We start from the raw sequence: 112258 nt of genomic DNA on the forward strand, positions 1-112258 counted from the left end.
TCACCGTGGCGGTAACCCTGAGCTCCTGGCCCACGCTGGCGCTGTTGGCAGCCCCCGTGAAGACGAAGATGCCATCCGATGTGGCGTTGTCACCATCACCCAGGCGGTCCTGCATATAGAAGCCATTGGCCACCACATGGGTCACGATGCCGGTGGTCGTCACGGTCTTGCTTTTGTGCGGGCTTTGCTTGCCGCCACCCTGGATCTGGTAGATCGCCAAGGTCTCGCCAACCGGCGGCGGGTTGTCGCCACCGCCACCGCCATTGCCGCTGCAGGTGATGGCCGCCGTGACCGAGTTGCGCGGGGCCGGAGTCCCCACGCTGAAATCGCTCTTGTTGTCGTCCTTGTCGGTGCAGCCCTCGCCGGCGCGGATGGCAGCCGTGGTGGCGCTGAGCTTGCCGGCGGCACCCGAACCTTCGAAGGCGCCGGCCGAGCCGTAACCCACCAGGTCCACCAGGGTGGCTGCGCCCTTGGGGTCGACGCTGTTCAGCGCTGCGGTGCTGGACACCAGGGCGATCTTGCCGTCCGATGCACCCAGCGTGAGGGTGGTGATCACATCCGGCGTCGGCAGGCTCTGGCTGCCGGCGTTGCCATCCGCACCCTTGACCAGCAGATAGCGGCCGGGGGCCAGCAGCAGGTCAACATCGGAGATCCTGGCGATCTGGCTGGCCTGGCCACCGATCAGGCCGGTGGCCGAACCGTACTGCAGGGACCAGCCCTTCAGATTGACCGCCGTGCTGCCAGCATTGAACAACTCGATGAAATCGCTCTTCAAAACTGCGCCGGTATTACCGCCACCACCAAAAACCTGGCTGATGACAACACCGTTTGCCGAGGCCATGGCGCCCGGCGCAGCAAATGCCGCGGCAAGCAGGAATGCAAGGGGTTTGAGTTTCATGTGAGACGTTCTCAGAAGGGGGAATGCCGAACAGGCGCCAGACCGGTCAGTTCGCAAAATCTCAGATAAATCATGAGCTTGCATTGACTCTCAAGGCGACAACGGCGCGATGCTAGCGTTTGAATATGACTGTTTGTCACACCGCAAACACGGGGGTGGTGTCGGCCACTCAAACCCCGAGCACCCCGGTATTTCAGGGTCGCTCCCTAGCAAATGCCCGCAAACTTTGCGCAAATCAGCGACACCGTTTGCGCAAAGGCGCAAACGGTTGCACATACTCCGCTAAGTTATTGATTTGTCGCACTGCAGCATGGCGCTGCACGGATTGGCCGCTGGGCGCCACGCGCCCGATCGACCCGAAATGAAACGCCCTGGTACTTTCCCTGGTCAGCGTCGGAATCCGGCCACAAGAGGCCCGATGCCGCGAGCTCAGGCTTTGAGGCGTGCGATCAGCGATTCCAGCGCGAGCAGACAGCTGTCGGCATAGCTGCGGTCCGCGCCAGCCAGGGACAGCAGGCGCTCGGCCATGCGGGCATGCGCCTGGCGGGCCAGGGCCCCGTCGCCAGCCGCCACCGCGGCACGCCCCAGGGCCTCGTAGGCAAAGCAATGCTCGTAGTCATCGGCTTCGTTGGACAGGCAGGCGCTCACGCAGTCCTGCGCCGCCTGCAGGGCCAGCGCCCCTTGGCCGGCCGCGGCGGCGCACATGGCCAGCTGCCAATCGGCGCGCTCCGCCTCCAGCCAGCCGCCGGCCTGCTGCCAGGCGCTGCGGGCGCGCTGCGCGGCGTCCACCATGGCCGCGGCCGCCTCGGCATCGCCCTCGGCCAAGTAGAAGCGCAGGTCGGCAGCCACGTTATTGGCCATGGCCGCCCAGGCACGAGCGGCCTGCGCGTCAGCGCCCACCAGGGCCTGGGCCGCATCCATCAGCGCCCGCATGGCGTCGAAGTCACGACGACGGCTCAGCGCGAGCACGGCGTTGTAACTCGCGCGCACCCGCTCGGCCGGGGGCAGGTCTTGCCAGTCACGCTCGGCCCGGGGATGCGCGGCCAGGGCCAGGGCGGCATGAGCGCGTCGGGTCTGCTCGGCGGGCAGGGCCGCGATCAGGGCCGCCAGCGCGGCGCCATCGGCCAGATGCCCCAGCAGCACATGCTCGGCCGCGCGCAGCCAGGCCTGCTGCTGCTCGGCGCTCGCGCATGCCAGCTCGGCTGCAAGCGGACGCAAGAGCGCGGCCGCGGCCTCGGGTTGCTCGGCATGCAGGCTCCAGGCCTGCTCGATTTGCGTGTCCATCGGCTCATGCGCCATCGTGCTCCCCCATGGTCTGCTGCCAATACTGCGCACGGATCTTGGCACAATCAGCCCTCCCCGAGCCCGCCCGCCCCATGACCCTGACCCAGCTGATCGCCGGCTTTGTGCGCCGGCACTGGCCCGCCTATCTCGCCTCGGCCCTGATGCTGGCGGGCATCGCGGTGCTCACGGTCTGGATCCCGCGCCAGGTGGGCGCGGTCGTGGACGGCCTGGTGGCCGGGCGCCTGCAGGGTCAGGACTTGCTGGGCGAGCTGGGCCTGTTGGTGGGCGCGGGCGCCGCCATCTATCTGATGCGGGTGGGCTGGCGCATCGCCCTCTTCGGTGCGGCCTACAAGCTGGGGCGCCAGCTGCGCATCCAGCTCTACGAGCGCCTGAGCCTGCAGGGCCCGGGCTTCTTCCAGGCCAAGCGCACCGGCGATCTGATGGCCCTGGCCACCAATGATGTGGATGCCGTGGAACTGGCCGCGGGCGAGGCCCTGCTGGCCGCCTTCGACGGCAGCCTGACCCTGCTGCTGGTGCTCTCCATGATGACCCTCGGCGTGGACTGGCGCCTTGGCCTGGCCGCCCTGCTGCCCTTCCCCCTGATGGCCCTGGCTTTCTGGTTCATCTCGGAGCGTGTGCACCAGGCCTGGAAGAGCTCGCTGGATCGCTTCTCCCTGATGAACCAGCATGTGCAGGAGGGCCTGGCCGGCGTGCGCACCCTGCGCGCCCTGGGCCTGCTGCCGCGCAGCAGCGCGCAGCTCGCCCGCCTGGCCGACAGCGCGGGCGAGGCCAGCTACCAGGCCCAGCGCTGGGAGGCCGCCTACGAACCCGCCGTGGGCATGAGCCTGACCGCCGCCATGACCATTGCGCTCGGCCTGGGCGGCTGGCTGGTGGCCAGCGAGGAGCTGAGCATCGGCCAGCTGACCTCCTTCACCATGTATCTGGGCCAGCTGATCTGGCCCATGTTCGCCGCGGGCTGGGTGCTGTCCCTGCTGGAGCGCGGGCGCGCCGCCTGGGGCCGCCTGGGGCCGGTGCTGGCCGCGCCCCTGACCCTGGAGGACGCCGGCCGCGCCGAACTGCCCCAGCCCCCCGGCGCCCTGGTGCTGGACGAGGTGGGCTTCAGCTACCCGCCCACCGCGCCCGCCGAGGGCGAGGGTGAGAGCACGCCCGCCAAACCGGCCCGGGCCGCCCTGGCAGGCGTGAGCCTGAGCATGGCGCCGGGCCAGACCCTGGGCCTGGTGGGGCCCACGGGCGCGGGCAAGTCCAGCCTGCTGCGCCTGCTGCTGCGCCAGCACGAGCCCGATGCGGGCCGCATCAGTCTTGGGGGTCGGGTCTTGCCCGAGTACCGGCTGGGGGCCTTGCGCGCCGCCATCGCCTGGGTGCCGCAGGAACCCTTCCTGTTCTCGGCCTCGGTGGCCGAGAACATCGCCCTGGCCCGACCGGAGGCCACGCGCGAGCAGATCGAGCAGGCCGCCCGCCTGGCCGCAGTGCACGAGGACATCCTGCGCCTGCCCCAGGGCTATGAGACCGTGGTGGGCGAGCGCGGCGTGACGCTCTCGGGCGGCCAGCGCCAGCGCGTGGCCATTGCCCGCGCCCTGCTCAGCGAGGCGCCCATCTTGCTGCTAGACGATGCGCTCTCGGCCGTGGACACCGGCACCGAGACCCAGATCCTGGCGCATCTGCGTGCCCTGCGCCGCGAGCGGCCGGAGCGCTGCGTCATCATCGTCAGCCACCGGCTCTCGGCCGTGATGGAGGCCGACCAGATTCTGGTGCTGCGCCAGGGCCATGTGGCCGAGCGCGGCACGCACGAAAGCCTGCTGGCCGCCGCCGGCTGGTATGCCACGCAGTGGCGCTATCAACAACTGGAGGCCAGCCTTGACGCGGCCTGAGAACGAGAAGCAGGCCCAGGAGAAGCCCTGGCGCGCAGTGGGCCTGCTGCTGGAATCGGCCCGGGGCGAGCGGCCCCAGCTGCTGCGCGGCGTGCTCTGGCTGGTGCTGGCCGCGGGCCTGGAAGCCCTGGGCCCCATCATCGGCAAGTACTTCATCGATCACTATCTGCTGCCGCGCCAGCTGGACCTCGCGGCCATGGGCGGTCTGCTGCTGGCCCTGCTGCTCTCGGGCTGGGTGGCCAGCTGGATACGCTACGGCCAGCTCGCACGCATGGCGGGCATTGCACGGCGCTCGGTGCTGCGCCTGCGCGAGCGGGTCTATGCCCATGTGCTGAATCTGCCCATGGCCTTTTTTGATCAGGCCATCACCGGCCAGCTGGTCAGCCGCGTCACCAATGACACCGAGGCGGTGAACCAGCTCTACCGCCAGGTGCTCTATGTGATGCTGGATTCCAGCATCGTGGTGCTGGGCTCCATGATCGCCATGGCCTGGCTGGACTGGCGCCTGATGCTGATCGTGGCCACCCTGGTGCCGGCCATGCTGCTCATCATCTGGCTCTACCAGCGCTTCTCGGGCGCGGCCGTGGCGCGCTCGCGCCAGCTGCGCAGCGATATCAATGCGCAGATGGCCGAGAGCGTGGCCGGCATGGCCGTGCTGCAGGCGGCCGGCGCGGCCTCGCGCTTTGCGACGCGCTTTGCCCAGACCAACAACCGCCAGCTCAAGGCCCGCATGGACGAGCTGCGCGCCAATGCCTGGCTGCTGCGCCCGGCCCTGGACCTGCTCAACGTGCTGCTGGTGGTGGGCCTGGTCTGGGGCTTCGGCCAGCGCCAGGCGGGCGCGGGGGGTGTGGCATTGGCGGCCGTGGAGGTGGGCCTGCTCTACGCCTTCCTGGGCTATATCGCCCGCGTGGTGGAGCCGCTGATCCAGATCACCCTGCAGTTCGGCCAGCTGCAGCAGGCCATGGTGGCGGCGGCGCGGGTACGCAGCCTGCTGCAGGAGCATGAGAGCGTGCTGGAGTCCGACGCCCAGCGCCGCATCGAGCGCGGCCATATCCGCATCGCCTCGCTGAGCTTTGGCTACGACCCGGCCCGGCCGGTGCTGCACGAGCTCAATCTCGACTTCCCGGCCGGCAGCTTTGTGGGCATCGTGGGTCACACGGGCAGCGGCAAGTCCACCCTGCTGTCCCTGCTGCTGCGCTTTTATGCGGCGCAGCGCGGGAGCATCGAGATCGACGGTCATCCCCTGGCACGCATCCCGGACGCGAGCTTCCGCGAGCGCGTGGGCCTGGTGCCGCAAGAGCCCTATCTGCTGGCCGCCAGCGCGCGCGAGAACATCGCCATGGGCCGCCCCATTCCCGAGGACCAGCTGATCGCCGCGGCCCGCGCCGCGCGCGTGCACGACTTCATTGAGGCCCTGCCCCAGGGCTATGACACGCCCCTGGGCGAGGGCGGCGCGCGCGTGTCCACCGGCCAGAAACAGCTGATTGCCATGGCGCGCGCCCTGGCCGGCGCGCCCACCGTGCTCTTCCTGGACGAGGCCACCTCCAATATCGACAGCGCCACCGAGCGCGTGATCAGCGAGGCCCTGGAGGCCCTGCGCGGCCGGGTCACCGTGGTGGCCATCGCGCACCGGCTCTCCACCATCCGTGCGGCCGACCAGATCGTGGTGCTCAACCATGGCCACCTCGCCGAGCTGGGCACGCACGAGACCCTGATGGCCCACGAGGGCGGCATCTACCAGCGCCTGGTGCAGCTGCAGGCCCTGGACGTGGACCGTCAGGCCGAGGAGCCCTGATCCGGCACGCCGGCGCTCAAAGCATGAGCGCCAGCCGCTCCAGGATCAGCACGGCAAAAAAGCCCAGGCCCGCCAGCACCGTCCACTTGACGATCAGAATGCCGCGCCGCAACCACTGGGGCTGGCGTGTGGCGATATACATCGCAAAGCAGAGAATGCCTGCAAACAGCAGCAGGCCCACGACGAGACGGAAGATCAGCATGGCCTGCAGTATCGCCGCGCTTACCAGGCGGGTGCCAGCTCCGCAAAGCCGGCCGGGGCCTGTTTCTCGTCCTCGAAGCTGACGATCTCCCAGGCCTCGCTATCGGCCAGCAGGGCGCGCAGCAGCTTGTTGTTCAGGGCGTGACCGCCCTTGAAGGAGGTGTAGGCCGCCAGCAGGGGGTGGCCGGCCACATGCATATCGCCGATGGCGTCCAGGATCTTGTGCTTCACGAACTCGTCGTCATAGCGCAGACCGTCGGCGTTGAGCACGCGGTAGTCGTCCACCACGATGGCGTTGTCCATGGAGCCGCCCAGGGTCAGGCCGCGGCTGCGCATCAGCTCGATATCGCTGGTCATGCCGAAGGTGCGGGCACGGGCGATCTGCTTCTTGTACTGGCCGGAGCCCATGTCAAAGACAAAGTGCTGGCCGGTGGCCGCCACCGCGTGATTGTCGAACTCGATCTGGAAGCTCAGGGTGTAGCCGTGGTGGGGCTCCAGGCGGGCCCACATCAGGCGCTTGCCCTCGCCCTGGCGCACTTCCACCGTCTTCTTCACGCGCAGAAACTTCTTGGGCGCCTTCTGCAGCTCGATGCCGGCGCTTTGCAGCAGGTAGACGTAGCTGGCGGCCGAGCCGTCGAGGATGGGGACCTCGTCGGCGCTGATGTCCACATAGAGATTGTCAATGCCCAGGCCCGCGCAGGCCGAGAGCAGATGCTCGATGGTCTGCACCTTGGGCGCGCCGGGGTCGCCCCCGGGGCTGACCGTGGTGGCCATGCGGGTGTCGCAGACGGTGTCGGCGCGCACCGGGATGTCCACCGGCGTGTTGAGGTCCACGCGCCGGAAGACGATGCCGGTATCGGGTGCGGCCGGGCGCAGGGTCATCTCGACCTTCTGGCCGCTGTGTATGCCCACGCCGACGGCACGAGTCAGCGACTTGAGGGTTCTCTGTTGCAGCATGTGGCTATTGTCGGTGATTACCCTGAGACCTGCTGGCGCGGGGCTTCTGCGGGCGGGCGCCTTCGCACCGGCAGGCGCAGGCTCAGCTGGGTGCCGTGCCCGGGGCGGCTGTCCACATGCAGGCTGCCCCCCAGACGCTGGGCGCGCTTTTGCTGGCTGCGCAGGCCGCGGCCCTTCTGCACCGTCTCGAGATCAAAGCCCAGGCCGTCGTCCTCCACGCGGATCTCGACCTTGCTGCCCAGATCGCGGGTGACGATGCGCACCCGCGAGGCGCGTGCATGCTTGAGCGCATTGTTCAGCGCCTCCTGCAGCAGGCGCAGCACATGAAGGGCATCGGGCGGCTCCAGCCACTCCAGGGGCGGCAGGTCCTGCACATCCCACTCCAGCATCAGACCGCCGGCCTGCAGGCGCTTGCCCAGGCGGTAGCGCATGGTGGCCAGCAGGGACACCAGATCATGGCCCACGGGTTCCAGCGAGTCGATCACCAGGCGCAGATCATCCACGCACTCGCGCAGCACCTCCACCACCTGCTCCTGCTGCATGGAACCCTGCTCCACCGCCACCATGGCCGAGAGCAGGGAGCTGCCCAGGCCGTCGTGCATGTCCTGCATCAGCCGCTGACGCTCCAGCAGCAGGGCCTGCTGGCGCTCGGCCTCGGACAGGCGCTCATGCTGGGTCTGCAGCTGGGCCCCCTGCTCCGCCAGACGCTGGGCCAGCTGGTCATTGGCATGCTCGACCTGCCGCAGCGCCCCCAGGAAGCGCTGCTGCACCGCATAGAGAAAGCTGCCCACGATCACCAGGGTGGCAAAGGGCATCAGGTAGATGTGCTCGCTCCAGCCCCAGCCCGCCAGCAGGCCCAGGTCATGAATGCCCAGCAGCAGACCCACGGCCAGGGCCGCCGCGATCAGGCGCAGCTCGCGGCTGCCATCGCGCAGGGCCACCAGGGCCACGAAGGCCGTGCCCACGGTGCCCACCAGCGCATTCACCATATGCTGCAGCACCAGCGGGTCCAGAAAGTCCACGACCACCGGCATGGTCAGCGCGCTGCTGAGCAACACGAAGCCGGCCATCAGGCGCTCGAAGCGCGGCGCTCCTCGTCTGGCAAAGCGCAGGGCAAACACAAAGGTGAGCAGCATGACCCAGGACATGGAAGCATGGGTCAGCCACCAGAACCACTCCAGGCCCAGGCGGGTGCTGGGCAGGTCCACGTGGTAGTGCAGATTGCGCACCAGCCAGGCCACGGCCGCCAGCGCGAAGAGCAGGTAGGCGGGTTCCTCGCGCCGCTGCAGCCAGAGCGTGAAGGCAAACAGGCCCAGCACCACCAGCAGCATGCCCGTGGCCTGGGGCACACCGATCTGCAAGGCCCAGCGCGCATCGTGCAGCGGCTCCAGGTCCTCACGCGCTCCCAGCCAGGCCGTGGAAACGGAGAAGAAGCTGCCCTCCAGCACCGGCACCGCCACGATGACCTCGATGGCGCGCGCGCCCTGCTTCTCGGTAAAGGCGCCGGGAAACACGGCCCACAGCGGACGCACCCACTGCTCCCGGGCGCCGCTCTGGTTGTCAAAGACAGGGCGCCAGCCCTCCTCGGTGCGCACCAGCACCGCGGCGGCCATGCCCACCACCCGTGGCATGTAGAGCGCCACGCTGGTGGGCCAGCGTCCCTCGGGCGGCATATAGCTGAAGCGGTACCAGCGCATCTGGAACCGCGACTCGTCCGCCAGGCGACCACCGCTGGCGCTGCGCTGCCTGAAGTCGGGCAGCCTCACGGGCGACCAAGCCGCAGGCTCCACCGGCGGCTGCAGGGCCTGGGGCAAGGCGCCTTGACTGCCGTCCATGGCGCGCAGCTCCGCCCACAAGCGACGCAGATCGTCGCGACTCCAATCGGAGACCGCCAGCTGAGCGCTGGTGGCACGTTCGCCCGCATTGCGCGCCGTCTCCTCGGGCAATCCCAGCCGCTGCGCCTGGGCACCAGCCAGGAAGCTGAAAAGAACCAGAAGCAGGAGCAGACACAGACGCGGCAGTGACAGCAATTGCGGTTGCGGACCCATCCGAGCTCGACTGTTGTTATGGAGGCCCGACCCGCGCGGGGTCCGACGGTCGGAAGTCTGCCCGCGTCGGGGCGCCCTGGCTATCGTGCCGCGCCCCGAGCGGCGTGCAAATGCAACAAGCCCGTCCGGCAGCGAGAAGGAGGAATCGCTGCCCGACGGGCTTGACCGACCTGGGAACCCTCAGCGGCTGGCCGAGTCCCCGGGGCCTGTCGAAACGAGCGGCGCTTGAAGCGCCGGCTCGGTTCTCAGCTCGGTCCTCAGTCGGCCTGCTTGCGCAGGAAGGCCGGGATCTCGATCTCGTCCATGCCGTTGGAGGACAGGGCCTCCACCTTGGCCGCAGCGGTGCGGCCATGGCGCCAGACGCTGGGCACGCTCATGCCGCCAAAGTCGCTGCCACCGGCCGCGGCCACGCCGACGGTGGTCGCAGCGGCAGACATGGCCACAGCTTGGTTCAGCACCGGCAGATTGTCGGTACCGGTGCGCAGCTGGGCGGCCGGCTGCACCACCTGCAGCGGGGCCTGGGCACGGGCACGCTGGCTGGCCAGACCGGTGGCGATCACGGTGACGCGCAACTGGTCACCCAGGCTCTCGTCATAGGCCGTGCCGTAAATGATGTGGGCTTCTTCCGAGGCGTAACGCTTGATGGCATTCATCGCGTTGCGGCTCTCGGACAGCTTGAAGGTGTTGCGATTGGCCGCAATCAGCACCAGCACGCCACGCGCGCCCGACAGGTCGATGCCTTCCAGCAGCGGGCAGGCCACGGCCGCTTCCGCCGCCTTGGTGGCGCGATCCGGGCCACCGGCCACGGCCGTGCCCATCATGGCCTTGCCGGGTTCGCTCATCACGGTCTTGACGTCTTCAAAGTCGACGTTCACCAGGCCGGGCATGTGGATGATGTCGGAGATGCCACCCACGGCATTCCGCAGCACGTCGTTAGCATGCGCGAAAGCCTGATCCTGGGTGACATCGTCGCCCAGCACATCCAGCAGCTTGTCGTTCAGCACGACGATCAGGGAGTCGACATTGGCTTCCAGCTCGGCCAGACCGGCATCGGCGGCCTTGGAGCGGCGATTGCCCTCGAACTCGAAGGGCTTGGTCACCACGCCCACGGTCAGGATGCCCATCTCCTTGGCCACACGGGCGATCACGGGGGCGGCGCCGGTACCGGTGCCACCGCCCATGCCGGCGGTGATGAAGAGCATGTTGGCGCCCTGGATGGATTCGCGGATGCGGGCTTCGGCCTCCTCGGCCGCGGCTTTGCCCATCTCGGGCTTGGCACCAGCGCCCAGACCGGTGGTCCCCAACTGCAACAGCTGGTCGGCCTTGGAACGATTCAGAGCTTGGGCGTCGGTATTGGCGCAGATGAATTCAACGCCTTGCACCCCTTGGGCAATCATGTGGTCAACCGCGTTGCCGCCGCCACCACCAACCCCGATCACCTTGATCTGGGTGCCTTGATCAAACTCCTCGATCATCTCGATCGCCATAGCATACCTCCTTCAGCAATTGTGCAGTTGCCAGCCGTTAAAAACTACAGGGAAGACCCCTTTTTTTGCGTTACGTCCCGTATGTTTCGGGCTCAACGCCACAGTGCGCGCAAGGCGCCTCAGAAATTACCCAAAAACCAGTCCTTGGCACGGCCCAGAATGGTTTTCACCGAGCCTGCCTGTTGTGCCGCCTTCAAGCCCCGAGTGCGTGAGAGCCGGGCCTCTTCGAGCAGGCCCATGACGGTGGCCGAACGCGGGTTGGAAACCATGTCGAAGAGTGCGCCGCTATAGGTCGGGTTACCGCGGCGCACCGGTTTGAGGAATATGTCCTCGGCCAGTTCCACCATGCCCGGCATCACCGCCGAGCCACCGGTCAAAACAATTCCGGAAGACAGCAGTTCCTCATAGCCACTTTCCCGAATTACCTGATGAACCAGCGAGAAGATTTCCTCGACTCTGGGTTCAATAACTCCCGCAAGTGCTTGTTTTGAAAGCATGCGCGGCGCGCGGTCGCCCAAACCAGGCACCTCCACCTGATCTGCCGGGTCGGCCAACAGCTGCTTGGCCACCCCATGTTCGACCTTGATCTCCTCGGCATCCTTGGTCGGGGTGCGCAGCGCCATGGCGATATCGCTGGTGATGAGATCACCAGCGATGGGGATGACGGCGGTATGGCGGATGGAGCCGCCGGTGAAGATGGCCACATCGGTGGTGCCGGCGCCGATGTCGACCACGGCCACACCCAGGTCGCGCTCGTCGGCGGTGAGGGCGGCGGCGCTGGACGCGCTGGGGTTGAGCACCAGTTGATCCACTTCCAGGCCGCAGCGGCGCACGCATTTGACGATGTTTTCGGCCGCGCTCTGGGCGCCGGTCACGATATGGACCTTGACCTCCAGGCGCCCGCCGCTCATGCCGATGGGTTCCTTGACCTCATGGCCGTCGATCACGAATTCCTGCGGCTCGACCAAAAGCAGGCGCTGGTCGTTCGGGATATTGATGGCCTTGGCGGTTTCCACCACGCGCGCCACATCCACCGGCGTGACCTCCTTGTCGCGCACGATCACCATGCCGGTGGAGTTCTGGCCGCGGATATGGCTGCCGGTGATCCCGGTGAAAACCCGGGAAATCTTGCAGTCGGCCATCATTTCGGCCTCTTTGAGGGCCTGTTGGATGGACTGCACCGTGGCATCGATATTCACCACCACACCGCGCTTGAGCCCGTGCGAGGGCGCCACCCCCAGGCCGGCGATGCGCAATTCCCCGTTGCCCAGGACTTCGGCCACCACCGCCATGATCTTGGCGGTGCCGATATCCAGCCCAACGACCAAATCCTTGTATTCCTTGGCCATAAATCCCTCAGCGTTTTTTGACCGGCCCCTTGGTCGGGCTCGGTGTCGTCGTCGATATTCCGCGCAGGCGCACTGCATACCCCTCGGCATGGCGCAGGTCGGCCGCCAGCAGCGGGGTCTGGAATCGTGAGGTGAGCTGGCTCAGGGTGGCCACGAACTGCGCATAGCGCTGCACCACCACTGCCTCCTCGCCCCGACCCAGTTCAATCACCGCCCCCTGATCCAGACTGAGCCGCCAGGAGCCACGCCCGGACAGGTCGAGCCTTTGCACGCTCTGTCCCAGATGGGCGCTGCTCGCCTGGAGCTGGCGCCACATGGAGAGCATGCGCTCCGAGCTGCCGGCCGGGCCCGCCAGCACGGGCAGGTCCTCGTCTTCCACATCGCCCAGATTGGCCTCGAAGACCTCGCCAAAGCTGTTGACCAGGGCACGCCCGGCACTGGCCTCGCTGCCCGCATCGGCGCCATCGGCCTTCTCTTCCCAGTAGGCCGCCGGCTTGTGCTCCTCCAGGCGGACCCTGAGCCGGTTGGGCCAGACGCGCTGGACCTCGGCGCGCCGCACCCAGGGCACGTCCTCAAAGGCTTGCCGGGTCTGGCGCAGGCTCATGCTGAGGAAGGTGCCCGAGAGGTGGGACAGGGCATTGGCGCGCAGCGTGGCCACACTGTTGCGCGCCACCTCGCCCTCCACCTGGATGTGGCGGATATTGAAGGCCGGCAGGCGCATCAGCTTGTGCACGCCCAGACCCAGGGCCGCCAGCAGCAGCCCGGCCAGCAGCAGCGCCGTCACGCCATTCATCAGGCGGACGTCGGGCGGCAGCGGGGTGGCGGCGGCAGGCGTGTTCATGGTGGGGCGGCGAGCTGGGTCCTCAGACCGTCCGATCCAGGCGGGCCTGGGACAGCAGCCACAGGCAGAGCTTGGAGTAGGAGATTCCCGCCGCGGCGGCCGACATCGGCACCAGGGAGTGCGAGGTCATGCCCGGCGAGGTGTTCATCTCCAGCAGGAAGGGCTTGTTGTCATGCTTGCGCAGCATCAGGTCGGCCCGGCCCCAGCCGCGGCAGCCCAGCAGGCGGTAGGCGCGCAGCACCAGGGCCTGGATCTCCTGCTCCAGGGCCGGGTCCAGGCCGCTGGGGCAGTCGTACTTCACGACGTCGGTGAAGTACTTGTTCTGGTAGTCATAGTCACCCTCGGGCGCGCGGATGCGCACCACCGGCAGGGCAAAGGCGGCCTCGCCCTCGCCCAGCACCGGGCAGGTCAGCTCCTCGCCCTCGATGAATTCCTCGCACAGCACCTCGCGGTCGTGGCGCGCAGCCAGTTCCACGGCAGCCTGCATCTGCGAGTAGCCCGTCACCTTGCTGGCGCCGATGCTGGAGCCCTCGTGCGGCGGCTTGACGAAGACGGGCAGGCCCAGCTCGTCCGGCACCGTGATCACGCGCTCGCGCGTGAGCGCATCGCTGCGCAGGCTCACCCAGCGCGGCGTGGGCAGTTGATCGCTGAGCCAGACGCGCTTGGTGGTGATCTTGTCCATGGCAATCGCCGAGGCCATCACGCCCGAACCGGTGTAGGGAATGCCCAGGCATTCCAGCGCGCCCTGCACCGTGCCGTCCTCGCCACCGCGGCCATGCAGGGCGATGAAGCAGCGCGCAAAGCCCTCGGTCTTGAGCTCCTGCAGGCTGCGCTCGGCCGGGTCGAAGGCATGGGCGTCCACACCCTCCTCGCGCAGCGCGGCCAGCACGCCGGGGCCGGACATGGTGAGCGAGACCTCGCGTTCAGCGGAGCTGCCGCCCAGCAGCACGGCCACCTTGCCCAGGGCCAGGGGATCGATGTTCAGATCGAGCTTCATTTCAGCAACTCCACGGTGGCGGCCGGCACCGCGCCGATGGAGCCGGCACCCATCACGATCACCACATCGCCGTCGCGGGCCTGCTCGGCGATGGTGCGCGGCAGACTGGCCACGTCTTCCACAAAGAGCGGCTCCACCTTGCCCGCCACGCGCAGGGCCCGCGCCAGGGCGCGGCCGTCGGCCGCCACGATGGGGGCCTCGCCGGCGGCATAGACCTCGGTGAGCAGCACGGCGTCGGCCGTGGAGATCACCTTGACGAAGTCCTCGAAGCAGTCGCGGGTGCGGGTGTAGCGGTGCGGCTGGAAGGCCAGCACCAGGCGGCGGCCCGGGAAGGCGCCGCGCGCGGCCGAGAGCACCGCCGCCATTTCCACCGGGTGGTGGCCATAGTCGTCGACCAGGGTGAACTGGCCGCCCTGGGCCGCCGGCAGCTCGCCATAGCGCTGGAAGCGCCGGCCCACGCCGTCGAACTTGGCCAGGGCCGCCACGATGGGGGCGTCGGGAATTTCCAGCTCGGTCGCCACGGCAATCGCCGCCAGCGCGTTCAGCACATTGTGGACACCGGGCAGATTGAGTGTGATCTTGAGATCGGCCAGGCCGGGACGGCGGGTGGTGAAACGCATCTGGCCGCCGGCCAGGGCCTGCACATCCACGGCGCGCACCAGATTGTCCTCGGCGAAGCCATAGCTGATCACCGGGCGCGAGACCAGGGGCATGATCGAGTGCACGCCCGGATCGTCACCGCAGACCACGGCCGCGCCGTAGAAGGGCATGCGGTGCAGAAAGTCCACAAAGGCCTGCTTCAGGCGCGCGAAGTCATGACCATAGGTGTCCATATGGTCGGCGTCGATATTGGTGACGACGGCCATCATGGGCAGCAGATTCAAGAAGGAGGCATCGCTCTCATCGGCCTCTACCACGATGTGATCGCCCTGGCCCAGACGCGAATTGGCGCCCGCGCTATTGAGCTTGCCGCCGATCACGAAGGTGGGGTCCAGGCCCGCCTCGGCCAGCACCGAGGTCACCAGGGAGGTGGTGGTGGTCTTGCCATGCGTGCCGGCAATCGCGATGCCGTTCTTCAGGCGCATCAGCTCGGCCAGCATCACCGCGCGCGGCACAACGGGAATGCGCGCGGCACGCGCGGCGGTCACCTCGGGGTTGTCGGCCTTGACCGCGGTGGAGGTCACCACGGCCTGGGCGCCGGCAATGTGCTCGGCCGCATGGCCGATGAAGACCTTGAGGCCCAGCGAGGCCAGACGCTCCGTGGTGCTGCTCTCCCCCTGGTCCGAACCCGAGACGGTGTAGCCCAGGTTGTGCAGGATCTCGGCGATGCCGCTCATGCCGGCCCCGCCTATGCCCACGAAGTGGATGTGTTTGACGGCGTGTTTCATGTCTGCCCCTCGTCCGACGGGTACGTCGGCCTATCCCCCAAGGGGATGGCCACTTGCTTGGGGCGGCCCTGCGCTACGTGGCTCATTTCATCATTCCTTCGATTTCATCGGCCACGCGGGCCGCAGCGCGCGGCCGGGCCAGGGCCCTGGCCTTCTCGCCCATGGCCTGCAGCTGGCTCCGGTCCAGGCCCTGCAGCAGGGCCAGCAGACCTTCGGGGCTCAGCTCGGGCTGGGGCAGGTGCAGGGCCGCGCCATGCTGGGCCATGAAGCGGGCGTTGTCGCGCTGGTGGCTGGTGGTGCTCACCACCAGGGGCACCAGCACGCTTGGCAGGCCGGCGGCGCAGAGCTCGCTGACCGTCACCGCACCGGCGCGGCAGATGATCAGATCGGCCGCGGCCAGCTGGCCGGCCATGTCTTCGATGAAGGGCAGGATCTGGACCTCGTCCCCGGTCTTGATGCCGGCCGCCTGATAGGCCGCCTGCACCGCGCTCAGATTGGCCTGGCCGGCCTGGTGCACCACCTGGGGTCGGGTCGCCGCATCCGGCCACAGAGCCAGCATCTTGGGAATGACCTCGTTGATGGCCCGCGCGCCCAAGGAGCCACCCACCACCAGCAGGCGCAGCGGACCGCTGCGGCCGGCATAGCGCTCGGCCGGCAGGGGCAGGGCCTCGATCTCGGCGCGCACCGGATTGCCGGTCACCACGGCCTTGGGCGTGGAGGCCGCGGCCGAGCCGTCGAAGCCGAAGGCGATCTTGCGGGCCAGGCCCTTGAGCGCCTGGTTGGACATCAGCATGGCCGCGTCCGCATTTACCAACATCAGGGGGCGGCGCATCAGCCAGGCCATCAGGCCGCCGGGGAAGCAGACATAGCCGCCCATGCCCAGCACCGCATCGGCGCTGCGGGTCACAAAGACCTGGCGCGACTGGATGAAGGCGCGCACCAGCCCCAGCAGGCCGCGCAGCATGTGCACGGGCCCCTTGCCGCGCAGGCCGGCGAAGGCCAGGCGGTCCAGCGGGATACCGCTGGGCGGCACCAGCTTGTTCTCCATGCCCGACTCGGTGCCCACCCAGGACACGCTCCAGCCGCGGCGCTTCATTTCCTCCGCGACCGCCAGGCCGGGGATGATGTGGCCGCCGGTGCCGGCGGCCATGATGACCAGATGCTTGGTGCTCACGCGCGACCTCCCCGCATGAGCTGGCGGTTCTCGATATCAATGCGCAGGCAGATGGCCAGCGCGATGCAGTTCATCAGGATGGCCGAGCCGCCGAAGCTCATCAGCGGCAGGGTCAGGCCCTTGGTGGGCAGGGCCCCCAGGTTCACGCCCATATTGATGAAGGCCTGGCCGCCCACCCAGATGCCTATGCCCTGGGCATAGAGGCCGGCGAACACACGGTCCAGGGCCACGGCCTGGCGGCCGATGTGGAAGAGCCGGCGCGAAAGCCAGAAGAAGGCGCAGATGACGATGGCCACGCCCACCAGACCCAGCTCCTCGCCGATCACGGCCAGCAGGAAGTCGGTATGGGCCTCGGGCAGGTAGTGCAGCTTTTCCACGCTGCCACCCAGGCCCTGGCCGAAAAGCTCGCCGCGGCCAAAGGCGATCAGCGAGTGCGTGAGCTGGTAGGCCTTGCCCTGGGCGTATTTCTCGTCCCAGGGGTTGAGGTAGGCAAAGATGCGCTCGCGGCGGAACTCGCTGAAGGTGATCATCAGCACGAAGGCCCCCACCAGCACCGCCACGATCAGGAAGAACATGCGGCCGTTCACGCCGCCCAGGAAGAGGATGCCCATGGCGATGGCCGCGATCACCATGAAGGCGCCCATATCCGGCTCGGCCAGCAGCAGCACGCCCACCACGCCCAGCGCCACCACCATGGGCCAGACGGCGCGGAAGAAGTTCTCCTTCACGTCCATCTTGCGCACCATATAGCTGGCCGCATACATGGCAATGGCCAGCTTGGCCAGCTCCGAGGGCTGGAAGTTCATCACCCCCAGGGGCAGCCAGCGGCGCGCGCCGTTCACGCCCTTGCCCACGCCGGGAATCAGCACCACGATCAGCAGCACCAGGGCGAGCACAAAGAACCAGGGCGCCAGGCGCTCCCAGACCGCCACGGGCACCTGCACCACCACCAGGGCCGCCAGCAAGGCCAGGCTGATGGCGACCACATGGCGGATCAGAAAGTGCGTGGGCAGGTACTTGGCGAACTTGGGGTTGTCCGGCAGGGCGATGGAGGCCGAATAGACCATCAGCAGGCCCAGGGCCAGCAGGCACAGCACCACCCAGACCAGGGTCACGTCGAAATTGGACAGACGCGTGGGCTGGCCCGCGGACACGCTGACCCAGTCGCGCACCGGCACCTCGCCGCCGCCCTCGCCGCGCTGGAACAGGCCGGCCAGGCGGCCGCGCAGGGTCTGCAGCACCGCGTTCATCAGGCCAGTCCTCCCTCGTCCGCCAGCGCCTGGACCTCGGCCACGAAGACCTCGGCCCGGTGGGCGTAGTTGCGGAACATGTCCAGGCTGGCACAGGCCGGGCTCAGCAGCACGCTGTCGCCGCTGTGGGCCTGCGCCAGCGCCCAACGCGTGGCGGCCTGCAGCGTCTCATGCCTCAGGGCCGACAGGCCCTCGGGCAGCACGCTGGCGATGGCCGGCGCGTCGCGGCCGATCAGGGCCACGGCGCGGGCATGGCGCGCCAGGGGCTCGCGCAGGGGCGAGAAGTCCTGCCCCTTGCCGTCGCCGCCCAGGATCAGCACCAGCTTGGCGGGCGCGCGGTCCGCGCCCAGGCCGCCGATGGCGGCCACGGTGGCGCCCACATTGGTGCCCTTGGAGTCGTCGTAGAAATCCACGCCGCGCACCGTGGCCACATGCTCCACGCGGTGCGGCTCGCCGCGGTACTCGCGCAGGCCGTGCAGCATGGGGGCCAGCGGGCAGCCCGCGGCGCTGGCCAGGGCCAGGGCGGCCAGGGCATTGGCGGCGTTGTGGCGGCCACGCACGCGCAGGGCGTCGGCCGGCATCAGGCGCTGGATGGAGAGCTCCAGCTCCTCGGCATCGCCCCGGCGACGGCGCGGCAGCTGGGTCTCGTCGGCCTCGCGGGCACGCACCAGCCAGGCCATGCCGCCCTCTTCCACCAGGCCGTAGTCGCCCGGGCCGCGCGGCGCATCCAGGCCGAAGCGCAGGACCTGACGCGCCACCAGCTTGTGCGGCCGGCCGCGGCCCTGGGCCACCTTGATGGGCGCGGGCACCATGGCCTCGACCAGGGCATCGTCGCGGTTGATCACCATGACCGCCTGCTCACCAAAGATGCGGGCCTTGGCGCGGCCGTAGCCCGTCATATCGCCATGCCAGTCCAGATGGTCCTGGCTCAGGTTCAGCACCGCGGCGGCCGTGGGCTCAAAGCCGGTCACGCCCTCGAGCTGGAAGCTGGACAGCTCCAGCACCCAGACCTCGGGCAGATGCTCGAAGACCGGCGGCTTGGGCGGCGGCGGCTTGATGGGCAGGGGCTGCTCGTCCAGCAGGGCCGCCACCTCCTCCAGCGTGGTGCTGGGGGCGGCAGACTCGGCGGCGGACTCGGGCTCCGCATCAGGTTCAATGTCAGACAGCGGCTCGGCCGGCGCTTCGGTCTCGGCTTCGATCACCGGTTCGGCGCTCAGCACCGGCTCGGCTTCGGGCGCCAGCGGAGGCGCCGGCTCCAGATCCAGGGCCGCGGCCAGGGTGTCCAGCAGGGTCGGGCCGATATTGCCAGCCACGGCCACGCGCTTGCCGGCGCGCTCCACCAGCTGGGCCGTCATCGAGGTGGTGGTGGTCTTGCCATTGGTGCCGGTGATGGCCAGCACCGCGGGCGCGTAGCCGCGTTCGGCCTTCAGATCGGCCAGGGCGCGGGCGAAGAGGTCCAACTCGCCTTGCACCGGCACGCCGGTGTTGCGAGCCAGATTCAGCACAGGCTGCAGGCGCGCATCCAGGGGCGAGAGGCCCGGGCTCTTGAGCAGCAGCTGCACGCCAGAGAGAGCCGACTCCGGCAGGTCGCCATGCAGGAACTCGGCCTCGGGCAGGCGCTCACGCAGGGCTGCGCGCTGCGGCGGGTTCTCGCGAGAGTCCCAGACGCGCACGCGACCGCCGTGGCGCGCCACCCAGGCGGCCATGGCCAGGCCAGAGTCTCCCAGACCCAGGATCAGCGTTTGCAAGCCGGCCAAGTGCTTCATATCGGCAAGCTCAGCGCAGCTTGAGGCTGGCCAGACCAATCAGGCACAGCAGCATGGTGATGATCCAGAAGCGCACGACCACCTGGGTCTCCTTCCAGCCCGACTTCTCGAAGTGGTGGTGCAGGGGCGCCATCTTGAAGATGCGGCGGCCCTCGCCGTACTTCTTCTTGGTGTACTTGAACCAGCTCACCTGCAGCATCACCGAGAGCACCTCGGCCACGAAGACGCCGCCCATGATGCCCAGCACGATTTCCTGGCGCGTGATCACGGCCATGGTGCCCAGGGCGCCACCCAGGGCCAGGGCACCCACATCGCCCATGAAGACCTGGGCCGGATGGGTGTTGAACCACAAGAAGGCAAGGCCTGCCCCCGCGAGTGCCCCGCAGAAGATCAGCAGCTCGCCCGCGCCCGGGATATAGGGCAGCAGCAGGTACTTGGCGTAGACCGAGGAGCCTGTCAGATAGGCAAAGATGCCCAGGGCCGAGCCCACCAGCACCACGGGCATGATGGCCAGGCCGTCCAGACCGTCGGTGAAGTTCACCGCATTGCTGGTGCCCACGATCACGAAGTAGCTCAGGGCGATGAAGCCGAACACACCCAGCGGATAGCTCACCGTCTTGAAGAAGGGCACGATCAGGTCGGCCTTGGGCGGCAGCTCGGTGGAGAAGCCACTGCTCACCCAGCGGTAGAACAGCTCCACCACGCCCAGGAAGCTGGTCTCCGACACCGAGAAGGCCAGGTAGAGCGCGGCCACCAGACCGATCAGGGACTGCCAGAAGAACTTCTCGCGGCTCCTCATGCCCTCGGGGTCCTTGTTGACCACCTTGCGCCAGTCATCCACCCAGCCGATGGCGCCAAAGCCCATGGTCACCAGCATCACCACCCAGACGAAGCGGTTGGCCCAGTCAAACCACAGCAGGGTGGACACGCCGATGCCGATCAGGATCAGCACCCCGCCCATGGTGGGCGTGCCGCTCTTGGACAGGTGCTGCTGCACCCCGTACTCGCGGATGGGCTGGCCGATCTTCATCTCGGTCAGGCGGCGGATCACCCAGGGGCCGAAGGCCAGGCCGATCAGCAGGGCCGTCATGGCCGCCATGACGGCGCGGAAGGTGATGTAGTTGAAGATGCGCAGCCAGCCCAGGTCCGGGTACTGGGCCAGCAGCCACTGGGCCAGACTAAGCAGCATGCGAGCCTCCTTGCAGCGGGGCGTTCTTGTTCTCGTCGGTCTGCAGCAGGGCTGCGACCACCTTTTCCATCTGCATGAAGCGGGAACCTTTGACCAGGATGTTGCGGGCGCGTGGCGCCTGCGGATCGGACAGCGCGGCGATCAGGGCCGCGGCGTCCTCGAAATGGCGGGCGTTGCGGCCATAGGCTGCGGCGGCATCGCGGCAGGCCGTGCCGGCGGCCCAGAAGCTGCTGATGCCGCGCGAGGCGGCATAGGCGCCCACCTCGCGGTGGAAGGCGGGGCCCTGATCACCCACCTCGCCCATATCGCCCAGCATCAGCCAGGAGGCGCCCGGCAGCTCGGCCAGCACATCGATGGCGGCGCGCACGCTGTCGGGATTGGCGTTGTAGCTGTCGTCGATCAGGGTGACGCGCTGGCCCTCGCGCAGCAGGCTCTTGAGCTGGCTGCGGCCCTTGACGGGCTCGAAGGCCTCCAGGCCCTGACGGATGGCCGCCAGCGGCGCGCCGGCTGCCAGCGCGCAGGCGGCAGCGGCCAAGGCATTGCGAACATTGTGCAGACCGGCCACATGCAGGGCCACGGGCGCGCTGCCCGCGGGCGTTTGCAGCTCCAGGGCCCAATGGCCCGAGCCCTCGCCCTGCACCCACTGGGCATGGCCGGTGACATCGGCCTGGCCCTGCAGGGCAAAGCTCAGCACGGCGCGCTTGCCGGCCTGCCGCTGCCAGATCGGCGCGCAGGCATCATCGGCCGGGAAGACGGCAATGCCGGCCGGGCCCAGGGCCTCGAGCACCGTGCCGTTCTCGCGCGCCGCGGCTTCCACGGTCTGCAGAAACTCCTGGTGCTCGCGCTGCGCGTTGTTCACCAAGGCCACGGTGGGCTGGGCCATGGCGGCCAGGGGCGCGATCTCGCCGGGATGGTTCATGCCCAGCTCGACCACCGCAGCGCGGTGCCACAGCCCATCGTCCTGCCGCAGGCGCAGCAGGGTCAGGGGCACGCCGATCTCGTTGTTGTAATTGCCCTCGGTGGCCAGCGCACCCTGCCCCAGCCAGGCCCGCAGGATGCTGGCGATCATCTGGGTCACGGTGGTCTTGCCATTGCTGCCGGTCACCGCAATCAGGGGCAGATGGCAGTGAGCGCGCCAGGCCGCCGCCAGCAGGCCCAGGGCCTGCTTGGCATCCGGCACCTCGATGCCCGAGAGGCCGGCCGCCACGATGCCGCGCTCGGCGATCACGGCCACCGCCCCGGCCGCGCCGGCCTGGGGCAGGAAGTCGTGCGCATCGAAGCGCTCGCCACGCAGGGCCACGAAGAGGTCGCCCTGGCGCAGGCTGCGGGTGTCGCTGTGCACGCGCGCGATCTCCACCGCGCCATCACCCACCAGGCGCGCCTCGGGCAGGCGGGTCTGCAGCAGGTGCAGGGCCTGGGCCAGGGTCATCAGGGGCGCACTCATCTCAATCCTTCCTCAGGGCCAGGGCCGCCTGGGCCTGGTCCACGTCGGAGAAGGGGCGGCGCACGCCCGCGATCTCCTGATAGTCCTCATGGCCCTTGCCGGCGATCAGCAGCACATCGCCAGGCTCGGCCTGGGTAATGGCCTGGGCGATGGCGGCCTGGCGGTCATCGACCTGCTCGCAGGGCGCACCCACGCCGGCCGCGATCTGGGCCAGGATCTGCTGTGGCGCTTCGTGGCGGGGGTTGTCGCTGGTGAGGATCACGCGGTCGGCCAGACGGCCGGCGATGGCGCCCATCAGCGGACGCTTGCCGGGATCGCGGTTGCCGCCGCAGCCGAAGACGCAGACCAGGCGGCCGCCACGCGCCGCGGCCAGGGGACGCAGCGCGGCCAGGGCCTTCTCCAGCGCATCGGGCGTGTGGGCATAGTCCACCACGGCCTGGGGCTGATCCCGGCCCTCGCCCACGCGCTGCATGCGGCCCGGCACGGGCGTGATCTCTGGCACGGCGGCCACGATCTCATCCAGTGGCAGGCCCAGCGCGCGCAGGCCACCGATCACGGCCAACAGATTGGCCACGTTGTACTCGCCTATCAGGCCGGTGCGCACGGCTAGGGTCTGCTCGCCCTCGCGCAGCTCGAAGCACAGGCCGCCGGCCTGGTAGTGCAGGCCATGGGCCGAGAGCCGGGCCGCGCCTTCCACCGCATAGGTCCACACATCCAGGCGGCTGTGCAACTCGGCAGCCAGGGCCGCACCCTTGGGGTCGTCGAGGTTCAGCACCGCGGCCTGCAGGCCGGGCCAGTCGAACAGGCGCCGCTTGGCTTCCCAATAGGCGTCCATATCGCCGTGGTAGTCCAGATGGTCCTGCGTGAAATTGGTGAACAGGGCCACCTTGATCTCGGTGCCTGCCAGGCGCTGCTCGACGATGCCGATGGAGCTGGCCTCGATGGCACAGGCCGCGAAGCCCGCATCGGCCATGCGGCGGATACCCGCCTGGAGCTGCACGGGGTCAGGTGTTGTCAGCCCCGTGTACTCGATTTGCGCGGCCCGGTCGCGCAGCGGCGGCTCGCCGATGCCCAAGGTGCCCACCACGCCGCAGCGCCGCCCCAGCAGGCTCAGCAGCTGGGCCGTCCACCAGGCGGTGCTGGTCTTGCCATTGGTGCCGGTGGTGGCGATGACCTGCAGGCGTTCCCGCGTGGGGTGCTCGAAGTACTCGGCGGCAATGCGGCCGGTCACGGCCTTGAGCGCGGGCAGCGCGGCCACGCGGCCGTCATTGAAGCCATAGGCCTCCACGCCGTCGAGCTCCACCAGGCAGGTGGCGGCGCCAGCGTCCAGCGCGGCCTGCACATAGCGGCGACCGTCCTGGGCATGGCCGGGCCAGGCGATAAACGCATCACCGGGCGCCACCAGGCGGCTGTCGGTACGCAGGGTACCGGTGGTCCATTCGCGCAGCCAGCGGGCGGCGGCCTCGGGGGATTTCAGGCGCATGAGAGGCATCAGAAGCTCTCCTCCACGGCGGGAATGTTCTTGGCAATGATCTGGGTCTTCACATCCAGATCGGGAGGCACATTGAGCAGGCGCAGCGACTGGGCCACCACCTGGCTGAACACGGGACCGGCCACGGCGCCCCCGTAATACACACCGGTGCTGGGCTCGTCCACCATCACCGCGACCACGATGCGTGGCTTGCTGATGGGGGCCAGACCCACGAACCAGGAGCGGTACTTGTTGGTGTAGCCCTTGCCTTCCTGCTTGTGCGCGGTGCCGGACTTGCCGCCCACGCTGTAGCCGGCCACCATGGCCTGGGGCGCGGTGCCGCCGGGACCGGCCGCCATTTGCAGCATCTGGCGCACGTCCTGCGCCACATGGGGCGAGAAGACCTTGATGCCATGGGTGATCTGCCCTTCGGGCTGGCGCATCAGGGTGGCGGGAATCACCTCTCCGTCGCGTGCGAACACGGTATAGGCCCGGGCCAGCTGGAACAGCGAGGCCGACAGGCCGTAGCCATAGCTCATGGTGGCCTGCTCGATGGGCCGCCAGCTCTTGTAGGGACGCAGCTTGCCGGTCACCGCACCGGGGAAGTTCAGCAGCGGACGCTGACCCAGACCGATGGCGGTGAACATATCGTGCATCTCGCGCGGCTGCATCTGCATGGCCAGCTTGGTGGTGCCGATATTGCTGGACTTCTGGATGACCTGGGCCACGCTCAGATCGCCATAGGGATGCACATCGGTGGGTGACCAGCCGCTGATCTGGATGCTGCGCGGCGCCACATTGATGATGGTGTCGGGCTTGACGCGGCCGCTCTCCAGCGCCAGCGCGGCGATGAAGGGCTTCATGGTCGAGCCGGGCTCGAAGATATCGGTCAGGGCGCGGTTGCGCAGCTGGGCACCGCTGAGGTTCTGGCGGTCACCGGGGTTGTAGCTGGGGAAGTTGGCCAGGGCCAGCACCTCGCCGGTCAGCACATCCAGCACCACCACCGAGCCAGCCTTGGCGCGGTGCTCGGCCACCGCATCTCGGATGCGCTGGTAGGCAAAGAACTGCACCTTGGAGTCGACCGAGAGGCCAATATCGCGGCCGTTGACGGCCGGCACGCTGTCGCCCATGTCCTCGACCACCCGCCCCAGGCGGTCGCGCACCACCTGGCGCGAACCGTCGCGGCCCTGCAGCTCCTTCTGGAAGGCGAGCTCGATGCCCTCCTGGCCGCGCTCCTCGATGTTGGTGAAGCCCACCACATGGGCCGCGGCCTCGCCCTCGGGATACTTGCGCTTGTACTCGCGATCCTGGAACACGCCCTTGAGCTTGAGCGCCTTGATGCGGGCGGCGGTATCGTCATCCGCCTGGCGACGCAGCCAGACGAAGCGGGAGTTGGGGTCCAGCCGCTTGTCCAGTTCCTGACGGCTCAGGCCCAGGATCTTGGCCAGCTCGCGGCGCTGCTCGTCGCTGGCATCCATCTCCTTGGGAATGGCCCAGATCGAAGGCACGGCCACGCTGGCGGCCAGCACCTGGCCCTTGCGGTCCACGATGCGGCCGCGGCTGGCCGGCAGCTCCATGGTGTGGGCATAGCGGGCCTCACCCTGGCGCTGGAAGAAGTCATTGCCGATGACCTGTACATAGACCGCGCGGCCCAGCAGGCCCATGAAGCCCAGGCCGACGAGGGCCACCAGCAGGCGCGAACGCCAGGGGGGTGTCTTGGACGCCAGCAAAGGGCTGCTGGAGTAGCTCACACTGCGTGCACTGACGGAGCGATAGGCCGCCCCGCCCTGCTTGCCCCCCTTGGCGCCGAACCAGCTCACCGTGCCACTCCCGAGGCCGCCTGGGGGCGCACGAGGTCCACGCCCTGGGTCACGGCGGGATTGATCACGCGCATGTGCAGACGCTCACGCGCGACCTGCTCCACCCGCAGATTGGTGGCCTGGGCGTGGCGCTCGGCCAGCAGGCGCTGATGATCGGACTCCAGGCGCTGGGCCTCGGCGCGCGCGCGGTCCACTTCGGTGAACAGGCGCCGGGAGTCATAGGCGCTGCGGATCAGCACCATGCCGCTGACCAGCACGGCCACGAGCAGCAGCAGGTTGATGCGACTCATCGCGCCACTCCGTCCTGAGCCAGGGGCGCATCCGTGCGCTCAGCCACGCGCAGGATGGCGGAGCGCGAACGCGGATTGGCGCGCACCTCGGTCTCGCTGGGCTTGATGCGCGCCAGCGCCTTCAGCGCCAGCGGCTTGGGCGCGGCAAAAGGCGCACGACGGTCATAGACCTCCTTGCTGTGCGCGGTGATGAAGTTCTTGACGATGCGATCTTCCAGCGAGTGGAAGCTGATCACGGCCAGGCGCCCACCCGGCGCCAGCAAGGCCAGGGCCGACTTCAGCCCCTGCTCGAGCTCTTCAAGCTCGGCGTTGACGTGAATCCGAAGCGCTTGAAATGTGCGCGTTGCAGGGTCCTGGCCCGGTTCGCGGGTTTTGACCGCGCCAGCCACGACTTTGGAAAGCTCGTCGGTGCTTCGAACAGGACTCCCGCTCTCCCGGCGAGCAACAAGCGCCTTTGCAATCTGTGCAGCAAACCGTTCTTCCCCATAGTTGCGTATGACCTCCGCAATCTGGCGCTCATCGGCGCGGGCCAGGAAATCCGCAGCACTCTCGCCGCGCGTCGTGTCCATGCGCATGTCCAGCGGCCCGCTGAAGCGGAAGCTGAAACCACGCACCGGGTTGTCGATCTGGGGGCTGGACACACCCAGGTCCAGCATCACGCCATCCACCTGACTCACGCCCAGGCGCGCCAACTCCTCCTGCATAGAGGCAAAGGGCGCGTGGCAAATGGAAAAACGCGGGTCCGTGACCCGCGTCTCGCCCGTCGTGGCGGCCGCGATGGCCTCGGGATCGCGGTCGATGGCAATCAGCCGTCCACCGCGCCCGAGCTTTTGCAGCAGCAGGCGCGAATGGCCGCCGCGGCCGAAGGTGCCATCCACATAAAGGCCGTCGGGGCTCGCCAGCACGGCCTCCACGGTCTCGTGCAGCAGCACCGTGGTGTGGGTGAAGGAGGTGTTGTCTTGAGTGCTCATGCGCGTCAGAAGCTGAAGTCCTTGAGCGCATCGGGCAGCTCGGATTGCATCACCGCGGCTTCGTGCGCGGCGTAGCGGGCGGCGTCCCAGAGCTCGAAGTGGCTGCCCATGCCCAGCAGCATCACGTCTTTTTGCAGGCCGGCGGCCAGGCGCAGCTCGGGCGCCACCAGCACACGCGCGGCGCTGTCGATCTCCGCATCCTGCGCATTGCCCAGGAAGACACGCTTCCACCCCGCGGCCGACATGGGCAGGGCGGCAATCTTGTCGCGGAAGGATTCCCAGGCCGGACGGGGGAAGACCATCAGGCAGCCCTCGGGGTGCTTGGTCAGGGTCAGCTGGCCGCCGCAGAGCTCCTGCAAGGCCTCGCGATGTCGTGTCGGGACGGCCAACCGCCCCTTGGCATCCATTGCCAAGGCCGACGCCCCTTGAAACACGAAATTCGCCACAGCGACCCACTAAATTGCACTTTTCACCACTTTACTAATCACGCCACGGAAGGTCAAGGCAGAAATCAAAAAATTCCCAATGAAATCAAGCACTTAGAAAGCAATCTTGGAGCAGGGTCGCATCCAAAAATCGTTCTAAAAGAAGGACTTGCAGATAGCTCTGCAAGTGCTGGATGAACTTACCAGGGACAGGCCAGCGGCCGCGTCAGCACCATCCAGGCCGCCGAAGCGCCGCTCAGCCCTGTGCATTTGCACAGTCATTCACAGCAGCTGTGATGTCGGGCCAAGCCGAGCGGGCCATCGGTGGGCTGCGGTGCGCCCCAACACGGGCGCGCGTCCGTCTCAGACCTTGTAGGTGGACAGCAGGATGCTGGTCTCGGTATTGGCGATGCCCTCGATAAGGCGTACCGCGCTGAGCACGCGATCAAACTCCTCCAGGGTGTCGGCGCGCAGCTCGGCCACCAGGTCCCAGCGACCATTGGTGCTGTGAAGTGCGGCCACATTGGGGTGCCCGCGCAGCTCGCGCAACACCTCGTCGGTGCGATTGCCCTCCACCGCCACATTCATCAGGGCACGGATTCGCTGCGCCTCGGCCGCGGGCTTGAGGCGCACGCTGTAGCCCACGATCACCCCCTCGCGCTCCAGCCTTGCAATGCGGTTCTGCACGGTGGCCCGCGCCACCCTCAGCTGGCGCGCCAAGGCCACCACGGACAGGCGCGCGTTATCGCGCAGCAAAGCGATGAGCTCACGGTCGGTATCGTCGAGACTTGACATATTGATTTATTGTGCCAGTCACTTTGACAAGCACCCACAACAAATTGAGCGCTTTGTCAGCTTTTTATTAGCCATGCTCCCGACCAGAATTTGCGCAAAGGCTTTGGGCCCTGCCGCCTGAGCCGCCCATTGGAGACACTCATGACCCGCTTTATCGACGTACCCGCCCTGGCCGAACTGCTGCAGCGCAAAGGCGTGGCGCCCCTTATGGCCGACTTGGCCAACTGCCTGCGCGAAGACTTTCTGCGCTGGCAGGACTTCGACAAATGTGCCCGTGTGGCCAGCCATTCGCCCGTGGGCGTGATTGAGCTGATGCCCGTGGCCGACGATCAGCGCTACGCCTTCAAGTACGTCAACGGTCACCCCATCAACACCAGCCGCGGCCTCTACACCGTGATGGCTTTTGGCGTGCTGGCCGAGGTTTCCAGCGGCTATCCCCTGCTGCTCTCCGAACTCACCTTGAGCACCGCGCTGCGCACCGCGGCCACGTCGGCCATGGCGGCCAAGGCCCTGGCACGCCCGGACTCGCGCCGCATGGCCCTGATTGGCAACGGCGCCCAGAGCGAGTTCCAGGCCCTGGCCTTCCACAGCCAGCTGGGCATCCGTGAGATCGTGGCCTATGACATTGATCCCGCCGCCACCACCAAGCTGCAGCGCAATCTGGCCGGCTTTGCCGATCTCAAGATCCTGCGGGCCGACTCGATCGCCGAGGCCGTGCGCGGCGCCGACATCGTCACCACCGTCACCGCCGACAAGGCGCGCGCCACCATCCTGACGGCCGAGATGCTGGAGCCCGGCATGCATATCAATGCCGTGGGCGGCGACTGCCCGGGCAAGACCGAGCTGGCCGCCGAGCTGCTGCGCCAAGCCAGCATCTTCGTGGAGTACGAGCCCCAGACCCGCATCGAGGGCGATATCCAGCAGCTGCCCCCCGAGCACCCGGTGACCGAGCTCTGGCAGGTCCTCAGCGGCCGCGCCCCGGGTCGACGTTCCGCCACCGAGGTCACGGTCTTCGACTCCGTGGGCTTTGCGCTGGAGGACTACTCCACCCTGCGCCTGCTGGACAAGCTGGCACGCGAGCTGGGCGTGGGTCGCGAGGTGCAGCTGGTGCCGCCGGCCGACGACCCCAAGGATCTGTTCCGCCACACCCGCGGCGGTCGCGCCCAGCTGCGCCGCGCCGCCTGAGTGGGGGCCCCGATCTGCGGGGCCAAGCTGCGCGGGCAATAAGCGAGCCTTTGCCCATCCTGATTCGTCTTGCCGCTCAAGGGCCTGGGGGTACAGTCGAGGCGAGCGCGATTGCAGCGCCGCCGTCGAGGTCATATTGAGTCGCAAACCCTACAGCTCGCTGTTTGTCGTTCTGGCCACCGGTGCCAGCATCGGCCTGCTGCTGCCAGCCCTGATCATCGGAGGCTTCTGGATAGGCTGGCGTGAGCCGCAGAAGGCAGACCAGACACAGCAGGCCGAGCTGCAGGCCAAGCTGGATGTGCTGGCGTCCAGCCTGCCCGAGTTGCTGTGGAATCTGGACCATGTCGCCGCGCGTGAGGTGGTCGCGGCCATCATGAAATCGCCCGAGGTGGTGCGTGTAACGGTCAGCGACACCTCGCAAGGCGCGCCCTTCATCGAGATGGGTTACCCGGAGCGGCACAAGGGCCAGCTCATCGAGGGCGAGCGCGACATCCTGCGCGGCAGCAGCAAGATCGGTCATATCCAGATCGAGCTGGACGATCATCTGGCCCGCGCGGATCTGGGCCGCCAGCGCTGGCTCTACGGCCTGACCGTGGGCGGGCAGCTGCTGATCTCGCTGCTGCTGGTCCTGCTCCTGCTCAATTCACGGTTGCTGCGGCCGCTGCGAGAGCTCGGCAGCTTTGCCAACGATCTGGCCCAGGGCCGCTTCAACACCTCCCTGCGCCGTCAGCGCAATGATGAGATCGGTCGCTTGGGTGAGGACCTTGAACACATGCGCGACGAACTGCAGCAGCAGTTCGAGGCGCAGCGCGACCTGATCAACCGCCTGCGAGGCATGGCCGAAACCGTGCCGGGCGTCGTGTTCCAGCTGCGCCGCCATGCCCATGGCGGGTTCGCCTTTGTCTATGTCAGCGAAGCCGTGCGCGAGTATCTGCGCCTGAGCCCCAGCCAGCTGGCCGAGCAGGCCGACGCCTGGTTCGAGCGCCTGCACCCTCAGGACCGCGAGGCCGTACGCGACTCGCTGGTCAACTCCGCCCTGCAGCTCAGCCCCTGGCAACAGGAGTTCCGCACCAGCTATGCCGATGGCAGCGAGCGCTGGCTGTATGCGAATGCGATTGCCCAGGCCGAGGACGGGGGCGCGGTGCTGTGGCACGGCTTCCTGACGGATATCTCGAGCCAGCGCCGCGACGCCATGGAGCTCGAGCGCTATCGCCATCATCTGGAAGAGCTGGTCCAGGCCCGTACCGCCGAGCTGGCCGAGGCCAGCCAGGCCGCACAGGCCGCCAGCCTCGCCAAGAGTGCATTCCTGGCCAATATGAGCCACGAGATTCGCACGCCCATGAATGCCATCATCGGCCTGACCTATCTGGTGCGCCGCGACAGCCGGGAGCCCGAACAGCAGGAGCGGCTCAGGAAGGTGGCCGACGCGGCCGAGCATCTGCTCCTGGTGATCAACAATGTCCTGGACCTGTCCAAGATCGAAGCGGGCAAGCTGCAGCTGGAGCGGGCCGAGTTCAATGTCGGCCAGGTGCTGGATGGCATTCAGAGCATGCTGGCCCAGCGCGCTGCCGACAAGCAGCTGAGGCTGGAGGTCGACCTGGACCCCGAGCTGGCCAGCCGTCCCCTGATGGGTGATGCCCAGCGCATTACCGAGGTCCTGCTGAATTTCGCCGGCAACGCCGTCAAGTTCACCGACCAGGGCTTTGTGCGCCTGGGCGCTCGCCTGGAAAGCGAGCGCGAGGGGGTGCTGCAACTGCGTTTCGAGGTTCAGGACAGCGGTATCGGCATCAACCCGGAGGCCCAGGCACGCCTGTTCCAGGACTTTGAGCAGGCCGACAGCTCCACCACCCGGCGCTATGGCGGCACGGGCCTGGGCTTGGCCATTTGCCGGCGCCTGGCCCACCTGATGCACGGTGAGGTGGGGGTGAACAGCAGCCCCGGCCAGGGCAGCCGCTTCTGGTTCAGCCTCCCCCTGGAACAGGCGGATCTGAAGCGGGCCCGCGCCCCCTTGGCACTGAGTCGCCAGCCCATCGCGCAGGAGCTGCAGCAGCAGTTCCCCGGCACCCGGGTGCTGCTGGTGGAGGACAACGTCGTCAATCAGGAGGTGGCGGTGGCCCTGCTGTCCAGCGCGGGCCTGGCGGTGGATGTCGCCGGCGACGGTCAGCAGGCCGTGGACATGGTGCGCCAGCACGACTACGCCCTGGTGCTGATGGATGTGCAGATGCCCGTCATGGATGGCCTGGACGCCTCTCGGGCCATACGCGCCCTGCCCCAGGGTCAGGGACTCCCCATTCTGGCCATGACGGCCAATGCCTTCGCCGAGGAGCGGCAGCGCTGCCTCGATGCCGGCATGAACGACCATGTGGCCAAACCCGTGGTGGCCGAGCAGCTGTTTGCCACCTTGCGGCTGTGGCTGACGCGCGCCCAAGCGGGCCGACCGGGCCTCAGCGACTCTGCTTGATCAGGCGGCCACTGCCCGGCTGAGCGGGTCGGGCATTCATGGGATAGAGCTTGGCAAAGATCTCGAGCTGCTCGCCCGAGAGCTGAACCGGCTGGCGCATCACCATCCACAGCACGCCTTCGCTGCAGGGCGGCGTGGTGAGTGAGCCCATATAGGTGTAGTAGCCCCGGTCCTCGGGCAGCAGGCGGGTGAGATCCATCTGCCCCAGACCGGGCTGGGCCTGCTGCTTTTCCAGCGGCAGATTGTTCCAGACCTGCTGGATCAGGGGCTGGTCGCGCCCACGCTCCAGCAACACGGCCACCACGGCCAGTCGGCCCTCGGCATCCCGGTGCACCAGATGGGCCACCATATCGAACTGCTGCCCGTTGATGCGTTCTTCGCTGGGGCGATGGAAGTGGAATTGCTGCAGCTCATAGCGCCGCCCCATCACCCCCAGGCTGTTGCCGGGCGCGACATTGACCTGCACCGTGTGACCGTTGTCCAGCACGGCAAAGTCGCTGGCGCGGTAGTCGAACTGGATGGGCTCCAGATCCACACGGATGCCGTCCCGGATGTCGATGGGGCTCTGGCGGGTGCCGATCGCGCAGAGCCGATACTCGGGCTTGAGGTCTCCCCAATGCTCGGGCGCGCCCTCGCCGCCGTAGGACCAGTGGATGTCCGGCTTGCGCGGTGCCGGGGCACGCCGGGTCGCCCCCGTCCCCGCGGCCGCGGCGCGACCCGGGGCCTGGATGGGCTCGGCCTTGTTGGACAGGCGCTCGGCCAGCCGTCGGCGCAGTTCGTCGGGCGGCAGCTCGCTGTCCGGCTTGGTCAGGGGGGGCCTGACGGAATCGTCACGCATCGCCGCCGGCCGCCCCTGGGCCCAGGCGGCGGGAGGCCCCGGCAGCGACAGCAGCAGCAAAACGGCCAGCAGGGATCCGGAGCCGGCACGGCGCCCGGTTTGCAGCGGAAATCTCGGCCTTGGCGCCTGCATCAGTCCTTCCTCCGGCCGCCGCGCGGCCTTGTCAGCCCTTGATCTCGGCCGAGGCCTACGATTCTTGAGGCCCCGTCGCATAGCCCACCTCGTGCTTGACCTTGATCCAGGCCACCAGGCCTATGGTCATGGTGGCCAGCGAGGCCAGGGCCAGGGCCAAGGTGGAATGCATCACCAGGGGCACGACCACGCCGGCCACCAGGCCATTGGCCGCACTGCCGATGCAAGCCTGCAGCGAGGAGGCCATGCCACGCCGGTCGGGCGCCTGGTCCAGCACCAGCAGGGTCACCACCGGCACCATCAGGGCCCAGCCGAAGGCGAAGGCGCCGATCACGGGCAGGGCCCAGAAGGGGCTGGGCGGCAGCAGAAGGTTGAGCGCCACATTCAGCAGCGAGACCAGCAGCATGATCAGAAAGCCGTGGCGGATCTGGTGCCGCGGCTTGATCTTGCCGGCCAGGCGACCGCTGAGCCAGGCACCGCCCATGATGCCGCCGATGGAAAAACAGAAGAACCAGAAGAACTGCGTGGGCCCCAGCTGCAGGTGCTCACCCAGAAAGACCGGCGCCGCCAGCACATAGAGGAACATTCCGTTGAAGGGAATGCCGCTGGCCAGGCACAGCAGCAGGAAACGCCGGCTGGTGCTGAGCTGCCAGTAGCCGCGCATCAGCGAGCCCACATGGAAGGGCTGGGCCTGGCTCTTGTGCAGGGTCTCGGGCAGCAGGCGCCAGTTGGCCACCACCAGGGCCAGCCCCACCAGAACCAGGAACCAGAAGATGGCGTGCCAGTCCAGGTGCACGAAGAGAACGCCGCCCACCATGGGCGCAATGGCCGGCGCCACGCCGAAGAAGATGGTGACCTGGGACATCACCCGCTGCGCCTCGGAGGGCGGAAACATATCGCGGATGATGGCGCGCGAGACCACGATGCCCGCCCCCGCCGACATGCCTTGCACCGTGCGCCAGAACACCAGCTCGCCGATGGTGCTGGCCAGCGCACAGCCCAGCGAGGCCAGGGTGAAGACCACCATGCCCCAGAGCACCACGGGCCGGCGGCCGAAGCTGTCGGACAGCGCACCGTGGAAGAGATTCATCACCGCAAAGCCCAGCAGATAGCTGGACAGGGTCTGCTGCATCTGCAGCGGCGTGGCATCCAGCGCGCGCGCGATGCCGGAAAAGGCCGGCAGATAGGTGTCGATGGAGAAGGGGCCTACCATGCCCAGGCAGGCCAGCAGCACGGCCAGGGTCCAGCGCGGTGCGCGCCAGAGGGAACCGGCATCGGGATTCATGTATGGATTTGCGCGTTGAGCGCCCAGGCGCAAGAAACTGCTGGCGGGCGGGAACACAGTGTAGCGGCGCCCCCTAAACTCGCGCTCCAGCCCACACTTCCATGAGCACTGTCTGATGCCCGATACCCTGAACATTGGCCTGATCGGCCTGGGCGTGATGGGGCAGCGCATGCTGGCCCGCCTGAAGAATCACCCGCGCCTGCGCGCCTGCTGGGTCTGGGACGCCCGTCCCGAAGCCCTGAGCAGCACCCTGCAGGCCTACCCCGAGCTGCGCGCGGCCGACAGCGCCGAGGCCCTGATACGCCAGCCCGGCCTGGCCGGCCTCTATATCGCCACCCCGCCGGCCGCCCATATCAGCCTCTCGCACGCCGCCTTCGATGCCGGCCTGGCCGTGTTCTGCGAAAAGCCGCTGACCGTGGACTTTGCCGCCGCGCGCGACTGCATCGCCCGCATCGAGCGCGAGAAGCTGCGCGCCGCGGTGAACTTCTCCCTGGCCTCGGCACCCGGCCTGGCCACGCTGCAGCGCGCCTTTGGCGCCGCCGCCAAGCATCCGCTGGGCACCCTGGAGGCGGTGCAGATCGAGCTGGGCTTTGCCGCCTGGCCCCGCCCCTGGCAGGCCGCGGCCGGTGCCTGGCTGGCCGAACGCACCGAAGGCGGCTTCAGCCGCGAGGTGCTCTCGCACTTCATCTTCGTGCTGCAGCGCGTGCTGGGGCCGGCCCAGGTGCTGGCCAGCCAGGTGGACTACCCGGCCGATGGCCTGAGTGCCGAAACCGGTCTGCGCGCCGAGCTGCGCGCCAACGGTGTTCCCGTGCAGATCGAGGGCCGCGTGAGCCCCGAGGTGGGCGTCCCCGACCGCAACCGCATGCACTGGCGCGCCAGCGAAGGCGAGATCGAGTTGCGCGAGTGGTTCGGCCTGAGCGAGCAGCGCCGCGGCGGCAAGTCCGAGCCCCTGGGTCATGTCCACGGCGAGTCGGACAGCCTGCGCAGCCAGGCCCAGGCCGACCAGCTGGAGCAGTGGGTGGCCCTGATCGAAGGCCGCTCCCATGCCCTGCCCGGCTTTGCCGAGGCCCTGGCGGTGCAGGAAACCATCGAGGCCCTGCTGAGCGCCAAGGCTTGAACAAATAAAGAGTGAAGCAAGCCGATAGGCCGGATTCTGTGCAGGTCCGGCCTCTTGCGAGACCGGCCCCGTGACCGCCATTCCTCTGGGCCGGACATCACTGCCCGGCTCGGTGCCACCTACCCGCCAGCTCTGCGAGCCGCATCAACGCTGGCCTACTTGGTGTTGCTGCGCGTAGAGATTGCCCGTTTCACCCGAAGTGGGCCTAGGCTCACTTCGACTCGTCTCTGTTGCTCTGATCCTCGGCTTTCGCCGGGCAGCCGTTAGCTGCTACGCCGCTCTATGCAGTCCGGACCTTCCTCCAGGGCCGTGTTTCCACGCTTGCCCCAGCGGCGGTCTGGCTTGCTTCACGGCGGGCATTATCCCGCATCGCGACTGTGCCCTGCGACTTCAGTCCTCGCTGGCGCCCTCGGACAGATCGGCGTCGTCGTCCTTGGCCGCCTCGCGGGCCAGCTCGGCCTCCAGCGGGCGCAATGACTCGAGCAGCTGCTGTGGCGGCTTGGGTGCCGTCAAACGCAGCACGGGCGGCGGCAGGGCGCTGATGTAAGGCGGGCCGAACCAGTACTGCTGCTGCGCCCGCTTGGCCGCCAGCAGGGTCATGCTGCCCAGCAGCAGACCCGCCCCCACCCAGGCCAGGGCACGCCGGCCTCGCGGCCAGACGAGCTGGGCATGCCACCACAGCAGCAGACCCAGACCGACAGGCAGGCTCAGCGCCTCCATCGCGAGCAGGCTGCGGGCCGAGAAGCTATAGGCCAGACCCGGCAGGACGAAGCCCAGGAGCTGCAAACCCGTGACCACACAGACCGCTCGCCAGAGATGGAGCGCAAAGGGAAAACGGTGCTGGAAGAGCTGGGTCACCAAGGCCCAGAGCGCCGCCCAGGCCAGGAGCAGGGCCAGGGGCAGCAAAAGAGCCGCGGCATAGTCCACCCAGGGTGCGCCGGGATTCAGGCCGCTCCAGCGGTCCAACCCCAGCAAGGCCAGCCACACACCCATCAGGCCCAGCAGCGCCCCGGGCGGGGGCGGCGCGGCCACCCGATCCAGCAGGCGCTCGGGGGGCAGCGGGTCCTGGGCGCGGCGCAATCGCAGCGAGGTGGCGCCGAGCTGGAAGACCGCGCCCGGTGCCAGTTCCACCGAGCTGCCAGCCGCCAGGCGCCGGCGTCCCAGCCAGCCCCCGTTGAGGCTGTCGAGCAGGCTCAAGCGGGGCCGGCCGCCTCCGTCGCCCCCGCTTTGCTCGGTGGGCGCCTGCGCCAGCTCCAGCCACGCATGCTCGGCGGCCAGATGCGCATCATCCAGCACCAGATCGCAGGCCGGCGAGCGGCCTATGCTCACGGGCCAGGCCTGTACCCGGTGCACGGCCCGCACCAGGCCATCGCGGCCCAGCACTTCGATCACCGCGGCCTTGCTGCCGTCCATCCGAAGCCTCCCAGGTAATGTGCGCTCAGGCGCAGGGCATTCTCGAAACTCACGCCGCGGGCATCAAAGCGCCCCAGAGCCCCCTGCGTCGCACCATCGACCGTGGTGACCAGCACCACCAGGTCGTGCAGGCCGGGCAGCTTGCGGTAGGCCGACAGACAAATCACCGCGCGCAGCGGCGGCCCCTGCTGGGCATCGGCCTGGATGAAATCCTCGCGGCAGCGGGGTGCGCTGCGCTGGCGGTCGGCGCGGCCCAGGTTCTCGTTGCGAAAGCTGGCCGAGTACTGCTTGGCAAAGCGCAGGGCGCCGAGCTTGCTGCCTTCATAAGCCTCGTGCGAGACCTGCAGATAGCCGGTCTGCAACTGCCCGCTGACGAAGACGGCATGCTCCATCCGGCACTGCGAGCGCTGGAACTCCAAGCCCTTGTTGTCGGCTGGCGTGCTGCGTCCCCAGCAGCGCATGAAATCCTCTTGGGGAACGGGCAGCGCATAGCGCTCATGGTCGGCATTGCGCCAGGGCTGCGCCACAAAGCCCTGGACCAGGGAATCCTGGTACTGCAGCAGCTGCTCGCGCAGCCGTGGCCAGGCCGGCCCGCGCAGCGCCTCGCGCTCGCGGCTGCGCTGAAACAGCGCCTGGGCGAACTCGGCCGGCACCAGAAAGCTCATCTGCTGGGCAAAGAACATGGCCGAGACATTGATGCCCACGACCCGCCCCTCCTCATCCAGCACCGGTCCGCCACTCATGCCGGAATTGATGCTGCCCGAGTAGTAGATCAGGGGGTCGAAACTGCGCTCCACCAGGCCGTTGAAGGTGCCCTCCACCACGGCAAAGGCCACATCGTGCGGATTGCCCATGGAGTAGATGCGGTCGCCCTTGGACAGGGGCTGCTCACGGGGCCGGAAACTGAGCCCGCTGGCGCCGCGCAGACCGTCCCCCTTGAGCCGCAGCAGGGCCAGATCACGTCGTACATCGAAATCCAGCAGCTCCAGCTCACCGGCGCGCCCGTCGGGCATGGCGTAGCGCAGCCGGTAACGCTCGGGGTCGAGCGCGGCCTCGCTGATCACGTGGTAGTTGGAAATCACATGGCCCTGATCGCTGACCAGAAAGCCCGAGCCCACCGAGGCCTGGCTGTCCTGGTTCTTGAGCAAGGTGCGGATCTGCAGCAGCTGGGTGCGGGCACGTTCGTAAACGCGACGCGCGCTGGCCGAGACCGGGGTGGCCGCCGACGCCGTGCGGGCTGCTGCCGAGGCCGCGCTGGCCGGCGCCTCCTGAGCCAAGCCCGGCAGCGGTGCCAGCACAAGGCCCAGCAGCGCCAGCAGCAGAAGCCGGGGCCAAGCCCCCAGGCCAGGCCGCAAAACAAAGGGCTGGTGCAAATCGCTCTCCTGTATCGGTAGGTGCAGGCTCCTCGCCTGGCGGGCCGATCCTAGCTGCTGAACGGTACCGGGGTCGGGATCGGCTGCGCTCGGAACGCCTCCAGCTGGGTTCCGGGCAGCCCCCAACGTGCCAGCAACAAGGCGGCGGCATCGACCCGACTCAGCCCGAAGTGCGCACGTTCCCACTCCAGCAGCTGCGGCCATGACGCTGTCGGCTGGCGCTCCAGCCAGGCCGCATAGTCGCGCCCCACCAGACGCCACAGCAGGCTGGCACCCAGGGCCGCCCAGCCCTGCGGCTGCGCCATGCGCGCCGGATCGGCGAGCGGCCCGACAGGCCAGGGCTCATGGCGGTCCCGCCTCAGCCAGCTACGGGCTGCGCACAGATCCTGGGCCAGCCCCTGGGTCGAGGCCTCTTCAGCAGGCGCGGCAAAGCCCTGCAGGCAGGCAGTCCCAAGGGCATAGGTCAGGGCCGCCATATCGGGCCCCTGCTCGGCCGGATTCAGGCTGGGCAGACGCAAGGGGCAGGCCCAGTCCGACAGGCCGCCCAGGGCCTGCAGCCGCAGGAAGTCCTCGCGCAGCTGCAGCGGTCCCGCCCCCCACCACTTGCGCGCTGCACGTGTCAGCGCCGGCGCACCGGCATAGCCCAGCTGAGGCGCGATCAGCTCAAGAGCCTGCCCCTGCTCGACCACCGCCTCGAAGGCCAGGCCTTGGCGATGCGCCTGCAGCGTCGCGCTGAAACTGCAGCCCTCGGCCTGCAGCTGACGCCGCAGGCTGGCGGGCGAGCGCCCCAGCTGTTGAGCCACCGGCTCCAGGCCGAGGTCCGCGCCATGGGCGGCCTGGCGCAGGCTGGTCCTGACCTGCGCACGCAGCCGCATGCGCGGCGGGGTCGGCAGGTACAGCTCCAGCAGATCAAAGCAGACCGAGAGTGTCTGGCGCAAGGCGGGGTTGGCACCCGGCAGCGGCATATCCAACAGCTCGGGGCGCAGGCGCATCTCGAAGCAGGACGCGCCGAAGCGAACCGGCAGGCCCATCAGTCCGGCCAGCTGCCCGGGGCACGGGCTGTCGGGCGTCATGACGGAAGCATCCAGCGCCACCGACTCGCCCGGCAGGCAGACACGCAGCAGACCCAGCATCCACGCCCAAGTGCCCTCCCAATACATCAGCAGGCCCAGCGGCGGCGCGGCCGCGCGGGGATGCATGCGCAGGAAGAGCTCGCCCCCCTCCTCACTCAGGCTCAGCACCGCCCAGGGCAGCCAGCCCGACTGGCGCCACAACAGCTCGGCCAGGGCCTCGCGAAGCGTGGCACAGCTGCGCGCGAAATACAGCAGGCCTTCGCCGGCACTGTCATCCACCCGGCTGGCCAGCTCGGCCGGCACATGCGGCAAGCCGTGGGCGAGCAGGCATTCATTCATGCCCACCACCTGCTCCGTACTCAGCCGACGGGCGTCATTGGGCGCCACGCGTTCCAGCCCCCAGCGCTGCTCAAGCTCGGCCCGCAGGCCTGGATGGGGCGACAGCAGCGCGTACAGGGGCTGCAGCTGCCTCAGCTCTACCATGAGATCCGGCAACTCATTCATGGCGCAGCGGCATCGCGGATCTGCAGGGGCAAGGTGTCAGCGGCCTGGCTCAGCGAGCGCACCAGAGCCTCGGGCCGGGATTCCCGGCGGGCCTGGGCTGCCATCTGCGTTAATGCCTCCGCTAGGCCCAGACCCTGCTGGCCCTGGACATCGCTGAGCCATTGGCGCAACTGGGCCGGGCGCAGACCGAAGGTAGCGTGGAAGGCACGCTCCAGCCCCGCCCTGTCGGCATAACCCAGCGCTTCAGCCACTTCGGGCAGAGGCATGCGACGATCCAGAACCGCCATAAAGGCACGCCAGCTGCGCTGCATCTGCAGCAAGTCAGCAAACTTGACCGACTCCTGGGCCAGCCAGCGGCGCAGCGTGCTCGGGCTGCACTCGAAGTACCGGGCCGCATCCTCCAGCGAGATGCCGCTGAGATCGGTCTGACGGCGCAGCCAGCGCAGCAGCTGCTCCGCCTTGTCACTGGCGGCCGCCTGGCGCGGCAACTGCCGCTGCAGCGCTTCCCGCAATGCGTGCACCAGACCCGGGCTGTGCCCTGGCAGGGGCCAGTCCAGACAGCTCAGGGGGAGGTGCAAGGCAAAGCTCGGGGCGCCGAACTCCACCGTGCAGCCCAGCAGAGCCTCCAGCTCGGCGCCCCGTCCGACATCGGCCGTCATGCAGGCCACACGCTCTACGGGGGGCGCGCGGTCCAGGCAACGCGCGATCAGACCATGTAACCAGACCAGACCGGACTCGTAGCGCAGCAGCCGTCCCAGGCGCTGCGACTCGTAACTCGGGGCCATGCTGATCTGCAGCGTCGAAGCGCCACCATGCATCTGCCAGTGGCCGTCGGGCAGCAACCAGGGACTCAGATCGTTGAGGGCTTGCAGAGCCTGACCGAGGCTGGCATGGCTGCGCAAGAAATACACCAGACCATGCGCCACACCGGGATCGACCTGAGCCGCCAGCTTGGCGCCCGCGTGCGGCTCTCCCTGGGCATGCAGCAGCTCGAAGAGCTGCATCAGCTGAGCAGAGGACAAGCGTCCTTGCTGCTGAGCCGGCACCCGGCGCAGGCCTACAACCTGTTCAAGCCGCTCCAGCAGCTCCGGCCGGTCGGCCAAACTCTGGTACAGAGGCTGCAGATGGAAAAGGTCAAGGCCTCTCAAGAGCGCGATCAGCCCACGAACTGCCAGTGCAGGGTCTCACCCCCGCGCAGCGGCTTGAGCTGGGCCTCGCCGAAGGGCACGGACTCCGGCAGGGTCCAGGCCGTCTTGCGCAGGGTCACTCGCTCGGTGTTGCGCGGCAGGCCATAGAAGTCGGGGCCGTGCAGGCTGGAGAAACCTTCCAACTTGTCCAAGGCACCCATGGCCTCGAAGGCCTCGGCGTAGAGCTCCAGGGCCGACAGCGCGGTGTAGCAACCTGCGCCGCACACCGAGTTCTCCTTCATGACCGACGCATGGGGCGCACTGTCGGTGCCCAGGAAGAACTTGGGGCTGCCCGAGGTGGCGGCCTGGATCAGGGCTTGCCGGTGCTGCTCGCGCTTGAGCACCGGCAGGCAGTAGTAATGCGGGCGCAAGCCACCGGTGAAGATGGCGTTGCGGTTGTAGAGCAGGTGCTGCGGCGTGAGCGTGGCCGCGGTGAAACGGTCGGACTGGGCCACGTACTGGGCCGCCTCCAGCGTGGTGATGTGTTCGAACACCACCTTGAGCTCGGGGAAGTCGCGACGCAGCGGCTGCATCACGCGATCGATGAAGACGGCCTCCCGGTCAAAGACATCCACCTCGGGGTCGGTCACCTCGCCATGCACCAGCAGCAGCAGGCCCTCGCGCTGCATGGCTTCCAGGGTCTTGTAGGTCTTGCGGATGTCGGTCACGCCGGCATCGCTGTTGGTGGTGGCACCGGCCGGGTAGAGCTTGAGCGCCACCACGCCCGCCTCGCGCGCCTTCTGAATTTCCTCGACCGGCGTGTTGTCGGTGAGGTACATGGTCATCAGCGGGGTGAAGCTTGCTCCCGCCGGCAGGGCCGCCAGGATGCGCTGGCGATAGGCGCTGGCTTGCTCGGCCGTGGTCACGGGCGGGCGCAGATTGGGCATCACGATGGCACGGGCGAACTGGCGGGCCGTGGCGGGCAGGACGGCCGCCAAGGCTGCGCCGTCGCGCAGATGCACATGCCAGTCGTCGGGGCGGATGAGGCTGAGTTCGTTCATGGCTTGCATTTTCGCATCGCCCTCAAGCAAAAAGGCCTGTTTTCCAACAGGCCCCGCTGCAGGTGGACCCGTGTCGCCACGGGCCCGGACCATGGTGTCAGAAGGGGTAGGCGGGCACGGCGGCCTCGATATCCACCCAGCGACCCGTGGCCAGGCGGTTGTGCTTGCCCGCCGGCAGGGCATAGAAGGCCCGGTTCGCCAGCGGCAGCTTCAGATCCTCCACCGAACCCAGCGCCTCGGGGCTCAGGGGCAGGCCATACATCTCGAAGTACTTGCGCACGTCCTGCCCGATGATCTTGGAGCTGAGCACGTAGAACAGGTCCTCGTTCTTGATGGTGTTGCTGGCGTAGCGGCCCATGGCGTACTTGCCGCGGTTGTTGGCGTCCCAGGCCCGGGCGACCAGTCGATCACCCTTGGTGAGCAGCTGCAGGAACTCCAGCGTGGTCTGCATGCTGGGCTGGGCCAGACCGTGACGCTCGCGGGTGTAGAGGAAGGCGAGCTGGAAGTGCACGGCACGCATGGGGTTCTGGGAGGTTCCCCACCACAGGCGCTGCTGCATATCGGCGCGCAGGGCTTCGCCCGTGAGCCCAGCGCTGCGGCTGGCGCTCAGCATGGCATAGAGCCCCGGATGGTCCAGGTTGTGGCCGGTGTCCAGGCCCAGGGTCTCGTAGATGCGCAGCATGGTGGCGCTGGCCAGGATGTTGTTGTCACACTCCGTGGAGCAGCCCTTGCCACCGGGCGTCATGCGCATCACGCGCTGCACCGTGTTGTGTCCGAGCTCATGCGCCCAGCCCCAGCCCACGGCCAGGCCGGCCGAGCCATCCGACGGATTGCCCGAGCACAGGAAGCCGCAGGTGGCGATCCAGCCCACGAAGTGCTGCACATTGGGCGCACGGTGCAGGGCATCCGAGCTGCAGTCCCAGCCGAACTCGCCGCACAGGCCGCTGGCCGTGGCCGACATGGGCATATTGTTGTAGCCGTTGGCGAAGTGATTGCTGTTGAACAGACCGTCCTTGAGGTTGTTCAGCACATAGGCGCGCGGGTCGGCGTTGCCGATGGCGCTCTTGGCGTACTTGGTGATCTGCTGGATCTCGCCGCCCACCAGCTTGTTGGTCTGCCAGCCGAAGTCGCCCTTCTTGAGCGCGGCCAGGGCCTCGTCGATCTCGGCCTGCCCGGGGTTCTTGGTGAAGTCGAAATGGGCGTACTTGGCCGAGCCCTTGACGCGCAGCGTGATCACGCTACCGGCCTTGGCGCCGCTGTAGGACAGCATCAGCGGGCCGCCGAAGGGCGAGACAAAGTCGGTCGTCCCGCGCAAGGGAATGGCGTAGGAGTGCGGCCGGCGAGGACGGGCGTAGCTGCTGTCCGTCAGCGGATTGCCCCAGGCACGCAGATGACTGGTCTGTACCGCCAGCGAGCTGGCGCCGGCTGCATCCAGCACTTCCAGCTGCACCGGCTTGCCGGGCACGGATGCGCGCCCGATCAGCGTCACGCCGCCGGTTTGCGGAATCGTGACGGTGACGGTCTCCCACTCGGCGCTGACCGCCATATCGCGGGCCTGGGGCGGCATGTAGTCACCCGCACCATTGGGCGGCACCGTGGTCGCCTTGCGATTGAAGACCAGCCAGGAGTCCGAGGCGTAGGTGCGCATGAAGTCACCGGCATTGCCCTTGACGGACAGGGGCGACCCATAACGCACGGACAGACGCTGCACATCGGCCCACAGGGCCAGGTACTGGAAGAGCTGGGCGTCGGTGTCGGCAAACACATTCTCACCCGCACCCTGCAGACGGGCGAGCGAGGTGCTGACCAGATTGATGGGCTGCAGGGCCGAGCTGTCCGTGGAGAAATCCACCGTCAGATCATTGCGCGGCAGCATGCGCAGACTGTTCACCAGCCCGCCGAACTGGTCCGCCTTGGCCAGCATCTCGGCCGGGTTGCGCGAAGCGCCGATCGAGACACCGGAGGCCGCCGCGAAGTAGTTGCCCGGGTAGCCGCCCAGGCTGATACCCATGCCCGAGACCACGCGCTGCAGACCGGCCGAAGCATTCCAGCCGGACTGCATCACCACCACCGCCTTGCCGGCGTCCTGGTAGCTGCGCACCAGGGCAGGCAGGGCCGGATGATCAGCGACACCGCCGCCAAAGACGATCAGGTCCAGTTGCCGCCAGCAGGTGTTGGCGGGATCGGCCACGGCGCAGGAGGACAACACGGCGCTGCTGCCCGCACGCGTCAGGTACTGCTTGACGGTATTGCCGTTGTAGGCCGCCACCCCCACCTGCAGCTGGGCCGGCAGGTTGGCGTCGGCGTTGCCGGTCACGACCCAGTTCATGGCCCGACGGAAAAGCGGGTAATGCTGCTGCTCGCGGGTGGTGCCGGCCATCCAGCTCAACACGTCGGCGCCGTAGACCAGGCCCCGACCCTGCCCTGTCATGGACAGCGCCGCCATGCCCTGCCCCCCGTCGGCAGTCAGCAGCGGCACGGCGATGCTGGCCTTGCCGATGTTCACCGTGGTGCTGTTGGTGCCGTGATTGAGCTGCAGCGCCGCGGCATCGCTGCCCAGGATGGCACGCACCGCCGGCATCTGGGCATTGCCCAGGTCGACGGCCAGCTTGGTGGCACGCTCCAGCAGGGTCGGCTGGTGCGATGCGTTGAGCGCCGTGGCGTCACCCAGCTGGAGTGCACGGGCAATGGGATCGACAGGCAGCGGAGCCGGAGCCGGAGCCGGAGACGGAGCCGGAGCCGGAGCCGGGGACGGTGCCGGAGCCGGCGAAGGCGCGGGGGCTGGGGCGGGGGGCAGCACGGGATTGCCGTCGCCGTCCAGCGGGGGCTGCACGTTCGTGCCAGCGTCTTGTGCGCCACTGGATATCGAGCCGTCCGGCGTCGGGGTGCCGGCAGGTCCCGTGGCACCGGGCTGCGAAGCCCCGGGGGCCGAGTGATTGGGCTCCTCCACCGGCGGCAGGCTTTCAACGCCCGCATTGGGCTGGCCCTGGGCCGCGACCTTGTCCTCCTCCAACGGCTCCTCATCCATGCAGCCCTGCAGGGACAAGCCCACCAGCAGGGCAAGCGTCAAAGGTGCCAGACGCAGGGGCACGGCAGAACGGGACGGCTGAAACATGGAACTCTCGCTAGATGGGTGGACAAGGCAGACTCGGGTGAAGCAGGACGAGTCGCCGGCTCCCGCAGGGGAAGACGCTGCGCAGTCTAGGAAGGGGGGGGCGGGCCCGATATGTCCCCGGCGCTCAGCGGCCATGCAATTGCGCTCAGGCAGGGTGAAATTGCGCGAAATGCGCACAAAGTCGCATTTCCAGAAACGCCCCGTTGCAGAACTCACAAGTCGTACGAGGCGAGGCCCGCCCGGCGTGAATTTCCGGACAGGACGGCGTCAGGGCAGCGCTGCGATGCGAGCGGCTCGGCCAACAATAGCCGGAGTCCATGATCAGGAGAGCAACGTGATCTGCTTCCGAGTCCGTCCCGTGTCCGCCATCGCCTGCACGGCACTGAGCGTGTTGCTCGGCGCTTGCGCCAGCCGCTCCGCCGAGCCGCTGGGCCCGCCCGCCAAGGAGATGATCTATGCCGTGACCGCCAGCCATCAGCTGATCCAGTTCAACGCCGGGCAGCCACAGCAACTGCTTGCACGCAGGCAGCTCGACGGCCTGGCCCCGGGCGATCATCTGCTGGGCATCGACTACCGGGTGGCCAAGGGCCAGCTCTTCGGCTTGGGTGCCAGCGGCCAGCTCTATCGCATAGACCCCGCGACCGGCCGGGCCACTGCCGTGGGAGCACCCGTAGCCCTGACCCGCGAAGGCGCCAGCGAATGGGGCTTTGACTTCAACCCCACGGTGGACCGCATCCGGGTCGTCAACGACAAAGGCTTCAATCTACGCCTGCACCCGGACACGGGCGCCATCGTCGACGCCAAGCCCGAGCAGGCAGGACTGCAGCTCGATGAGCCACTGCGATATGACAACGGAGATGCCAATGCCGGCAAGGAGCCAGGCATCGTGGCGGCCGGCTACAGCTACAACAAGGACGACGAGAAGATCACCACCAACTACGCCCTGGACGGCAGGCTGGGCACCCTGGTGCACCAGGGGAGCAAGGAAGGGGTGCAGCCCCTGATCTCGCCCAACACCGGGCGGCTCTTCACGGTGGGTTCGCTGGGCATAGGCAGCTTCGCCCACGCCAGCCTGGACATCTCGGATGTTTCCAATACGGCCTATGCCGCGGTGCGCCAGGGCAGCGTCTCGCGCTGGTACCGCATTGAGCTGAGCAGTGGCCGGGCCACGCTGATCGGCACCATCGCTGGCGGCGAGCCCGTCGTGGGCACCGCCATCGAGCCCTGAGCACTCCAAGGCCGCAAAGAGCAAGGGCGCCCATGGGCGCCCTTGTTGTTCAGCGAGGCCGCGCCCAGCGCGGTGCAGGCTCAGTGCTGCAGGATCTTGGACAGGAAGTCCTTGGCACGCGGGGAACGCGCTTCCGGGTTGCCAAAGAACTCGTCGCGCTGGCAGTCCTCGACGATCTTGCCGGCATCCATGAAGATCACGCGGTTGCTGACCTTCTTGGCAAAGCCCATCTCGTGCGTCACACACATCATGGTCATGCCCTCGTTGGCCAGCTGCACCATCACGTCCAGCACCTCACCCACCATCTCGGGGTCCAGGGCCGAGGTGGGCTCGTCGAACAGCATCACGATGGGGTCCATGGACAGCGCGCGGGCGATGGCCACGCGCTGCTGCTGGCCGCCGGAGAGCTGCCCGGGGAACTTGTCCTTGTGGGCCATCAGGCCCACGCGGTCCAGCATCTTCAGGCCGCGTGCCTTGGCGTCATCCAGGCTGCGGCCCAGCACCTTGACCTGGGCAATGGTCAGGTTCTCGGTGACCGAGAGATGGGGGAAAAGTTCGAAGTGCTGGAACACCATGCCCACGCGCGAGCGCAGCTTGGGCAGATCGGTGCGCGGATCGGTCAGGCTGGTGCCGTCCACAATGATGTCGCCCTGCTGAATGGGCTCCAGCGCGTTGACGGTCTTGATCAGGGTGGACTTGCCCGAGCCGGAGGGCCCGCACACCACCACCACCTCGCCCTTCTTGATGCTGGTGGTGCAATCGGTCAGCACCTGGAAGGGGCCGTACCACTTGGAGACGTTCTTGATTTCGATCATGGCGCTTCTAGCCCTTAGCGAATGATGGCAATCTTCTTCTGCAGGCGACGCACCAGCATCGACAGCGAGAAGCAGATGACAAAGTAGACCAGGGCCGCGACCAGATAGGTCTCGACCGGGCGGTTGAAGTTCTTGCCGGCCACCTCGAAGCCCTTGAGCAGGTCATAGGCCCCGATGGCGTAGACCAGGGAGGTGTCCTGGAAGAGGATGATGGTCTGGGTCAGCAGCACCGGCAGCATATTGCGGAAGGCCTGGGGCAGCACCACCAGCTGCATGGTCTGACGGTAGGTCATGCCCACCGCGTAGCCTGCATAGACCTGGCCCTTGGGCACGCTCTGGATGCCGGCACGCATGATCTCAGAGAAGTAGGCCGCCTCGAACACCGTGAAGGTGATCATGGCCGAGAGCTCCGCGCCCATGGGCTTGCCGATCAGCAAGGGAATCAGCAGGAAGAACCACAGGATCACCATCACCAGGGGGATGGAGCGCAGGGTATTCACATAGAAGGCGGCGGGAACGGCCAGCCACTTCTTGCCCGACAGGCGCATCAGCGCCAGCACGGTGCCCAGGGCGATGCCGCCCACCATGGCGATCAGGGTCAGCTGCACGCTGAACACCAGACCCTTGAGCACGAAACTGGAAACCAGGTTCCAGTCCATGAAACTGAAGTCGAGATTCATGCTTACTTGCCCCCCACCATGCCGGGCACGGCCACGCGGTGCTCGATGAATAGCGCAATGCGGTTGACCGCGAAGGCGGAGATGAAGTACAGGCCCGTAACCCCCAGATAGATCTCGATGCCCCTGGAGGTTTCCTCCTGGGCCTGCATGGCGAACATGGTCAGCTCCGCGATCGAGACCGCGAAGGCCACCGAGGAGTTCTTGATGATGTTCATGCTCTCGCTGGTGAGCGGCGGGATCACGATGCGAAAGGCCATGGGCAGCAGCACATAGCGATAGGTCTGCGGCAGGGTGAAGCCCATGGCCAGCCCCGCGTAGCGCTGCCCCTTGGGCAGGCTCTGGATACCGGCCCTGACCTGCTCGGCAATACGCGCCGAGGTGAAGAAGCCCAGGGCAAACACCACCAGGAGGAAGCTGGGAACCTGCTTGAGCGGCGGGATAAGCGCGGGCAGCACGTGGTACCAGAGGAAGACCTGGACCAGCAGCGGAATATTGCGGAACAGCTCGGTCCAGGCATTGCCCAGGGCCACCAGGGCCTTGCTGGGCGTGGTGCGAAAGATGCCCATCAGCGAGCCAAACACCAGGGCCACCACCAGCGCCAGCAACGCCACGCTCAGGGTCCAGCCCCAGGCGGACAGCATCCAGTCAAGATAGGTGATGTCGCCACCGCTACCAAAGCAGCTGGCGCGCACCTCACCGTCGATGGTGTCCTTGCAGAACACCTGCCAATCCCATGTCATCGCCACCGCGAAATCCCCTCAAAAAACGAGGCCGCCCGTTTACAGCCCGGGCGGCCTCTCAGCCATCAGTCAAGCGCCCGGATTACTTCTTGGCGTACTCTTCCATCGGCTTGTCGTTCGGGTTGGCCCAAGCCGCCTTGGTGTTGTCGTTGGCCGCCATGCCGACCTTGGTGTTGGACGGCGGGATGGGCTGCTCGAACCACTTGGTCCACAGCTTGGCGATGTCGCCGGACTTCATCATGGCCTTGATGCTGTCGTCCACGGCCTTCTTGAAGGCGGGGTCGTCCTTGCGCATCATGATGGCGATCGGCTCCACCGACAGCACCTCGCCCACGATCTTGAACTCAGCCGGATTCTTGGCCTTGGCGATATTGCCGGCCAAGATGGCACCGTCCATCACGAAGGCGTCGGCACGGCCCGACTCCAGCAGCAGGAAGCTGTCGGCATGGTCCTTGCCGAACACTTCCTTGAAGTCCACGCCCGTGGCGCGCTCATGCTTGCGCAGGGTCTGGACCGAGGTGGTGCCGGTGGTGGTGGCCACGGTCTTGCCATTGAGCTGAGCGATATTGCTGATGCCCGAGTTGGCCTTGACAGCGATGCGCACTTCCTCCACGAAGGTGGTCACGGCAAAGGCCACGTCCTTCTGGCGGGTGGCATTGTTGGTGGTCGAGCCGCACTCGATGTCCACGGTGCCGTTCTGAACCAGGGGGATGCGGTTCTGCGAGGTCACGGGCTGGTACTTCACGTCCAGCTTGGCCAGGCCCAGCTGCTTCTGCACATCGGCCAGCACCTTCTGGCAGATTTCCACGTGGTAGCCGACGTACTTGCCGTCGCCCAGCGTGTAGGACAGAGCCCCGGAGGACTCGCGCACGCCCATGGTGACCGCGCCGCTGTCCTTGATCTTCTTCAGCGTGTCCGCATGCGCAACACCGGCAGCGGCAGCAACGGCCAGCACAAGCAATGTCTTCTTCATAAGAGCTCCTGGTTCAAGTTCAATCCCAAGGTCTGAAGCAGACCATGGGCCCACTTCTTACCAAGTACGCAGTTTTACGCATTTGAGCCTGCGCTTCGCAGCTTGCCAAAGAATTTTTCCGGCGCGGCTCTGATCCGGCGGGAAACTCGCAACAAGCGCCGCACTCTAGCGACAGCAACTAGGCACGCCCAATGCAGAAAATGCATCTCCGTCATGCCAGGCCAACATGACCAACTGGGGAAAACACTAGCGCATCAAGCCCGCCTGGAACAAGAAGTCCCAGAGCGACTGAGCAGCTGGTTTGCTGCGACGTGCAACCTCGGGGCGTTCGCGGTATATGCGCAGGTCCATGCTCAATTCAAAGGCGCCTGAAGGGGCCGCCTGAACCAACCGACGAGCTTTCAGCTCCTTTTTTACCGAACTCGCCGGCAGAAAGGCCAGGCCATGCCCCTCCAGCGCCATGGCTTTGAGCCCCTCGGCCATATCTGTCTCGTAAATCGCATCCAAGTTGAGGGCCAGTGGCGCGTCCTTGACGATCAGCTCCACCAAGCGCCCCAAGTAGGCACCCGCGGCATAGCTGAGAAACGGGATTTTCTGTCCTGGGTGCCCCGGCAAGTGAAAGAGGGGATGGCCATTGGCATCGGCCTTGGCATAAGCAGCCAAGGTCTCGGTCCCCAGCGAGGCCATTTCGTACCGCTCCGGGTCTAGCTGCAAGGGCTGGCTGGGATGGTGGTAGGCCAGCAGCAGGTCGCAATTGCCCTCGCTGAGCTGCATCATGGCGTCATGCACATTCAGCGCATTGAGCCGGGTCTTGATGGCGCCGAAACGCTGGCGCAACTCCATCAGCCAGTGCGGGAAGAAGCTGAAGGCCAGGGAGTGCGGCACGGCGAACTCGATCATGTCCTGGCCCGCGGCCTGATGGCTGCGCAGCATATTGCGCGTGGCCTGCAGGCTACCCAGGATCTCGATGGCCTGGTCCAGCAAAGTCTCGCCCGCGGCCGTGAGCCGGGTCGGATAGGAGGATCGATCCACCAGGTCCACCCCCGCCCAGGCTTCCAGCGCCTGGATGCGCCGCGAGAAGGCCGGTTGGGTCACATGCCGGAGCTGGGCCGAACGCGAGAAGCTGCGCGTCTCGGCCAAGCTGACGAAGTCTTCAAGCCACTTGGTTTCCACGCGGGCAGTGTAGCCCGCCCGGGCAAACCCCCATCTGCGGGCCTCCCACACCCCAAGCACCCCCTGGATGGAGGGGGGCCAGGTCATGCTTTCTCAGAACGCTTGAGTACAGTCAACGCAGCTGGGTCAGGCTAGCGCAGACCGTTCAAACAACCCATATCGGGGCATCCACCATGAAGCTCATCCAGGCCGCGATCGCAACCTTCACGCTGGCGGGCGCCACGGCCGCCATGTCCGCCCCGGTGCTGAACTTCGAGAACCTGTTCACCGCCACAGACAAGCCGGACAGCCTGGTGCGATTGAGCGACCAGTACGAAAGCAGTGGCGTGCTGTTCGAGAGCGAGGGCTGGGTGGTGAACGCCCGCGGGGCCGGCGGCCTGGGCAACTTCAGCAATACGCCCTCCGGTATCGCGGCGGCAACCCTGATCTCGGACGCCATGAGCGGCCCGGCCAGTTTGCTGGCGCGCGTCAAGGGCGGCTTCCAGGACAGCCTGACCCTGAGCTACACCACGGACCAGATCGATGTGGGCGTGAGCCTGCTGGACGAACAGGGCAAGGTGCTGAGCAGCTTCCTGCTCAATAGCGTGAGTCAGGTCGGCTGCGGCACCTTGGACCTGTGCAACTGGAGCCGTGGCACCAAGCTCAGCTTTGATGGGACGGCCTACGCCGTGCGTTTCAGCGGGGCAAGCGGCCAAGCCTTCTTCGACGACATCAGCTTCGGCAGCGGCGGCAACCAGACCGTGCCCGAGCCCGCCAGCCTGGCCCTGTTGGTGGCCGGCCTGGCCGCCGCCGGCTGTGCCCGCCGCCGCAGGACCGGCGCCGCCTGAGCCTTCACCGCCCCCGCCGATCAGGCCACGCCATGCGTGGCCTTTTTCATGGGCGCGCGCCGCCGCGCGGCCGGTTTCAGCCCCCCTCGCCCGACTGCTGCAGCTGCCACATCTGGGCATAGCGTCCCTGGCGGGCCAGCAGCTCGGCATGGCGGCCGCGCTCGACGACGCGGCCGGCCTCCATCACCAGGATCTCGTGCGCGTCCACCACGGTGGAGAGGCGGTGCGCGATCACCAGCACGGTCTTGTTGCGACCCACCGCCTCCAGCTCGGCCTGGATGGCGCGCTCATTGCGCGAGTCCAGGGCCGAGGTGGCCTCGTCAAAGATCAGCAGGGGCGGGTCCTTGAGCAGGGTGCGGGCAATCGCCACACGCTGCTTCTCGCCGCCGCTGAGCTTGAGCCCGCGCTCGCCCACCAGGGTCTCGTAGCCCTTGGGCGAGGCGGCGATGAAGTCGTGGATATGCGCGGCGCGCGCCGCCGCCTCGATCTCCTCGCGCGTGGCGCCGGGGCGGCCGTAGGCAATGTTGTAGGCCACCGTGTCATTGAAGAGCACCGTGTCCTGGGGCACGATGCCGATGGCGCGGCGCAGCGAGGCCTGGCTCACCGTGCGGATGTCCTGGCCATCGATGCTGATGCGCCCGCCGTCCACATCGTAGAAGCGGTAGAGCAGCCGGGCCAGGGTGCTCTTACCCGCGCCGCTGGGCCCCACCACCGCCACCTTCTTGCCGGCCGGGATTTCGAAGCTGAGTTCCTGCAGGATGGGCCGCGCCGCCTCATAGCCGAAGCGCACCGCTTCGAAGCGCACCGTGGCCCCGGCCAGTTGCAGGGCCGGCGCGCCGGGCGCATCCGCCACCTCGCGCTCGCGTTCCAGCAGGCCGAACATCTTGTCCAGATCGGTCAGGCTCTGCTTGATCTCGCGGTAGATCACGCCCAGGAAGTTGAGCGGGATGTAGAGCTGGATCATGAAGGCATTGATCATGACCAGGTCGCCCAGGCTCATGCGCCCCTCCACCACGCCCTGGGTGGCGCGCCAGAGCATGGCCACCAGGGCCACGGCGATGATGAGCTGCTGGCCGCTGTTCAGCAGGGACAGCGTGGTCTGCGACTTGAGCTGGGCACGGCGCAGGGCCTCCAGGCTCTCGTCGTAGCGACGCGCCTCGAAATCCTCGTTGTTGAAATACTTGACCGTCTCGTAGTTCAGCAGGGAATCGATGGCCTTGGTGTGCGCCACCGAATCCAGCTCATTGAGCTGGCGGCGGAACTTGGTGCGCCACTCGGTCACGAGGATGGTGAAGGCGATATAGACCACCAGGGCGCCCACGGTGATCCAGGCAAACATCGCATCGAACTTGTAGGCCAGCAGGCCCAGCACCAGCCCCACCTCGATCAAGGTCGGCAGGATGCTGTAGAGCGAGTAGGAGATCAGGGAATGCACCGCCCGGGTGCCGCGCTCGATATCGCGGGTCATGCCCCCGGTCTGGCGCTCCAGATGGAAGCGCAGACTCAGATCATGAAGATGGCGGAAGACCTGCAGCGAGATGGAGCGCGCCGTGCCCTCGGTGGCCTTGGCAAAGATCAGCTCGCGCAGCTCGGTGAAGAGCGAGGTGGACAGGCGCAGGCCGCCGTAGGCCAGCAGCAGGCCCATGGGCACCACCATCAGGGCGCGGGCATCGCCCGGCGCCAGGCTCAGGCTGTCCACCAGGTTCTTGAGCAGCACCGGCACGCCCACATTGGCCAGCTTGGCACCCAGCATGAAGGCCAGGGCCAGGCCCACGCGCCAGCGATAGCGCCAGAGATAGGGCAGCAGCTTGGCAATGGTGGCCCAGTCCGAGCGCGCCGGCGCCGAGGCCGAGGCGGTAGCGGGAGCAGGAGAGTGGGCGGAGTCTTGGGGTGGGGGCTGGCTGACGCGGGCTCGCATGGCGTGCAATTTGCTGGGGACTTGGGCAAGCGCTGTCACCCCATGGCGCCAGCCTCGGGCTGGCGCCGGAGGACAATAGCGTCAAGCTGCAACAGGCCCCAAGCTTCCCCTATGGAGGCTCAAGGGTCTTGGCATTTCTTGTTCTAACCCTCATTGTCACAGGCTTGCCACGCGCCGGCCTCAAGCACCATGTCCGACCTTTCCTCGACCGCCGCCTCCCCCGCCCTAGCCCCGGCTCACCCGCGCGAACTGGTGATGCGCGTCATGCCCATGCCGGCCGACGCCAATGGCAATGGCGATATCTTCGGCGGCTGGATCATGGCCCAGGTCGACCTGGCGGGATCGGTGCTGCCGGCTCGCATCACCCGCGGCCGCGTGACCACCGTGGCCGTCAATGAATTCATCTTCAAGCAGCCGGTCTCGGTGGGCGATCTGCTGTCCTTCTACGCCAGCGTGCGACGCATAGGCCGTACCTCGGTCACCGTGCATGTGGAAGTGGTGGCCGAGCGCAATCCCGCCAATCCGCAGGTGGTCAAGGTCACCGAGGCCAATCTCACCTATGTGGCCATCGACCGCGAGGGCAAGCCCCGCCCCTTCGCCGAAGCCGCCACCAGCCCGGCAGCCTGAGCCCATGCGCGGCCAGCCCGCTGCCACCGGGGCCTCGGTGCTGATCCTGGGCGGCGGCGCCATCGGCAGCGCCGTGGCCGCCCAGCTCGCAGCCCTGCGCCCTGATCTGCATCTGCAGGTGCTGGAGCGCGACCCCGGCTACCAGCTCGCCTCCTCGTCACGCTCGGCCGCCTCCATCCGCCAGCAGTTCAGCACGCCGCTGAACATCGCCCTGTCCCTGCACGGCCTGGCCGTGCTGCGGGAGCTGGGGCCCGAAGCGGCCCTGGTGGAACGCGGCTACCTCTATCTGGCCAACAGCGAGGCCGGCGCCCAGGGTCTGGCCGAGCTGCACCGCCTGCAAACCCAGGCCGGCGCCGAGATCGAGCTGCTCGCCCCGGCCGCGCTGCGCCAGCGCTGGCCCTGGCTGGCCACGGATGATCTGCAACTCGGCGCCTGGGGCCGCCGCGGCGAAGGCTGGTTCGACGGCTGGGGCCTGCTGCAGCACTACCGCCGCCAGGCCCTGGCGCGAGGGGTGCGGTATCTGGCCGATGAAGCCCTGGCCCTGGAGCGCGACGCCCAGGGCGCGCTGATGGGTGTGCGTTGCCGCTCCGGCACGCGCCTGCAGGCCGATCTCTATGTGCTGGCCTGCGGCGCCTGGTCCGGCGCCCTGGCCGCCAGCGCCGGCCTGCAGGTGCCGGTGGAGGCCAAGCGACGCAGCGTCTATGCCTTCCACACGCCCGAGGCGGCGCGCGACTGCCCCCTGGTGATCGACCCCTCGGGCCTGTGGTTCCGCCCCGAGGGCGAGGGCCAGTTCATCTGCGGCGGCCCGCCCCTGGACCCGGCCGATCCCAGCAACCTGCCCCTGGACCCCGAGCCCGATCTCTTCGAGGAACGGCTCTGGCCCGCTCTGGCCGCCCGGGTGCCCGGCTTCGAGCAGCTGCGCCAGCAGCGCGCCTGGGCCGGCTACTACGAAATGAACAGCTTTGACCACAACGGCCTGATCGGCCCGCTGGAAGATCAGGGCTGCGCCAATCTGCTGCTGGCCTGCGGCTTCTCCGGTCATGGTCTGCAGCATGCACCGGGCGTCGGACGGGGTCTGGCGGAATGGATCGCCCACGGCGAATACCGCAGCCTGGACTTGAGCCCGCTGAGCCCACGCCGCCTGGCACTGGGTCAGCCCTATCTGGAACGCAATGTGATCTGAGCCCGCGACTCAGAGGCGGCGGCCCACCGCTTGCCACTCCCGCACCAGGCGTTCCGCCAGGGCCTCAGCCCACAAGGCGTAACCGGCGGGGCCCGGGTGGAACCCGTCGGCGGCCATCAGACCGGGCAAGGCATGACCGCCTTGCCGAGGCAGGGCAAAGGACTCCATACCGCGGTCACCGCAGGCCTGGAGCTGCTGCGCCAAAGCCCGGTTCAGGCTGGCGGCCCGATCGCCCATCCACCACCGCAGGGGCTGGGGCAGCAGCGGGAAGTCATGCATGGGTGGCACGGCGCTGTGCAGGGTGTAGCGCACCCCGGCGCGCGCCAGCGCCAAGCGATGCAGCTGCGCCAGCTGATCGAGCCAGCGCCCCGCACTCAAGCCAGCACTCACATCATTCACACCTAGGGCCGTGACCAGCACATCCGCCGGCAACACTTCCGGGGCCTGAGCCAGATGATCCAGCGCCTCGGCCGTGGTGTGCCCCGTGCGCGCCAGCAACTGCCACTGCACCCGAGCGCCCAAGCGCTGCGCCAGCGCCTGAGCAAGCCGGCCCGCCAGCGCCTCTTCCTGCGTCCCGACACCGACACCGGCTCCCGAAGAGTCCCCCACGATCAGCACGCGCAGGCCCAGCCCACCCTGGCCCGCGCTGCCCTGTCTGGGCCCTATGGCCTCGGGGAGCCGCAAGGCGCGGCGACGCACATCGCGTCCCTGCCAGATCAGCAGCGGCGCCAGCAAGACGCTACAGCCCAATCTCAGCATCTCAGTCCTCGGTCGCCGCCGTGTCGAACTTCTTTACAAAAGGGCGGCCATCGCACAAAACACAGGCGCCAAGTCTTTGTTTCCATGATGTTTTTCCTGGATGGCACACATCCTGCGGCGTTCACCCAACCTCATATGCGGGAGTTTTCAGCATGAAATGGTCTCTCTCCCAAATCCTTCTCGGGGCCGGCCTGGTCCTGAGCATGAGCGCCCCACTGCATGCTGGCCCGGTGCCATCCGGTCTCAGCATCAGCGCGTGGGTCGGCCTGGATACCGGCAATTCCAAAGACCCGGTCGGTGGCGCCAGTCAGAGCGGCAGCATCTTTCACAGCAATAGCAGTCCGGGCAGCAGCAGCTTCAGCGGCTCCCCGGCAAGTCTGTCGCCGAGCAGCTTGAGTGCCAATCTGCTGCAGACCGGCGACAGCTTCGGCGCCAGCTTTTCGATGTCGGGCAGCACGGGCAACTTCACGACCGTGCAGACCGATGGCTTGTTCGCCGACTTCTCGCTGAACCTGGTGAACAGCTCGCTCAGCGAGACCTTCACCGTGCTGTTCCGGGTCGATACCCGAAATGCCGTCAATGTCGACGGACGCGACGCCTTCGCCTTTTCGGACCTGAGCATCAAGGATGCCGATCTCAACGAGCTCTATTACACGGACTACCAGGCCGACAGCCTCAACCCTGGCAACAACCGGGCCGAGAACAGCCTGGACGACAGCTTCAGTCTGATCCTGGCGCCGGGACAGAGCTTGGCCATCAGCGGTCTGCAACGCCAGCGCGGCGGCGCTTTCGGGGACGGCAGCAGCAGCTACAGCGCCTCACTGTTCAGCACGATTTTGCTGGAAGAAGTGCGCAGCAGCGGTGGGAACAATCAGATCCCCCTGCCCGGCAGCCTGCCCCTGGCGCTGATCGCCCTGCTGGGCGGGGCCTGGGCGCTGCAGCGCCGTGCGCATCCGGCCTCCCCCCTGGCTCCCCCCGTGCAAGAAAGGTCCTGAATCATGATCGATCTGACTCACTCCTCAAAGGCATCTCGTCCGCTGCCAGGCCTGCTGCTGGCCCTAGGGCTGTTTGCCGCCGCCGCGCCGGCCCAGGCCTGCAACACCGAGCCCTATATCGGCTCCGTCTGCCAGGTGGCCTTCACCTTCTGTCCACGAGGCTACGCGGAAGCCGCGGGCCAGATCATGTCCATCGCGCAGAACACGGCCCTGTTCTCCCTGCTGGGCACGACCTATGGCGGCAACGGTCAAACCACCTTTGCACTGCCGGACCTGCGTGGGCGCGCGCCCATCGGTGTCGGTACGGGCCCCGGGCTATCCAATATCCAGTTGGGCGAACAGTCCGGCCAGGAGAACGCCCAGCTCACCGTGGCGCAGTTGCCCCCCCACACACACAGCGCGCAGCTACGCGCGGTCAGTGCGGCCGGCAATACCGACAGCCCCGCCGGCACGCTGCCCGCCAAGCTGGCGCGCAGCAATGTCTACAGCAGCGCTGGCAGTGACACGGCCATGGCCGCGGGCGCAGTCACGGTCGGCAGCGCCGGGCTTGGCCAGCCCTTCCCCATCCGCAACCCCTATCTGGGCATGCGCTATTGCATCGCCACTGAGGGCATCTACCCCTCGCGCCCCTGAGCCCGCCCGCGGGGTGGCCAGGCGCCACCCCGGCAAGCGATCAGTCGAACTTGCTGAAGTCCGGCTGTCGCTTCTCGAAGAAGGCCTGGAAGGCTTCCATGGCCTCGGGGCTGCGCAGACGGGCGCCAAAGATCTCGGCCTCCTGGCGGATCACAGCTTCCAGCTGCTCGGCCTGCGGCGCGCGCATCAGACGCTTGCTTTCGCGCACGGCGCTGGGCGCCAGATTGTTGAAGCGCTCGGCCACGCGGCGGGCCTGGTTCACCACCTCGCCGGCCGGCAGCACGGCGTTGGCAATGCCGCATTCCACGGCCTCGGCGCCGGTGAAAGGGTCGCCCAGCAGCAGCTTCTCGGCCGCCTTCACATGGCCCATCAGACGCGGCACCACCAGGCTGGAACCGAACTCCGGCACCAGGCCCAGGCCGACAAAAGGCATGGCCAGGCGGGAATCATCGGCCACATAGACGAAATCGCAGTGCAGCAGCAGGGTGGTGCCGATGCCGATGGCCGCGCCGTTCACGGCCGCGATCACCGGCTTCTCGCAGCCCAGCAGGGCGCGCATGAACTGGAACACCGGCGCGTCCTCATCCCGCGGCGGGCTGGCCATGAAGTCCTCGATGTCATTGCCCGAGGTGAAGATCTGGGGCTGGCCCTGGATCAGGACGGCGCGCACGCTCTTGTCCTCATTGGCACCCACCAGGGCATCGGCCATGCCTTGGTACATGGCGCGGGTCAGCGCGTTCTTCTTCTCGGGGCGGGCGATCTCTATCGTCAGCACGCCGTTGACGGTGGCGGTCTTGATGCTCATGGCGGGTCTCCTTGTGTTGGAACTGCGTGGGATTGTCGGGGCTGCGCGGCTCAGGCCACGGCCTGGGTGCTCTGCATCTGGCTCCAGTGATTGGCCAGATGCATCAGATGGGCGCGCTGATACTCGGCCTTGCTCAGCACGCCGTAGGCGAAATGGGGGGCCAGCAGGCCGCGGTGGGCCGCAAAGGCCTGCATGGCGTCCAGCAGGCGCTGCACCGCATCGCGCAGGCTCAGATCGGCCTGCAGCGCGGGCGCACCGGGAATGGGCTCGGCCAGGTCGTGGCTCATCTGGCCGCGGGCGTCAAACACCCCGAAGGCTGCCCGCCCCACGGTGTGCCGGAAGACGGCGCTGCGCGCCTGCGGGTAGCCCTGCAGCGAGAACTCGATGCTTTGCGCCAGATGCTGCAGCAGCTGCGGCAGATTCCACGCCGGGTGCTGCAACTGCTGCTGGCCTTGCATCAGGGCCAGCACGGCCTCGCGGGCGCTGTCCCAGCGGGCAAAGCGCTCATCGACCAGGGTGCCCTGGCAGGCGCTGAGCAGGGCCGGGGCGCCGACCGCGGCCAGTAGCAGACGGCGACGCGGCCAGCGATGGGGGCGGGATGTGGTCATGCGCGGAAATCAAAATGAATGAATCAGGCCGCCGAAGCTCAGGCCAGCCAGGCACTCACCTGCGGCCAGAGGCTGGTCTCGAAATGCTTGCGGAAGAAACCGAAGTGGCCGATGCGGCGCACACCGATATCGGCCGGGGCAATGCGCCGCAGCTCGGGCCGCGCACCGGCGTAGAAGCCATGCAGGGACTCGGTGTTGCGCCGTGACATGAATTCGTCGTCGGTGAAGGCCAGGGACAGCATGGGGGTGCGCAGCGCCGCGTACTGGGCGCGCAGGGCGGCACCGCCCTCGCCCATCATGTAGTCGCGGTCCAGGCACCAGCGCCGCCACTGCGCCATCACGCCGCGCGGCAGATCGCCCACCTTGCGCAGCCGACGGCCCGGGAAGTAGCCGAAGAGCGGCAGGCTCAGCGGTACGACCACGTACCACAGCCACCAGACATAGCGGCGCAGGCCGGCCGCGTTCTCGCGCCAGTAGCCGCTGCCCGTGCCCACGGTCACAGCGCGGCTCACGCGCTCGCGGTTGGGCAGCAGGCCCAGGATCTGGCCGCCCAGGCTGTGACCCAGCCAGTGGATGGGGCGCTCGCCCACACCCAGGCGGCGGTCCAGCTCATCCAGGGCCGCGCTGGCATCGCGCTCGGCCCAGAGGCGGATATCGGCCTCCAGGCCCTTGAGCGAGCCGCGCATCGCAGCCGGGCGCGAGGCCCCCATGCCGCGGTAGTCGAAGCTCAGCACCAGCCAACCCTGGGCCGCCATCCAGTGGGCGAAGTCGGCGTAGTAGCGCTGCTCCACGCCCATGGCCGGCGCGATCAGCAGGCCGGCCCGGGCCGTGCCGGGGTCGCCATAGACATGGCCCTTGAGCTCGAAACCATCGCTGGCGCGAAAGCGGATCATGGCGACCCTCCGGGAAAAGAAAAAAGCGCGGCCGGGGCCGCGCTTGCCGTGGAGCGCTTACAGGCGCTCGATGATGCCCGCGGCACCCTGGCCGGCGCCCACGCACATGGTCACCATGCCGTACTTGCCGCCGGTGCGGCGCAGGCCGTGGATCACCGAGGCCGCGCGGATGGCGCCGGTGGCGCCCAGCGGGTGGCCCAGGGCGATGGCGCCGCCATTGGGGTTGACCTTGGCGCGATCCAGCACGATGCCCTTGCTGTCCAGATCGTTCAGCACGGCTAGGCTCTGGGCGGCGAAGGCTTCGTTAAGCTCCACCCAGTCCAGATCGGCAGCGCTGATGCCGGCCAGCTTGAGCGCGGCGGGAATCGCTTCGATGGGGCCGATGCCCATGATCTCAGGCGGCACGCCGCGCACGGTGAAGGACACGAAGCGGGCCAGCGGGGTCAGGCCGAAGCGCTTGACCGCGGCTTCCGAGGCCACGATCAGGGCGCCAGCGCCGTCCGAGGTCTGCGAGCTGTTGCCGGCGGTGACACTGCCCTTGGCAGCAAACACCGGCTTGAGCTTGGCCAGGCCTTCGGCCGAGGTGTCCTTGCGCGGACCTTCGTCGATGTCCACCACGCGCTTCTTCACGATGACGCCGTCACCGCTCAGGTCGGGCTGGCGCTCCACGATCTCGAAGGGCGTGATCTCGTCCTTGAAGAAACCGCCTTCAATCGCGGCCAGGGCGCGGCGGTGCGATTCCAGGGCAAAGGCGTCCTGGGCCTCGCGCGAGACCTTCCACTTGTCGGCCACCTTCTCGGCGGTCAGGCCCATGCCATAGGCCAGGCCGATGTTCTCGTCACGCTCGAAGATGGCGGGCGGGAAGCTGGGCTTGTTGCCACCCATGGGCACCATGGACATGGATTCCACGCCACCGGCGATCATCACCTCGGCCTCGCCGACGCGGATGCGGTCCGCCGCCATGGCCAGGGCGGTGATGCCCGAGGCGCAGTAGCGGTTGATGGTCACGCCGCCCACGGTATTGGGCAGGCCCGACAGCACGGCAGCCACGCGGGCGATGTTCATGCCCTGCTCACCCTCGGGGAAGGAGCAGCCGATGATGGCGTCTTCAATCGCGGCGGGGTCAAGACCCGGCACCTGGGCCAGCGCGGCCTGGATGGCGCGGGTCAGCATCTCGTCCGGACGCGTGTTCTTGAAATAGCCCCGGCCCGACTTGCCGATGGGCAGACGGGTAGCGGCGCAGATATAGGCTTCTTGAACTTGCTTGCTCATGATGTGATTTCCTTCTAGGCCGCTGTATCAGTTGCGCACCGGCTTGCCGGTCTGCAGCATGCCCATGATGCGTTCCTGGGTCTTGGGGTGCTCCAGCAGCGCGCAGAAGTGCTTGCGCTCCAGGGCCATCAGGTATTCCTCGGTGACCAGGGCGCCGGCCTCGACATCGCCGCCGCAGACCACGTCGGCGATCAGCGAGGCCAGGTGGAAGTCGTGCTGGCTGATGAAGCCGCCGTCACGCATATTGGCCAGGGAGGACTTGACCGTGGCGATGCCCGAGCGGCCCGCGACCGGGAACTTGGTCTTGAGCGGCGCGCGGTAGCCCGAGTCGGCCATGGCCTTGACCTGGGCGCTGGCGACGAAGAGCAGCTCGTCCTTGTTCGGCACGATGATGTCGCTGTCCAGCAGATAGCCCAGCTTCTGCGCTTCCAGGGCCGAGGTCGCGACCTTGGCCATGGCGGCGCTGGTGAAGCCGTCCTTCAGGAAGGCGAAGATGTCAGCGTTGGCATTGCCGGCTGCCGCCATCTCGGCCGCACGGCGGGCGATATAGGTCAGGCCGCCGCCGCCGGGGATCAGGCCCACGCCCACTTCCACCAGGCCCACATAGCTTTCCATATGCGCCACGCGGCGGGCGCAGTGCACCGCCAGCTCGCAGCCGCCGCCCAGGGCCAGGCCGCGCATGGCAGCCACGACCGGCACATTGGCATAGCGGATGCGCAGCATCATGTCCTGCAGCTTCTTCTCTTCCGGGGCAATGCCCTTGGCGCCCTTGGTCATGAAGACCGGCATCAGCGCTTCCAGGTTGGCACCGGCGGAGAACACATCGTCCGGGCTCCAGATCACCAGGCCCTTGTAGCCGGCCTCGGCGATCTCCACGGCCTTGAGCAGGCCTTCGGTGACGGTGGGGCTGATCAGGTGCAGCTTGCAGTTGATGGAGGCGATCAGCACCTCGCCGTCCAGGGTCCAGACGCGCACTTCCTCGTTCTTGAAGAGCTCGGTACCGGCCTTCAGGGGCTCGACGACGCCCTCGCCCACCAGGGACTCGGGGAAGGCCTGGCGCTCATAGACCGGCAGCTTGGCGCGCGGCTTGAACTTGCCCTCGGCGGCGCTCCAGGAGCCGTCCTTGCTGTGCACGCCGCCGTTGTCGGCGACCGGGCCCTCGAACACCCAGGCGGGCAGCGGCGCGCTGGACAGGGTCTTGCCGGCGTCGATGTCCGCCTTCACCCATTCAGCGACCTGCTTCCAGCCGGCAGCCTGCCACAGCTCGAAGGGGCCTTGTTGCGAGCCGAAGCCCCAGCGCATGGCGAAGTCGATCTCGCGGGCCGTATCGGCCACGGTGGCCAGATGCACGGCCACATAGTGGAAGGAGTCGCGCAGGATGGACCACAGGAACTGGGCCTGCGGGTTGCTCGACTCGCGCAGCAGCTTGATGCGGTCGGCGGCTGGCTTCTTCAGCATGCGGGCCACGATCTCGTCGGCCTTTTTGCCGCCGGCCACGTATTCACCGGTGGCGAAGTCCAGACGCTGGATGTCCTTGCCGACCTTCTTGTAGAAGCCCGCGCCGGCCTTCTGGCCCAGGGCGCCCTTCTCGATCAGACCGGCCAGCACCTTGGGCGTGGCGTAGGTCGAGTAGAAGGGATCGTCCTTCAGGTTGTCCTGCATGGTCTTGACGACATGGGCCATGGTGTCCAGGCCCACCACGTCGGCGGTGCGGAAGGTGCCGCTGGAGGCGCGGCCCAGCTTCTTGCCGGTCAGGTCGTCCACCACATCCACGCTCAGGCCGAACTTCTCGGCCTCGATCATGGTGGCCATCATGCCGGCGATGCCCACGCGGTTGGCCACGAAGTTGGGCGTGTCATTGGCGCGCACCACGCCCTTGCCCACGGCGGTGGTGACGAAGCTTTCCAGCTGGGCTATCACTTCCGGCTTGGTGGTCGGCGTGTTGATCAGCTCGACCAGGTACATATAGCGCGGCGGGTTGAAGAAATGGATGCCGCAGAAGCGCGGCTTGATTTCTTCCGGCAGCACCTCGCTGAGCTTGGTGATGCTCAGGCCCGAGGTGTTGGAGGCCACGATGGCATGCGGCGCGACGAAGGGAGCGATCTTGGTGTAGAGATCCAGCTTCCAGTCCATGCGCTCGGCGATGGCCTCGATGATGAGGTCGCAGTCCTTGAGCAGCTCCAGATGCTCCTCATAGTTCGCCTGCTGGATCAGGGCGGCGTTCTCGGCCACGCCCAGGGGCGCGGGCTTGAGCTTCTTGAGCCCTTCGACAGCCTTGCTGACGATGCCGTTCTTGGGGCCTTCCTTGGCGGGCAGGTCGAACAGCACGACCGGCACCTTGACATTGACCAGATGGGCCGCGATCTGCGCGCCCATGACGCCGGCGCCCAGCACGGCCACCTTGCGAACTTGGAATCGACTCATGATGAATCCTTTGATTGTTGAATGACGTCGTGCTGCTTATTCGACGCGAATCCAGGTCTGGGTGCGACCAAACATGGGAGCTCCCATATAGCCGCGCACTTCCAGTTTCTTGCCCGCCTCGATGGGCGTGATCCTGACCTTGTAAATCTTGCCCTTGGCCGAATCGAGGATGGTGCCACCGCCCCAGGCCTCGCCGTCCTTGGCGACATTGCGGATGATCTCCAGGCCCACCAGGGGCTTGTCCTTGCGATCGTCAGCGCATTTGTCGCACTTGGCATCGGGCTTGGCATCGGCAGCCAGCAGCTTCTCGATCCGGCCGCTGAGCATCCCCCCACCCAGCTCCGTGATGCGCACCAGCGCCTTCTCGGTCTTGGTTTCGTCATCAATCGTCTTCCACAGGCCCACGGGCGTGGCCTGGGCTTGAACAAGACCGGACACAAGGCCCAGAGCGGTGGCGGCAATCAGCTGTTTCATGGTGTCTCCTGGTGTTTTTGTGGGGGATGCTCAGACTGCTGTTCTTAGAACAGGGCTTCGTCCATTTCCATCAGCGGCGAGAGGCCGGCGCGGCAGCTGCGGATCAGACCGGCGGTCTCGGGCAGCAGCTTGGCGAAGTAGAAGCGGGCGGTGGCCAGCTTGGCGGTGTAGAACGGATCGCCCGAGTCCTTCTTTTCCAGCGCGATCTTGGCCATGCGGGCCCAGAAGTAGGCGAAGGTCAGGTGACCCACCACACGCAGATAGTCCACGGCGGCGGCGCCCACCTCGTCGGGGTTCTGGAAGGCCTTCATGCCGATCTCGGTGGTCAGCTTGGTGACCTTGTCGCCGATGTCGGCCAGCGGGTTCACGAACTCCTGCATGGACTCGTTGACGCCCTCTTCTTCCACGAACTCGGCGATCTTCTTGCCGAATTTCTTCAGCGTGGCGCCGTTGTTGGCCAGAATCTTGCGGCCCAGCAGGTCCAGGGACTGGATGGTGTTGGTGCCCTCATAGATCATGTTGATGCGCGAATCGCGCACGAACTGCTCCATGCCCCACTCGTGGATGAAGCCATGGCCGCCGAAGACCTGCATGCAGTGCGAGGTGGCGATCCAGCCGTTGTCGGTGATGAAGGCCTTGATGATGGGGGTCAGCAGGGCGACCTCGGCATCAGCTGCCTTGCGCTCGTCCTCATCGTCCGAGGCCAGGGCCTTGTCCAGCTGCAGGGCCACATAGGTGGCCAGGGCACGGCCGCCTTCGGCATAGGCGCGGGCGGTCAGCAGCATCTTGCGCACGTCCGGGTGCACGATGATGGGGTCGGCCGGCTTGTCCGGTGCCTTGGGGCCCGACAGGGCACGCATCTGGATGCGGTCCTTGGCGTAGGCCACGGCGTTCTGGTAGGCCACCTCAGTCAGGCCCAGGGACTGATTGCCCACGCCCAGGCGGGCGGCGTTCATCATCACGAACATGGCGGCCAGGCCCTTGTTGGGCTGGCCCACCAGGGTGCCCACAGCGCCTTCCAGCACCATCTGGCAGGTGGAGTTGGCGTGGATGCCCATCTTGTGCTCCAGGCCGGCGCAGAAGATCGGGTTGCGCGCGCCCAGGGAGCCGTCGGCATTCACCAGGAACTTGGGCACCACGAAGAGCGAGATGCCCTTGGAGCCTTCGGGGGCGTCCGGCAGGCGGGCCAGCACCAGGTGGACGATGTTCTCGGCCATATCGTGCTCGCCGGCCGAGATGAAGATCTTGGCGCCGGTGATCTTGTAAGTGCCGTCAGCCTGGGGCTCGGCCTTGGTGCGCAGCAGGCCCAGGTCCGTGCCGCAGTGCGGCTCGGTCAGGCACATGGTGCCGGTCCACTCGCCGCTGGTCAGCTTGGGCAGGTAGGTGGCCTTTTGCTCGGGCGTGCCATGGGCGTGCAGGGCCTCGTAGGCGCCGTGGCTCAGACCCGGATACATGGTCCAGGCCTGGTTGGCCGAGTTCATCATCTCGTACATGCACTGGTTCACCAGCACGGGCAGGCCTTGGCCGCCGTACTCGGGATCGCAGGACAGGGCGGGCCAGCCGCCTTCCACATACTGCTTGTAGGCTTCCTTGAAGCCCTTGGGCGTGGCGACCTCGTGGCTGCTCTTGTCCAGCTTGCAGCCCTCGGCGTCGCCGGAGAGGTTCAGCGGCGCGATGACTTCCGAGGCGAACTTGCCGCCCTCTTCCAGCACCGCGTTGATGGTGTCGGCGTCGACCTCAGCGTGCGCGGGCAGCAGCTTCAGCTCGTCAACCACGTTCAGCAGCTCGTGCATCACGAACTTCAAATCGCGCAGCGGCGGGTTGTACTGGGGCATGTCTTACTCCTCGGTTTGATTTCAGGCGGACAAACGCTTTTTTCGGGAAGCGCTGGTAGTTTTACCGGACTCAGGAATGGCCGCACCGGCCGCAAGGCCGGCCGGCGTGGCGTAGAAACTGACGATGCGCTCGAAACCCTGGCTGGCACGGGCCAAGGCGCCCGGGCGGCGCAGGAAGCGCGCATCGTGGTGAAGGGACAGGATCAGACCGTGCAGCTCGAACAACATCTGATCCACATCGGCCTCGGGCTTGAGGTGGCTGGCCTGCTTGGCCAGCACGATGGCCTTTTCAAGGGCCGCGTGCCAGGCCTTGACCATGGTGACCAGGGCGTCGCGCACCGGCCCGGGACGGTCGTCAAACTCGACCGCACCGCTGATATAGATGCAGCCGGAGTCGATTTCCACCGACACCCTGCGCACCCAGCGGCCAAACAGGGCACGCAGGCGAGGCAGGCCGCGCGGCTCGCGGATCGCCGGGAAGAAGACCTCTTCCTCGAACTTGGCGTGGTACTCGGTCACCACGGCGATCTGCAGCTCCTCGCGCGAGCCGAAGTGGGCAAAGACGCCCGACTTGCTCATCTTGGTGACGTCAGCCAGGGCACCGATGGACAGCCCCTCCAGCCCCATATGGGAGGCCAGACCCAGCGCCGCTTCCAGGATGGCGGCCCGGGTCTGCTGCCCCTTCTGAAGGGTGCGCGCAGAACGCCGGCCACCATCGGCGGCGCCAGACTTGTGCGGAATATCGGGCAGGGCGGACACGGCGGCAGGATCCAGGATCTTGGGCTGAGAAGGTCGGAATAATAAAACGAACGGTCGTTCTATTTTCCAGAGTTCCGCGAAAAAAAGGCGCCGGGCCGGACCGGCTTTTTAGGGGCAGCCGCCTAAACCCGGCCCAGGCTGATCGGCGGGCGTGACAGGCCGATGAAGCCGTTGTGCGGCATCCACGCCGGCGCGGACAGGGCTTGCGCCCTTGAGTCGGTACCCACTGATGCAGTACGCTGACGCTCGGAGGTCAACGCTGTGGATGTTCTTCAACTGGATATCTCCGGCCGGCCGCAGGCCTGGATCACGACCAAGGAAGCCGCGGTGATCTATGCCAGCGACGGCGTCGCCTGGACCCTGGGCAGCCCCTGCCATGTGATGCGTGGCGGGCTGCAGCGCGTCAGCGGGCTGCAATCGCGCATCGAGGTGCACCCCATCATCGCGGTGCGGGGCGCCGTGCCCAGCCGGGCCTGGCGGCAGATGCCCGCCCTCTCCAATCACAAGCTTTTCGCGCGCGACCGCCATGTCTGCGCCTACTGCGGGCACAGCTTCCACCCGGACGACCTGACCCGCGAGCACATCATCCCCACCTCGCGCGGCGGCGCCGACAGCTGGATGAACTGCATCACGGCCTGCCGGGGCTGCAATGGGCGCAAAGGCAATCGGCTGCCCGAAGAGGCGCGCATGAGCCTGCTCTATCTGCCCTATGTGCCCAATCTGCACGAGGACATGATCCTGCGCGGCCGCCGCATCCTGGTCGACCAGATGGAGTTTCTGCTGGCCAGCGTGCCACGCAGCAGCCGCCTGCACGCCTGAGCGCACCGCCCTCAAGCGCCGCCTTGCCTGTAAAGACTTGTTGCTCGCCGCGAGCCGGCGGTCAACGGCCGCACAATGGCAAGCGTTGGGCAGCCCATCTGCCTGAGGAGATGAGTTCCATGATGATTCGCAAACTGATGCTGGCCGCCGCTGTCGTGACCCTGGCCGCCTGCTCCACCACCAGCCCCGATGTGGTCAAGCGCGGCGACGCCCAGCGCCTGTCCCAGGTGCAGGATGCCACCGTGCTGTCGGTGCGCGCCGTGACGGTGGAAGGCTCGCAAAGCGGCGCGGGCGCCGTGACCGGCGGCGTGGTCGGCGCCATCGCGGGCTCCAGCGTGGGCGGCAAGCGCGAGGGCCAGATCGTGGGCGTGCTGGGCGCCGTCGCCGGTGCGGCCCTGGGCAATGCCATTGAGCGCAATGTCACCAAGGAAGATGCCGTGGAAGTGCTGGTGCAGCTGCGCAATGGTGAACGCCGCGCCATCGTCCAGGCCAAGGGCAATGAGACCCTGAACCCTGGCGACGCCGTCATCCTGGTGAGCACCGGCGGCAAGACCCGTGTGACTCGCGCGCCTTACGGCAGCGCCCCCAGCGCACCGGCCGAAAAGAACTGAGGCCAGGCGAGACCGCACGGCGGGCGCTACCATAACGCCCTCAGGCGCCCGCTGTGCCCCGGCGGGCGTCCTCATTTTTAGAGCCTGCACGCGTGATTCAGCCGTCCCCGCCCACCCCTGCCCTCCCTGCCGCCAAGGTCCAGCGCGTCTCAAGCGCCCGCCTGCCGACCAAGCACGGGGAATTCATGGTCCATGTCTACAAGGCAGAGGACCATCCGGACGAGCATGTGGTCATCGTCAAGGGCGAGGTGGGTAATCAGGCCAAAGTGCTGCTGCGCATGCACTCCGAGTGCTTCACCGGCGACATCCTGGGCTCACTGCGCTGCGACTGCGGCGAGCAGCTGGCCCTGGCACTGCAGCGCATCGAGGCCGAGGGCGGCATCGTGATCTATCTGCGTGGCCACGAAGGCCGGGGCATTGGTCTGGCCCAGAAGCTGCGGGCCTATGCCCTGCAGGACACCGGCCTGGACACGGTGGAGGCCAATCTGGCCCTGGGCCTGCCGATTGACGCACGCCGCTTTGATGCCGCCGCCGACATCCTGCGCGATCTGCGCGTGCGCTCGGTGCGCCTGATGAGCAACAACCCCTTCAAGGAAGCGGCGCTCAACGAGCTGGGCATCGAGGTGGTGGCCCGCGAAGGCCACGAGGTCGAGTCCAACGAGGAAAGCGGCCGCTACCTCAAGACCAAGCGCGAAAAGCTGGGCCACCAGCTGCACATGCTGCCCTGAGCCCCTCTCGGGCGGCCCTGCCGCCTCCGCTCAGGAACTCAGGACGACGGCTGCCGGGCCTGGAGCAGCTCGCCGATCAGCTGATCCTTCTCCACCCACTGGGCTTCGATCCAGCGCCCGGTCTGGACCAGCACCTTGCGATCGTGCTGCGGATCACGCCCCACCAGCTCGGCCGGGATCTCGCGGCGCTGGATGCGCACGCTCACCGGGCCGACCCGGCCGCACAGCAGATCCCAGAAGCTGGGCGTGCCCGCGGGGTAGACCAGGGTCACATCCAGCAGGGCCTCGAACTGATCGCCCATGGTGGCCAGGGCCACACTCAGGGCGCCGACCTTGGGCTTGAGCAGATGCGTGTACGGCCCGCCCTGGGCGGCATGCTTGGCGGGCGTGAAGCGCGTACCCTCCACGAAATTGATCACCGTGGTCGGCGTCTTCTTGAACTTCTCGCAGGCCTTGCGGGTGGTGGCCAGATCGGCGGCCTTGGCGCCCTTGCCGCGGCCGCGCTTCATGAAGGGAAAGTCCAGCGCCCACCAGCACAGCCCGATCACCGGCACCCAGATCAGCTCATGCTTGAGAAAGAACTTCAGGAAGGGGATGCGGCGGTGAAACACCCGCTGCAGCACCAGGATGTCCACCCAGCTCTGGTGATTGGGTGACACCAGATACCAACCCTGCGGGCTCAACCCGTCCAGGCCCCGCACATCCCAGTCCGCCGCGCCCACACCGGCAATCCAGGCATTGTTGAGCGCCACCCAGCCGGTGGCGACGCCGCTGATCGCCCGCGTGCAAAGCGCGCGCACCGACTCGACGGGAATCAGCAACTTGAGCAGCGCCGGCAGGATCATCAGCGCAAAGCCGATCAAGGTGCCCAGGCCGAGCAAAGTGGCAGCCAGCAAGCCGCGCAGAGGGGCCGGAAGAAGTCGCAACATCGGGAGCAGTCGGTCAGCAAAAAGCCGACATCATGCCCCATGACGCGCGCGCGCCATAAGCGCCAGCATCGGCCCAGCGAAGTACGCGAGCGCGAAAGGGCACAACAGCCTCGCTAGTGCGCCATTAGTTGGGGGCAGACAAGTGATTTTCAAGACTCGGATTGACCCTGATTCCGCAATACAGCATTGCGGAACTCGGCTCTTTTCATTCCGGGCACAGGCCAGAACTGTGAATCGTGACGGTGTCGAGGGGCGCCGCCACGCAGGGTCCGCCATCCCTTCCCGGCGGGCCAATCCACTGGAAGGACCTGTATTTGATGATGAAGTACAAGACGATTGCACTCTCCGCCCTGGCCCTCGCCGCCAGTTCCGCCGCCATGGCGCAATCCACGAGCAATGGCAGCGGCGGCAGCCACATCACGCTCTACGGCGTGGCGGACGCCAATGTGCAGCTGCTCGACGGCGCCTCCACCAGCACCCGCGTGCAATCCGGTGGCCTGAACGGCTCGCGCTTCGGCCTGCGTGGCGTTGAAGACCTGGGCGGTGGTCTGCGGGCGTTCTTCACCCTGGAGTCCGGCATCAATCTGGACAGCGGCAGCCAGAGCAATGACGCCTTCTGGGGCCGCCAAGCCTTTGTGGGCCTGTCCACGCCCTACGGCAAGGTCTCGCTGGGCCGCCAGTACGGCAGCCTCTATAGCCTGAGCAGCGACTTCAGCCAGTTCTCCAACAATAGCTTCGGTGCCAGCACCGCCCTGATCGGCGGCTTCAAGGGCTATGAGCCGGTGCGCGGCGGCGACGGCTCAGCCACCAGCAACGGCGGCCCCACCCGCATCAACAACTCCATCAAGTTCGAGTCGCAGAACTACAGCGGCTTCAGCGCCGGCGCCCTGTGGGGCATGGGAGAAGTGGCGGGCGACACCAAGGGCAACCGCGTGGCCGACATCTACGGCCGCTACACCCACGGCGGCTTCGATGCCCAGATCTCCTTCGTGGACGACAAGGCCAACACCCTGGGCCTGAAGACCCGCACCGTGGCCGGTGCTGCGTCTTATGCCTTCGGTCCCTACAAGGTCAATGGCGGCGTGATCTCGGTGGACGACCGCTCGGCCACCAATGCCGATGGCGACGGCTACTGGCTGGGTGCTAGCTACACCCTGGGGCAGCACACGTTCAAGACCCAGTATGTGGAGAGCAAGAACAAGCACGTGTTGAACGAGGGCAAGAGCCAGGCCTTCGGCCTGGGCTACCAGTACGACCTGTCCAAGCGCACCGCGCTGTACAGCTCGCTCACCCGCTTCAACAATGACGTCGGTAGCTATGTGCCGCGCGCCGCGGGTGGCATCCCGGCGGGGCTGATCAATGGTGGCGAACGCGACCTCACCGAGTTCGTGACCGGCATCCGCCACAGCTTCTAAGTCCGCCCCCCTGCCCGCGACGCCTTCCCGCCCCTGCGAGGATGCCACTGCGGGCTTGGGGCCTGGCATTGTGGAGCCCACCCCGCGGTGGGCTCTTTTCCATTCGTCGCGCTGCTCGGGCGACACTTGCAGCATGAGCAGCCAAGCCATGCCACGCTTCGTCGCCCTGGGCGAAGCCCTGACCGACATGATTCGCGAAGCGCCGCACAGCCAGCGCTGGCTGGCCCGCAGCGGCGGATCGGGATGGAACGTGGCCCGCGCCGCTGCGGCCCTGGGCCTGCGCAGCGCCTTCGCCGGAGCCATCAGCCAGGACTGCTTCGGCGACGAACTCTGGCGTGACAGCCAAGCCAGCGGGCTGGACCTGCGCTTCCTGCAGCGTGTGGACAAAGCGCCCTTGCTGGCCATGGTGCCGCAGGCCCACCCGCCGCACTACTTCTTTGTGGGCGAGAACAGCGCCGACCTTGACTTCGACCCTGAGCTGCTGCCCGCAGGCTGGTCCGAGCAGGCCAGCTGGGTCCATTTCGGTGGCATCAGCCTGGCCCGCCCACCCCTGTCCCAGCGCCTGATCGCCTTGGCTTCAGCGCTGGCCGCCCGGGGTCTGAACATTGCCTACGACCCCAATCACCGCAAGGCCATGGGCGAAGACTACCGGGCCAGCTTTGAGCAGATGTGCCGTATCGCCAGCATCATCAAGCTCTCCGACGAGGATCTCGCCGCCCTGATGCCCGGCATGGAGGCCGATGCCGCGCTCAAGCTGCTGCGCTCCTGGAACCCCCAGGCGTGGTGGCTCTACACCGAGGGTGCGGCGGGTGCCAGTCTCTATACGCCGAATGGCACCTGGCAGGCCACGCCCCCCGCCATCGAGCTTGTGGATACCGTGGGCGCGGGCGATGCCGCCATGGCCGGCCTGTTGGCGAGCCGCATGCAGGCAGGCTCGGCTCGCACGCCAGCCCAGCATCTGGCCTTTGCCGTTGCGGCCGGCAGCGCCGCCTGCACACTGGCCGGGGCGCAAGCGCCCAGCCTGAAGCAGGTGATGGCGCTGATGCCCCGGGTGCGCCTGGTGTCGGGCGAGGCGGCAGCGACTTGAGGTCCAGCTGCGCCGGGGGCGTGTTGGGCTGAGTTGTACTGACCCAGCACCACCTTCAAGGGCCTGAGCGCCAGCACCCTGCAGCCGGGCCGCTTCCTGGAGGTCAAGGGCACGCTGCAGGGCAGCGTGCTGAGTGCCTTGAAGATTGAGAGGGAGTGAGGGCGAAGCGGGTCTGCCGGTGCGCCAGCGTGATGGGCCTGAGACACCGTCTCTGCCGCCGAGCAGCGCTCAGCGGCAGGCGGGCCAGCGCGCCTCCCCCTCCAGAGTCGGCGCAGTCTCCAGCAGGGGTGAGCGCGACAGCAACTGCTCCAGCTTCAGCACCGGCGCTTCGGACGAGGATTTGGCCTGACCGCCGGAGCGAGGTTGGACGGACTGCCAAGCATCGGTCAGCTGAAGGAGTCGCAAGGCCAGATAGTCATGCTCCCAGGAATCCCTGCTCTCGAAGAAGCCATCACTCGCGCAGTTCGCCACCTGTTTGACCAAGTGCCGGGCCGAGGGCAGATGATCCATCTTCAGCCACCAGTCCTGGCGCAAGGCCTCGGCCGCCAGACTGGGGCAACCACCTTTGACCTCGTAAAGCAGGCCCTGGGTCGTGTTGAAGATCACCTCCGCGGGGCGCCGCACGTAGTGTTCATCACCCCCGCTCAGCGCACGCCCCAGCGCGCTGAGTGTGCGCAGCCGCTCGCGGTCCTCGCAGCGCTCGGGCGGAGACTTCACGGCACATTGCTCCAGACGTCCGATTTCGGCCGCGCTGATATTGCGCCAGCGGGCTGTCGCAGCGCGCGCCATCGTGGCAGTACAGGCCTGCTGCTCCCCAACACTGTTTTTCCTGGCGGCGTAGCCACGAACAAGACTGTCGCCCCCCCAAATGCACAGCATCATGAGGGACATGCAGAGCCACAAAGACCGATGGAAGTTGAGCTTTTCCAGAAAGCCGAGCTGGGGTCGTGGCCGGGAGGATGGCAGCACGTCCAAAGGCGTGTGCGCCGAACCCAGTCTCTGCCATGCCTCCAACTCTCCAGGCTCGCAGCAGAGCTGCTGCACTGGATTGTCCCAGTCGAAGTCCTGCTCGACGGCGGGCATGTAGCTGAGCACATCGCCATTCGGCGCCTGGGCCAGCCAGCGCCAGAGTCTTTGATGCTCGTAGCTCAGACTCAAGGCTCCGTCCAGCACCGTTTGCAGGCGCCAGTAGGCGGCGCTGTCCGGCTGGACCAGGGTCTGCGCATCCTGCCAGCCCAGCACCTCCATCGCGGCGAACAGCAGCAGGGCCGTGTGCCGGCCCAGGCGCCGCTCGCAAATGGCCTCCTGGAGCAGGCCGCGGAAATGCTCGCCAGCCTCCAGCGACACCAGCTCGGGAGAGCGCAGCCATTTGCTCAGCACACTCTTGGCCGGAGGCAGCTCCAGCAAGGAGAGGTGACAGAACTCAGCCGCCATGGCGTCAAACACTTGCTGCGCTTGCTCGCGCGGGCTGAGTGGGCTGAGTGGGCTGAGTAGGATCTCGGGCGCGGGGGCCGGCTCTGCGGGCGGTGCATCGCCGCCAGGCGCCACAGGCGCCACAGGCGCCTGCTGGGCCTCGGCCAAAGGCTCCGGCGCTTCATCCACCATCACGAAGCCGCGCCCTTCACGCACGTGGGCGAGTGCGGCCTCGTAGTGAGCGCGCAGCTCCTGAAAGCGCTGGGGGTCTGCCTGGCGGTTGATCTGCTTGAGCCGCTGCGCATAGGCACGCTTGACCTCTGCCTCATCCGCCTGCGGCGTCAGCTCCAGTGCCGCGAAATAGTCGGGCAGCAGAAGACGCATCACCAGGCTCCCAGCGGCGAGCTGGCCTCATGCATCTCAAGCAAGCGACGCAAAGCTTCGCGAGCAGGCTCGATCCGGCGGGCATCCTGCGATTCGAGCGCCAGCTCGAACTGGCTGATCGATTCGGACACCTGCTGGCGAGCTTCGCCATTGAGCTGCATGTGCAGGCGCTCGGCACGCGCAAGCAGGGTTCGGACCTCAAGGCGCTCGCGCGGATGAAGCTTGAGCGTCGCCAGCTTGTCCAAGCGGGCCTGCACTTCTTCGGGCGAGAGGCGCTGCTCGCTGCTCTGCAGCACCAGCCGCTTCAAGGGACCGGCCGGCAACTCGTCGCACAATGGCGTGGCCTCGACCTCCAGCAAACCATCCACGTCGTAGGTGAAGCGCACGTCGACAGCACGCCGGGTCTTGCCGTCCGGGGGAGTGAGCTTGACCTCAAGCTCACCCAGGGCGATGTTGTCCTTGACCAGTCGCGCCTCTCCTTGGAAGACCCGAAGGCAGACAATGGTCTGGCCCTCGTGAACCGGGTAGAAGCGCTCCACACGGCTGGCGGGCACCACCAGATTGCGCGGCAGCACGGGCGACATAAAGCCCTCGACACGCCGCTCGGCGGTGAGCTGTTTGGAAATCTCGATGCCGAGGGTGTAGGGGCAGACATCCGTCATCACCCGCTCGCTCAGGTCGGCGGCCTGGGCGCGAAGACCCGCTTGCACGGCAGCGCCCAGCGCGACCACTTCATCGGGGTTGTGGCTGATACTGGGGAACTGACCGAACAGCCGGGTTGCCAACTGACGCACAGCGCGCAGGCGCGAACTACCGCCGGCCAGCACCACGGCCGAAAGCTGCTGCGGGCTGATGCGTGCATCGCGCACTGCGACTTCCACCGGCCCGCGCAAGCGCTCCAGCAGAGGCTGGATCAACTGCTCAAGCTGCGACAGGCTGAGCACCAGATCCACCGAGACGGACTCGTGCCGGAAACGGATACTGGCCTGATCGTCCTGCGCCAGCGCCCGTTTTGCCGTCTCGCAGTGAGCACGCAAGCGCGCCATGAACAGGGCGTCTTCACGCAGGCTGGCCGGCAAACTGGCACGCTCAAACACCCAGCGCTCGAGGCAAGCGTCCACATCGTCGCCACCGAGCATATTGTCGCCAGCCGTGGCCCGCACTTCCATCACCCCGCTGAACAACTCCAGGATGGACACATCAAAAGTGCCACCGCCGAAGTCGAAGACCAGGAACTGAGCATCCCCTTGTTCGTGGAGCCCATAGGCCAGTGCGGCAGCCGTCGGCTCGTTGAGCAGGCTGACATCGCTGAAGCCCGCCATCAGGCCTGCATTGCGGGTAGCGGCCCTTTGGGCATCGGAGAAGTAGGCCGGCACCGTGATGACCGCCTGGTCCACATCGCAGCCGAACAGGGCGCGGACATCCGCCCGCAAGGATTTCAGCACCAGGGCAGAAAGCTCCTCGGCGCGGAAACTACGATCGCCCAGGCGGTACAGCCGGTCGCTGCCCATGCCGCGCTTGAAGGCTGCGGCACTGAGCCAGGGATGCGTCTGCACACGCTCGCGCGCGGCCTCGCCAATCAGGATGGAACCGTCTTCATCCAGACTCACCACGGAGGGCGTGAGGGACTTGCCCAGCGCATTCGGCACAAGATGCGCCTGCCCGTTGTGCCAGAACGCCACCAGAGAGTTGGTGGTGCCCAGATCGATACCCACGATGGCCGGCACGCTGGGGCCGGCGCTACGCTCAGAACTCATGGCTGCATGCCTTTGAAGTCAGTGACAGAACAAAGGCAGCGCATGCATCCCGCAGGATGGCTGGCGATTGGCGCGAGTCCGAACCGGCAACCCCGCTATCTTTGACGGCGTCTGCAGCGTCAAAGACCGGAGGCTTTGCGTCACCGGTTCACACCGGCTTTGCCTTTGCTGACCCCACGGGTCAGAACGCCGCGAAGGTTAACAGTCGCTTACAGCGCCGGCATCACCCTTTGGGGCGAAGCAGCGGGGCTGGCCGGCCGAATGCGCGGCAAACTCCACGGAGTAAGGCGGTTTCGGTGGGGCGGGTGGTAGGCCGTACAGGACTTGAACCTGTGACCAAGGGATTATGAGTCCCCTGCTCTAACCAACTGAGCTAACGGCCCCCGTGACCGGTGCCAGGACGGCACCGCCATTACGCCCGGCGGGGTGCCGGGAGCGCGGATTGTATAGGGCGACTCGCGCCTACTTCTGGCTCAGCGCTTGACTGACCATGCGCGAGGTGATGTCCACGATCTGGATCATGCGGTCGTAGGCCATGCGGGTGGGGCCGATCACGCCCAGGGTGCCCACCACCTGGCCGTCCACCTCGTACGGGGCAGAGACGATGGACAGCTCCTCGAAGGGCACGACCTGGCTCTCGCCGCCGATATAGATGCGCACGCCCTCGGCGCGGCTGGACACGTCCAGCAGGCGCATCAGCTGGGTCTTCTGCTCGAAGAGGTCGAAGAGCCGGCGCAGGCTGCCCATATCGTGGCTGAAGTCCTGCACGGTGAGCAGATTGCGCTCGCCGGAGACCACCACGCGGTCTTCCTCGTGCTGCATGGCCTCGGTGCCCACCTGCACGGCCGCGCTCATGAGCTGGGCGATCTCGCCGCGCAGCGCATCCACCTCGCTCTTGAGCTTCTCGCGCACCGACTCCAGGCTCAGGCCGGCGTAGTGCGCATTGAGCCGGTTGCTGGCCTCGGCCAGCTCGGCCTGGCTCAGATCCTGGGCGGTGAAGATCACGCGGTTCTGCACATCGCCATCGGGCGCCACCATGATGACCAAGACCCGGCGTTCGCCCAGGCGCAGGAATTCGATATGGTGGAAGACGCTGGGCTTGCGCGGCGCGGTGACCACGCCCACGAAGCTGGAGAGGTTGGACAGCAGCTGGGCGGCGCTGGCGATCACGCGCTGCGGCTGGTCAGGCTGCAGTTGCTGCTCCAGCGGACGAGTGTCGGCCACAAGCCCCGGAGCCGCGGTCAGCATGGTGTCGACAAAAAGCCGATAGCCCCGGGCCGTGGGCACACGACCCGCGCTGGTGTGAGGGCTGGCGATCAGGCCGAGCTCCTCCAGGTCGGCCATCACATTGCGGATGGTCGCCGGACTCAGCTCCAGGCCCGAGGCCTTGGAGAGCGTGCGTGAGCCCACGGGCTGGCCGTCCGCGATATAGCGTTCAACCAGGGTCTTCAGCAGTGATTTGGCGCGCTCGTCGAGCATGTTTTCATTGTAAGGACTGAGCACCAGCCCTCAGGGGTCCGTCATATCGCTGTGGTGTAATTCTGCGCATGGTCATGACGTCCTCTCAAACGCCTTTCCGACATGCGGCCATCGTGGGCAAGCACCAGGCCCGCGGCATCCGGCCGGTGCTGGAGGAGATTGCCGAATTTGTGACCTCCCAGGGATTGGATGTTTCCCTGGAGCGCGACACCGCCGAGAACACCGGCATCACCGACTACCCCGCCCTGTCCACCGAGGAAATGGGGGCGCAATGCGATCTGGCCATCGTGGTGGGCGGCGACGGCACCATGCTGGGCTTTGCCCGCGACATGGCCCGCCACGGCATGCCCCTGGTGGGCATCAACCAGGGACGCCTGGGCTTCATCACCGACATCTCGCTGGAGCGCTTTCGCGAATCGCTGGCGCCCATTCTGCGCGGCGACTATGAGGGCGAGCGTCGTGCCATGCTGGAAGGCGCGGTCTGGCGCGACGGCGAGGTGATCTTCGAGGGCCTGGCCCTCAACGATGTGGTGGTCAGCCGCGGTGCCACCGCCGCCATGGTGGAACTCAAGGTGGATGTGGGCGACGAGTTCGTGGCCAATATGCGGGCCGACGGCGTGATCGTGGCCTCGCCCACCGGCTCCACGGCCTATTCGCTCTCCTCCGGCGGCCCCATCCTGCACCCCAGCATCGCCGGCTGGGTGGTGGTGCCCATCGCCTCGCACACCCTGTCCAACCGGCCCATCGTGCTGCCCGACTCGGGCGAGGTGCGGCTGGAGATCGTGGCCGGCCGCGATGCCAGCGTGAATTTCGATATGCAGAGCCTGGCCAGCCTGCTGCACGGCGACCGCATCACCGTGCGCCGCTCGGCCCACCAGGTCTGCTTCCTCCACCCCAAGGGCTGGAGCTATTACGCCACGCTGCGCCGCAAGCTGCGCTGGTACGAGGGAGTCAGTTGATGGTCTCCCCCCCTACGGCCTACGGCCGCCCCCTCAAGGGGGCACGCCCGCAGGCCCGGCGAAGCCGGATCCTCGGGCGTCGCTCGATAGGTCTGCCTCACTCGGACGAGCTCGCCCGTTGGCGACATGGAGAACTTTGATGCTTAGGCGCCTGAGCCTGCGCGATTTCGTCATCGTGCCCTCGCTGGAGCTGGACTTCGAGGGCGGCTTTGCCGTGCTCACCGGCGAGACCGGCGCGGGCAAGTCCATCCTGATCGATGCGCTGCAGCTGGCCCTTGGCCAGCGCGGTGATGCGGGCGTGGTGCGCGAGAGCGCCAGCCGCGCCGAAATCACGGCCGAGTTCGACAGCCCGGCCAGCCTGCAGCCCTGGCTGGACGAGGCCGGCTTCGAGCCCGGCGAGACCCTGCTGCTGCGCCGGGTGATCGACGCCCAGGGCAAGAGCCGCGCCTGGATCAATGGCAGCCCGGCCACCGTGGCCCAGCTGCGCGAGACGGCCGGCAGCCTGCTGGACATCCACGGCCAGCATGCCTGGCAAGGCCTGACCCGCCCGGCCTCGGTGCGCGCCCTGCTGGACGCCTTCGCACGCCTGGACACCGCCGCCCTGGCCCGCGCCCACGCCGCCTGGCGCCAGGCCAGCGAGCGCCTGGAGGCCGCCCAGACCCGCAGCGAGGAGCTGGCCCGCGAGCGCGAGCGCCTGGCCTGGCAGCTGGAAGAGATCGGCCGCCTGGCTCCCGGCGCGGACGAGTGGGACGAGCTCAATGCCGAGCACCAGCGCCTCTCGCACGCCGCCTCGCTGATGGAGGCCGCCCGCCTGGCCCTGGAGGCCCTGACCGGCGCCTCGGGCGAGGCCGAGCAGAGCGCCGAGAGCCTGACCGAGCGGGCCGTGGACAAGCTGCAGGACGTGCTGGCCTTTGACGCCCGCCTGGCCCCGGCCATCGAGGCCCTGCAGGGCGCCCAGGCCCAGCTGCAGGACGCCGCCCACACCCTCAACACCTATCTGCACGGCGCCGAGCAGGAGCCCGAGCGCCTGGCCGAGCTGGACGAGCGCCTCTCCGCCTGGATGGCCCTGGCGCGCCGCTACCGCCGCCCCGCCGCCGAGCTGCCCGCCCTGCATGCGCAGTGGAAGGCCGAGCTGCAGGCCCTGGACGAGGCCGGCGATCTGGCCGCCCTGGAGCGCGCGCAGCTTGAGGCCCGCAAGGCCTATGACCAGGAAGCCCAGCGCGTAAGCCGCGCCCGTGCCCAGGCCGCGCCGGCCCTGGCCGCCGCCGTGACCCAGGCCATGCAGCAGCTGGGCATGGCCGGCGGCGCCTTCGAGGTGGCCCTGCTGCCCCAGGAGCAGCCGCAGAGCTTCGGCCTGGAAAGCGCCGAATTCATGGTGGCTGGCCACGCCGGCAGCACGCCGCGCCCGCTGGGCAAGGTGGCCTCGGGCGGCGAGCTCTCGCGCATCGCCCTGGCGATTGCCGTCACCACCTGCCAGCTGGACGAGGGCGGCGCCGCCACCCTGATCTTTGACGAGATCGATGCCGGCGTGGGCGGGGCCGTGGCCGAAACCGTGGGCCGGCTGATGAAGCAGCTGGGCCGCCAGCGCCAGGTGCTGGCCGTGACCCATCTGCCCCAGGTCGCCGCCTGCGCCGACCATCATTTCGTGGTGGCCAAGGCCCTGCGCGAAGACGGCGCCACCGCCAGCGATGTCCGCCCGGTGCAGGGCGAAGCCCGCGTGCAGGAGATTGCCCGCATGCTGGGCGGCGAGCGCCTGTCCTCCGCCAGCCTGGCCCATGCCCAGGAGATGCTGGTGCAGTCGGCACACGGCAGCCCCGAATCCACCCCCAGTCCTCGCAAGGCCCGTTCATGAGCACCGAAGCTTCACAGTCCGCAGGCGATCTCGGCGAGGTGGTGCTGATCACCGGCATGTCCGGGGGCGGCAAGTCGGTGGTGATGCACGCGCTGGAGGATGCCGGCTTCTTCTGCGTGGACAATCTGCCGCCCGAGCTGCTGCCCCATTTTCTGGCGCTGGAAAAGCAGCGCGGCGAGCGGCGCGTGGCCATTGGCGTGGATGTGCGCAGCGAGGGCTCCCTGCCCCATGTGCTGCCGCATCTGAAGCAGCTGCGCGCCCAGGGCGTGCGGGTGCGCTCGGTGTTTCTGGATGCCAATGACGAGGCCCTGCTGCGGCGCTTCTCGGAAACGCGGCGCCCCCACCCCCTGCGCAGCGGCGAGCTGGGGGCCGACCAGGACGGGGCCGATGCTCACCGCGCCCTGGTCGAGGCCATTGCCCTGGAGCGCGAGCTGCTGGCCGGCCTGCGCGCCGAGTCCACCGTGATCGACACCAGCCTGCTGCGGGCCGCCCAGCTGCGGGCCTGGGTGCGGGACCTGGTCTCGGTGAGCGGCGAGTCGCTGACCCTGGTCTTCGAGTCCTTTGCCTTCAAGCATGGCGTGCCCAGCGACGCGGACTTTGTGTTCGATGTGCGCGTGCTGCCCAACCCCTATTACGACCGCGAACTTCGCCCCTTGACCGGACGCGATGCACCGGTGGCCGACTTCCTGAACGCCCAGCCCGAGGTGGCTCTGATGCTGGGCCAGATCAGCGGCTTTCTGCGCCAGTGGCTGCCCAATTTCGCGGCCGATCAGCGCAGCTACCTCACCGTCGCCATCGGCTGCACGGGCGGCCAGCACCGCTCGGTCTATCTGGTCGAGACCCTGGCCCGGCAGTTCGCCAGCCACGGCCATGTGCTGAAGCGCCACCGCGAGCTGGACGCGCGCTGAGCGGCGCCTGCCGCACGCGCCGGCTTCAGGCGGCGCGCGATTCCTCGGCCTGGGCCGACATCAGCACCAGGGCCACCACGGTGGCAATGGGAAAAAGCAGCACCACGGCTGGCATCCAGCTCATCCAGGCGCGGCCATCGCGCTTGAGCGCCAGACCCATATAGGTCCAGTGGGCGATCAGGCCGGCGGCCAGCCCCAGGGCCAGCATCACGATGGTGCCGGGGTTGGCCGACTCGGACTCATTCGCCGAGATCAGGAACCAGAGGCAGGCTCCCGCCACCAGCAGGGCCACCAGGGCAGATTCAACAGCGGTTTTGACCAGGGGTTTCATGGGCGGCGGTTCGGCGTCTGGGAAGACGCGCAGCATAGCCTCAGCCCAGCAGGCGTTTCAAGGGTGCCGGCAGGGCATAGGCCGCCAGCTCCTCGCGCGCCACCCAGCACCCGCCCCCCAGCGCGGCCGGCGCCACCGCCAGCTCGGCACGGCGCGGGTGCAGCACCCAGTCGAAATGGGTGAGCGCATGCGAGACCTGCGGCAGGGGCTCGGCCTGCGCACCCAAGGCCTGGGTGCGCGCCTGCAGCTGGGCCTCATCCTCGAACAGGGGCAGAGTCCAGAGCCCGGCCCAGACGCCGGTCTCGGGCCGCTGCTCCAGCCAGATGCGACCCTCATGCTCCAGCCACAGCCACCAGTTCTCACGCCGGCTGCGCTTGAGCTTGCGGGTCTTGATGGGATAGCGCGTGGGCTCGCCACCGGCCCGCCCCTGGCAGAGCTCGCTCACCGGGCAGAGCAGGCATTGCGGGCTGCGCGCCGCGCAGAGGCTGGCGCCCAGGTCCATCAGGCCCTGGGTGTAGGCCGGCATATCGGCCTCGCGCGCGGGCAGCAGGGCCTGGGCATGAGCCCAGAGCTGCTTCTCGGCGGCGCTGCCGGCCAGATCGCCCTCGAAGGCCAGCAGGCGCGAGAGCACCCGCTTCACGTTGCCGTCCAAGATGGCCACGCGCTCGCCGAAGCAAAAAGACGCGATGGCCGCCGCCGTGGAGCGGCCTATGCCCGGCAGTTCCTGCAGGGCGGCCGCGCTCGCCGGGAACTCGCCGCCATGCTGGGCCGCCACCGCCTGGGCGCAGCGGTGCAGATTGCGCGCGCGGCTGTAGTAGCCCAGGCCCTGCCAGAGGGCGAGTACCTCATCCAGCGAAGCCGCTGCCAGGTCCACCACGGTCGGGAAGCGCTGCAGAAAGCGCTGGTAATAGCCCAGCACGGTCGTGACCTGGGTCTGCTGCAGCATGATCTCGGACAGCCAGACGCGGTAGGGGTCGCGGGTGTTCTGCCAGGGCAGCTCATGCCGGCCATGGCTGCGCTGCCAGGCGATCAGCAGGGTGGAAAACTCGCTAGGCAGTTGCACCGCCGGAGCCTGGGCCGGCTTCGCGTCCGACTTCATTTCTTTTGGCAGCTGGGGCAGAAGAAGGTGGAGCGCTGGCCCTGCACAATGCGGCGTATGGGCGTGGCGCAGACGCGGCAGGGCTCGCCTTCGCGGCCATAGACCTGGGCCTGCATCTGGAAGCTGCCGGCCACACCATGGGCATCGCGGAAGTCACGCAGGGTGGTGCCGCCCGCCTCCAGCGCGCGGCCCAGCACGCCGCGCACCGCCTGGGCCAGGCGCTCGGCGCGCGGGCCGCTCAGGCGATGGGCGGGCAGGCGCGGGTCGATGCCGGCCAGGAAGAGCGCCTCGCACGCATAGATGTTGCCGGCGCCCACCACGATGTCGCCGGCCAGCAGGGCCTGCTTGATGGCCACGCGCCGACCCGAGAGGCCGATCTTGAGGTACTCGCCATTGAAGCGCGGATCGAAGGGCTCCAGGCCCAGGCGCGCCAGCAGGGGCGCGGCCGGGGCCTGGTCCAGGCCGGCGGACCACAGCACGGCGCCGAAGCGACGCGGGTCATGCAGGCGCAGAAGGCCGCGGTCCGTGCGCAAATCGAAATGATCATGCGGCCCCGGTGCCGAGTCGCGCGGCGTAAAGGCCAGGCTGCCGGACATGCCCAGATGCATCAGCAGGCCGCCATCCAGGCGCGTACTGCGCAGCGGCAGCCAGAGGTATTTACCGCGGCGCTGGGCCGCGCCCACGCGGGCCTCCTGCAGCTCGTCCGGGTCCAGACCCAGGGGCCAGCGCAGGGGTTTGCCCAAGCGCACCTCCAGCACGCGCGCGCCCTCGATGGCGTCGGCAAAGCTGCGGCGGGTGACTTCGACTTCGGGCAATTCCGGCATGGCGGGGCGCATGATAAGCGCCGACCCAAGCCCCGACATGCCCCTGGGGCACTTCTAGAATCGAACACAATCCAGCCATACGGCGCCGGCATCATGGCGGCCGCCGTCGTTCCAGGAGCCCGCATGCCCAAACACACCCTGACCGCCCTGGCGATGAGCAGCCTGCTGTTGCTGCTCGGGCCGGCACAGGCCCAGGCCGCAACGCCGGCCAGCGCTCCAGCGGTACAGAACTCCGATCTGGATGCCCCCTTGTTCTATCAGCTGCTGGTGGGCGAGATGGAGCTGCGCGCCGGCCAGCCCGGCGTGGCCTTTCAGGTGCTGCTGGATGCGGCACGCCGCACCGGTGACAGCGAGCTCTATCGCCGCGTGGTCAATATCGCCCTGCAGGCCCGCGCCGGTGATCAGGCCCTGATTGCGGCCAAGGCCTGGCGCGAATCCGTCCCCAGTTCCATCGAAGCCCACCAGACCATTCTGCAGCTGCTGGCGGCCCTCAACCGCCCGAGCGAGGTGGCTGCACCGCTGCAAAGCCTGTTGAACCTCACACCCGAGGCCCAGCGCAATGCGGTGCTGGCTTCCCTGCCACGACTCTTCCAGCGCTCGCCCGAGCCCGCCCGTGTCTACAGCGCTCTGGCACCGGTGCTGGAAAGCGCCAGCCAGCAGGCCGCAACCCGCATGATGGCGCTGCTGGTGCAGGCCCGCATGGCCTTGAGCGCCAATCAGGCCGACAAGGCCCTGGCCCTCACGAACAGCGCGGCACAGGACTTCCCCAATGCCGACGAAGTGGCCCTGATGGCCATGGACTTGATGCCCGAACGCCCGGCTGCCGAGGCCTTGATCAGCGCCCGGCTGCAACGCCAGCCCGACAACCATGTGCTGCGCGTGGCCTATGGCCGCACTCTGGCGGGCATGCAGCGTACGGCTGATGCGGCGCGCGAGTTCCGTCTGGTCACGCAGGCCGCACCGGACAGCGCGCCGGCCTGGTACGCCTTGGGTGCGCTGGAACTGGATCTGCGCCACCCCGAGGAGGCCGAGAAGGCCTTGCTGACCTATCTGTCCAAACTGGACAAGCTGCCGGCCGGCGACGCCGAGGCCCACAAGGACTCGCGCCAGCAGGCCTGGCTGCTGCTGGCGCAGGTCGCGGAAATGCGCGGCGATCTGCGCGGCGCCGAAGGCTGGCTGGCCAAGGTCGACGCGCCTCAGCGACTGATGGAGGTCAGCTACCGCCGCGCCTCGCTGATGGCCCGCCAGGGACAGCTGGCCAAGGGACGGGCCCTGCTGCAGGCCCTGCCCGCCGAGCGGGACGAACAGGTCCGCGCCAAACTCATGGCCGAGGCCCAGTTGCTGCGGGAAGTGCAGCAGTGGGAGGCTGCACTGGCGGTGCTGGAGCAGGCCGGCCAGCGCTTTCCCGAAGACGCCAACATCGTCTACGAACAGGCCATGATGGCCGAGAAGCTGAACCGCCTGGAGCAGATGGAGACCTTGCTGCGCAAGGTCATGGCACTCAAGCCCGACCACTACCACGCCTACAACGCCCTGGGCTACTCGCTGGCCGAGCGCAATCTGCGCCTGGAAGAGGCCAAGAGCCTGATCGCCAAGGCCCTGCAGTACGCGCCCAGCGAGCCCTTCATCGTGGACAGCCTGGGCTGGGTGGAGTTCCGTCTGGGCAATCACCAGGAGGCTCTGCGCCTGCTGCGCCAGGCCTATGCCTCGCGGCCCGATGCCGAGATTGCCGCCCATCTGGGCGAGGTGCTGTGGACCCTGGGCGAACGCGAGGAGGCCCTGCGCATCTGGAACGAGGGCGCCCGCCGCGACCCCAAGAACGAGGCCCTGCGCGAGACCCGTCAGCGCCTGAAGGCCCGATGAGCTGGCGCGCGGCAGCGGCCATCTGCCTGGCCGCCCTGCTCAGCGCCTGCGCCGGCCTGCAGCCCGAGACGCCACCCCTGCCTGACGACGCAGGCCTGCGACTGAGCGGACGGCTCTCGGTGCAGGTGCAAGGTCGGGGTAGTGACAGCGCCAGCTTCGAGCTGCTGGGGTCGGCCACGGCCGGCAGACTGGAGCTGAGCACGCCTTTGGGCAGCCTGGTGGCGCGTGCACGCTGGAGCCCCGGCGAGGTGCTGCTGCAGACCCCCGGCGAGGAGCGGCGCTACGAAGACCTCGACGCCCTGACCCGCGAGATGCTGGGCGAGCCCGTGCCCGTGGCCGCCCTGTTCGACTGGTTGCGCGGTCGGCCCTGGCCCGAGAGCCCCTCCGCCCCCCTGCCCGAGCCCGCCCGGGGCTTTGCCCAGCTGGGCTGGCAGATCGATCTGTCCCGCTTTGACGAGGGCCTGCTGCTGGCCCGTCGCAACGCCGAACCCGTGGTGCAGTTGCGCGCCCGGCTCGCCCCCTGACCCTGTTCCCATCTTCGATGCAAGCGCTCTACGACGTCCCGGCCCCGGCCAAGCTCAACCTCTTTCTGCATGTGGTGGGCAAGCGCGCCGATGGCTATCACCTGCTGCAGTCGATCTTTGCCCTGATCGACTGGAGCGACACCCTGCACTTCGAGCGCCGCAGCGACGGCCTGCTGCGCCGCCACGATGGCGCGGGGGCCGCCGCGGCCCTGCCCGAGGATGATCTCTGCGTGCGCGCCGCCCGCCTGCTGCAGGCCGAGGCCGGCCGCAGCGATCTGGGCGTGGACATCCATCTGGAGAAGCGCCTGCCGGCCGGTGCGGGCATGGGCGGCGGCTCCTCGGATGCCGCCTCCACCCTGCTGGCCCTGAACCGGCTCTGGGACCTGAACTGGCCGCGCTCGCGCCTGCTGCCCCTGGGCCTGAAGCTGGGCGCCGATGTGCCCTTCTTCCTGGGCGGCGACAACGCCTTTGTCGAGGGCATCGGCGAGATCCTGCACCCCATACATCTGCCAGAACAGGACTACTTTGTTCTCAAACCGCCCACCAGTATCGCCACCAAGGAAATTTTTTCGAGCGAACTCTTGGCAAAGTCGAAATCTGTGGCTATAGTAGCGGGCTTTCCTGCACACAACAGCAGCGACGCAAACGGGCCGAAACGGCTGATGGGCGAAGTGGCTGATGGGGCGGAGGGAACAGAAAGTTTTCTGAGTGGCTTTGGTCGCAACGACCTGCAAAAGCCGGCCGAAACAATCTGCCCCGAAGTTCGACAAGGCCTGCTGTGGTTGGAAACTCGATTCGGCAACAGCCGCATGACGGGATCCGGCAGCGCAGTTTTCGCGAGAGTGGAAGCTGCGGCGGTGAACGGGAAATATGGCATGTCGCACCAATCCATGGCGACAGTTCCGGAAGGTTTGCCTTCTGGCTGGATTGGGAAAACATGTCGCAGTCTGAAGCAGCATCCTTTGAAAGAATGGGCCTCAGATTGATGCTAGAATACCGGTCGCTGCAGTTTATGCAGTGTCCTGTGTAGGGGAGTCGCCAAGTTGGTTAAGGCATCGGATTTTGATTCCGACATGCGAGGGTTCGAGTCCTTCCTCCCCTGCCAAAAATTATGATGAAGCCCGCTCTGCGGGCTTTACTCATGATGGGTTCTGCCATGCAGAATTCCACCGTTCGTGAGATGTCTGCTACGCGGGCATTGTTCGTGCTGAGGCCCGCCGTGCGGGCTTCTGGTTCTGAAAGACCGGGACACGCTGGTTGACCACGGGTCCTTCACAAAGGGATGGCCGCCGTGCTGCTCAACACCGTCCTCTTCACCGGCAACGCAAACCCGGTCCTCTCCCAAGAAATCGCCACCCATCTGGGCCTCGAGCTCGGCAAGGCCGTGGTCGGTCGTTTCTCCGATGGTGAAGTCACCGTCGAGATCCAGCAGAACGTGCGGGCCCGCGACGTGTTCGTGATCCAGCCCACCTGCGCGCCGACCAACGAGAACCTGATGGAACTCCTGATCATGGTCGATGCGCTCAAGCGCGCCAGCGCGCGCCGCATCACCGCCGTGATCCCCTACTTCGGCTACGCCCGCCAGGATCGCCGTCCCCGCAGCACCCGCGTGCCGATCTCGGCCAAGGTGGTGGCCAATCTGCTGGAGACCGTGGGCGTGGAGCGCGTGCTGACCATGGACCTGCACGCCGACCAGATCCAGGGCTTCTTCGACATCCCCGTCGACAATATCTACGCCAGCCCGGTGCTGCTGTCGGACCTGAAGGCCCGCAACTACAACAATCTGGTGGTGGTCAGCCCCGATGTGGGCGGCGTGGTGCGCGCCCGCGCCCTGGCCAAGCAACTGGGTTGCGACCTGGCCATCATCGACAAGCGCCGCCCGGCCGCCAACGTCTCCGAAGTGATGCACGTGATCGGCGAGATCGACGGCCGCAACTGCGTGATCATGGACGACATGATCGACACCGCCGGCACGCTGGTGAAGGCCGCAGAGGTGCTGAAGGACCGGGGTGCCAAGAGCGTGTTCGCCTATTGCACCCACCCCATTCTGTCGGGCCCGGCCATTGAGCGCATCGCCGGTTCGCACCTGGACGAGGTGGTGATCAGCAACACCATTCCGCTGTCTGCGGCCGCCAAGGCCTGCGGCAAGATCCGCCAGCTGTCCGTCGCCTTCCTGTTCGCGGAGACCATCCGCCGCATCTCGGACGGCGAGTCGGTCACCTCGCTGTTTTCGGAACAGAACAACAATTTCTAAGCATTCAGAGGGCTCGGTCGCAAGACAGGGCCTTTTGCTACGCGCAAGGCATTGCCTTGTGTCCGGAAGAGCCTGGTCGCGGGCCTTCCAACCCGGTACGCCATGGTGGCGCATCGGTAATTTTGGAGTTAGTTATGAAATTCACCGCTTTTGAGCGCAAGCTGCAGGGGACCGGAGCGAGCCGCCGCCTGCGTCTGTCGGGCAAGGTTCCCGGCATCGTCTTCGGCGCTGGCGAGCCCACCAACATCGAGCTGGACCACAACGCCCTGTTCCATGCCCTAAAGAAGGAAGCCTTCCACAGCACCATCCTCGAGATGGAACTGAACGGCAAGGTCGACCAGGTCCTGCTGCGCGATGTGCAGTACCACCCGTACAAGCCGCAAGTCCTGCACGTGGACTTCCAGCGCGTGGACGACACCACCAAGATCACCAAGAAGATCCCCCTGCACTTCAAGGGCGAAGCCGACTCCGTGGCCGTCAAGAACGACAAGTGCACCGTGGATCACGTGATCACCGAGCTGAACATCACCTGCCTGGCTCGCCAGCTGCCTGAGTTCATCGAAGTGGATCTGAGCGGTCTGACCCTGGGTCACTCCCTGCATGTCAACGACCTGACCCTGCCCGCCGGCGTCAAGGTCGTGGTGCACGGCAAGCCGAACCCGGCCGTCGCTACCGCCGTGGCCCCCAAGGCCGAGGAAATCGTCGTTGTCGCCGCCCCGGCCGCCGACGACAAGAAGGGCAAGAAGGGCAAGAAGTAATTTCTGCCTTGCGGCTCCCCCTGGGAGCCTGCAGATTGCCAAAGGGCCCTCTCCGGGGCCCTTTTTCATTGGCCCTCCGGGGGCGCTTGCTCACGACCTGTCTTGCGCGCGCCCCGTCCCGGCGGGCCATCCCTCGCCCAGATCCCAGAACAGGCCGGCCATGATCTGCAGGCCCTGGGCCAGGGTGTGCTCGGGCAGGTGCTCGTTGGGCGCGTGCTGGCTGCAGGTAGGCACCGAGTGCGGCACCCAGACCGTGGGCAGGCCCAGCACCTCAGCAAAGCAATCATTGGGAAGTGAGCCACCCAGATTGGGCAGCAGCACCGGTTCCTGGCCGGTGCTTTGCCGCAGCGAAGCCTGGGCCCAGCGTACCCAGGGGCTGTCGGGGTCCAGGCGGGTGGCGTTCATGATCTCGGCGCCCGCCAGGCGCAGTTGCACCTGCGCGTAGCCCTGGGCGTCCAGGTGGGCGCGCAAGGCCGGCAGAAAGCTGGCCGGGTCGCGCCCGACCACAAAGCGGATCTGCATCGTGGCCTGGGCCCGCGGCGGGATGGCATTGACCGGCTTGTCCGGATTGCCGCAGCGAAAGGCCAGCACCTCGATGCTGTTCCAGCCAAACACCCGCTCGGCCGGGCTAAGGCCGGGCTCGCCCCAGTCCCCATCAATGGCTGGCCCGCCGGGCTCGCCAGGCTGCACATCGGCCAGGGCGGCGCGCACCGCGGCCGGCAGGGGTGGCGGCCGCAGGGCCTCCACGCGGATCACACCATGCTGATCCACGATGCTATGGATGGCGCCCGCGAGCAGCACGCCCGGGTTGGCCAGCAGCCCCCCCCAGTTGCCGGAGTGGTGGGCGCCCTCGCGCAGCTCCAGCGCCAGCTCGAAATTCATCACCCCGCGCGAGCCCAGAAAGAGCGTGGGCTGCTGCTGGTTCAGGCGCGGCCCGTCCGAGGCCAGGAAGAGATCGGCCCGCAGGCGTTCGCGCTGGCGCTCGCACACGGTCTTGAGCCCGGGCGAGCCCACCTCCTCGCCCATCTCGAACAAGAACTTGCTGTTGAAACCCAGGCGCCCGCCGCGCGCCGCCAGCACCTGGGCCAGGGCCTGCAGATTGAGGCTGTGCTGGCCCTTGTTGTCGGCCACGCCGCGGCCGTACCAGCGGCCCTCGTGGCGCTCCAGCGTCCAGGGAGAGGCGGCTTTCGTCCACTTGCTCTCATCGCCCAGCACCACATCGCCATGACCGTAGCTCAGCACCGTGGGCAGGGCAGGGTCTTCCAGGCGCTCGGCAAAGAGCAGGGGCGGCGCGCCCGGCACCGGGTTGTCCCAGAGCTCGCAGGCAAAGCCCATGGCCCGCAGCTCGGGCGCCAGCTCGGCCTCCAGATAGCGGCGCAGCTCGGGTGCGCGCTCGCGGTTCTGGCTCTCGGTGGGTAGGGCGATGCGGCGTTCCAGCGTGCGCTGCAGGGCGGCCAGATCGGTCTGGGCAAGGAGTTGGCGGCGGTCCATCGCCCTATGCTAGCGATAATCGCGCCATCATGATTCGACTCTTTGTTGGCCTGGGCAATCCCGGGCCCGAATACGAGGACACCCGCCACAACGCGGGCTTCTGGTGGATAGACCTGCTGGCCCGCCGCCTGGGCGGCAGCCTGCAGGTGGACCGCAGCTATCACGGCCTGGTGGCGCGCATCAACAACGCCCCCGGCGCCAGCGGCCCCATCTGGCTGCTGGAGCCCATGACCTATATGAACCTCAGCGGCAAGTCGGTGGCCGCGCTGGCGCGCTTTTTCAAGATCGCGCCCGAGGAGATCCTGGCCGTGCACGACGAGCTGGATCTCTTGCCCGGCGAGATGAAGTTCAAGCAAGGTGGCGGCAACGGCGGCCACAACGGGCTGAAGGACATGCAGGCCCAGCTGGGCTCGGCCAATTTCTGGCGCCTGCGCCTGGGCATCGGCCACCCCGGCATCAAGTCCGAGGTGGCGGGCTATGTGCTGCGCAAGCCTCCACAAGCCGAGCGCGAAAAGATCGAGGACTGCATCGCCAAATCCCTGGACACGGTCGAGCTGATGTTGAAAGGCGAGATGGAGCGAGCCATGATGAAGATTCATGCCAAGCCTCCCCGGCCCAAGCCGCCGAAGCCGCCCCGCAGCGTCGCTCCAGAAGCGGCAGCGCCCGAGAGAGGCCCCGATCAACCCTAGGTCCGCTCGGAGGGCTTCGCCATGCGAGCCTCGTCCCGACCTGCCCCGTGTACGCCCCGCCTCGGGCGCAAGCGCCACGCGCTTCTGGCGCTTCTGGCGCTGCTGGCCGCCAGCCTCTGCAGCCTGAGTGCGGCGCAGACGCAAAGGCAAAGCACCACCCTCTGGCGCTGCGGCCCCGAGGGCCGCGAACTGCGCGATGCCCCTTGTCCCGAGGCCCTGCACCAGCCCGGCCGGCGCCTGGACTATGACCAACCCCTCGCCGCCCAGCGCAGCGAAGCGCGCCGGACGGCGGAGCGCGATGCGCGCCTGGCCCGGCAGCTGGAAAAGGAAAGGCGCGAACTCGAGACCCGGCCGCCGGGCAGCGTCGCCGCCATCCATGGGCGAGCCGGGCCCGCAGCGCCAGCGCCGGCCGCATCGAAACCCGCGGCCCAGCCCGTCTTCAGCAGCAAGCCGCCCAAGACCCAGAAGCCGCGCACCAGCAAGCCCAGGCCACCGGCCACGAATGCGGCCGCCGCCTCCGGCTAGAATCCGGCCCGTTGGTGCTCGCGCGCGTCTTCCGGACTCGCGCAGTTAAACGGGAATCAGGAGGGTGCGTGCCCACGGCGCAAACCTAACCTGAGCTGTCCCCGCAACGGTAAGCGGATGAGGTTGCCCCAGCGGCAGCCTCCAGCCTCTGCACAGCAGTCCACTGGCCCCTCGCAAGGGGGCTGGGAAGGACGCAGCAGGCCAGATCCGCCAGCCCGGATACCGGCCAACAGGTGAGGCCCCGCCAAGGTGGGGCCTCGTTTCACAGGGGCCTGCGGGGAAGCTGGCGCCTGGTCAAACCGCTGATTCCTTCTCCTCATGAAGTCCCCTGCCCGGCGTCCCGCACGCCTGCCTCGCGCCATGCTGCGCGCGCTTCCGCTCGCCCTCACCGCCGCCCTGAACGTCCAGGCCCAGGTCGCCCCCAACAAGCTGGACCAGGTCATGGTCACCGCTACCCGCTCCAAGCTCAGCCTGGACCGCGTGCTGGCCGACACCACGGTGCTGACCCGCGCCGATATCGAGCGCCAGGGCTATGGCAATCTCGTCGATCTGCTCAGCCGCCAGGGCTGCTTCGAGATGGTGCGCAACGGCAACCCTGGCAGCTCAAGCAGCGTCTTCCTTCGCGGTGCCCACAACCAGCACACCCTGCTGCTGGTGGACGGCGTGCGCATGGACACGCAGAACGGCTCCGGCGGCGCCGCCTGGGAGGCTATTCCCCTGGCCCAGATCGAGCGCGTGGAAATCGTGCGCGGCGCGGCCTCGGCCGTCTATGGCTCGGACGCCGTGGCCGGCGTGATCCAGATCTTCACCCGCCAGGGCGGCGACGGCGCCCAGCTGGAACTTGGCGGCGCCCTGGGCTCCCTGGGCCTGGGCAAGGGCGATATGCACCTCAGCGGTCGCCTGGGTGACTTCGATTACGCCCTGGGTGCGGCCCTGGAGCGCGCCAGCGGCTTCAACATCCTTCGAGTCAACAACGCTCCCCCGTACCTCGCTGATCGCGACGGCTGGAGCCAGGAAAGCTTCAATGGCCGCCTGGGCTGGCAGATCAATGCCCAGCACCGCCTGGAGGCCCTGCACACTCGGGCCGACAGTGACTCCGGCTACGACGATGCCTATGCGAAGCCCGCGCCGGTCGTGGACGACCGCAGTCTGCACAAAACCGAGATCTCGCGCGCACTCTGGGCCGCCCAATGGACCAAGGGCCTGAGCACCGAGTACAGCCGCGGCCAGTCCACCGAGCGCTACGAAACCACCAGCAATGGCCGCAGCACCTACCTCACGGAAACCGAGGTGCGCCAGCAGAGCCTGGGGGCCAGCTGGCAATGGACCGCTGGCCAGCAGATCAATCTGCAGCTGGAGCGTCGCGAGGATCAGCTGATCAACTCCGGCCTGCGCAAATCGGCCGGTGGCCAGGGCAGCCGCTCGCAGGATGCCGTGGCCGCCAGCTACCTCTTCAGCCAGGGCCCCTGGGACGCGCAGCTACACATGCGCCGCGACAAGGACAGCGACTTTGGCGGCGTTAACACCGGCACCCTGGCCGCGGGCTGGCGCCCGGCCACGGGCTGGCGCGTCTGGGCCAGCGCCGGCAGTGCCTTCCGCGCTCCGACGCTCTACCAGATCTTCAGCCAGTACGGCCCCAAGGACGGCGGCGCCGCCCTCAAGCCCGAGCATGGCCGCAACCGCGAGCTGGGCCTGAGCTATGAGCAAGGTGTGAACCGTGCCAGCCTCACCGTCTACAACAACCGCATCAAGGATCTGATCAGCTACGACGCTGGCTTCATCGGCCAGTGCCCGGCCTATCCGGTCGTCGTGCCCAAGCCCGCAACCTGGGATGGCTGCTACGGCAATCTGGCCCGCGTGCAGCTGCGCGGCGTCAGCCTGCAAGGTGGCACCGAGCTGCTGGGCCTGCAATGGCAGGCGGGTCTGGACTGGCAGGACCCGCGTGATCTGGTCACCGACAAGCGCCTGGGCCGCCGCGCCAAGCAGCTGGCCAATCTGCGCGTGAGCAAGCAGCTTCAGGACTGGACCGGCGGCGTGCAGCTGCGCGCCGTGGGTTCGCGCTTCGACGATCATGCCAACACCCGGCCCCTGGGCGGCTATGCCCTGCTGAATCTGGACCTGGGCTATCGCGTCAACTCGCAAGTGCGCCTGCAGCTCAATCTGGACAATGCCCTGGACAAGGCCTACCAGACCGCCAGCGGCTACGCCCAGGCACCGCGCACCCTGATGCTGAGCGTGCGCCTCAACCCCAAGCTCTGAGCCTGGCCGAGCCCACAGCGATGACCGCACCTCACCAGCTCATCGTCGGCGGCCAGCGCAGCGGCAAGTCGCGCCAGGCCGAGCGCCTGGCGCTTGACTGGCAGCGCAAGGGCGGCGAGGTCGCGGTGCTGGCCACGGCCCTGGCCTTTGACGCGGAGATGCGCGAGCGCATCGCGCGTCACCAGGCCGACCGGCCGGCGGGCTTTGCCACCCTGGAGGCGCCGCTGCAGCTGACGGCGGCCCTGCAGGCGGCCGCACGCCCCGGTCGCCTGTTGCTGGTGGACTGCCTCACGCTGTGGCTCACCAACTGGCTGATGCCCATGGAGGGCCAGCCCGATCTGGCCGCCTGGGCGGCGGAGCGTGCGGCCCTGCTGCAGGCCCTGCCCGCCCTGCCCTCGCCCGTGCTCTTCGTCTCCAACGAGGTGGGCTGGGGCGTGAGCCCCATGACGCGCGAGGCGCGATTCTTTGTGGACGAGCTGGGCCGGCTGAACCAGGCCGTGGCCCAGCGCTGTCAAAACCTGACCCTGATGGTGGCCGGCCAGGCCTGGACCCGCCCCGTGGAGAGGACGAGCGAATGAGGATACGAGCCGCTCTCGCAGCACTCTCGCTGCTGGGCCTGAGCGCGCTGGCGCCGGCCGCGCCCATCGCCATCAAGGACGACCGTGGCGCCAGCGTCACCCTGCCCGATGTGCCCAAGCGCATCGTCAGCCTGCTGCCCTCGCTGACCGAGACGGTGTGCGAGCTGGGCGACTGCGCCCGGCTGGTGGGCGTGGACCGCTTTTCCGACTACCCGGCCAGCGTGCGCGCCCTGCCCAAGCTGGGTGGCTTGGATGACACCAGCGTCGAAGCCCTGGTGGCGCTCAAGCCCGATCTGGTGCTGCTGGGCGTCTCGGCCCGGGTGATCGACCGCCTGGAGGCCCTGGGCCTCAAGGTCGTGGCCCTGGAGCCGCGCAGCATGGCCGATGTGCAGCGCGTGCTGGGCAAGGTGGCCCAGGTGCTGGGCAAGCCCGATGACGCGCGCCGCATCTGGAACCGCATCGACGGCGCCATCTCCCTGCAGGCCCAGCAGCTGCCGCCCGCGGCGCGCGAGCTGAGCGTCTATTACGAGGTAGATGCCGCGCCCTATGCCGCCGGCCGCGCCAGCTTCATCGGCGAAATCCTGGCCCGCCTGGGCCCACGCAATGTGGTGCCGGCCGAGCTGGGCCCCTTCCCCAAGCTCAACCCCGAATTCGTGGTGCGCGCCGACCCCCAGCTCATCATGGTGGGCCAGCGCAGCGCCAACGGCCTGCCCACGCGCCCGGGCTGGCACAACATCCGTGCGGTGCGCGACAAGAAGATCTGCGTCTGGGTGCCGGGCGAATCGGATGTGCTGGTGCGCCCCGGCCCACGCATGGGCGAGGCGGCGGCCCTGATGGCGCGCTGCCTGCGCCAGGCCGCCGCCGGCCCCGTGCCCTGGCCCACCACGCCCTTCAACGCGCCGTCCGGAGGCATGCGCTGATGAGCGGGCGCCAGCCCCTGTGGCTGCTGATGCTGCTGCTGGCCAGCGCGGCCCTGCTGGGCCTGGGCCTGGCGATCGGCAGCACCGGCTGGAGCCCCTGGCTAGGCGCCTCGGCGGGCGACGCGGCCATGCAGCTCATCCTCTGGGACATCCGCGCGCCGCGCTCCCTGGGCGCCTGGCTGGCCGGCGCCCTGCTGGCCCTGGCCGGGGCCATTGCCCAAGGCCTGTTCCGCAACCCGCTGGCCGACCCCTATCTGCTGGGCTGCTCGGCCGGCGCCTCCCTGGGCGTGGCCCTGCTGCTCTTCTGCGTGGTGGGTCTCTCACCCGCCGCGACCGCCCTCGCCCTGCGTTTGGGCATGACGGGCGCGGCCTTTGCCGGCGCCGTGGGTGCGGTGCTGCTGACCCTGCTGCTGGCCCGCGGCGTGGAGCAGACCCTGCGCCTGCTGCTGGCCGGCGTGATCGTGGGCGTGGTGCTGGGCTCGGGCTCGGCCCTGCTCACCCTGATGAACCCCGACATCCTGCGCGCCATGCAGGCCTTCATGCTGGGCAGCACCGGCTATGTGGGCTGGAGCGCGGTGCAGATCATGGCCGCGACCCTGCTGCTGTGCCTGCTGCTGGCCCAGGGCTGTGCCCGCACCCTGGACGCGCTGAGCCTGGGCGAGGCCACGGCCCGCTCCCTGGGCGTGCGCCTGGCCGCGGTGCGCCTGCTGCTGATCGGCGCCCTGGCCCTGGCCACCGGCGCCGCCGTGGCGCAGTGCGGCCTGATCGCCTTCGTGGGCCTGGTGGCCCCGCATCTGGTGCGCAGCTGGGGGCCCTGCACCCACCGCGCCCTGCTGCTGCTCGCGCCCCTGGCGGGCGGCGTGCTGCTGCTGGCGGCCGATGTGCTGGCGCGCTGGGTGATCGCGCCGCAGGAGCTGCCAGTGGGCGTGGTCACGGCCTTGCTGGGTGGCAGCTATCTGCTGTGGCTGATGCACCGCCGCCCGCGCGGCCTGGGAGTGGCGCGATGAGCCCCGGCATCCCCGTGCTGCAAGCGGCCCATCTCAGCCTGCGCCTGCACCAGCTCAAGCTGGGTGGCACGCCCATCCTGCATCCCCTGGACTTCGCACCCACGCCCGCGGCCTGGACGGCCATCGTCGGCCCCAACGGCGCCGGCAAGTCCACCCTGCTGCGCGCCCTGTGCGGCCTGCTGCCCTTCGAGGGCAGCCTGCAGCTGCAGGGCCGCGACTGGGCCGACTGGCCGGCCCGCGAGCGCGCCCGCCAGGTGGCCTGGCTGGGCCAGAACGAAAGCGTGGCCGAGGAGCTCAGCGCCTACGAGGTGGTGATGCTGGGCCGCCTGCCCCACCAGGCCTGGCTGGCCCCGCCCAGCGCCCAGGACCGCACGGCGGTGGAGCAGGCCATGAGCCAGACCCAGAGCTGGGAGTGGCGCGAGCGCGCCCTGGGCCGGCTCTCCGGCGGCGAGCGCCAGCGCGTGCTGCTGGCCCGCGCCCTGGCCGTGCAAGCGCCCCTGCTGCTGATGGACGAACCCCTGGCCCATCTGGACCCGCCGCACCAGAGCGACTGGGTGCAGATCGTGCGCGAGCGCGTGGCCGCAGGCGCCGCCGTGGTCTCGGTGCTGCATGAACTCAATATCGCCCTGCAGGCCCAGCAGCTGGTGGTGATGGACGGCGGCCGCATCCTGCACCGCGGCGCGCCGCACGAGGCTGCCACCCATGCGGCCCTGCAAGCGGTCTTCCAGCAGCGCCTGCAGATCCTGCAGGTGGGCACACGCTGGATCGCACTCAACACCTGACCCCACTCCATGACAAGCTGCCCCGCCCTGATGATCAGCGCCCCGGCCTCCGGCCAGGGCAAGACCAGCGTCACCGCCGCCATCGCCCGCCATGCGCGCCAGGCCGGCAAGAAGGTGCGCGTCTTCAAGACCGGCCCCGACTACCTGGACCCCATGATCCTGGAGCGCGCCAGCGGCCACCCGGTCTACCAGCTGGATCTCTTCATGGGCGGGCTCGATCATTGCCGTGGTCTGCTGGCACAGGCGGCGAGCGAGTCCGACCTGATCCTGGTCGAGGGCGTGATGGGGCTTTTCGACGGCGCGCCCAGCAGCGCCGACCTGGCCGAGGCCTTCAATCTGCCGGTGCTGGCCGTCATCGACGCCGGCAGCATGGCCCAGACCTTTGCCGCCCTGGCCCTGGGCCTGCAGCGCTACCGCGAGGGCCGCATCCGCCTGTGTGGCGTGGTGGCCAACCGCGTGGGCAGCGAGGGCCATGGCCGCATGGTGGCCGAGGGCCTGCCCGCCGACCTGCCCTTGGTGGCCGCCCTGCAGCGCCGGCAAGACCTGGCCCTGCCCGAGCGCCATCTGGGCCTGGTCCAGGCCCGCGAGCTGCCGGGGCTGGACGCCCAGCTAGACGAGTGGGCACGCGCCTGGGGCGCGGCCTCGGCCGGCTTCGAGTTCGCGCCGGTGGACTTCGCGGCCGCCGGCTTCACGCCGGAGCCGGCGCCGGTACCGCGTCTGGCGGGCCGGCGCATCGCCGTGGCCCAGGACGCCGCCTTCTCCTTCATCTACCCCGCCAATCTGGACTGCCTGCGCCGCCTGGGCGCCGAGGTCCTCTTGTTCGCGCCGGCCGAGGGCGAGCCCCTGCCCGACTGCGATGCGCTCTGGCTGCCCGGCGGCTACCCCGAGCTGCATGCCCCGGCCCTGCGTGCCAACAAGGCCTTCTTCAGCGGCCTGCGCGCGCACCTGGCCGCGAGCAAGCCCCTGCTGGCCGAATGCGGCGGCATGCTGGCCCTGGCCGTCAGCCTGACCGATGCCCAGGGCCAGGAGCACGCCATGGCCGGCCTGCTGCCCGGCCAGGCCCGCCTGCAGACGCGCCTGACCGCCCTGGGCCTGCAGGCCATCACCTGGCCCGAGGGTGAGCTGCGCGGCCATACCTTCCACTACTCCACCTTCGAAACGCCGCTGCCGCCCATCGCTCGCGCCAGCAATCCCAATGGCGGCAAGGCGGCCGAGGCGCTCTATCAGCAGGGCTCGCTGCGCGCGAGCTATGTGCACCACTACTTCCCCTCCAACCCCGAGGCCATCGCCGCATTCTTTGCCGGCTGATCATGCCCACCCAAGCGCTCACCGCGCCACGCCATGCAGATTGAAAAACCCCCGGTCGACCGCGAACGCATCATCCCCACCGCCGAGCGACGCGGCCTGATCCTGGTCCACACCGGCGACGGCAAGGGCAAGAGCACGGCCGCCTTCGGCCTGGCCCTGCGCGCCCATGGCCGCGGCAAGGCGGTCAAGATCTACCAGTTCATGAAGGTGCCCAGCGCGCGCTTCGGCGAGCACCGCCTCTTCGAGCAGCTGGGCGTGCCCATCGAGGGCCTGGGCGACGGCTTCAGCTGGAAGAGCAAGGACCTGGAGCACAGCGCCCAGCTTGCGCGCGACGGTTGGGCACGCGCCGCCGCAGCAATAGCCGCGGGCGAGCATTTCCTGGTGGTGCTGGACGAGATCATGTACCCGCTGCGCTACGGCTGGCTGCCGCTGGAGCCCGTGCTGAAGGCCCTGCGCGAGCGTCCCGCCCATGTGCATGTGGTGCTCACCGGCCGCAATGCGCCGCAGGAGCTGATCGATCTGGCCGACACCGTGACCGAGATGACCCTGATCAAGCACCATTTCAAGGCCGGCGTGCCCGCCCAGCGCGGCATAGAGGACTGATGAACCTGATGCCCCTGCTCCTGCCCCTGGCCATGCTGATCGCGCTGCTGGTGGACCGCCTCTTCGGCGAGCCGCCCGCGCGCCTGCATCCGGTGGTGGGCATGGGGCAGTACCTGGGCTTCTTCGGCCCGCGCCTCACGGCCCTGCCGCCGGGCCCCGCCTTCGCCGGCGGGGCCCTGGCCTGGCTGCTGGGCGCCCTGCTCAGCGCCGCCCTGGCCCTGAGCCTGGAGATGCTGCTGATGCAGGCCCTGCGGCCCTGGACCGGCCTGCCGGGCCTGCTGCTCTGCGCCCTGGCGCTCGGCCTGCTGCTCAAGCCCCTGCTGGCCTGGCGCATGCTGGCGGAGGAGGTGCAGGCCGTGGAGGCGGCGCTGCAGCAGTCGCTGGAGGCCGGCCGGGCCCGCCTGGCCCGCCTGGTGAGCCGCGACACCCGGGCGCTGAGCGCGGCCGAGGTGCGCGAGGCCGCCATCGAGACTCTGGCCGAGAACCTCAATGACTCGGTGGTGGCGCCCCTGTTCTGGTTCGCCCTGGCCGGCCTGCCGGGCGCGGCGCTCTACCGCTTCGCCAACACCGCCGATGCCATGTGGGGCTACCGCGATGAGCGTGAGTGGTCCGGCAAGTTTGCGGCCCGGGCGGACGATGTGCTGTCCTGGCTGCCGGCCCGGCTCACCGGCCTGCTGATGATTCCGCTGTGGCAGCTGCCGCGCCTGCTGCGCGAGGCGGGGCGCACGCCCTCGCCCAATAGCGGCTGGCCCATGGCGGCCATGGCGCTGGACCTGGGCCTGAGCCTGGGCAAGCCCGGCGTCTACCGTCTCAATGCCAAAGGCGTGGCGCCCGAGCCCGCCCATCTGCCCCAGGCCCTGCGGCGCGCCCGCCTCACCCTGTGGCGCTGCAGCGGCCTGCTGGTGCTGCTGGCCCTGGGCTGGCGCCTCGCCTGAGCCCGCCGCGCATGAGCCCATCGCCCCACGTTCCCTTGCTGCCGGTCCACGGCGGGCCCGACAACGGCCCGCCCATCAGCCACGACTTCTCCACCAATGCCAACCCGCTGGGGCCGCCCCTGGGTCTGATCCGCGCGGTGCAGGCCGCCGACCGCAGCCGCTACCCCGACCCGCAATACCTGAGCCTGCGCACACAGCTGGCCGCGAGCGAGGGCCTGAGCGCGCCGGAGCAGCTGCTGGTGGCCAGCGGCGGGGCCGAGGCCATACGCAGGCTGACCCTGGCGGCCCTGCTGGCACGTGACTGTCGCGAGGTCTGGGTGCCTTGCCCGGGCTTTGGCGACTACGCCCTGGCCGCCCAGGCCCTGGACCTGCGGGTGCACGGCTACGGCCCCGATGAGCTGCCGCGCCCCAGAGGCCCGGCCCTGGTCTGGGCCTGCGAGCCCTGCAATCCGACCGGCAGCAGCCTGGACGGCCACGCCCTGCAGGCCCTGGCCGAGCGGCCCGGCGTGACCCTGGTGGTGGACCGTGCCTATGAAGCCCTGCGCCTGTACGGGGAGGCCCCGGCTCTGCCGGCCCAGGCCTGGCAGCTGGTCTGTCCCAACAAGGCCCTGGGCCTGACGGGCGTACGCGCCGCCTATCTGCGCGCGCCCGAGCCCGATGCGCTCTGGGCCCGCGCGCTCTCGCTGGCTCCCAGCTGGGTGCTCTCGGCCGAGGGCGTGGCCCTGCTGCAGCACTGGCATGATCCGGCCACGGCCCTGTGGCTGGCGCACTCGCGCGAGCAGCTGCGCCTGTGGCGCCGCCAGCTGCGCGATGCCCTGGAACAGCGCGGCTGGGTGCAGGGCGAGAGCGTGACGAACTTCTGGCTGGCCCGCCCACCGCAGCCCCTGGACGATGGTCGGCTGCGCGCGGCCGGCCTCAAGCTGCGCGACGCCAGCAGCCTGGGCGCACCCGGCGCCTGGCGCATCGCCGCCCTGCCGGGCCCGGCCCAGCAAGCCCTCTTGAAGGAGATCGATCGATGAGCCGACAGGCCAAGGCCCTGATGGTGCTGGGCACCACCAGCGGCGCCGGCAAGAGCTGGCTGACGACCGCACTGTGCCGCTGGTATGCCCGCCAGGGGCTGAAGGTCGCGCCCTTCAAGGCGCAGAACATGAGCAATAACGCGCGCGTCGTCCCTGGCCTGCAAGGCCGGATGGGCGAGATCGGCAGCGCCCAGTATTTCCAGGCCCTGGCCGCCGGCCGCCAGCCCGAGGTGCGCATGAACCCGGTGCTGCTCAAGCCCGAGGCCGATACGAAAAGCCAGGTGGTGGTGCTGGGCGAGGTGCACGCCGAGCTCAATGCCACGCCCTGGCGCGAGCGCAGCGAGAAGCTCTGGCCCCATGCCCGCGCCGCCCTGCACGCGCTGATGGCCGAGAACGATCTGCTGCTGATCGAGGGCGCGGGCTCGCCGGCCGAGATCAATCTGCACAGCAGCGACTATGTGAATATGCGCACCGCCCGCGAGGCCAGGGCCGCCTGCCTGCTGGTGACCGATATCGATCGCGGCGGCGCCTTCGCCCATCTCTACGGCACCCACCAGCTGCTGCCGCCCGAAGAGCGCGCCCTCATCCAGGGCTTTGTGCTCAACCGCTTTCGCGGCGATGCGCGCCTGCTCTCGCCCGGCCCCGAGCAGCTGCAGGCCCTGACCGGTGTGCCCACCGTGGCCACGCTGCCGATGTGGCGCGGCCACGGTCTGCCTGAAGAGGATGGCGTGTTCGACGACCAGCCCACGGGCGCAGGCCAGACCATCGCCGTGGTGGCCTATCCGCGCCTGTCCAATCTGGACGAGTTCCAGCCCCTGCGCGGCCTGCCGGGCGTGCGCCTGGTCTGGGCCCGCAGCCCGGCCGAGCTGCAGGCCGCGGACTGGATCATCCTGCCCGGCTCCAAGGCCGTGGCCGCCGATCTGGCCTGGCTGCGTGAGCAGCGCCTGGACGCCGCCATCGCCGCCCATGCGACGGCCGGCCGGCCGGTGCTGGGCATCTGCGGCGGCCTGCAGATGCTGGGCGAGGCCCTGCTGGACCCGCATGCGCTGGACGGCAATGCGCCGGGCCTGGGCCTGCTGCCCCTGGTCACGCAGTTCGAGCGCGAGAAGCTGCTGCGCCCCTGCCAGGCGCGCTTCGAGTCCGAGCTCGCCGGCCCCTGGGCAGCGCTCGGTGCGCTCGCCGCCTCGGGTTACGAGATCCACCACGGCCGCACCGCCCAGCATCCCTCCCTGGCCACCGCCGCCGTGGCCCTGCGCGACGAGTTGGGCCAGCCGATTGGCTGGCAGCAGGGTTCGGTGCTGGGCCACTATGTGCATGGCCTGTTCGAGCAGCCCGCCGTGCTGCAGGCCCTGTTCGGCGCCAGCGGTCCCAGCCTGGACCAGGTCTTCGACGGCCTGGCCGATTTCGTGGACGCGCATTTCCAGCCCGGCGCCCTGCCGGCCCTGATCCGATGAGCACGCCCAGCTCAGGCCCGCAACGCATCGCCTGCCTGTCCACCGAGGCGGTGGAGGTGCTCTACCGCCTGGGCGCCCAGGAGCGGGTGGCCGGCATCTCGGGCTATAGCGTGCACCCGCCCCAGGCGCGCGCCGAGAAGCCCAAGATCAGCGGCTTCTCCAGCATGAAGCTGGAGCGCATCCAGGCCGTGCAGCCCGATCTGGTGATCGGCTTCTCGGACCTGCAGCGTCCCCTGCTGGAGGAATGCGAGCGCGCCGGCCTGGCCACGCTCTGGTTTGACCAGCGCGATCTGGCCGGCATCCATGCCATGGTGCGCCGCCTGGGCGGCTTGGTGGGGCGCGAGGCCGAGGCCGAGGCGCTGTCGCGCCAGCTGCGGCAGACCCAGGACGAGCTGGCCGCCGCGGCCGCCGCCCTGCCCTGGCGCCCGCGCGTCTACTTCGAGGAATGGGACGAGCCCATGATCTGCGGCATAGGCTGGGTGAGCGAGCTGATCCAGCTGGCCGGTGGCGAGGATGTGTTTGCCGAGCGCGCGCGGGCCGGCTTCGCGCGCGAGCGCATCGTCACGCCCGAGGCGGTGCTGGCCGCACGGCCCCAGCTCATCCTGGGCTCCTGGTGCGGGAAGCGCTTTGTGCCGGAGCGGGTGCTGGCCCGGCCCGGCTTTGCTGCGTTGGGCGCCCGCCTGGCCGAGATCAAGTCCGCCGACATCCTGGCCCCTGGCCCGGCTGCCATCGAGCGCGGGGCGCGCCAGCTGCTGGCCGCCCTGCAAGACACCGTACAAGCACTTTCCTGAGGGAACCCACCATGTCCGAGCACGACCTCATCCCCAGCATTGCCTCGCTGGATCAAGCCGATCTGGCCGCCGCCCTGCAGGCCCGCATCGACGCCAAGACCAAGCCCCTGGGCGCCCTGGGCCGCCTGGAAGCCCTGATGCTGCGCCTGGGCCTGATCCTGGGCAGCGAGACCCCGCGCCTGGAAGCGCCCCAGCTCATGGTGTTTGCCGGCGACCACGGCCTGGCCGCGCGCGGTGTGTCGGCCTTTCCCAGCGATGTGACCTGGCAGATGGTGGAGAACTTTCTGGCCGGCGGTGCCGCGGTCTCGGTGCTGGCTCGCCAGCATGACCTGACCCTGACCGTGGTGGACGCCGGCGTGGCGCACGAATTCGCGCCGCGCGAGGGCCTGGTGATCGCCAAGATCGCCCCCGGCACGGCCGACGCCCTGGCCGGCCCGGCCATGAGCCCGGACCAGTGCGCCACCGCCATCAGCGCCGGTCGCTCGCTGCTGCGCCAGCGACCCGGCAATGTGCTGCTGCTGGGCGAAATGGGCATTGGCAACACCTCGGCCGCCGCCCTGCTACTGGCCCGCCTGACCGACAGCCCCATCGCGCAGTGCGTGGGTCGGGGGACAGGTCTTGACGATGCACAGCTGGCCCGCAAGGTCGACGTGCTGCGCCAGGTGCTGCAGCGTCATGGCGAGGCGGTCACCCCCCTGGGGGCGCTGGCGGCATTCGGCGGCTTCGAGATCGCCATGATGGTGGGCGCGGTGCTGCAGGCCGCGGCCGAGCGCCGCGTGATCCTGGTGGACGGTTTCATCACCGGTGCGGCCGTGCTGGTGGCGGCCCGCCTGCAGCCGGCGGTGCTGCAGCGCTGCGTGTTCTCGCATGCCTCGCAGGAGGCGGGCCACCGCCTGATGCTGCAGGCCCTGCAGGCCGAACCCCTGCTGGACCTGGGCCTGCGCCTGGGCGAGGGCTCGGGCGCGGCCCTGGCCTGGCCCCTGCTGGAGTCGGCCTGCCGCATCCTGGCGGAGATGGCCAGCTTCGCCTCGGCGGGGGTCAGCGAGAGGGGCTGATACCAGGGCGCCACGGTGCCACCACAGCGCGGCCTTCCATGGTAATAATGGCCCACAAGCTCAATGCCGCGAGGTCGCGCTCCATGACGGATCTGGTATTCGCCGACGAACTGCCCGAGGCCCCCCTGGCCAAGGTGCTGGAACCCTGGGTTGTCATGATCGTGGACGACGACCCCGCGGTGCATGAAGTCACCCAGCTGGTGATGGCCGGCTTTGAGTTCGCCGGCCGGCGTCTGCTCTTCCTGGACGCCTACAGCGCGGTGGAAGCGCGTGAGCTGCTGGCCAGCCGGCGCGATATCGCCATGATCCTGCTGGACGTGGTGATGGAGAGCGAGCACGCCGGCCTGGAGCTGGCGCGCTACATCCGCGAGGAGCTGGACAACCACCATGTGCGCATCGTGCTGCGCACGGGCCAGCCCGGTCAGGCGCCCGAAGAGCATGTGATCAAGAGCTACGACATCAATGACTACAAGGAAAAGACGGAGCTCACCAAGCGCAAGCTGATCACGGTCTTCTACAACGCGCTGCGCAGCTACCGCGACATCATGATCATCGAGTCCTCGCGTCTGGCCCTGCGCCGTGCGATCGACTCCATCACCAAGGTCTACGACTCGCAGAACCTGCGCCGCTTCGCCTCGGCCGTGCTGGAGCAGGTGGGCCATCTGCTGGGCATGGACGCCCAGGGCCTGTGCGCCACGCGCGTCGCCGCCTACGCCGCCTCGCATATGGAGGGCCGGCTCAAGGTGCTGGCCGCCACGGCCGAATACTCGCGCCTGCTGGTGGACGAGGAACTGCGCGATCTTCCCGAAGACGTGCGCGGTGTTCTGGAAAGCGCGCTCGAGCAACAGCAAAGCCATTTCGACGAGCGCCACTTCGTGGGCTACTACCGCAGCAGCACCGGCAACGAGAGCCTGCTCTACATGGTGTTCGACGAGCCGGTGGACGCCGCCGCCCGCGAGCTGCTGGAGATCTTCTGCGCCAATGTGGCCATCACCTACGAGAGCCTGCTGCTGCGCGAGGAGATCCAGGACACCCAGCGCTCCACGGTCTATATCCTGGGCGAGGCGGTGGAAAAACGCTCCAAGGAAACCGGCGCCCATGTCAGGCGCGTGGCCGAGCTCTCGGCCCTGCTGGGCGAGTCCGTGGGCATGAAGGGTGCCGATGTGGAGTTTCTGCGTCAGGCCGCGCCCCTGCACGATGTGGGCAAGATCGGCATCCCGGACCGCGTACTCAACAAGCCGGGCAAGCTCGATGAGGAGGAGTGGGAGGTCATGAAGACCCATGCGCGCATCGGCTACGAGCTGCTCAACAAGAGCGACAAGCGCATCCTGCAGCTGGGTGCCACCATCGCTCACGAACACCACGAGCGTTGGGACGGCCTGGGCTATCCGCGCGGTCTGGCGGGCGAGCAGATCCATATCGTGGGCCGCATCGTGGCCCTGGCCGATGTGCTGGACGCCTTGGTCAGCGAGCGCTGCTACAAAAAGCCCTGGAACTTCGACGAGGCCCTGGACCTCATACGCAGCGAGGCCGGCACCCGTTTCGACCCGAATCTGGTGCGCATGCTGCTGGAGCGCCTGGACGATGTGCGCGCCATCTATGAGCGCTATCCCGACAGCTGAGCACGCGGCGCCCTGAGCCTGGGGCGCGCCGCTGATAATCGCGGCGGCCCACGCTCCCCCCTCACGCATGCATCTGCTCGTCCACGAGCTCCGGCTCTTCTTCATCGCCCTGCAGTTCTTCACCCGCCTGCCCATTCCGCGCTGGGTGGGTTTCGAGCCGATCTGGCTGCAGCACTGCGCCCGCCACTTCCCGCTGGTGGGCCTGCTGGTGGGGGCCTTCTGTGCCCTGCTGCTCTGGGCCGCGCTGTGGTTCTGGACCGCGCCGGTGGCCGTGGGCCTGGCCCTGGCCGGCGGCATCTGGCTGACCGGCGGCTTCCACGAAGACGGCTGGGCCGACACCTGGGACGGCCTGGGCGGCGCGGTCTCGCGCGAGAAGGCCCTGAGCATCATGAAGGACTCTCGCATCGGCAGCTACGGCGCCCTGGCCCTGATCCTGATGCTGGGGCTCAAGGCCGCCGTACTGCTGGCCTTGCTGGAGCAGGATGGCTGGCTGGCCCTGGCCGGCTGGATCTGGGCCCATGCGGCCTCGCGCGCCGCGCCTGTCTGGCTGATCCACGGCCTGCCCTATGCGGGCGATGCCGAGCATGCCAAGGCCAAGCCCCTGGCCACCCGCATCGGCGGCGCCGGGCTGTTCGTGGCCCTGGCCTGGGTGGCCCTGGCCAGCCTGGGCCTGCTGGCCGTGGACATGAGCTGGTTGCCCAGCCTCTGCCTGGCGGCCCTGGGCGTGGCCGGCACCACCCTGCTGATGCAGGGCTGGCTGGACAAGCGCCTGGGCGGCTTCACCGGCGACAACCTGGGCGCCACCCAGCAGCTGGCCGAGCTGGCCGCCCTGCTGGGCTTTGCGGCCCAGTTCGTCAGCCATGGCTGAAACGGGGCAAGACCTGGCCCCGGCGGACGCACTCTGGGTCTGGCGTCATCCGCGGCCCGAGGGCGCGGCGGGGCGCTGCGTGGGCGCGGGCAGCGATCTGCCCGTGCACTGGCGCCGCTCCAAGCGCCTGGCCCGGCGCATCCAGGCCCAGGCCCGGCGCGCTCGCCTGCCGCATTGCATCCACACCTCGCCGCTGGCGCGCTGCCGCGCCGTGGGCCGCTGGCTGCGCCGCTGGGGCTGGCAGCACCGGGTGGACGCCGCCCTGCTGGAACTGGATTTCGGCCACTGGGAGGGCAAGGCCTGGACCGCCATCGGCCAGGCCGAGGTCGACGCCTGGTGCGCCGACTTTGCCCGGCATGCGCCGGGCGGCGGCGAAAGCCTCAGCCAGCTGCTGGCACGCGCCCGGGCCTGGCAGCCCGCGCAGCGCCCCGCCCTGCTGGTGAGCCATGGCGGCTGGATGCTGGCCCGTGCCTGGGCCGGCCCGGCCCCGCAGGAGGCCGCCGCCTGGCCCGCCGCCCCGCGCTACGGCGAGCTGCGGCGCCTGGTCTGACTCAGGCGGTGGCCGTCAGGCGCAGATACTTCTGCATCAGCATCTCGCGGGTCTCGACATGCTGGGGGTTCACCGGGATGCAGGCCACGGGGCACAGGGCCACGCACTGCGGCTCCTCGTGGTGGCCCACGCATTCGGTGCACTTGCCCGGATCGATCTCGTAGTACTCCGCGCCCATGGCGATGGCATTGTTGGGGCACTCGGGCTCGCACACATCACAGTTGATGCATTCGTCCGTGATCATCAAAGCCATGACGCGCCCCTCACTCCGCTTTCTTGATGCGATCGCGCAAGCGATCAAGCACCAAGGGTGACACGAACTTGGAGACATCGCCGCCCAGGGTGGCGATCTCCCTGACGAAGGTGCTGGAAATGAACTGGTACTGGTCCGAGGGGGTGAGGAAGACAGTCTCGACGTCGGGCATCAGGCTGCGGTTCATGCCGGCCATCTGGAACTCGTACTCGAAGTCGCTGACGGCGCGCAGGCCGCGCACCACCACCTTGCCGCCATGCTCGAGCACGAAGTCGCGCAGCAGGCCGCGGAAGGGGATGACCTCCACATTGGGGTATTTGGCCGCCAGCTGCTGGGCCATGTCCAGGCGCTCCTCGATGGAGAACATGGTGCGCTTGTGGTGGCCGGCGGCCACCGCCACGATGAGCCGCTCGAACAGGCGGCTGGCCCGGCGCATCAGGTCCTCATGGCCCAGGGTCAGAGGGTCGAAGGTGCCGGGGTAGACGGCGGTGAGAACGGTCACGGAGGTCAAGAGCTGTCTCCCGAGGAGGCGGCGATGAAAAGCCGCGATTATCCGCTGCGCTGCAACAACTGGCTGTGCACCGCGCCGGCCTTGGCTTGGCGCCAGGCCTTGAGCCCCAGCTCGGGTGCCGGCTCCAGGGGCCGGGGCGACTCCAGGTAGATGAAACCACCGGGCACCAGCAGGGGCGCGGCCGCCTTGAGCGCCGCATCAAACAGCTCCTGCTGGAAGGGCGGATCCAGGAAGACCAGCTCATAGCGGGCCGGGGCGCAGCGCGCCATCCAGGCCAGGGCATCGGCCTGCACCACCTGCAATCGGTCCTCGGCCTTGAGCCGCGTGCGGCTGGCCTTGAGGCTGCGGCAGAGCTCGGCGTCACGCTCCAGCAGCTGCACCTCGGCCGCGCCGCGCGAGGCGGCCTCGAAGCCCAGCGCGCCGCTGCCGGCAAAGGCATCCAGCACGCGCCAGCCGCTCAGGTCCTGGCCCAGCCAGTTGAAGAGCGTCTCGCGCACACGGTCGGGCGTGGGACGCAGGCCGGGCTTGTCGGCCACCGGGAGCTTGGAGCGCTTCCACAGGCCGCCGATGATCCGTACTTCAGCCATGAGGCGCGCCCCCACAGCCGGCCGAGCGCCGGGCCGCCCCAAGCCGGCCGGCATCCCCACGGGGGATCGGCGGGCGTACTCGCACGACGAGGGGCATCATTGGCGTACCGGGATGCCGCGCGCGGCCATCAAGGCCTTGGCCTCGCCGACCGTGTGATGGCCGTAATGGAAGATGCTGGCGGCCAGCACCGCATCGGCCCCGCCCTTTTGCACGCCATCGGCCAGATCATCCAGTGAGCCCACGCCACCGGAGGCGATCACGGGCACGCTCACCGCATCGCTCACCGCGCGAGTGAGGGCCAGGTCGAAACCGCTGCGGGTGCCGTCGCGGTCCATGCTGGTCAGCAGGATCTCACCGGCACCATGCTCGGCCATCTGGCGCGCCCAGGCCAGCACATCCAGGCCGGTGTTCTTGCGGCCACCGTGGCTGTAGACATCCCAGCCGCTGCCACGGGGGTCGTCATCGGGGCGCCGCTTGGCGTCGATGGCCACCACGATGCACTGGGCGCCGTATTTCTCGGAGGCCTCGCGGATCACCTGGGGGTTGGCGATGGCGGCGGAGTTGAAGCTCACCTTGTCGGCCCCGGCGTTGAGCAGGCGGCGCACATCACCCACCTGGCGCACGCCACCGCCGACGGTCAGCGGAATGAAGACCTGGGAGGCCACGGCCTCGATGATGGGCAGGATCAGGTCGCGCCCATCGCTGGTGGCGGTGATGTCCAGAAAGGTCAGCTCGTCGGCGCCCTGCTCGTTGTAGCGGGCGGCGATTTCCACCGGATCGCCCGCGTCGCGCAGCTGCTCGAAGTTGACGCCCTTGACGACGCGACCACCGGTCACGTCCAGGCAGGGAATGATGCGTTTGGCCAGCAAGCAGCGAACTCCTAGTTGCCCAGCTCGTCGCTGAGCGCGTCGGCGCGGCGCTGGGCCTCGGCCAGATCCAGATCGCCGGTGTAGATGGCGCGGCCGCAGATCACGCCCGACACGCCCTCGCGCTCCACCGCGCACAGAGCCTCGATATCGGCCAGACCGGCCAGACCGCCCGAGGCGATCACGGGCATGGTCAGGGCCTGGGCCAGGCGCACCGTGGCCTCGATATTGATGCCGCTGAGCATGCCGTCGCGGCCGATATCGGTGTAGATCACGCCCTCGACGCCGTAGTCCTCGAACTTCTTGGCCAGGTCCACGACCTCATGGCCGGTGAGCTTGCTCCAGCCATCGGTGGCCACCTTACCGTCCTTGGCGTCCAGGCCCACGAGGATGTGGCCGCCGAAGGCGCTGCAGGCGTCCTTCAGAAAGCCCGGGTTCTTGACCGCAGCCGTGCCGATGATGATGTAGCTCAGGCCGTCATCGAGATAGCGCTCGATGGTGTCCAGATCGCGGATGCCGCCGCCGAGCTGCACCGGGATGTCGTCGCCGACCTCGCGGATGATGGCCCGGATCGCACCCTCGTTGACCGGTTTGCCCGCAAAGGCGCCGTTCAGGTCGACCAGGTGCAGGCGCCGGGCGCCGGCGTCCACCCAGCGACGGGCCATGGCGGCCGGGTCATCGCCGAAGGTGGTGGAGGCATTCATATCGCCCTGTTGGAGGCGAACGCATTTGCCGTCTTTGAGGTCAATGGCAGGAATCAGCAGCATGGCCGAGATGCAGTGGTTGGCGGGAATGTGGGAATGGGGATCGCGGAGAAAAGCGGCAGCTTGTACGCCTGGGTGACGGGGCCGTGGCGGTCCTCGATCAGGGGTTCCATAACAGGAAGTTGCGGTAGAGGTCTAGCCCCAGCGCGGCGCTTTTCTCGGGATGGAATTGGGTGGCAAAAATATTATCCCGGGCCACCGCGCTGGTAAAGCGCAGACCGTAGTCGGTCTCGCCCACGCTGTGGTGCGGGTCCGACGTCGTGGCGTAGAAGCTGTGCACGAAGTAGAACCAGCTCTGGTCGGGCACCTCGCCCCAGACCGGGTGGGGCCGGCTCTGACGCACGCGGTTCCAGCCCATCTGCGGCACCTTGTAGCGGCTGCCATCGGGCTGGATCTGGCCCTCCAGCTGGAAGCGCTGCACCCGGCCGGGGATCAGGCCCAGGCCCGGCGTGTCCTGCTCCTCGCTGTGGTCCAGCAGCATCTGCATGCCCACGCACACGCCCATCAGGGGCTTGTGCGCGGCGGCATGCAGCACGGCCTCCTTCATGCCGGACTCGGCCAGCTCGCGCATGCAGTCGCGCATGGCGCCCTGACCCGGCAGCACCACACGCTCGGCGGCGTAGACCTCCTCGGGGCGATGGGTGATCAGCACCTCCACGCCCGAGCCGGCGGCCGCATGCTGCACCGCCTGCGAGACCGAGCGCAGATTGCCCATGCCGTAATCGACCACGGCCACGGTGCCGGGCCGGATGGCGATGCCCTTCATCGTCAGAGGCTTCCCTTGGTGGACGGAATCACGCCCGCGCTGCGCGGGTCCAGGGTCATGGCCATGCGCAGCGCGCGGCCAAAGGCCTTGAACATGGTCTCGCACTGGTGGTGGGCATTGTGGCCCTTGAGATTGTCCACATGCAGGCTCACCAGGGCGTGGTTCACAAAGCCCTGGAAAAACTCGTAGGTGAGCTGGGTGTCGAAGGCGCCGATGGCGCCGGCGGTGAACTTGCAGTCCATCTCCAGACCCGGGCGGCCCGAGAAATCGATCACCACGCGCGAGAGCGCCTCGTCCAGCGGCACATAGCTGTGGCCGTAGCGGGTGAGGCCCTTTTTGTCGCCGATGGCCTGGGCCACCGCCATGCCCAGCGTGATGCCCACGTCTTCCACCGTGTGGTGGCCGTCGATGTGCAGATCGCCTTGGGCCTCGATCTCCAGATCGATCAGGCCGTGGCGCGCGATCTGGTCCAGCATATGGTCGAAGAAGCCGATGCCGGTGTTCAGCTTGGCCTCGCCCGTGCCGTCCAGATTGACGCGCACACGGATCTGGGTTTCCTTGGTATTGCGGCTGACTTCCGCGATGCGGGGGGCTTGCGTGCTCATTGCAGACTCTCTTGCAGGGCGGCCAGCATGGCCGTGTTTTCTTCCGGCGTGCCGATGGTCAGGCGCAGGCAGTTGGCCAGCAGGGGGTGCATGGCCGAAACGTTCTTGATCAGCACACCGCGCGCCTTCACACCGGCAAAGGCCGCGGCCGCGTCGGCCACCCGCGCCAGGATCATATTGCCCTGGCTCGGAAAGGGTTGCACGCCGGGCAGGGCTTGCAGGGCGGCCATCACGCGCTCGCGCTCGGCGCGCAGCACACGGGCCTGCTCGGCATAGACCTCGGCATGTTCCAGGGCGAAGAGGCCGGCCTCGGCATTGAGCACGCCCACATTGAAGGGCGGGCGGATCTTGTCGATCTCGGCGATCAGGCTCTGTTCGCCCATCAGGTAGCCGATGCGCACGCCGGCCAGGCCGAACTTGCTCATGGTGCGCATCACCAGCACATGGGCGTACTGGGCCAGCAGGCCCATCGCATCGCGCTCGGCAAAGGGCTGGTAGGCCTCGTCCATCACCACCAGGCTGCCCACCGCGCCCGCGGCCTGCACCAGGCGCTCGATCACGGCGGCGTCCCAGAGATTGCCGGTGGGGTTGTTCGGGTAGGCCAGGTAGATGAGCGCGGGCCGCTCCTGTTCGATTGCGGCCCGCATGGCGGCCTCGTCCAGCTCGAAGTCGGGCGTGAGCGGCACGCCCACGAAGTCCAGGCCCTGGTAGCGCGCCGAGATGCCGTACATCACGAAGCTGGGCAGGGGCGAGAGGATCTTCGCGCCGGGGCGGCTCACCGCCATGGTCAGCATGGTGATGATCTCGTCCGAGCCATTGCCCAGGGTGATGCCGCAGCCCGCGGGCATGCCGGCATGGGCGGCCAGGGCGCGAGCCAGGTCTTGCGTGCGCTCGGCCGGGTAGCGGTTGATGGCCACCCGCCCCAGGCGCTCGCCCAGCTGCTGCTGCAGCGCCTCGGGCAGGCGGAAGGGGTTCTCCATGGTGTCCAGCTTGATCAGGCCGGCGGCGCTCTGCACCGCATAGGCCTGGGTGGCGCGCACATCCTCGCGGATGCGGGCCAGGGCCGGGTTCAGTCTCGGGTCCATGTGCTGGGGGGCTCCATGAGCAAGGGGTTCAGGATCTGCACGCTGTCGTACTGCGCCGCGTGGGGCAGCTCCAGGCTCAGCAGGCGCTCGCAGCCCTGGGCCTTGGCGGCGGCCACGATCAGTGCATCGGCATAGGCCAGGCCGAAGCGGCTTTCAATGGACCAGGCCGACTCCACGGTGGCGTGGTCCACGGCCCAGGGGTTCCAGCGCTGGTAGCGCCGCACCTCGGCACGCGCATCGCCATTGGGCATGGGCGGCTGGATGCGGGTGGTGACCTGGCGGTAGAAGTCGTTGAGCACCTGGGTGGACACGCGGCCGGCGCGCTGCTGCCACAGG

General features: G+C 68.1%; 103 protein-coding genes, 2 tRNA genes, 1 other RNA gene, 1 pseudogene and 2 riboswitches (2 of these 109 only partly in view). Of the genes and pseudogenes, 44 read left to right on the forward strand and 63 right to left on the reverse strand.

What is annotated here, in order from left to right:
- Both DFR39_RS09125 and DFR39_RS09130 read right to left on the reverse strand, forming a co-directional pair.
- Positions 1-898: the start of an ExeM/NucH family extracellular endonuclease gene (locus DFR39_RS09125; RefSeq protein WP_133603243.1), read on the reverse strand. The gene continues 1931 nt to the left of window position 1, outside the view; the window shows 898 of its 2829 coding nt (coding positions 1-898); the start codon lies at positions 896-898; its stop codon lies beyond the left edge, outside the window.
- Between the two features lie 429 nt (positions 899-1327).
- Positions 1328-2182, reverse strand: a complete 855-nt coding sequence (locus DFR39_RS09130; RefSeq protein WP_133603244.1) for a hypothetical protein — start codon at positions 2180-2182, stop codon at positions 1328-1330.
- Positions 2183-2274: 92 nt separating this feature from the next.
- Here DFR39_RS09130 and DFR39_RS09135 point away from each other — a divergent pair, with 92 nt between their 5' ends.
- Together DFR39_RS09135 and DFR39_RS09140 are read left to right on the forward strand one after the other, a co-directional pair.
- On the forward strand, positions 2275-4071 hold the full coding sequence (locus DFR39_RS09135) for an ATP-binding cassette domain-containing protein (RefSeq protein WP_133603245.1): 1797 nt from the start codon (positions 2275-2277) through the stop codon (positions 4069-4071).
- Entirely contained in the window at positions 4058-5866 is a 1809-nt protein-coding gene (locus DFR39_RS09140) for an ABC transporter ATP-binding protein (RefSeq protein WP_246030759.1), read from the forward strand. Before DFR39_RS09135 ends, DFR39_RS09140 begins: the two co-directional genes overlap by 14 nt.
- Positions 5867-5882: 16 nt before the next feature.
- Here the strand turns inward: DFR39_RS09140 and DFR39_RS09145 are convergent, their stop codons facing one another.
- From DFR39_RS09145 to mraZ, 18 genes are all read right to left on the reverse strand, one after another.
- A complete protein-coding gene (locus DFR39_RS09145) occupies positions 5883-6068 on the reverse strand; it encodes a hypothetical protein (RefSeq protein ID WP_133603247.1) in 186 nt (61 codons plus the stop codon).
- Between the two features lie 20 nt (positions 6069-6088).
- Positions 6089-7024 carry a UDP-3-O-acyl-N-acetylglucosamine deacetylase gene (gene lpxC / locus DFR39_RS09150; RefSeq protein ID WP_133603248.1) on the reverse strand — a complete coding sequence of 312 codons (936 nt, stop codon included), beginning with the start codon at positions 7022-7024 and terminating at the stop codon, positions 6089-6091.
- A gap of 17 nt (positions 7025-7041) precedes the next feature.
- Entirely contained in the window at positions 7042-9054 is a 2013-nt protein-coding gene (locus DFR39_RS09155) for a sensor histidine kinase (RefSeq protein ID WP_162849472.1), read from the reverse strand.
- 275 nt (positions 9055-9329) lie between these two features.
- Positions 9330-10559, reverse strand: a complete 1230-nt coding sequence (ftsZ, locus tag DFR39_RS09160) for a cell division protein FtsZ (RefSeq protein WP_133603250.1) — start codon at positions 10557-10559, stop codon at positions 9330-9332.
- Positions 10560-10678: 119 nt separating this feature from the next.
- Positions 10679-11908 carry a cell division protein FtsA gene (ftsA, locus tag DFR39_RS09165; RefSeq protein ID WP_133603251.1) on the reverse strand — a complete coding sequence of 410 codons (1230 nt, stop codon included), beginning with the start codon at positions 11906-11908 and terminating at the stop codon, positions 10679-10681.
- A 7-nt stretch (positions 11909-11915) separates the two neighbouring features.
- Positions 11916-12749: a cell division protein FtsQ/DivIB gene (locus DFR39_RS09170; protein ID WP_133603252.1), complete on the reverse strand. Its 834-nt coding sequence runs from the start codon at positions 12747-12749 to the stop codon at positions 11916-11918.
- Between the two features lie 22 nt (positions 12750-12771).
- Complete coding sequence (locus DFR39_RS09175; RefSeq protein ID WP_133603253.1) at positions 12772-13746, reverse strand: D-alanine--D-alanine ligase; 975 nt, start codon at positions 13744-13746, stop codon at positions 12772-12774.
- Entirely contained in the window at positions 13743-15134 is a 1392-nt protein-coding gene (gene murC, locus DFR39_RS09180) for a UDP-N-acetylmuramate--L-alanine ligase (RefSeq protein WP_133603254.1), read from the reverse strand. The genes DFR39_RS09175 and murC overlap by 4 nt, the downstream gene beginning before the upstream one ends.
- A gap of 82 nt (positions 15135-15216) precedes the next feature.
- Entirely contained in the window at positions 15217-16308 is a 1092-nt protein-coding gene (murG, locus tag DFR39_RS09185) for an undecaprenyldiphospho-muramoylpentapeptide beta-N-acetylglucosaminyltransferase (protein ID WP_133603255.1), read from the reverse strand.
- Positions 16305-17558, reverse strand: coding sequence for a putative lipid II flippase FtsW (gene ftsW, locus DFR39_RS09190; protein WP_133603256.1), 1254 nt, complete (start codon positions 17556-17558; stop codon positions 16305-16307). Before ftsW ends, murG begins: the two co-directional genes overlap by 4 nt.
- Complete coding sequence (gene murD, locus DFR39_RS09195; protein WP_133603257.1) at positions 17558-19324, reverse strand: UDP-N-acetylmuramoyl-L-alanine--D-glutamate ligase; 1767 nt, start codon at positions 19322-19324, stop codon at positions 17558-17560. The genes ftsW and murD overlap by 1 nt, the downstream gene beginning before the upstream one ends.
- Positions 19325-19334: 10 nt before the next feature.
- Positions 19335-20513 (reverse strand): phospho-N-acetylmuramoyl-pentapeptide-transferase, encoded by a 1179-nt coding sequence (gene mraY, locus DFR39_RS09200; RefSeq protein ID WP_133603258.1) that lies wholly within the window; start codon positions 20511-20513, stop codon positions 19335-19337.
- Positions 20503-21957 (reverse strand): UDP-N-acetylmuramoyl-tripeptide--D-alanyl-D-alanine ligase, encoded by a 1455-nt coding sequence (locus DFR39_RS09205; protein ID WP_133603259.1) that lies wholly within the window; start codon positions 21955-21957, stop codon positions 20503-20505. The genes mraY and DFR39_RS09205 overlap by 11 nt, the downstream gene beginning before the upstream one ends.
- 1 nt (position 21958) lies before the next feature.
- Positions 21959-23449 (reverse strand): UDP-N-acetylmuramoyl-L-alanyl-D-glutamate--2,6-diaminopimelate ligase, encoded by a 1491-nt coding sequence (locus DFR39_RS09210; protein WP_133603260.1) that lies wholly within the window; start codon positions 23447-23449, stop codon positions 21959-21961.
- A complete protein-coding gene (locus DFR39_RS09215) occupies positions 23449-25179 on the reverse strand; it encodes a peptidoglycan D,D-transpeptidase FtsI family protein (RefSeq protein ID WP_246030778.1) in 1731 nt (576 codons plus the stop codon). Before DFR39_RS09215 ends, DFR39_RS09210 begins: the two co-directional genes overlap by 1 nt.
- Before the next feature lie 65 nt (positions 25180-25244).
- Positions 25245-25538: a cell division protein FtsL gene (gene ftsL / locus DFR39_RS09220; protein ID WP_133603262.1), complete on the reverse strand. Its 294-nt coding sequence runs from the start codon at positions 25536-25538 to the stop codon at positions 25245-25247.
- The gene (rsmH, locus tag DFR39_RS09225) at positions 25535-26509 is read right to left on the reverse strand and encodes a 16S rRNA (cytosine(1402)-N(4))-methyltransferase RsmH (RefSeq protein WP_133603263.1); all 975 of its coding nucleotides are present in this window, start codon (positions 26507-26509) and stop codon (positions 25535-25537) included. The genes ftsL and rsmH overlap by 4 nt, the downstream gene beginning before the upstream one ends.
- 5 nt (positions 26510-26514) lie before the next feature.
- Positions 26515-26943, reverse strand: a complete 429-nt coding sequence (gene mraZ / locus DFR39_RS09230; protein WP_133603264.1) for a division/cell wall cluster transcriptional repressor MraZ — start codon at positions 26941-26943, stop codon at positions 26515-26517.
- Here mraZ and DFR39_RS09235 point away from each other — a divergent pair.
- Entirely contained in the window at positions 26935-27132 is a 198-nt protein-coding gene (locus DFR39_RS09235) for a hypothetical protein (protein ID WP_133603265.1), read from the forward strand. The genes mraZ and DFR39_RS09235 overlap by 9 nt on opposite strands.
- 165 nt (positions 27133-27297) lie before the next feature.
- Here the strand turns inward: DFR39_RS09235 and DFR39_RS09240 are convergent, their stop codons facing one another.
- A complete protein-coding gene (locus tag DFR39_RS09240) occupies positions 27298-27729 on the reverse strand; it encodes an Lrp/AsnC family transcriptional regulator (protein ID WP_133603266.1) in 432 nt (143 codons plus the stop codon).
- A 141-nt stretch (positions 27730-27870) separates the two neighbouring features.
- Here DFR39_RS09240 and DFR39_RS09245 point away from each other — a divergent pair, with 141 nt between their 5' ends.
- Positions 27871-28914 carry an ornithine cyclodeaminase gene (locus DFR39_RS09245; protein WP_133603267.1) on the forward strand — a complete coding sequence of 348 codons (1044 nt, stop codon included), beginning with the start codon at positions 27871-27873 and terminating at the stop codon, positions 28912-28914.
- Positions 28915-29050: 136 nt separating this feature from the next.
- A complete protein-coding gene (locus DFR39_RS09250; RefSeq protein WP_133603268.1) occupies positions 29051-31375 on the forward strand; it encodes a hybrid sensor histidine kinase/response regulator in 2325 nt (774 codons plus the stop codon).
- Here the strand turns inward: DFR39_RS09250 and DFR39_RS09255 are convergent.
- On the reverse strand, positions 31359-32345 hold the full coding sequence (locus DFR39_RS09255; RefSeq protein WP_162849473.1) for a carbonic anhydrase: 987 nt from the start codon (positions 32343-32345) through the stop codon (positions 31359-31361). The two genes, DFR39_RS09250 and DFR39_RS09255, sit on opposite strands and share 17 nt — an antisense overlap.
- A 55-nt stretch (positions 32346-32400) precedes the next feature.
- Positions 32401-33630: a multidrug effflux MFS transporter gene (locus tag DFR39_RS09260; RefSeq protein ID WP_133603269.1), complete on the reverse strand. Its 1230-nt coding sequence runs from the start codon at positions 33628-33630 to the stop codon at positions 32401-32403.
- 115 nt (positions 33631-33745) lie between these two features.
- On the opposite strand from DFR39_RS09260, the gene DFR39_RS09265 reads away from it, so the two are divergent.
- On the forward strand, positions 33746-34747 hold the full coding sequence (locus DFR39_RS09265) for a Gfo/Idh/MocA family protein (RefSeq protein ID WP_133603270.1): 1002 nt from the start codon (positions 33746-33748) through the stop codon (positions 34745-34747).
- Positions 34748-34756: 9 nt separating this feature from the next.
- On the opposite strand, the gene rnpB is transcribed toward DFR39_RS09265, so the two are convergent.
- The 7 genes from rnpB to DFR39_RS09300 form a co-directional block, all read right to left on the reverse strand.
- Positions 34757-35096: RNase P RNA component class A (gene rnpB / locus DFR39_RS09270), an RNA gene on the reverse strand.
- Positions 35097-35137: 41 nt separating this feature from the next.
- Complete coding sequence (locus DFR39_RS09275) at positions 35138-36160, reverse strand: FHA domain-containing protein (protein ID WP_133603271.1); 1023 nt, start codon at positions 36158-36160, stop codon at positions 35138-35140.
- Entirely contained in the window at positions 36136-37533 is a 1398-nt protein-coding gene (locus DFR39_RS09280) for a S1 family peptidase (RefSeq protein ID WP_246030760.1), read from the reverse strand. The genes DFR39_RS09275 and DFR39_RS09280 overlap by 25 nt, the downstream gene beginning before the upstream one ends.
- A 50-nt stretch (positions 37534-37583) precedes the next feature.
- A complete protein-coding gene (locus DFR39_RS20165; RefSeq protein ID WP_162849474.1) occupies positions 37584-39089 on the reverse strand; it encodes a helix-turn-helix domain-containing protein in 1506 nt (501 codons plus the stop codon).
- Between the two features lie 17 nt (positions 39090-39106).
- On the reverse strand, positions 39107-40258 hold the full coding sequence (locus tag DFR39_RS09290) for a helix-turn-helix domain-containing protein (RefSeq protein ID WP_342776818.1): 1152 nt from the start codon (positions 40256-40258) through the stop codon (positions 39107-39109).
- 8 nt (positions 40259-40266) lie between these two features.
- Positions 40267-41298: a dihydroorotase gene (pyrC, locus tag DFR39_RS09295; RefSeq protein WP_133603275.1), complete on the reverse strand. Its 1032-nt coding sequence runs from the start codon at positions 41296-41298 to the stop codon at positions 40267-40269.
- Between the two features lie 97 nt (positions 41299-41395).
- On the reverse strand, positions 41396-44413 hold the full coding sequence (locus DFR39_RS09300) for an ImpA family metalloprotease (RefSeq protein WP_162849475.1): 3018 nt from the start codon (positions 44411-44413) through the stop codon (positions 41396-41398).
- 358 nt (positions 44414-44771) lie between these two features.
- On the opposite strand from DFR39_RS09300, the gene DFR39_RS09310 reads away from it, so the two are divergent.
- Entirely contained in the window at positions 44772-45641 is an 870-nt protein-coding gene (locus DFR39_RS09310; RefSeq protein ID WP_246030761.1) for a DUF4394 domain-containing protein, read from the forward strand.
- Between the two features lie 80 nt (positions 45642-45721).
- Here the strand turns inward: DFR39_RS09310 and DFR39_RS09315 are convergent, their stop codons facing one another.
- The 5 genes from DFR39_RS09315 to DFR39_RS09335 form a co-directional block, all read right to left on the reverse strand.
- Positions 45722-46456: an amino acid ABC transporter ATP-binding protein gene (locus tag DFR39_RS09315; RefSeq protein ID WP_133603279.1), complete on the reverse strand. Its 735-nt coding sequence runs from the start codon at positions 46454-46456 to the stop codon at positions 45722-45724.
- Between the two features lie 14 nt (positions 46457-46470).
- A complete protein-coding gene (locus DFR39_RS09320; protein ID WP_133603280.1) occupies positions 46471-47136 on the reverse strand; it encodes an amino acid ABC transporter permease in 666 nt (221 codons plus the stop codon).
- Between the two features lie 2 nt (positions 47137-47138).
- A complete protein-coding gene (locus tag DFR39_RS09325; RefSeq protein ID WP_133603435.1) occupies positions 47139-47876 on the reverse strand; it encodes an amino acid ABC transporter permease in 738 nt (245 codons plus the stop codon).
- A gap of 82 nt (positions 47877-47958) precedes the next feature.
- Positions 47959-48849, reverse strand: a complete 891-nt coding sequence (locus DFR39_RS09330) for an amino acid ABC transporter substrate-binding protein (RefSeq protein WP_133603281.1) — start codon at positions 48847-48849, stop codon at positions 47959-47961.
- 246 nt (positions 48850-49095) lie between these two features.
- Positions 49096-50022, reverse strand: a complete 927-nt coding sequence (locus DFR39_RS09335) for a LysR family transcriptional regulator (protein ID WP_133603282.1) — start codon at positions 50020-50022, stop codon at positions 49096-49098.
- A 173-nt stretch (positions 50023-50195) separates the two neighbouring features.
- On the opposite strand from DFR39_RS09335, the gene DFR39_RS09340 reads away from it, so the two are divergent.
- Entirely contained in the window at positions 50196-50849 is a 654-nt protein-coding gene (locus DFR39_RS09340; protein ID WP_133603283.1) for a PEP-CTERM sorting domain-containing protein, read from the forward strand.
- Positions 50850-50925: 76 nt separating this feature from the next.
- Here the strand turns inward: DFR39_RS09340 and DFR39_RS09345 are convergent, their stop codons facing one another.
- The gene (locus DFR39_RS09345; protein WP_133603284.1) at positions 50926-52767 is read right to left on the reverse strand and encodes an ABCB family ABC transporter ATP-binding protein/permease; all 1842 of its coding nucleotides are present in this window, start codon (positions 52765-52767) and stop codon (positions 50926-50928) included.
- 189 nt (positions 52768-52956) lie between these two features.
- Between DFR39_RS09345 and DFR39_RS09350 the strand changes: the two genes are divergently transcribed.
- Together DFR39_RS09350 and DFR39_RS09355 are read left to right on the forward strand one after the other, a co-directional pair.
- Complete coding sequence (locus tag DFR39_RS09350) at positions 52957-53394, forward strand: acyl-CoA thioesterase (protein ID WP_133603285.1); 438 nt, start codon at positions 52957-52959, stop codon at positions 53392-53394.
- A gap of 4 nt (positions 53395-53398) precedes the next feature.
- Positions 53399-54577, forward strand: a complete 1179-nt coding sequence (locus DFR39_RS09355) for an NAD(P)/FAD-dependent oxidoreductase (RefSeq protein ID WP_133603286.1) — start codon at positions 53399-53401, stop codon at positions 54575-54577.
- 9 nt (positions 54578-54586) lie between these two features.
- On the opposite strand, the gene DFR39_RS09360 is transcribed toward DFR39_RS09355, so the two are convergent.
- Positions 54587-55336, reverse strand: a complete 750-nt coding sequence (locus tag DFR39_RS09360; protein ID WP_133603287.1) for an SGNH/GDSL hydrolase family protein — start codon at positions 55334-55336, stop codon at positions 54587-54589.
- Between the two features lie 203 nt (positions 55337-55539).
- Between DFR39_RS09360 and DFR39_RS09365 the strand changes: the two genes are divergently transcribed.
- Both DFR39_RS09365 and DFR39_RS09370 read left to right on the forward strand, forming a co-directional pair.
- Complete coding sequence (locus tag DFR39_RS09365; RefSeq protein ID WP_133603288.1) at positions 55540-56331, forward strand: hypothetical protein; 792 nt, start codon at positions 55540-55542, stop codon at positions 56329-56331.
- 3 nt (positions 56332-56334) lie between these two features.
- Complete coding sequence (locus tag DFR39_RS09370; RefSeq protein WP_133603289.1) at positions 56335-56964, forward strand: phage tail protein; 630 nt, start codon at positions 56335-56337, stop codon at positions 56962-56964.
- Positions 56965-57004: 40 nt separating this feature from the next.
- Here the strand turns inward: DFR39_RS09370 and DFR39_RS09375 are convergent, their stop codons facing one another.
- Genes DFR39_RS09375 through DFR39_RS09410 form a run of 8 tightly spaced genes read right to left on the reverse strand, consistent with a single transcriptional unit; the run spans position 57005 to position 66025 of the window.
- The gene (locus DFR39_RS09375) at positions 57005-57769 is read right to left on the reverse strand and encodes an enoyl-CoA hydratase (RefSeq protein WP_133603290.1); all 765 of its coding nucleotides are present in this window, start codon (positions 57767-57769) and stop codon (positions 57005-57007) included.
- Positions 57770-57819: 50 nt separating this feature from the next.
- Positions 57820-58377 carry a DUF1569 domain-containing protein gene (locus tag DFR39_RS09380; RefSeq protein WP_133603291.1) on the reverse strand — a complete coding sequence of 186 codons (558 nt, stop codon included), beginning with the start codon at positions 58375-58377 and terminating at the stop codon, positions 57820-57822.
- A 38-nt stretch (positions 58378-58415) separates the two neighbouring features.
- Positions 58416-59270 carry an alpha/beta hydrolase family protein gene (locus DFR39_RS09385; protein ID WP_133603292.1) on the reverse strand — a complete coding sequence of 285 codons (855 nt, stop codon included), beginning with the start codon at positions 59268-59270 and terminating at the stop codon, positions 58416-58418.
- A gap of 57 nt (positions 59271-59327) precedes the next feature.
- Complete coding sequence (locus DFR39_RS09390; RefSeq protein WP_133603293.1) at positions 59328-60542, reverse strand: acetyl-CoA C-acyltransferase; 1215 nt, start codon at positions 60540-60542, stop codon at positions 59328-59330.
- A gap of 27 nt (positions 60543-60569) precedes the next feature.
- Positions 60570-62966 carry a 3-hydroxyacyl-CoA dehydrogenase/enoyl-CoA hydratase family protein gene (locus DFR39_RS09395; RefSeq protein WP_133603294.1) on the reverse strand — a complete coding sequence of 799 codons (2397 nt, stop codon included), beginning with the start codon at positions 62964-62966 and terminating at the stop codon, positions 60570-60572.
- Between the two features lie 36 nt (positions 62967-63002).
- Positions 63003-63440 (reverse strand): DUF2147 domain-containing protein, encoded by a 438-nt coding sequence (locus tag DFR39_RS09400; protein WP_133603295.1) that lies wholly within the window; start codon positions 63438-63440, stop codon positions 63003-63005.
- A gap of 44 nt (positions 63441-63484) precedes the next feature.
- Positions 63485-65275, reverse strand: coding sequence for an acyl-CoA dehydrogenase C-terminal domain-containing protein (locus tag DFR39_RS09405; protein WP_133603296.1), 1791 nt, complete (start codon positions 65273-65275; stop codon positions 63485-63487).
- Positions 65276-65296: 21 nt separating this feature from the next.
- Positions 65297-66025 carry a TetR/AcrR family transcriptional regulator gene (locus DFR39_RS09410; protein WP_246030779.1) on the reverse strand — a complete coding sequence of 243 codons (729 nt, stop codon included), beginning with the start codon at positions 66023-66025 and terminating at the stop codon, positions 65297-65299.
- A 270-nt stretch (positions 66026-66295) separates the two neighbouring features.
- Between DFR39_RS09410 and DFR39_RS09415 the strand changes: the two genes are divergently transcribed.
- The 3 genes from DFR39_RS09415 (at position 66296) to ribA (ending at position 68192) form a co-directional block, all read left to right on the forward strand.
- On the forward strand, positions 66296-66853 hold the full coding sequence (locus DFR39_RS09415) for an HNH endonuclease (RefSeq protein WP_133603298.1): 558 nt from the start codon (positions 66296-66298) through the stop codon (positions 66851-66853).
- Between the two features lie 119 nt (positions 66854-66972).
- Entirely contained in the window at positions 66973-67464 is a 492-nt protein-coding gene (locus DFR39_RS09420; RefSeq protein WP_246030762.1) for an outer membrane lipoprotein, read from the forward strand.
- A 92-nt stretch (positions 67465-67556) separates the two neighbouring features.
- Positions 67557-68192 carry a GTP cyclohydrolase II gene (gene ribA, locus DFR39_RS09425; protein WP_246030763.1) on the forward strand — a complete coding sequence of 212 codons (636 nt, stop codon included), beginning with the start codon at positions 67557-67559 and terminating at the stop codon, positions 68190-68192.
- A 38-nt stretch (positions 68193-68230) separates the two neighbouring features.
- On the opposite strand, the gene DFR39_RS09430 is transcribed toward ribA, so the two are convergent.
- The gene (locus DFR39_RS09430) at positions 68231-69121 is read right to left on the reverse strand and encodes an acyltransferase (RefSeq protein ID WP_133603300.1); all 891 of its coding nucleotides are present in this window, start codon (positions 69119-69121) and stop codon (positions 68231-68233) included.
- A 317-nt stretch (positions 69122-69438) separates the two neighbouring features.
- On the opposite strand from DFR39_RS09430, the gene DFR39_RS09435 reads away from it, so the two are divergent.
- From DFR39_RS09435 to DFR39_RS20455, 3 genes and pseudogenes are all read left to right on the forward strand, one after another.
- Complete coding sequence (locus DFR39_RS09435; RefSeq protein WP_133603301.1) at positions 69439-70536, forward strand: porin; 1098 nt, start codon at positions 69439-69441, stop codon at positions 70534-70536.
- Between the two features lie 133 nt (positions 70537-70669).
- The gene (locus DFR39_RS09440) at positions 70670-71623 is read left to right on the forward strand and encodes a carbohydrate kinase family protein (protein ID WP_133603302.1); all 954 of its coding nucleotides are present in this window, start codon (positions 70670-70672) and stop codon (positions 71621-71623) included.
- Between the two features lie 57 nt (positions 71624-71680).
- A pseudogene (locus DFR39_RS20455) lies at positions 71681-71782 on the forward strand (hypothetical protein); the annotation flags it as partial.
- A 69-nt stretch (positions 71783-71851) separates the two neighbouring features.
- On the opposite strand, the gene DFR39_RS09445 reads toward DFR39_RS20455, so the two are convergent.
- The 4 genes from DFR39_RS09445 to hrcA form a co-directional block, all read right to left on the reverse strand.
- Complete coding sequence (locus DFR39_RS09445; RefSeq protein WP_133603303.1) at positions 71852-73420, reverse strand: J domain-containing protein; 1569 nt, start codon at positions 73418-73420, stop codon at positions 71852-71854.
- Positions 73420-75177, reverse strand: a complete 1758-nt coding sequence (locus DFR39_RS09450) for an Hsp70 family protein (RefSeq protein ID WP_133603304.1) — start codon at positions 75175-75177, stop codon at positions 73420-73422. The genes DFR39_RS09445 and DFR39_RS09450 overlap by 1 nt, the downstream gene beginning before the upstream one ends.
- 82 nt (positions 75178-75259) lie before the next feature.
- A riboswitch (cyclic di-GMP riboswitch) is annotated at positions 75260-75351 on the reverse strand.
- 132 nt (positions 75352-75483) lie between these two features.
- A tRNA-Ile gene (locus tag DFR39_RS09455) sits at positions 75484-75560 on the reverse strand.
- Between the two features lie 79 nt (positions 75561-75639).
- Positions 75640-76656, reverse strand: coding sequence for a heat-inducible transcriptional repressor HrcA (hrcA, locus tag DFR39_RS09460; protein WP_133603305.1), 1017 nt, complete (start codon positions 76654-76656; stop codon positions 75640-75642).
- A 74-nt stretch (positions 76657-76730) separates the two neighbouring features.
- On the opposite strand from hrcA, the gene DFR39_RS09465 reads away from it, so the two are divergent.
- The 3 genes from DFR39_RS09465 to rapZ all read left to right on the forward strand — a co-directional run bounded on the left by DFR39_RS09465 (position 76731) and on the right by rapZ (position 80375).
- The gene (locus DFR39_RS09465) at positions 76731-77615 is read left to right on the forward strand and encodes an NAD kinase (protein WP_133603306.1); all 885 of its coding nucleotides are present in this window, start codon (positions 76731-76733) and stop codon (positions 77613-77615) included.
- A 139-nt stretch (positions 77616-77754) separates the two neighbouring features.
- Positions 77755-79467 (forward strand): DNA repair protein RecN, encoded by a 1713-nt coding sequence (recN, locus tag DFR39_RS09470; protein ID WP_211343835.1) that lies wholly within the window; start codon positions 77755-77757, stop codon positions 79465-79467.
- Positions 79464-80375: an RNase adapter RapZ gene (gene rapZ, locus DFR39_RS09475; protein ID WP_133603308.1), complete on the forward strand. Its 912-nt coding sequence runs from the start codon at positions 79464-79466 to the stop codon at positions 80373-80375. Before recN ends, rapZ begins: the two co-directional genes overlap by 4 nt.
- A 25-nt stretch (positions 80376-80400) precedes the next feature.
- Here the strand turns inward: rapZ and DFR39_RS09480 are convergent, their stop codons facing one another.
- From DFR39_RS09480 to mutM, 3 genes are read right to left on the reverse strand one after another with little or no spacing between them, the layout of a single operon-like run.
- The gene (locus DFR39_RS09480) at positions 80401-80706 is read right to left on the reverse strand and encodes a hypothetical protein (RefSeq protein ID WP_133603309.1); all 306 of its coding nucleotides are present in this window, start codon (positions 80704-80706) and stop codon (positions 80401-80403) included.
- A 40-nt stretch (positions 80707-80746) separates the two neighbouring features.
- On the reverse strand, positions 80747-81805 hold the full coding sequence (mutY, locus tag DFR39_RS09485; RefSeq protein ID WP_133603310.1) for an A/G-specific adenine glycosylase: 1059 nt from the start codon (positions 81803-81805) through the stop codon (positions 80747-80749).
- Complete coding sequence (gene mutM / locus DFR39_RS09490) at positions 81802-82629, reverse strand: bifunctional DNA-formamidopyrimidine glycosylase/DNA-(apurinic or apyrimidinic site) lyase (RefSeq protein ID WP_133603311.1); 828 nt, start codon at positions 82627-82629, stop codon at positions 81802-81804. Before mutM ends, mutY begins: the two co-directional genes overlap by 4 nt.
- 123 nt (positions 82630-82752) lie before the next feature.
- Between mutM and DFR39_RS09495 the strand changes: the two genes are divergently transcribed.
- The 6 genes from DFR39_RS09495 to DFR39_RS09520 all read left to right on the forward strand — a co-directional run bounded on the left by DFR39_RS09495 (position 82753) and on the right by DFR39_RS09520 (position 88028).
- Positions 82753-84492 carry a tetratricopeptide repeat protein gene (locus tag DFR39_RS09495; RefSeq protein WP_162849476.1) on the forward strand — a complete coding sequence of 580 codons (1740 nt, stop codon included), beginning with the start codon at positions 82753-82755 and terminating at the stop codon, positions 84490-84492.
- The gene (locus DFR39_RS09500) at positions 84489-85016 is read left to right on the forward strand and encodes an outer membrane lipoprotein LolB (protein WP_133603313.1); all 528 of its coding nucleotides are present in this window, start codon (positions 84489-84491) and stop codon (positions 85014-85016) included. The genes DFR39_RS09495 and DFR39_RS09500 overlap by 4 nt, the downstream gene beginning before the upstream one ends.
- A gap of 17 nt (positions 85017-85033) precedes the next feature.
- Complete coding sequence (ispE, locus tag DFR39_RS09505; RefSeq protein WP_133603314.1) at positions 85034-86002, forward strand: 4-(cytidine 5'-diphospho)-2-C-methyl-D-erythritol kinase; 969 nt, start codon at positions 85034-85036, stop codon at positions 86000-86002.
- 42 nt (positions 86003-86044) lie between these two features.
- A tRNA-Gln gene (locus DFR39_RS09510) sits at positions 86045-86121 on the forward strand.
- 177 nt (positions 86122-86298) lie between these two features.
- Positions 86299-87270 (forward strand): ribose-phosphate pyrophosphokinase, encoded by a 972-nt coding sequence (locus DFR39_RS09515; RefSeq protein ID WP_133603315.1) that lies wholly within the window; start codon positions 86299-86301, stop codon positions 87268-87270.
- 134 nt (positions 87271-87404) lie between these two features.
- Positions 87405-88028 (forward strand): 50S ribosomal protein L25/general stress protein Ctc, encoded by a 624-nt coding sequence (locus DFR39_RS09520; RefSeq protein ID WP_133603316.1) that lies wholly within the window; start codon positions 87405-87407, stop codon positions 88026-88028.
- A 90-nt stretch (positions 88029-88118) separates the two neighbouring features.
- Here the strand turns inward: DFR39_RS09520 and DFR39_RS09525 are convergent, their stop codons facing one another.
- The gene (locus tag DFR39_RS09525) at positions 88119-89519 is read right to left on the reverse strand and encodes a M20 family metallopeptidase (RefSeq protein WP_133603317.1); all 1401 of its coding nucleotides are present in this window, start codon (positions 89517-89519) and stop codon (positions 88119-88121) included.
- A 29-nt stretch (positions 89520-89548) separates the two neighbouring features.
- Between DFR39_RS09525 and pth the strand changes: the two genes are divergently transcribed.
- The 17 genes from pth (at position 89549) to DFR39_RS09610 (ending at position 106484) form a co-directional block, all read left to right on the forward strand.
- A complete protein-coding gene (gene pth, locus DFR39_RS09530) occupies positions 89549-90208 on the forward strand; it encodes an aminoacyl-tRNA hydrolase (protein WP_133603318.1) in 660 nt (219 codons plus the stop codon).
- A 21-nt stretch (positions 90209-90229) separates the two neighbouring features.
- Complete coding sequence (locus tag DFR39_RS09535) at positions 90230-90733, forward strand: hypothetical protein (RefSeq protein ID WP_133603319.1); 504 nt, start codon at positions 90230-90232, stop codon at positions 90731-90733.
- A riboswitch (cobalamin riboswitch) is annotated at positions 90729-90978 on the forward strand. (Overlaps the previous gene by 5 nt.)
- Positions 90979-91051: 73 nt before the next feature.
- A complete protein-coding gene (locus DFR39_RS09540) occupies positions 91052-92992 on the forward strand; it encodes a TonB-dependent receptor plug domain-containing protein (protein WP_133603320.1) in 1941 nt (646 codons plus the stop codon).
- 20 nt (positions 92993-93012) lie between these two features.
- On the forward strand, positions 93013-93570 hold the full coding sequence (cobU, locus tag DFR39_RS09545) for a bifunctional adenosylcobinamide kinase/adenosylcobinamide-phosphate guanylyltransferase (RefSeq protein ID WP_133603321.1): 558 nt from the start codon (positions 93013-93015) through the stop codon (positions 93568-93570).
- Positions 93567-94490, forward strand: coding sequence for an ABC transporter substrate-binding protein (locus tag DFR39_RS09550; protein WP_133603322.1), 924 nt, complete (start codon positions 93567-93569; stop codon positions 94488-94490). The genes cobU and DFR39_RS09550 overlap by 4 nt, the downstream gene beginning before the upstream one ends.
- On the forward strand, positions 94490-95497 hold the full coding sequence (locus DFR39_RS09555; RefSeq protein WP_133603323.1) for a FecCD family ABC transporter permease: 1008 nt from the start codon (positions 94490-94492) through the stop codon (positions 95495-95497). The genes DFR39_RS09550 and DFR39_RS09555 overlap by 1 nt, the downstream gene beginning before the upstream one ends.
- Positions 95494-96279: an ABC transporter ATP-binding protein gene (locus DFR39_RS09560; RefSeq protein WP_133603324.1), complete on the forward strand. Its 786-nt coding sequence runs from the start codon at positions 95494-95496 to the stop codon at positions 96277-96279. Before DFR39_RS09555 ends, DFR39_RS09560 begins: the two co-directional genes overlap by 4 nt.
- Before the next feature lie 9 nt (positions 96280-96288).
- Complete coding sequence (locus DFR39_RS09565; protein ID WP_133603325.1) at positions 96289-97587, forward strand: cobyrinic acid a,c-diamide synthase CobB; 1299 nt, start codon at positions 96289-96291, stop codon at positions 97585-97587.
- Positions 97588-97620: 33 nt separating this feature from the next.
- Positions 97621-98190, forward strand: coding sequence for a cob(I)yrinic acid a,c-diamide adenosyltransferase (gene cobO / locus DFR39_RS09570; protein ID WP_133603326.1), 570 nt, complete (start codon positions 97621-97623; stop codon positions 98188-98190).
- Positions 98191-98198: 8 nt separating this feature from the next.
- Positions 98199-99125 (forward strand): adenosylcobinamide-phosphate synthase CbiB, encoded by a 927-nt coding sequence (gene cbiB, locus DFR39_RS09575; protein ID WP_133603437.1) that lies wholly within the window; start codon positions 98199-98201, stop codon positions 99123-99125.
- An 11-nt stretch (positions 99126-99136) separates the two neighbouring features.
- Positions 99137-100144, forward strand: a complete 1008-nt coding sequence (locus tag DFR39_RS09580; RefSeq protein WP_133603327.1) for an aminotransferase class I/II-fold pyridoxal phosphate-dependent enzyme — start codon at positions 99137-99139, stop codon at positions 100142-100144.
- Positions 100141-101598: a cobyric acid synthase gene (locus DFR39_RS09585; protein ID WP_246030765.1), complete on the forward strand. Its 1458-nt coding sequence runs from the start codon at positions 100141-100143 to the stop codon at positions 101596-101598. Before DFR39_RS09580 ends, DFR39_RS09585 begins: the two co-directional genes overlap by 4 nt.
- Positions 101595-102389: an ABC transporter substrate-binding protein gene (locus tag DFR39_RS09590; protein ID WP_133603328.1), complete on the forward strand. Its 795-nt coding sequence runs from the start codon at positions 101595-101597 to the stop codon at positions 102387-102389. Before DFR39_RS09585 ends, DFR39_RS09590 begins: the two co-directional genes overlap by 4 nt.
- Positions 102390-102400: 11 nt before the next feature.
- A complete protein-coding gene (cobT, locus tag DFR39_RS09595) occupies positions 102401-103444 on the forward strand; it encodes a nicotinate-nucleotide--dimethylbenzimidazole phosphoribosyltransferase (RefSeq protein ID WP_133603329.1) in 1044 nt (347 codons plus the stop codon).
- Between the two features lie 83 nt (positions 103445-103527).
- Positions 103528-105066 carry a DUF3369 domain-containing protein gene (locus DFR39_RS09600; protein ID WP_162849477.1) on the forward strand — a complete coding sequence of 513 codons (1539 nt, stop codon included), beginning with the start codon at positions 103528-103530 and terminating at the stop codon, positions 105064-105066.
- Positions 105067-105133: 67 nt separating this feature from the next.
- Entirely contained in the window at positions 105134-105934 is an 801-nt protein-coding gene (gene cobS, locus DFR39_RS09605) for an adenosylcobinamide-GDP ribazoletransferase (RefSeq protein WP_133603331.1), read from the forward strand.
- Positions 105927-106484 (forward strand): histidine phosphatase family protein, encoded by a 558-nt coding sequence (locus tag DFR39_RS09610; protein ID WP_133603332.1) that lies wholly within the window; start codon positions 105927-105929, stop codon positions 106482-106484. The genes cobS and DFR39_RS09610 overlap by 8 nt, the downstream gene beginning before the upstream one ends.
- A gap of 1 nt (position 106485) precedes the next feature.
- Here the strand turns inward: DFR39_RS09610 and DFR39_RS09615 are convergent, their stop codons facing one another.
- From DFR39_RS09615 to DFR39_RS09655, 9 genes are all read right to left on the reverse strand, one after another.
- Positions 106486-106737, reverse strand: a complete 252-nt coding sequence (locus tag DFR39_RS09615) for a YfhL family 4Fe-4S dicluster ferredoxin (RefSeq protein ID WP_133603333.1) — start codon at positions 106735-106737, stop codon at positions 106486-106488.
- Positions 106738-106747: 10 nt separating this feature from the next.
- Complete coding sequence (gene coaD / locus DFR39_RS09620; protein ID WP_133603334.1) at positions 106748-107248, reverse strand: pantetheine-phosphate adenylyltransferase; 501 nt, start codon at positions 107246-107248, stop codon at positions 106748-106750.
- A 38-nt stretch (positions 107249-107286) separates the two neighbouring features.
- Positions 107287-107835 (reverse strand): 16S rRNA (guanine(966)-N(2))-methyltransferase RsmD, encoded by a 549-nt coding sequence (gene rsmD / locus DFR39_RS09625; protein WP_246030766.1) that lies wholly within the window; start codon positions 107833-107835, stop codon positions 107287-107289.
- Positions 107836-107931: 96 nt separating this feature from the next.
- A complete protein-coding gene (gene hisF, locus DFR39_RS09630) occupies positions 107932-108705 on the reverse strand; it encodes an imidazole glycerol phosphate synthase subunit HisF (protein ID WP_133603335.1) in 774 nt (257 codons plus the stop codon).
- A gap of 11 nt (positions 108706-108716) precedes the next feature.
- Positions 108717-109469, reverse strand: coding sequence for a 1-(5-phosphoribosyl)-5-[(5-phosphoribosylamino)methylideneamino]imidazole-4-carboxamide isomerase (gene hisA, locus DFR39_RS09635; protein ID WP_133603336.1), 753 nt, complete (start codon positions 109467-109469; stop codon positions 108717-108719).
- A 97-nt stretch (positions 109470-109566) separates the two neighbouring features.
- A complete protein-coding gene (gene hisH / locus DFR39_RS09640; RefSeq protein ID WP_133603337.1) occupies positions 109567-110232 on the reverse strand; it encodes an imidazole glycerol phosphate synthase subunit HisH in 666 nt (221 codons plus the stop codon).
- 2 nt (positions 110233-110234) lie between these two features.
- Positions 110235-110837, reverse strand: a complete 603-nt coding sequence (gene hisB / locus DFR39_RS09645; RefSeq protein WP_133603338.1) for an imidazoleglycerol-phosphate dehydratase HisB — start codon at positions 110835-110837, stop codon at positions 110235-110237.
- A complete protein-coding gene (gene hisC / locus DFR39_RS09650) occupies positions 110834-111922 on the reverse strand; it encodes a histidinol-phosphate transaminase (RefSeq protein WP_133603339.1) in 1089 nt (362 codons plus the stop codon). The genes hisB and hisC overlap by 4 nt, the downstream gene beginning before the upstream one ends.
- Positions 111907-112258 carry the 3' portion of a PIN domain-containing protein gene (locus DFR39_RS09655; protein ID WP_133603340.1) on the reverse strand. The gene runs 104 nt beyond the window's last position, so only the last 352 of its 456 coding nucleotides appear in the window; the start codon falls outside the window, past its right edge; its stop codon occupies positions 111907-111909. Before DFR39_RS09655 ends, hisC begins: the two co-directional genes overlap by 16 nt.

This window comes from Roseateles asaccharophilus, from assembly GCF_004362405.1.
In the GTDB taxonomy this organism is placed as follows: Bacteria; Pseudomonadota; Gammaproteobacteria; order Burkholderiales; family Burkholderiaceae_C; genus Kinneretia; species Kinneretia asaccharophila.

Bases quoted from the DNA above. Each gene is read 5' to 3' on its own strand.
- mraY (WP_133603258.1), bottom strand. From the start codon at position 20,513: ATGCTGCTTAGTCTGGCCCAGTGGCTGCTGGCCCAGTACCCGGACCTG.
- ftsL (WP_133603262.1), bottom strand. From the start codon at position 25,538: ATGAGTCGCATCAACCTGCTGCTGCTCGTGGCCGTGCTGGTCAGCGGC.
- DFR39_RS09275 (WP_133603271.1), bottom strand. From the start codon at position 36,160: ATGGACGGCAGCAAGGCCGCGGTGATCGAAGTGCTGGGCCGCGATGGC.
- lpxC (WP_133603248.1), bottom strand. From the start codon at position 7,024: ATGCTGCAACAGAGAACCCTCAAGTCGCTGACTCGTGCCGTCGGCGTG.
- DFR39_RS09610 (WP_133603332.1), top strand. From the start codon at position 105,927: ATGGCTGAAACGGGGCAAGACCTGGCCCCGGCGGACGCACTCTGGGTC.
- DFR39_RS09240 (WP_133603266.1), bottom strand. From the start codon at position 27,729: ATGTCAAGTCTCGACGATACCGACCGTGAGCTCATCGCTTTGCTGCGC.
- DFR39_RS09600 (WP_162849477.1), top strand. From the start codon at position 103,528: ATGACGGATCTGGTATTCGCCGACGAACTGCCCGAGGCCCCCCTGGCC.
- DFR39_RS09440 (WP_133603302.1), top strand. From the start codon at position 70,670: ATGAGCAGCCAAGCCATGCCACGCTTCGTCGCCCTGGGCGAAGCCCTG.
- pyrC (WP_133603275.1), bottom strand. From the start codon at position 41,298: ATGAACGAACTCAGCCTCATCCGCCCCGACGACTGGCATGTGCATCTG.
- DFR39_RS09205 (WP_133603259.1), bottom strand. From the start codon at position 21,957: ATGAGTGCGCCCCTGATGACCCTGGCCCAGGCCCTGCACCTGCTGCAG.
- DFR39_RS09420 (WP_246030762.1), top strand. From the start codon at position 66,973: ATGATGATTCGCAAACTGATGCTGGCCGCCGCTGTCGTGACCCTGGCC.
- DFR39_RS09550 (WP_133603322.1), top strand. From the start codon at position 93,567: ATGAGGATACGAGCCGCTCTCGCAGCACTCTCGCTGCTGGGCCTGAGC.
- DFR39_RS09535 (WP_133603319.1), top strand. From the start codon at position 90,230: ATGCGAGCCTCGTCCCGACCTGCCCCGTGTACGCCCCGCCTCGGGCGC.
- DFR39_RS09435 (WP_133603301.1), top strand. From the start codon at position 69,439: ATGATGAAGTACAAGACGATTGCACTCTCCGCCCTGGCCCTCGCCGCC.
- recN (WP_211343835.1), top strand. From the start codon at position 77,755: ATGCTTAGGCGCCTGAGCCTGCGCGATTTCGTCATCGTGCCCTCGCTG.
- DFR39_RS09520 (WP_133603316.1), top strand. From the start codon at position 87,405: ATGAAATTCACCGCTTTTGAGCGCAAGCTGCAGGGGACCGGAGCGAGC.
- DFR39_RS20165 (WP_162849474.1), bottom strand. From the start codon at position 39,089: ATGGTAGAGCTGAGGCAGCTGCAGCCCCTGTACGCGCTGCTGTCGCCC.
- DFR39_RS09315 (WP_133603279.1), bottom strand. From the start codon at position 46,456: ATGATCGAAATCAAGAACGTCTCCAAGTGGTACGGCCCCTTCCAGGTG.
- DFR39_RS09405 (WP_133603296.1), bottom strand. From the start codon at position 65,275: ATGCCCCAGTACAACCCGCCGCTGCGCGATTTGAAGTTCGTGATGCAC.
- rsmH (WP_133603263.1), bottom strand. From the start codon at position 26,509: ATGAGCACTCAAGACAACACCTCCTTCACCCACACCACGGTGCTGCTG.
- cobT (WP_133603329.1), top strand. From the start codon at position 102,401: ATGTCCGAGCACGACCTCATCCCCAGCATTGCCTCGCTGGATCAAGCC.
- DFR39_RS09515 (WP_133603315.1), top strand. From the start codon at position 86,299: ATGGCCGCCGTGCTGCTCAACACCGTCCTCTTCACCGGCAACGCAAAC.
- hisH (WP_133603337.1), bottom strand. From the start codon at position 110,232: ATGAAGGGCATCGCCATCCGGCCCGGCACCGTGGCCGTGGTCGATTAC.
- DFR39_RS09265 (WP_133603270.1), top strand. From the start codon at position 33,746: ATGCCCGATACCCTGAACATTGGCCTGATCGGCCTGGGCGTGATGGGG.
- DFR39_RS09480 (WP_133603309.1), bottom strand. From the start codon at position 80,706: ATGAAACCCCTGGTCAAAACCGCTGTTGAATCTGCCCTGGTGGCCCTG.
- DFR39_RS09360 (WP_133603287.1), bottom strand. From the start codon at position 55,336: ATGCTGAGATTGGGCTGTAGCGTCTTGCTGGCGCCGCTGCTGATCTGG.
- DFR39_RS09585 (WP_246030765.1), top strand. From the start codon at position 100,141: ATGAGCCGACAGGCCAAGGCCCTGATGGTGCTGGGCACCACCAGCGGC.
- DFR39_RS09450 (WP_133603304.1), bottom strand. From the start codon at position 75,177: ATGAGTTCTGAGCGTAGCGCCGGCCCCAGCGTGCCGGCCATCGTGGGT.
- rapZ (WP_133603308.1), top strand. From the start codon at position 79,464: ATGAGCACCGAAGCTTCACAGTCCGCAGGCGATCTCGGCGAGGTGGTG.
- DFR39_RS09495 (WP_162849476.1), top strand. From the start codon at position 82,753: ATGCCCAAACACACCCTGACCGCCCTGGCGATGAGCAGCCTGCTGTTG.
- cobO (WP_133603326.1), top strand. From the start codon at position 97,621: ATGCAGATTGAAAAACCCCCGGTCGACCGCGAACGCATCATCCCCACC.
- hisC (WP_133603339.1), bottom strand. From the start codon at position 111,922: ATGGACCCGAGACTGAACCCGGCCCTGGCCCGCATCCGCGAGGATGTG.
- DFR39_RS09245 (WP_133603267.1), top strand. From the start codon at position 27,871: ATGACCCGCTTTATCGACGTACCCGCCCTGGCCGAACTGCTGCAGCGC.
- DFR39_RS09590 (WP_133603328.1), top strand. From the start codon at position 101,595: ATGAGCACGCCCAGCTCAGGCCCGCAACGCATCGCCTGCCTGTCCACC.
- ftsA (WP_133603251.1), bottom strand. From the start codon at position 11,908: ATGGCCAAGGAATACAAGGATTTGGTCGTTGGGCTGGATATCGGCACC.
- hisA (WP_133603336.1), bottom strand. From the start codon at position 109,469: ATGCTGCTGATTCCTGCCATTGACCTCAAAGACGGCAAATGCGTTCGC.
- DFR39_RS09560 (WP_133603324.1), top strand. From the start codon at position 95,494: ATGAGCCCCGGCATCCCCGTGCTGCAAGCGGCCCATCTCAGCCTGCGC.
- DFR39_RS09385 (WP_133603292.1), bottom strand. From the start codon at position 59,270: ATGATCCGCTTTCGCGCCAGCGATGGTTTCGAGCTCAAGGGCCATGTC.
- DFR39_RS09325 (WP_133603435.1), bottom strand. From the start codon at position 47,876: ATGACATGGGATTGGCAGGTGTTCTGCAAGGACACCATCGACGGTGAG.
- DFR39_RS09345 (WP_133603284.1), bottom strand. From the start codon at position 52,767: ATGCGAGCCCGCGTCAGCCAGCCCCCACCCCAAGACTCCGCCCACTCT.
- DFR39_RS09565 (WP_133603325.1), top strand. From the start codon at position 96,289: ATGACAAGCTGCCCCGCCCTGATGATCAGCGCCCCGGCCTCCGGCCAG.
- DFR39_RS09170 (WP_133603252.1), bottom strand. From the start codon at position 12,749: ATGAACACGCCTGCCGCCGCCACCCCGCTGCCGCCCGACGTCCGCCTG.
- murC (WP_133603254.1), bottom strand. From the start codon at position 15,134: ATGAAACACGCCGTCAAACACATCCACTTCGTGGGCATAGGCGGGGCC.
- DFR39_RS09175 (WP_133603253.1), bottom strand. From the start codon at position 13,746: ATGAAGCTCGATCTGAACATCGATCCCCTGGCCCTGGGCAAGGTGGCC.
- DFR39_RS09135 (WP_133603245.1), top strand. From the start codon at position 2,275: ATGACCCTGACCCAGCTGATCGCCGGCTTTGTGCGCCGGCACTGGCCC.
- DFR39_RS09430 (WP_133603300.1), bottom strand. From the start codon at position 69,121: ATGTTGCGACTTCTTCCGGCCCCTCTGCGCGGCTTGCTGGCTGCCACT.
- ftsW (WP_133603256.1), bottom strand. From the start codon at position 17,558: ATGAACGCGGTGCTGCAGACCCTGCGCGGCCGCCTGGCCGGCCTGTTC.
- mutM (WP_133603311.1), bottom strand. From the start codon at position 82,629: ATGCCGGAATTGCCCGAAGTCGAAGTCACCCGCCGCAGCTTTGCCGAC.
- DFR39_RS09300 (WP_162849475.1), bottom strand. From the start codon at position 44,413: ATGTTTCAGCCGTCCCGTTCTGCCGTGCCCCTGCGTCTGGCACCTTTG.
- DFR39_RS09445 (WP_133603303.1), bottom strand. From the start codon at position 73,420: ATGCGTCTTCTGCTGCCCGACTATTTCGCGGCACTGGAGCTGACGCCG.
- cobS (WP_133603331.1), top strand. From the start codon at position 105,134: ATGCATCTGCTCGTCCACGAGCTCCGGCTCTTCTTCATCGCCCTGCAG.
- cobU (WP_133603321.1), top strand. From the start codon at position 93,013: ATGACCGCACCTCACCAGCTCATCGTCGGCGGCCAGCGCAGCGGCAAG.
- DFR39_RS09130 (WP_133603244.1), bottom strand. From the start codon at position 2,182: ATGGACACGCAAATCGAGCAGGCCTGGAGCCTGCATGCCGAGCAACCC.
- DFR39_RS09500 (WP_133603313.1), top strand. From the start codon at position 84,489: ATGAGCTGGCGCGCGGCAGCGGCCATCTGCCTGGCCGCCCTGCTCAGC.
- hisB (WP_133603338.1), bottom strand. From the start codon at position 110,837: ATGAGCACGCAAGCCCCCCGCATCGCGGAAGTCAGCCGCAATACCAAG.
- DFR39_RS09210 (WP_133603260.1), bottom strand. From the start codon at position 23,449: ATGCCTCTCATGCGCCTGAAATCCCCCGAGGCCGCCGCCCGCTGGCTG.
- DFR39_RS09365 (WP_133603288.1), top strand. From the start codon at position 55,540: ATGAGCGCCCCACTGCATGCTGGCCCGGTGCCATCCGGTCTCAGCATC.
- DFR39_RS09145 (WP_133603247.1), bottom strand. From the start codon at position 6,068: ATGCTGATCTTCCGTCTCGTCGTGGGCCTGCTGCTGTTTGCAGGCATT.
- DFR39_RS09540 (WP_133603320.1), top strand. From the start codon at position 91,052: ATGAAGTCCCCTGCCCGGCGTCCCGCACGCCTGCCTCGCGCCATGCTG.
- hrcA (WP_133603305.1), bottom strand. From the start codon at position 76,656: ATGCTCGACGAGCGCGCCAAATCACTGCTGAAGACCCTGGTTGAACGC.
- DFR39_RS09400 (WP_133603295.1), bottom strand. From the start codon at position 63,440: ATGAAACAGCTGATTGCCGCCACCGCTCTGGGCCTTGTGTCCGGTCTT.
- DFR39_RS09370 (WP_133603289.1), top strand. From the start codon at position 56,335: ATGATCGATCTGACTCACTCCTCAAAGGCATCTCGTCCGCTGCCAGGC.
- DFR39_RS09525 (WP_133603317.1), bottom strand. From the start codon at position 89,519: ATGGACCGCCGCCAACTCCTTGCCCAGACCGATCTGGCCGCCCTGCAG.
- DFR39_RS09355 (WP_133603286.1), top strand. From the start codon at position 53,399: ATGCGCGGCCAGCCCGCTGCCACCGGGGCCTCGGTGCTGATCCTGGGC.
- cbiB (WP_133603437.1), top strand. From the start codon at position 98,199: ATGCCCCTGCTCCTGCCCCTGGCCATGCTGATCGCGCTGCTGGTGGAC.
- DFR39_RS09390 (WP_133603293.1), bottom strand. From the start codon at position 60,542: ATGAGCAAGCAAGTTCAAGAAGCCTATATCTGCGCCGCTACCCGTCTG.
- DFR39_RS09350 (WP_133603285.1), top strand. From the start codon at position 52,957: ATGTCCGACCTTTCCTCGACCGCCGCCTCCCCCGCCCTAGCCCCGGCT.
- DFR39_RS09395 (WP_133603294.1), bottom strand. From the start codon at position 62,966: ATGAGTCGATTCCAAGTTCGCAAGGTGGCCGTGCTGGGCGCCGGCGTC.
- murD (WP_133603257.1), bottom strand. From the start codon at position 19,324: ATGAAGCACTTGGCCGGCTTGCAAACGCTGATCCTGGGTCTGGGAGAC.
- DFR39_RS09375 (WP_133603290.1), bottom strand. From the start codon at position 57,769: ATGAGCATCAAGACCGCCACCGTCAACGGCGTGCTGACGATAGAGATC.
- DFR39_RS09330 (WP_133603281.1), bottom strand. From the start codon at position 48,849: ATGAAGAAGACATTGCTTGTGCTGGCCGTTGCTGCCGCTGCCGGTGTT.
- pth (WP_133603318.1), top strand. From the start codon at position 89,549: ATGATTCGACTCTTTGTTGGCCTGGGCAATCCCGGGCCCGAATACGAG.
- rsmD (WP_246030766.1), bottom strand. From the start codon at position 107,835: ATGGCTGAAGTACGGATCATCGGCGGCCTGTGGAAGCGCTCCAAGCTC.
- DFR39_RS09465 (WP_133603306.1), top strand. From the start codon at position 76,731: ATGACGTCCTCTCAAACGCCTTTCCGACATGCGGCCATCGTGGGCAAG.
- mutY (WP_133603310.1), bottom strand. From the start codon at position 81,805: ATGAAGTCGGACGCGAAGCCGGCCCAGGCTCCGGCGGTGCAACTGCCT.
- DFR39_RS09340 (WP_133603283.1), top strand. From the start codon at position 50,196: ATGAAGCTCATCCAGGCCGCGATCGCAACCTTCACGCTGGCGGGCGCC.
- DFR39_RS09260 (WP_133603269.1), bottom strand. From the start codon at position 33,630: ATGAATCCCGATGCCGGTTCCCTCTGGCGCGCACCGCGCTGGACCCTG.
- DFR39_RS09555 (WP_133603323.1), top strand. From the start codon at position 94,490: ATGAGCGGGCGCCAGCCCCTGTGGCTGCTGATGCTGCTGCTGGCCAGC.
- ispE (WP_133603314.1), top strand. From the start codon at position 85,034: ATGCAAGCGCTCTACGACGTCCCGGCCCCGGCCAAGCTCAACCTCTTT.
- DFR39_RS09615 (WP_133603333.1), bottom strand. From the start codon at position 106,737: ATGGCTTTGATGATCACGGACGAATGCATCAACTGTGATGTGTGCGAG.
- DFR39_RS09320 (WP_133603280.1), bottom strand. From the start codon at position 47,136: ATGAATCTCGACTTCAGTTTCATGGACTGGAACCTGGTTTCCAGTTTC.
- ftsZ (WP_133603250.1), bottom strand. From the start codon at position 10,559: ATGGCGATCGAGATGATCGAGGAGTTTGATCAAGGCACCCAGATCAAG.
- DFR39_RS09580 (WP_133603327.1), top strand. From the start codon at position 99,137: ATGAGCCCATCGCCCCACGTTCCCTTGCTGCCGGTCCACGGCGGGCCC.
- DFR39_RS09255 (WP_162849473.1), bottom strand. From the start codon at position 32,345: ATGCAGGCGCCAAGGCCGAGATTTCCGCTGCAAACCGGGCGCCGTGCC.
- DFR39_RS09380 (WP_133603291.1), bottom strand. From the start codon at position 58,377: ATGACCACATCCCGCCCCCATCGCTGGCCGCGTCGCCGTCTGCTACTG.